This is a genomic window from Flindersiella endophytica (genome assembly GCF_054779015.1).
Window position 1 is genome coordinate 387,889 of record NZ_BAAGYY010000023.1, and the last position, 113,614, is coordinate 501,502.

The 113,614-nt window shown below is 67.9% G+C and carries 104 protein-coding genes and 2 pseudogenes (1 of these 106 cut by a window edge); 57 read left to right on the top strand and 49 right to left on the bottom strand.

Annotated elements, in window-relative coordinates; all coding sequences use genetic code 11:
- Positions 1–952 carry the 3' portion of a glycoside hydrolase family 27 protein gene (locus ACYVF6_RS26135; RefSeq protein ID WP_460525174.1) on the top strand. 344 nt of this gene lie to the left of the window's left edge, so only the last 952 of its 1,296 coding nucleotides appear in the window; the start codon falls outside the window, past its left edge; it ends in the stop codon at positions 950–952.
- Here ACYVF6_RS26135 and ACYVF6_RS26140 read toward each other — a convergent pair.
- Positions 911–1,534, bottom strand: a complete 624-nt coding sequence (locus tag ACYVF6_RS26140; RefSeq protein ID WP_460525175.1) for a class I SAM-dependent methyltransferase — start codon at positions 1,532–1,534, stop codon at positions 911–913. The genes ACYVF6_RS26135 and ACYVF6_RS26140 overlap by 42 nt on opposite strands.
- 263 nt (positions 1,535–1,797) lie before the next feature.
- On the opposite strand from ACYVF6_RS26140, the gene ACYVF6_RS26145 reads away from it, so the two are divergent.
- The 6 genes from ACYVF6_RS26145 (at position 1,798) to ACYVF6_RS26170 (ending at position 11,108) form a co-directional block, all read left to right on the top strand.
- Positions 1,798–2,805: a LacI family DNA-binding transcriptional regulator gene (locus ACYVF6_RS26145; RefSeq protein WP_460525177.1), complete on the top strand. Its 1,008-nt coding sequence runs from the start codon at positions 1,798–1,800 to the stop codon at positions 2,803–2,805.
- 110 nt (positions 2,806–2,915) lie between these two features.
- Positions 2,916–4,907, top strand: a complete 1,992-nt coding sequence (locus ACYVF6_RS26150; protein ID WP_460525178.1) for a glycoside hydrolase family 31 protein — start codon at positions 2,916–2,918, stop codon at positions 4,905–4,907.
- A 2-nt stretch (positions 4,908–4,909) separates the two neighbouring features.
- Complete coding sequence (locus ACYVF6_RS26155; RefSeq protein ID WP_460525553.1) at positions 4,910–7,522, top strand: glycoside hydrolase family 3 C-terminal domain-containing protein; 2,613 nt, start codon at positions 4,910–4,912, stop codon at positions 7,520–7,522.
- 30 nt (positions 7,523–7,552) lie between these two features.
- Positions 7,553–9,217, top strand: a complete 1,665-nt coding sequence (locus ACYVF6_RS26160) for a type 2 periplasmic-binding domain-containing protein (RefSeq protein WP_460525179.1) — start codon at positions 7,553–7,555, stop codon at positions 9,215–9,217.
- Entirely contained in the window at positions 9,217–10,212 is a 996-nt protein-coding gene (locus tag ACYVF6_RS26165; protein WP_460525180.1) for an ABC transporter permease, read from the top strand. Before ACYVF6_RS26160 ends, ACYVF6_RS26165 begins: the two co-directional genes overlap by 1 nt.
- A complete protein-coding gene (locus ACYVF6_RS26170) occupies positions 10,209–11,108 on the top strand; it encodes a carbohydrate ABC transporter permease (protein WP_460525181.1) in 900 nt (299 codons plus the stop codon). Before ACYVF6_RS26165 ends, ACYVF6_RS26170 begins: the two co-directional genes overlap by 4 nt.
- A 184-nt stretch (positions 11,109–11,292) precedes the next feature.
- Here the strand turns inward: ACYVF6_RS26170 and ACYVF6_RS26175 are convergent, their stop codons facing one another.
- Positions 11,293–12,282: an aldo/keto reductase gene (locus ACYVF6_RS26175; protein WP_460525182.1), complete on the bottom strand. Its 990-nt coding sequence runs from the start codon at positions 12,280–12,282 to the stop codon at positions 11,293–11,295.
- Between the two features lie 104 nt (positions 12,283–12,386).
- Between ACYVF6_RS26175 and ACYVF6_RS26180 the strand changes: the two genes are divergently transcribed.
- The gene (locus tag ACYVF6_RS26180) at positions 12,387–13,625 is read left to right on the top strand and encodes an MFS transporter (RefSeq protein WP_460525183.1); all 1,239 of its coding nucleotides are present in this window, start codon (positions 12,387–12,389) and stop codon (positions 13,623–13,625) included.
- Here the strand turns inward: ACYVF6_RS26180 and ACYVF6_RS26185 are convergent.
- Entirely contained in the window at positions 13,609–14,193 is a 585-nt protein-coding gene (locus tag ACYVF6_RS26185) for a TetR/AcrR family transcriptional regulator (protein ID WP_460525184.1), read from the bottom strand. The two genes, ACYVF6_RS26180 and ACYVF6_RS26185, sit on opposite strands and share 17 nt — an antisense overlap.
- A 122-nt stretch (positions 14,194–14,315) precedes the next feature.
- On the opposite strand from ACYVF6_RS26185, the gene ACYVF6_RS26190 reads away from it, so the two are divergent.
- Positions 14,316–14,873: a hypothetical protein gene (locus ACYVF6_RS26190; protein WP_460525185.1), complete on the top strand. Its 558-nt coding sequence runs from the start codon at positions 14,316–14,318 to the stop codon at positions 14,871–14,873.
- An 18-nt stretch (positions 14,874–14,891) separates the two neighbouring features.
- On the opposite strand, the gene ACYVF6_RS26195 is transcribed toward ACYVF6_RS26190, so the two are convergent.
- Positions 14,892–16,061 carry a M20 metallopeptidase family protein gene (locus ACYVF6_RS26195; protein WP_460525186.1) on the bottom strand — a complete coding sequence of 390 codons (1,170 nt, stop codon included), beginning with the start codon at positions 16,059–16,061 and terminating at the stop codon, positions 14,892–14,894.
- Between the two features lie 291 nt (positions 16,062–16,352).
- Between ACYVF6_RS26195 and ACYVF6_RS26200 the strand changes: the two genes are divergently transcribed.
- Positions 16,353–16,886 carry a DEAD/DEAH box helicase family protein gene (locus ACYVF6_RS26200; protein WP_460525187.1) on the top strand — a complete coding sequence of 178 codons (534 nt, stop codon included), beginning with the start codon at positions 16,353–16,355 and terminating at the stop codon, positions 16,884–16,886.
- A 57-nt stretch (positions 16,887–16,943) separates the two neighbouring features.
- Here the strand turns inward: ACYVF6_RS26200 and ACYVF6_RS26205 are convergent, their stop codons facing one another.
- From ACYVF6_RS26205 to ACYVF6_RS26215, 3 genes are all read right to left on the bottom strand, one after another.
- Positions 16,944–17,726, bottom strand: coding sequence for an AAA family ATPase (locus ACYVF6_RS26205; protein ID WP_460525188.1), 783 nt, complete (start codon positions 17,724–17,726; stop codon positions 16,944–16,946).
- Entirely contained in the window at positions 17,648–18,643 is a 996-nt protein-coding gene (locus ACYVF6_RS26210; protein ID WP_460525189.1) for an ATP-dependent DNA ligase, read from the bottom strand. Before ACYVF6_RS26210 ends, ACYVF6_RS26205 begins: the two co-directional genes overlap by 79 nt.
- A gap of 151 nt (positions 18,644–18,794) precedes the next feature.
- Positions 18,795–19,679: a LysR family transcriptional regulator gene (locus ACYVF6_RS26215; RefSeq protein WP_460525190.1), complete on the bottom strand. Its 885-nt coding sequence runs from the start codon at positions 19,677–19,679 to the stop codon at positions 18,795–18,797.
- A 67-nt stretch (positions 19,680–19,746) separates the two neighbouring features.
- On the opposite strand from ACYVF6_RS26215, the gene ACYVF6_RS26220 reads away from it, so the two are divergent.
- Positions 19,747–20,433: an O-methyltransferase gene (locus tag ACYVF6_RS26220; protein WP_460525191.1), complete on the top strand. Its 687-nt coding sequence runs from the start codon at positions 19,747–19,749 to the stop codon at positions 20,431–20,433.
- A 22-nt stretch (positions 20,434–20,455) separates the two neighbouring features.
- On the opposite strand, the gene ACYVF6_RS26225 is transcribed toward ACYVF6_RS26220, so the two are convergent.
- A complete protein-coding gene (locus ACYVF6_RS26225; protein WP_460525192.1) occupies positions 20,456–21,025 on the bottom strand; it encodes a dihydrofolate reductase family protein in 570 nt (189 codons plus the stop codon).
- Between the two features lie 237 nt (positions 21,026–21,262).
- Between ACYVF6_RS26225 and ACYVF6_RS26230 the strand changes: the two genes are divergently transcribed.
- A complete protein-coding gene (locus ACYVF6_RS26230) occupies positions 21,263–21,697 on the top strand; it encodes a DUF6319 family protein (RefSeq protein WP_460525193.1) in 435 nt (144 codons plus the stop codon).
- Between the two features lie 604 nt (positions 21,698–22,301).
- Positions 22,302–23,234: a hypothetical protein gene (locus ACYVF6_RS26235; RefSeq protein ID WP_460525194.1), complete on the top strand. Its 933-nt coding sequence runs from the start codon at positions 22,302–22,304 to the stop codon at positions 23,232–23,234.
- A gap of 53 nt (positions 23,235–23,287) precedes the next feature.
- Here the strand turns inward: ACYVF6_RS26235 and ACYVF6_RS26240 are convergent, their stop codons facing one another.
- From ACYVF6_RS26240 to ACYVF6_RS26250, 3 genes are all read right to left on the bottom strand, one after another.
- The gene (locus ACYVF6_RS26240) at positions 23,288–24,616 is read right to left on the bottom strand and encodes a hypothetical protein (protein WP_460525196.1); all 1,329 of its coding nucleotides are present in this window, start codon (positions 24,614–24,616) and stop codon (positions 23,288–23,290) included.
- A 39-nt stretch (positions 24,617–24,655) separates the two neighbouring features.
- Positions 24,656–25,558 carry an LLM class F420-dependent oxidoreductase gene (locus tag ACYVF6_RS26245; RefSeq protein ID WP_460525197.1) on the bottom strand — a complete coding sequence of 301 codons (903 nt, stop codon included), beginning with the start codon at positions 25,556–25,558 and terminating at the stop codon, positions 24,656–24,658.
- A gap of 71 nt (positions 25,559–25,629) precedes the next feature.
- On the bottom strand, positions 25,630–28,305 hold the full coding sequence (locus tag ACYVF6_RS26250) for an exo-rhamnogalacturonan lyase family protein (RefSeq protein WP_460525198.1): 2,676 nt from the start codon (positions 28,303–28,305) through the stop codon (positions 25,630–25,632).
- 506 nt (positions 28,306–28,811) lie between these two features.
- Here ACYVF6_RS26250 and ACYVF6_RS26255 point away from each other — a divergent pair.
- The 3 genes and pseudogenes from ACYVF6_RS26255 to ACYVF6_RS26265 form a co-directional block, all read left to right on the top strand.
- Positions 28,812–29,327 (top strand): annotated as a pseudogene (locus ACYVF6_RS26255) (carboxylesterase family protein); the annotation flags it as partial.
- Positions 29,328–29,428: 101 nt separating this feature from the next.
- On the top strand, positions 29,429–30,013 hold the full coding sequence (locus ACYVF6_RS26260) for a carboxylesterase family protein (protein WP_460525199.1): 585 nt from the start codon (positions 29,429–29,431) through the stop codon (positions 30,011–30,013).
- Complete coding sequence (locus ACYVF6_RS26265) at positions 30,010–30,414, top strand: hypothetical protein (RefSeq protein ID WP_460525200.1); 405 nt, start codon at positions 30,010–30,012, stop codon at positions 30,412–30,414. The genes ACYVF6_RS26260 and ACYVF6_RS26265 overlap by 4 nt, the downstream gene beginning before the upstream one ends.
- A gap of 44 nt (positions 30,415–30,458) precedes the next feature.
- Here the strand turns inward: ACYVF6_RS26265 and ACYVF6_RS26270 are convergent, their stop codons facing one another.
- The 6 genes from ACYVF6_RS26270 to ACYVF6_RS26295 form a co-directional block, all read right to left on the bottom strand.
- Positions 30,459–31,577: a CU044_5270 family protein gene (locus tag ACYVF6_RS26270; protein WP_460525201.1), complete on the bottom strand. Its 1,119-nt coding sequence runs from the start codon at positions 31,575–31,577 to the stop codon at positions 30,459–30,461.
- The gene (locus tag ACYVF6_RS26275; RefSeq protein ID WP_460525202.1) at positions 31,553–32,122 is read right to left on the bottom strand and encodes an RNA polymerase sigma factor; all 570 of its coding nucleotides are present in this window, start codon (positions 32,120–32,122) and stop codon (positions 31,553–31,555) included. The genes ACYVF6_RS26270 and ACYVF6_RS26275 overlap by 25 nt, the downstream gene beginning before the upstream one ends.
- Positions 32,123–32,240: 118 nt before the next feature.
- Positions 32,241–33,434, bottom strand: coding sequence for an ABC transporter permease (locus ACYVF6_RS26280; protein WP_460525203.1), 1,194 nt, complete (start codon positions 33,432–33,434; stop codon positions 32,241–32,243).
- 91 nt (positions 33,435–33,525) lie between these two features.
- The gene (locus ACYVF6_RS26285; protein WP_460525554.1) at positions 33,526–34,182 is read right to left on the bottom strand and encodes an ABC transporter ATP-binding protein; all 657 of its coding nucleotides are present in this window, start codon (positions 34,180–34,182) and stop codon (positions 33,526–33,528) included.
- 5 nt (positions 34,183–34,187) lie between these two features.
- On the bottom strand, positions 34,188–35,279 hold the full coding sequence (locus tag ACYVF6_RS26290; RefSeq protein WP_460525205.1) for an efflux RND transporter periplasmic adaptor subunit: 1,092 nt from the start codon (positions 35,277–35,279) through the stop codon (positions 34,188–34,190).
- Positions 35,276–35,830, bottom strand: coding sequence for a hypothetical protein (locus ACYVF6_RS26295; RefSeq protein WP_460525206.1), 555 nt, complete (start codon positions 35,828–35,830; stop codon positions 35,276–35,278). Before ACYVF6_RS26295 ends, ACYVF6_RS26290 begins: the two co-directional genes overlap by 4 nt.
- A gap of 152 nt (positions 35,831–35,982) precedes the next feature.
- Between ACYVF6_RS26295 and ACYVF6_RS26300 the strand changes: the two genes are divergently transcribed.
- The gene (locus ACYVF6_RS26300) at positions 35,983–36,225 is read left to right on the top strand and encodes a holin (RefSeq protein WP_460525207.1); all 243 of its coding nucleotides are present in this window, start codon (positions 35,983–35,985) and stop codon (positions 36,223–36,225) included.
- A 41-nt stretch (positions 36,226–36,266) separates the two neighbouring features.
- Here ACYVF6_RS26300 and ACYVF6_RS26305 read toward each other — a convergent pair whose 3' ends face one another.
- From ACYVF6_RS26305 to ACYVF6_RS26320, 4 genes are all read right to left on the bottom strand, one after another.
- Complete coding sequence (locus ACYVF6_RS26305) at positions 36,267–36,770, bottom strand: DUF1707 SHOCT-like domain-containing protein (protein ID WP_460525208.1); 504 nt, start codon at positions 36,768–36,770, stop codon at positions 36,267–36,269.
- A 202-nt stretch (positions 36,771–36,972) separates the two neighbouring features.
- A complete protein-coding gene (locus tag ACYVF6_RS26310) occupies positions 36,973–37,809 on the bottom strand; it encodes a carbohydrate ABC transporter permease (RefSeq protein ID WP_460525209.1) in 837 nt (278 codons plus the stop codon).
- A 72-nt stretch (positions 37,810–37,881) separates the two neighbouring features.
- Positions 37,882–38,814, bottom strand: a complete 933-nt coding sequence (locus tag ACYVF6_RS26315; protein WP_460525210.1) for a carbohydrate ABC transporter permease — start codon at positions 38,812–38,814, stop codon at positions 37,882–37,884.
- A 25-nt stretch (positions 38,815–38,839) separates the two neighbouring features.
- The gene (locus ACYVF6_RS26320) at positions 38,840–39,997 is read right to left on the bottom strand and encodes a type 2 periplasmic-binding domain-containing protein (RefSeq protein WP_460525211.1); all 1,158 of its coding nucleotides are present in this window, start codon (positions 39,995–39,997) and stop codon (positions 38,840–38,842) included.
- A gap of 401 nt (positions 39,998–40,398) precedes the next feature.
- Here ACYVF6_RS26320 and arfA point away from each other — a divergent pair, with 401 nt between their 5' ends.
- The 5 genes from arfA (at position 40,399) to araA (ending at position 47,074) form a co-directional block, all read left to right on the top strand.
- Positions 40,399–41,913, top strand: coding sequence for an alpha-N-arabinofuranosidase (gene arfA, locus ACYVF6_RS26325; protein ID WP_460525212.1), 1,515 nt, complete (start codon positions 40,399–40,401; stop codon positions 41,911–41,913).
- 235 nt (positions 41,914–42,148) lie between these two features.
- Positions 42,149–43,225: an arabinan endo-1,5-alpha-L-arabinosidase gene (locus ACYVF6_RS26330; RefSeq protein ID WP_460525213.1), complete on the top strand. Its 1,077-nt coding sequence runs from the start codon at positions 42,149–42,151 to the stop codon at positions 43,223–43,225.
- Positions 43,222–44,898 (top strand): ribulokinase, encoded by a 1,677-nt coding sequence (araB, locus tag ACYVF6_RS26335; RefSeq protein WP_460525214.1) that lies wholly within the window; start codon positions 43,222–43,224, stop codon positions 44,896–44,898. The genes ACYVF6_RS26330 and araB overlap by 4 nt, the downstream gene beginning before the upstream one ends.
- Positions 44,895–45,566 (top strand): L-ribulose-5-phosphate 4-epimerase, encoded by a 672-nt coding sequence (locus ACYVF6_RS26340; protein ID WP_460525215.1) that lies wholly within the window; start codon positions 44,895–44,897, stop codon positions 45,564–45,566. Before araB ends, ACYVF6_RS26340 begins: the two co-directional genes overlap by 4 nt.
- The gene (gene araA, locus ACYVF6_RS26345) at positions 45,566–47,074 is read left to right on the top strand and encodes an L-arabinose isomerase (protein WP_460525216.1); all 1,509 of its coding nucleotides are present in this window, start codon (positions 45,566–45,568) and stop codon (positions 47,072–47,074) included. The genes ACYVF6_RS26340 and araA overlap by 1 nt, the downstream gene beginning before the upstream one ends.
- Before the next feature lies 1 nt (position 47,075).
- Here the strand turns inward: araA and ACYVF6_RS26350 are convergent, their stop codons facing one another.
- Complete coding sequence (locus ACYVF6_RS26350; protein ID WP_460525217.1) at positions 47,076–47,360, bottom strand: hypothetical protein; 285 nt, start codon at positions 47,358–47,360, stop codon at positions 47,076–47,078.
- Between the two features lie 162 nt (positions 47,361–47,522).
- On the opposite strand from ACYVF6_RS26350, the gene ACYVF6_RS26355 reads away from it, so the two are divergent.
- Entirely contained in the window at positions 47,523–48,308 is a 786-nt protein-coding gene (locus ACYVF6_RS26355; RefSeq protein WP_460525218.1) for a helix-turn-helix domain-containing protein, read from the top strand.
- A complete protein-coding gene (locus ACYVF6_RS26360; RefSeq protein WP_460525219.1) occupies positions 48,296–48,493 on the top strand; it encodes a DUF397 domain-containing protein in 198 nt (65 codons plus the stop codon). The genes ACYVF6_RS26355 and ACYVF6_RS26360 overlap by 13 nt, the downstream gene beginning before the upstream one ends.
- A gap of 10 nt (positions 48,494–48,503) precedes the next feature.
- On the opposite strand, the gene ACYVF6_RS26365 is transcribed toward ACYVF6_RS26360, so the two are convergent.
- Complete coding sequence (locus tag ACYVF6_RS26365; protein WP_460525220.1) at positions 48,504–49,568, bottom strand: LacI family DNA-binding transcriptional regulator; 1,065 nt, start codon at positions 49,566–49,568, stop codon at positions 48,504–48,506.
- Positions 49,569–49,774: 206 nt separating this feature from the next.
- Between ACYVF6_RS26365 and ACYVF6_RS26370 the strand changes: the two genes are divergently transcribed.
- On the top strand, positions 49,775–53,875 hold the full coding sequence (locus ACYVF6_RS26370) for an Ig-like domain-containing protein (protein ID WP_460525221.1): 4,101 nt from the start codon (positions 49,775–49,777) through the stop codon (positions 53,873–53,875).
- Positions 53,876–53,909: 34 nt separating this feature from the next.
- Here ACYVF6_RS26370 and ACYVF6_RS26375 read toward each other — a convergent pair whose 3' ends face one another.
- The 3 genes from ACYVF6_RS26375 to ACYVF6_RS26385 are packed head-to-tail and all read right to left on the bottom strand — an operon-like array spanning position 53,910 to position 56,424.
- Positions 53,910–55,031, bottom strand: coding sequence for a hypothetical protein (locus ACYVF6_RS26375; RefSeq protein ID WP_460525222.1), 1,122 nt, complete (start codon positions 55,029–55,031; stop codon positions 53,910–53,912).
- Complete coding sequence (locus ACYVF6_RS26380; RefSeq protein ID WP_460525223.1) at positions 55,028–55,894, bottom strand: hypothetical protein; 867 nt, start codon at positions 55,892–55,894, stop codon at positions 55,028–55,030. Before ACYVF6_RS26380 ends, ACYVF6_RS26375 begins: the two co-directional genes overlap by 4 nt.
- A 26-nt stretch (positions 55,895–55,920) precedes the next feature.
- Positions 55,921–56,424, bottom strand: coding sequence for a SigE family RNA polymerase sigma factor (locus tag ACYVF6_RS26385; protein ID WP_460525224.1), 504 nt, complete (start codon positions 56,422–56,424; stop codon positions 55,921–55,923).
- 311 nt (positions 56,425–56,735) lie between these two features.
- Here ACYVF6_RS26385 and ACYVF6_RS26390 point away from each other — a divergent pair, with 311 nt between their 5' ends.
- The 7 genes from ACYVF6_RS26390 to ACYVF6_RS26420 all read left to right on the top strand — a co-directional run bounded on the left by ACYVF6_RS26390 (position 56,736) and on the right by ACYVF6_RS26420 (position 65,545).
- On the top strand, positions 56,736–58,682 hold the full coding sequence (locus ACYVF6_RS26390) for a glycoside hydrolase family 127 protein (protein ID WP_460525225.1): 1,947 nt from the start codon (positions 56,736–56,738) through the stop codon (positions 58,680–58,682).
- 8 nt (positions 58,683–58,690) lie between these two features.
- Complete coding sequence (locus ACYVF6_RS26395) at positions 58,691–60,091, top strand: type 2 periplasmic-binding domain-containing protein (protein ID WP_460525226.1); 1,401 nt, start codon at positions 58,691–58,693, stop codon at positions 60,089–60,091.
- Positions 60,092–60,094: 3 nt separating this feature from the next.
- Positions 60,095–61,486: a type 2 periplasmic-binding domain-containing protein gene (locus ACYVF6_RS26400; protein ID WP_460525227.1), complete on the top strand. Its 1,392-nt coding sequence runs from the start codon at positions 60,095–60,097 to the stop codon at positions 61,484–61,486.
- Positions 61,486–62,382: a carbohydrate ABC transporter permease gene (locus tag ACYVF6_RS26405; RefSeq protein ID WP_460525228.1), complete on the top strand. Its 897-nt coding sequence runs from the start codon at positions 61,486–61,488 to the stop codon at positions 62,380–62,382. Before ACYVF6_RS26400 ends, ACYVF6_RS26405 begins: the two co-directional genes overlap by 1 nt.
- Positions 62,379–63,281, top strand: a complete 903-nt coding sequence (locus ACYVF6_RS26410) for a carbohydrate ABC transporter permease (protein WP_460525230.1) — start codon at positions 62,379–62,381, stop codon at positions 63,279–63,281. Before ACYVF6_RS26405 ends, ACYVF6_RS26410 begins: the two co-directional genes overlap by 4 nt.
- 14 nt (positions 63,282–63,295) lie before the next feature.
- Entirely contained in the window at positions 63,296–64,828 is a 1,533-nt protein-coding gene (locus ACYVF6_RS26415; protein ID WP_460525232.1) for an Ig domain-containing protein, read from the top strand.
- Positions 64,829–64,963: 135 nt separating this feature from the next.
- Complete coding sequence (locus ACYVF6_RS26420; protein ID WP_460525233.1) at positions 64,964–65,545, top strand: hypothetical protein; 582 nt, start codon at positions 64,964–64,966, stop codon at positions 65,543–65,545.
- Positions 65,546–65,569: 24 nt separating this feature from the next.
- Here the strand turns inward: ACYVF6_RS26420 and ACYVF6_RS26425 are convergent, their stop codons facing one another.
- Both ACYVF6_RS26425 and ACYVF6_RS26430 read right to left on the bottom strand, forming a co-directional pair.
- On the bottom strand, positions 65,570–66,034 hold the full coding sequence (locus ACYVF6_RS26425) for a maleylpyruvate isomerase mycothiol-dependent enzyme family protein (RefSeq protein WP_460525234.1): 465 nt from the start codon (positions 66,032–66,034) through the stop codon (positions 65,570–65,572).
- 78 nt (positions 66,035–66,112) lie between these two features.
- Positions 66,113–67,048, bottom strand: coding sequence for a U32 family peptidase (locus ACYVF6_RS26430; RefSeq protein ID WP_460525235.1), 936 nt, complete (start codon positions 67,046–67,048; stop codon positions 66,113–66,115).
- 117 nt (positions 67,049–67,165) lie between these two features.
- Between ACYVF6_RS26430 and ACYVF6_RS26435 the strand changes: the two genes are divergently transcribed.
- Positions 67,166–67,939 carry an IclR family transcriptional regulator gene (locus ACYVF6_RS26435; protein ID WP_460525236.1) on the top strand — a complete coding sequence of 258 codons (774 nt, stop codon included), beginning with the start codon at positions 67,166–67,168 and terminating at the stop codon, positions 67,937–67,939.
- Here ACYVF6_RS26435 and ACYVF6_RS26440 read toward each other — a convergent pair.
- From ACYVF6_RS26440 to ACYVF6_RS26450, 3 genes are read right to left on the bottom strand one after another with little or no spacing between them, the layout of a single operon-like run.
- Entirely contained in the window at positions 67,936–68,496 is a 561-nt protein-coding gene (locus ACYVF6_RS26440) for a TetR/AcrR family transcriptional regulator (protein ID WP_460525237.1), read from the bottom strand. The genes ACYVF6_RS26435 and ACYVF6_RS26440 overlap by 4 nt on opposite strands.
- A gap of 10 nt (positions 68,497–68,506) precedes the next feature.
- Positions 68,507–68,974, bottom strand: a complete 468-nt coding sequence (locus ACYVF6_RS26445; protein WP_460525238.1) for a hypothetical protein — start codon at positions 68,972–68,974, stop codon at positions 68,507–68,509.
- A 49-nt stretch (positions 68,975–69,023) separates the two neighbouring features.
- A complete protein-coding gene (locus ACYVF6_RS26450; protein ID WP_460525239.1) occupies positions 69,024–69,587 on the bottom strand; it encodes a DinB family protein in 564 nt (187 codons plus the stop codon).
- A 99-nt stretch (positions 69,588–69,686) separates the two neighbouring features.
- Between ACYVF6_RS26450 and ACYVF6_RS26455 the strand changes: the two genes are divergently transcribed.
- From ACYVF6_RS26455 to ACYVF6_RS26465, 3 genes are read left to right on the top strand one after another with little or no spacing between them, the layout of a single operon-like run.
- On the top strand, positions 69,687–70,310 hold the full coding sequence (locus ACYVF6_RS26455) for a TetR/AcrR family transcriptional regulator (protein WP_460525240.1): 624 nt from the start codon (positions 69,687–69,689) through the stop codon (positions 70,308–70,310).
- Positions 70,307–71,140, top strand: a complete 834-nt coding sequence (locus tag ACYVF6_RS26460) for an alpha/beta fold hydrolase (RefSeq protein WP_460525241.1) — start codon at positions 70,307–70,309, stop codon at positions 71,138–71,140. The genes ACYVF6_RS26455 and ACYVF6_RS26460 overlap by 4 nt, the downstream gene beginning before the upstream one ends.
- Before the next feature lie 12 nt (positions 71,141–71,152).
- Complete coding sequence (locus tag ACYVF6_RS26465; protein WP_460525242.1) at positions 71,153–71,572, top strand: bleomycin resistance protein; 420 nt, start codon at positions 71,153–71,155, stop codon at positions 71,570–71,572.
- A 173-nt stretch (positions 71,573–71,745) separates the two neighbouring features.
- Here ACYVF6_RS26465 and ACYVF6_RS26470 read toward each other — a convergent pair whose 3' ends face one another.
- The 3 genes from ACYVF6_RS26470 to ACYVF6_RS26480 are packed head-to-tail and all read right to left on the bottom strand — an operon-like array spanning position 71,746 to position 74,801.
- A complete protein-coding gene (locus ACYVF6_RS26470) occupies positions 71,746–72,594 on the bottom strand; it encodes a carbohydrate ABC transporter permease (RefSeq protein ID WP_460525243.1) in 849 nt (282 codons plus the stop codon).
- Between the two features lie 9 nt (positions 72,595–72,603).
- The gene (locus ACYVF6_RS26475) at positions 72,604–73,557 is read right to left on the bottom strand and encodes a carbohydrate ABC transporter permease (protein ID WP_460525245.1); all 954 of its coding nucleotides are present in this window, start codon (positions 73,555–73,557) and stop codon (positions 72,604–72,606) included.
- A 5-nt stretch (positions 73,558–73,562) separates the two neighbouring features.
- Positions 73,563–74,801 carry an ABC transporter substrate-binding protein gene (locus tag ACYVF6_RS26480; protein ID WP_460525246.1) on the bottom strand — a complete coding sequence of 413 codons (1,239 nt, stop codon included), beginning with the start codon at positions 74,799–74,801 and terminating at the stop codon, positions 73,563–73,565.
- A 160-nt stretch (positions 74,802–74,961) separates the two neighbouring features.
- Between ACYVF6_RS26480 and ACYVF6_RS26485 the strand changes: the two genes are divergently transcribed.
- The 3 genes from ACYVF6_RS26485 to ACYVF6_RS26495 all read left to right on the top strand — a co-directional run bounded on the left by ACYVF6_RS26485 (position 74,962) and on the right by ACYVF6_RS26495 (position 79,151).
- Complete coding sequence (locus ACYVF6_RS26485; RefSeq protein WP_460525247.1) at positions 74,962–77,748, top strand: glycoside hydrolase family 2 protein; 2,787 nt, start codon at positions 74,962–74,964, stop codon at positions 77,746–77,748.
- 229 nt (positions 77,749–77,977) lie between these two features.
- Positions 77,978–78,385: a hypothetical protein gene (locus ACYVF6_RS26490; protein ID WP_460525248.1), complete on the top strand. Its 408-nt coding sequence runs from the start codon at positions 77,978–77,980 to the stop codon at positions 78,383–78,385.
- A gap of 235 nt (positions 78,386–78,620) precedes the next feature.
- On the top strand, positions 78,621–79,151 hold the full coding sequence (locus ACYVF6_RS26495) for a hypothetical protein (RefSeq protein ID WP_460525249.1): 531 nt from the start codon (positions 78,621–78,623) through the stop codon (positions 79,149–79,151).
- A 29-nt stretch (positions 79,152–79,180) separates the two neighbouring features.
- Here the strand turns inward: ACYVF6_RS26495 and ACYVF6_RS26500 are convergent, their stop codons facing one another.
- The 3 genes and pseudogenes from ACYVF6_RS26500 to ACYVF6_RS26510 form a co-directional block, all read right to left on the bottom strand.
- The gene (locus ACYVF6_RS26500) at positions 79,181–80,263 is read right to left on the bottom strand and encodes a class I SAM-dependent methyltransferase (RefSeq protein WP_460525555.1); all 1,083 of its coding nucleotides are present in this window, start codon (positions 80,261–80,263) and stop codon (positions 79,181–79,183) included.
- Positions 80,260–80,670 carry a hypothetical protein gene (locus ACYVF6_RS26505; RefSeq protein ID WP_460525560.1) on the bottom strand — a complete coding sequence of 137 codons (411 nt, stop codon included), beginning with the start codon at positions 80,668–80,670 and terminating at the stop codon, positions 80,260–80,262. Before ACYVF6_RS26505 ends, ACYVF6_RS26500 begins: the two co-directional genes overlap by 4 nt.
- Before the next feature lie 139 nt (positions 80,671–80,809).
- Positions 80,810–81,722, bottom strand: a pseudogene (locus ACYVF6_RS26510) (serine hydrolase domain-containing protein); the annotation flags it as partial.
- A gap of 45 nt (positions 81,723–81,767) precedes the next feature.
- Between ACYVF6_RS26510 and ACYVF6_RS26515 the strand changes: the two are divergent.
- A complete protein-coding gene (locus ACYVF6_RS26515) occupies positions 81,768–82,649 on the top strand; it encodes a S1 family peptidase (protein ID WP_460525250.1) in 882 nt (293 codons plus the stop codon).
- A 72-nt stretch (positions 82,650–82,721) separates the two neighbouring features.
- Here the strand turns inward: ACYVF6_RS26515 and ACYVF6_RS26520 are convergent, their stop codons facing one another.
- Positions 82,722–83,141 carry a pyridoxamine 5'-phosphate oxidase family protein gene (locus ACYVF6_RS26520; protein WP_460525251.1) on the bottom strand — a complete coding sequence of 140 codons (420 nt, stop codon included), beginning with the start codon at positions 83,139–83,141 and terminating at the stop codon, positions 82,722–82,724.
- A 91-nt stretch (positions 83,142–83,232) separates the two neighbouring features.
- On the opposite strand from ACYVF6_RS26520, the gene ACYVF6_RS26525 reads away from it, so the two are divergent.
- Complete coding sequence (locus tag ACYVF6_RS26525) at positions 83,233–84,186, top strand: helix-turn-helix transcriptional regulator (protein WP_460525252.1); 954 nt, start codon at positions 83,233–83,235, stop codon at positions 84,184–84,186.
- A 137-nt stretch (positions 84,187–84,323) separates the two neighbouring features.
- Here the strand turns inward: ACYVF6_RS26525 and ACYVF6_RS26530 are convergent, their stop codons facing one another.
- The 3 genes from ACYVF6_RS26530 to ychF form a co-directional block, all read right to left on the bottom strand.
- A complete protein-coding gene (locus ACYVF6_RS26530; protein ID WP_460525253.1) occupies positions 84,324–84,686 on the bottom strand; it encodes a HEPN domain-containing protein in 363 nt (120 codons plus the stop codon).
- Positions 84,680–85,810: an ApeA N-terminal domain 1-containing protein gene (locus ACYVF6_RS26535; protein WP_460525255.1), complete on the bottom strand. Its 1,131-nt coding sequence runs from the start codon at positions 85,808–85,810 to the stop codon at positions 84,680–84,682. The genes ACYVF6_RS26530 and ACYVF6_RS26535 overlap by 7 nt, the downstream gene beginning before the upstream one ends.
- Positions 85,811–85,922: 112 nt before the next feature.
- Entirely contained in the window at positions 85,923–86,996 is a 1,074-nt protein-coding gene (gene ychF / locus ACYVF6_RS26540) for a redox-regulated ATPase YchF (RefSeq protein ID WP_460525256.1), read from the bottom strand.
- 77 nt (positions 86,997–87,073) lie between these two features.
- Between ychF and ACYVF6_RS26545 the strand changes: the two genes are divergently transcribed.
- On the top strand, positions 87,074–88,162 hold the full coding sequence (locus ACYVF6_RS26545; RefSeq protein ID WP_460525257.1) for a DNA recombination protein RmuC: 1,089 nt from the start codon (positions 87,074–87,076) through the stop codon (positions 88,160–88,162).
- 1,318 nt (positions 88,163–89,480) lie between these two features.
- On the top strand, positions 89,481–91,982 hold the full coding sequence (locus ACYVF6_RS26550) for a DUF6542 domain-containing protein (RefSeq protein WP_460525258.1): 2,502 nt from the start codon (positions 89,481–89,483) through the stop codon (positions 91,980–91,982).
- Positions 91,983–92,355: 373 nt separating this feature from the next.
- On the opposite strand, the gene ACYVF6_RS26555 is transcribed toward ACYVF6_RS26550, so the two are convergent.
- Positions 92,356–93,351 carry a 4-hydroxy-3-methylbut-2-enyl diphosphate reductase gene (locus ACYVF6_RS26555; protein WP_460525259.1) on the bottom strand — a complete coding sequence of 332 codons (996 nt, stop codon included), beginning with the start codon at positions 93,349–93,351 and terminating at the stop codon, positions 92,356–92,358.
- 50 nt (positions 93,352–93,401) lie between these two features.
- Between ACYVF6_RS26555 and ACYVF6_RS26560 the strand changes: the two genes are divergently transcribed.
- From ACYVF6_RS26560 to ACYVF6_RS26580, 5 genes are all read left to right on the top strand, one after another.
- The gene (locus ACYVF6_RS26560; RefSeq protein ID WP_460525260.1) at positions 93,402–93,986 is read left to right on the top strand and encodes a GrpB family protein; all 585 of its coding nucleotides are present in this window, start codon (positions 93,402–93,404) and stop codon (positions 93,984–93,986) included.
- Positions 93,970–94,572, top strand: a complete 603-nt coding sequence (locus ACYVF6_RS26565) for a class I SAM-dependent methyltransferase (RefSeq protein ID WP_460525261.1) — start codon at positions 93,970–93,972, stop codon at positions 94,570–94,572. Before ACYVF6_RS26560 ends, ACYVF6_RS26565 begins: the two co-directional genes overlap by 17 nt.
- A 99-nt stretch (positions 94,573–94,671) precedes the next feature.
- Positions 94,672–95,076, top strand: coding sequence for a GNAT family N-acetyltransferase (locus ACYVF6_RS26570; protein WP_460525262.1), 405 nt, complete (start codon positions 94,672–94,674; stop codon positions 95,074–95,076).
- Between the two features lie 41 nt (positions 95,077–95,117).
- The gene (locus ACYVF6_RS26575) at positions 95,118–95,681 is read left to right on the top strand and encodes a winged helix-turn-helix domain-containing protein (protein ID WP_460525264.1); all 564 of its coding nucleotides are present in this window, start codon (positions 95,118–95,120) and stop codon (positions 95,679–95,681) included.
- Positions 95,674–97,476 carry an ABC transporter ATP-binding protein gene (locus ACYVF6_RS26580; RefSeq protein WP_460525265.1) on the top strand — a complete coding sequence of 601 codons (1,803 nt, stop codon included), beginning with the start codon at positions 95,674–95,676 and terminating at the stop codon, positions 97,474–97,476. Before ACYVF6_RS26575 ends, ACYVF6_RS26580 begins: the two co-directional genes overlap by 8 nt.
- On the opposite strand, the gene ACYVF6_RS26585 is transcribed toward ACYVF6_RS26580, so the two are convergent.
- Entirely contained in the window at positions 97,449–98,006 is a 558-nt protein-coding gene (locus tag ACYVF6_RS26585) for a DinB family protein (RefSeq protein WP_460525266.1), read from the bottom strand. The two genes, ACYVF6_RS26580 and ACYVF6_RS26585, sit on opposite strands and share 28 nt — an antisense overlap.
- A 49-nt stretch (positions 98,007–98,055) precedes the next feature.
- Here ACYVF6_RS26585 and ACYVF6_RS26590 point away from each other — a divergent pair, with 49 nt between their 5' ends.
- Entirely contained in the window at positions 98,056–98,847 is a 792-nt protein-coding gene (locus tag ACYVF6_RS26590; RefSeq protein WP_460525267.1) for a class I SAM-dependent methyltransferase, read from the top strand.
- A gap of 86 nt (positions 98,848–98,933) precedes the next feature.
- On the opposite strand, the gene ACYVF6_RS26595 is transcribed toward ACYVF6_RS26590, so the two are convergent.
- Positions 98,934–99,536, bottom strand: coding sequence for a TetR/AcrR family transcriptional regulator (locus ACYVF6_RS26595; RefSeq protein ID WP_460525268.1), 603 nt, complete (start codon positions 99,534–99,536; stop codon positions 98,934–98,936).
- Positions 99,537–99,578: 42 nt separating this feature from the next.
- On the opposite strand from ACYVF6_RS26595, the gene ACYVF6_RS26600 reads away from it, so the two are divergent.
- Positions 99,579–100,514, top strand: a complete 936-nt coding sequence (locus ACYVF6_RS26600) for a beta-ketoacyl-ACP synthase III (protein ID WP_460525269.1) — start codon at positions 99,579–99,581, stop codon at positions 100,512–100,514.
- Here the strand turns inward: ACYVF6_RS26600 and ACYVF6_RS26605 are convergent.
- Positions 100,498–101,385, bottom strand: a complete 888-nt coding sequence (locus ACYVF6_RS26605; protein WP_460525270.1) for an NAD(P)-dependent oxidoreductase — start codon at positions 101,383–101,385, stop codon at positions 100,498–100,500. The genes ACYVF6_RS26600 and ACYVF6_RS26605 overlap by 17 nt on opposite strands.
- On the opposite strand from ACYVF6_RS26605, the gene ACYVF6_RS26610 reads away from it, so the two are divergent.
- Complete coding sequence (locus ACYVF6_RS26610; protein ID WP_460525271.1) at positions 101,384–101,845, top strand: MerR family transcriptional regulator; 462 nt, start codon at positions 101,384–101,386, stop codon at positions 101,843–101,845. The two genes, ACYVF6_RS26605 and ACYVF6_RS26610, sit on opposite strands and share 2 nt — an antisense overlap.
- Here the strand turns inward: ACYVF6_RS26610 and ACYVF6_RS26615 are convergent.
- Both ACYVF6_RS26615 and ACYVF6_RS26620 read right to left on the bottom strand, forming a co-directional pair.
- The gene (locus ACYVF6_RS26615; protein ID WP_460525272.1) at positions 101,842–103,044 is read right to left on the bottom strand and encodes a winged helix DNA-binding domain-containing protein; all 1,203 of its coding nucleotides are present in this window, start codon (positions 103,042–103,044) and stop codon (positions 101,842–101,844) included. The two genes, ACYVF6_RS26610 and ACYVF6_RS26615, sit on opposite strands and share 4 nt — an antisense overlap.
- Positions 103,045–103,054: 10 nt before the next feature.
- Positions 103,055–104,905 (bottom strand): beta-N-acetylhexosaminidase, encoded by a 1,851-nt coding sequence (locus ACYVF6_RS26620; RefSeq protein ID WP_460525273.1) that lies wholly within the window; start codon positions 104,903–104,905, stop codon positions 103,055–103,057.
- A 92-nt stretch (positions 104,906–104,997) separates the two neighbouring features.
- On the opposite strand from ACYVF6_RS26620, the gene ACYVF6_RS26625 reads away from it, so the two are divergent.
- Positions 104,998–106,830, top strand: coding sequence for a LamG-like jellyroll fold domain-containing protein (locus ACYVF6_RS26625; RefSeq protein WP_460525274.1), 1,833 nt, complete (start codon positions 104,998–105,000; stop codon positions 106,828–106,830).
- A 267-nt stretch (positions 106,831–107,097) separates the two neighbouring features.
- Here ACYVF6_RS26625 and asnB read toward each other — a convergent pair whose 3' ends face one another.
- Together asnB and ACYVF6_RS26635 are read right to left on the bottom strand one after the other, a co-directional pair.
- Positions 107,098–108,759, bottom strand: a complete 1,662-nt coding sequence (gene asnB, locus ACYVF6_RS26630) for an asparagine synthase (glutamine-hydrolyzing) (protein ID WP_460525276.1) — start codon at positions 108,757–108,759, stop codon at positions 107,098–107,100.
- On the bottom strand, positions 108,659–109,387 hold the full coding sequence (locus ACYVF6_RS26635; RefSeq protein WP_460525277.1) for an ArsR/SmtB family transcription factor: 729 nt from the start codon (positions 109,385–109,387) through the stop codon (positions 108,659–108,661). Before ACYVF6_RS26635 ends, asnB begins: the two co-directional genes overlap by 101 nt.
- 286 nt (positions 109,388–109,673) lie before the next feature.
- Between ACYVF6_RS26635 and ACYVF6_RS26640 the strand changes: the two genes are divergently transcribed.
- From ACYVF6_RS26640 to glpX, 5 genes are all read left to right on the top strand, one after another.
- A complete protein-coding gene (locus ACYVF6_RS26640) occupies positions 109,674–110,552 on the top strand; it encodes a hypothetical protein (RefSeq protein WP_460525279.1) in 879 nt (292 codons plus the stop codon).
- A 14-nt stretch (positions 110,553–110,566) separates the two neighbouring features.
- Positions 110,567–110,995 carry a peptidase inhibitor family I36 protein gene (locus tag ACYVF6_RS26645; RefSeq protein WP_460525280.1) on the top strand — a complete coding sequence of 143 codons (429 nt, stop codon included), beginning with the start codon at positions 110,567–110,569 and terminating at the stop codon, positions 110,993–110,995.
- 81 nt (positions 110,996–111,076) lie between these two features.
- Entirely contained in the window at positions 111,077–112,285 is a 1,209-nt protein-coding gene (xseA, locus tag ACYVF6_RS26650; protein WP_460525281.1) for an exodeoxyribonuclease VII large subunit, read from the top strand.
- Complete coding sequence (locus tag ACYVF6_RS26655) at positions 112,282–112,527, top strand: exodeoxyribonuclease VII small subunit (protein WP_460525282.1); 246 nt, start codon at positions 112,282–112,284, stop codon at positions 112,525–112,527. The genes xseA and ACYVF6_RS26655 overlap by 4 nt, the downstream gene beginning before the upstream one ends.
- 10 nt (positions 112,528–112,537) lie before the next feature.
- Positions 112,538–113,572: a fructose-bisphosphatase class II family protein gene (gene glpX / locus ACYVF6_RS26660; RefSeq protein ID WP_460525283.1), complete on the top strand. Its 1,035-nt coding sequence runs from the start codon at positions 112,538–112,540 to the stop codon at positions 113,570–113,572.
- Positions 113,573–113,614: the final 42 nt, after the last annotated feature.

Sequence of the window (113,614 nt, forward strand, 5' to 3'; positions counted from 1 at the left end):
GCAGGCGGTCGACGCGAAGCTGCCGATCCTCGGCACCGAGTGGACCGCCGACCAGGTGGCTGACCAGGTGAACGACTGCACGTGGTGCACCGACAACTACGGCCTCGACCACTCGCACCCTGGCGCGCAGGCCTACTACGACAGCCTGCTCGCGCAGTTCGCCCGCTGGGAGCTCGACTTCGTCAAGGCCGACGACATGATCGGCCCGTTCCACCAGGCCGAGGTGGAGGCGTTCAGCCGTGCCGTCGGCAGGTGCGGACGCCCGATCGTGCTCAGCCTGTCGCCGGGCGTCGACGTCACCCCAACGCTGGCCGAGCCGCTGGCCGCCGCCGCGCAGATGTGGCGGATCTCCAACGACCTGTGGGACGACTGGAAGCAGCTGCGCGCGCAGTTCGACCGGCTGGCGGCCTGGGCGCCGTACGCCCGCCCCGGCGCCTGGCCGGACGCCGACATGCTGCCGATCGGCCACGTCGGCATCCGGGCCGAGGTCGGCAAGGACCGCACGAGCAACCTCAGCCTGGACGAGCAGCGCACCATGCTGACGCTGTGGTGCATCGCCCGCTCGCCTCTCATGATGGGCGGCGACCTGCCGACCACCGCACCCGAGACGATCGCGCTGCTCACCAACCCGGACGTACTGGCCGTACTGAACAACAGCAGCGGCGCCCGCCGGATCCTCGACGACGACGAGACGATCGTCTGGACCGCCCAGGGCGAGTCCGGGCAGACCTACGTCGCACTCTTCAATCTGGCCGACAGTGAACGAGCGATCCGCCTGCCGTGGCAGCGGCTCGAGCTGGCCGAGCCCGAGCAGGTAAGGGATCTCTGGGCCCGCGCCGACCGCGAGACCATCGCCGAGCTGGCCGCCGAGCTGGCCGCCGAGCTGGCCGTCGACCTGCCCGCACACGGCTCAGCCCTGTTCTCCGTCCGCCAGAACCCGGCGCGCGTGTAGCGACAACCAGTCGCGGTACGAGCTGGCGCGACTCACCTGCTCCACGACGAACCCCACGCCGGCCAGTTGCCGGGTCAGCTCCGGCTCGCGGTGGTTGGTGAACCACCGCCGCTCCGACGACCCGTAGTTCGACGCGACCTCGAAACCCTCACCGTCCCCCTCAGCGACCGACAGGTACAGCCGTCCCCCGGGACGGACGACTCGGCCGAACTCCCCGAGCACCGCCGGCACCTCGGACCGTGGGATGTGCAGCAACGCCGCCTGGCACCACAGCGCGTCCACGCAGGCCGTACGCAGTGGCAGCCATCGCATGTCGCCCCGGAGCACGCCGCCCAGACCTCCCGCAGCCAGCTGCCCCAGCGAGCGGTCGATCCCGAACGCCCGGAAGCCGAGCGACCGCAGCAACCCGACCTCCCGCCCGGGCCCGCACCCCACGTCGACGACGACGGCTCCCGGCGCCAGGCCGCTGGTCAGCACTGCCGCGTCCGCCGCCAGCTGCGGGTGGACGGTGGAGTTGACCTGTGCGTACGTAGCGGCGATCACGTCATAGGTCCGCTGGGTCTCCGCGATGGGTTCAGGCATGTTCGCGAGGTTAGCCCGTGTCCGGAAACGGTCATCCGAACTGACAGCGGACGGCTCTACGCTGGTCACACGGCGCAAGCCTCGGGAGCGCTCCCACGCGGACGGACAACAGATCTCCGGAATGGGTTGCGCGCCCCCACGTCGGGGTTTACTCTCCCGAAACAACATCGAACCGCTTCGACACCCACGCGAGCGGCAGACATCGAACGCGACACCACAAGACAGCGGAAGCAGCAATCCAGACATCGAGCCCGGAGGCGGACGTGGCCAAGATCAAGGATGTTGCACGGCATGCGAATGTGTCGGTGAGCACCGTTTCATATGTGCTGTCCGGCAAACGACCGATCTCTCAGGAGACTCGCGAACGGGTGTACGAGAGCATCCGGATTCTCGGTTACCAGCCGCACGCCGGCGCGAGAGCCCTGGCCAGCAAGCGAACCAATGTCGTCGCGCTGATGATGCCCTTGCACAGCGGCGTTTACGTTCCCGTGGTGATGCAGTTCGTCACCGCGGTCGTCACCCGCGCTCGCGAGGTCGACCACGACGTGCTCGTCCTCACCAAGGACGAGGGCGAGGACGGCCTGCACCGCGTGCAGGAACGCAGCCTCGCCGACGCGATGATCGTGATGGACGTCGAGATGCACGACGTCCGGCTGCCGTTCCTTCGTACGCTGCACACGCCCGCCGTACTGATCGGCTTCCCGGAGGAGGCCAGCGGCCTCACCTGCGTCGACCTCGACTTCGCCGCCGCCGGCGCCGCGTGCGTCGACCACCTCGCCGACCTGGGGCACACCTGCGTCGGCCTGGTTGGCAGCCCGTACGTCGTTTACCAGCGAGAAACCGGTTTCGCGACCCGAGTGGCCTCCGGCATCCGGATGGCCGCCCGCAGGCGTGGGATCAGCACCTCGACGCATCCGTGCGACCCCACACCTGACGGCGTTCGGCAAGCGGTTGCCGACCTGCTCGGCCAGCACCCCGGCATGACCGGCCTGATCGTGCACAACGAGGCCGTCATCGAGACGCTGCTCGCCGCGCTGCGCGAACGCGGCCGCCGCGTGCCCGAGGACATCTCGGTCGTCGCGATCGGCCCGAAGGACCTCGCCAGAAGGTTCGACCTGACGGCCGTCGAGCTTCCCGCACAGGAGATCGGCCGGCGCGCGGTCGACCTCGCGATGGCCCAGCTCGAGGAGGCGTCCGTACCCGCGGCGACCCTGCTCGCACCCCGGCTGACGGTAAGAGGCAGCACCATCTCGCGCAACGGCAGAGGCTGAGCGAGGCAACCATGTCCACACCCTCGACAACCCCTTGTCCTGCTCGTCGAAACGTTTCGACAACGTTCGACACGGCCCACTGAGCTGACGCTGACCGAATGGAGACCCGGGTGAGTGACTTCGAAGAGCTCGATGGCGGACTGACCTGGTCCGGACACGGCGAAGCCGTCCGCGTCGAGGCCTGGGGACCCGACAGCATCCGCGTCCGGGCGGCCAGGCCGAGGGTGTTCGACGGCATCCCGGGCGCACTGCTCGACCGGCCGGCCGAGCGCGGCGAGGTGAAGATCTCCGAGGAGCAGGCCAGCGTCACCAACGGCCTGATCCGCGCCGAGCTCTCGACGGCAGGCGAGCTGCGCTTCGTCCGCACCGACACCGACGAGGAGCTCCTCGCCGAGGAGAAGGCGCACTTCTGGTGGCCCGGCACCCGCCTCTATCTCGCGAACGGCAACGGCTACCACCGCATCGAGCAGCGCTTCAAGGCGTACCAAGGCGAGAAGCTCTACGGCCTCGGCCAGCACCAGCACGGCCTGCTGGACCAGAAGGGCGCGGTTGTCGAGCTGCTGCAGCGCAACTCCGAGGTCACCATCCCGTTCCTGTTCTCCAACCGGGGTTACGGCCTGCTCTGGAACAGCCCCGCGATCGGCCGCACCGAGCTCGCCGTCAACGGCACGCGCTGGGTCGCCGACAGTGCCCGGCAGCTCGACTACTGGATCACCACCGGCGAGCGCCCGGCCGACGTGATGGCGCACTATGCCGGAGTAACCGGTTTCTCACCGATGCTCCCGGATTGGGGAACCGGGTTCTGGCAGAGCAAGCTGCGCTACCGCACCCAAGACGAGCTGCTGGCGGTCGCCCGCGAGTACAAGGAACGCGGCCTCCCCCTCGACGTCATCGTCTGCGACTTCTTCCACTGGACGCACCTCGGCGAGTGGCGCTTCGACCCGGCCGAGTGGCCCGATCCCCAGGCCATGGTCGACGAGCTGACAGAGATGGGCGTCAAGCTCATGGTCAGCGTCTGGCCGTCGGTGAGCCCGCTCAGCGAGAACTACGACGAGATGCTGGCCCGTGGCTTCTTCGTCGCCACCGAGCAGGGCCCGCCCGTCCACGCCGACTGGGCCGACAAGGGCGTCGACGCGCAGGTCCAGGTCTCGTTCTACGACTCGACGAACCCGGCCGCCCGCCGCTTCGTCTGGGACGAAGTACGCCGGCACTACCACGATCTCGGCATCAAGATCTGGTGGCTGGACGCCTGCGAGCCCGAGCTCAAGCCCGGCCACTCCCAGAACCTGCTCTACCATGCGGGTCCCGGCCTCGAGGTCGGCAACCTCTATCCCCGCGAGAACGCCCGCGCCTTCTACGAGGGCATGCGCGACGCCGGCGAGACCGACGTCGTGACGCTCAACCGATCGGCGTGGGCCGGCAGCCAGCGCTACGGCGCGGCCCTGTGGTCGGGCGACATCCCGGCGACGTTCGAGTCGCTGCGCGACCAGGTACGCGCCGGCCTCAACGTCGCGCTGTCCGGAATCCCCTGGTGGACAACGGATATCGGCGGCTTCCACGGCGGCGACCCGGACTCGGAGTACTTCCGCGAGCTGATCGTGCGCTGGTTCCAGTACGGCGTGTTCTGCCCGCTGTTCCGCCTGCACGGCGACCGCGAGCCACAGATGCCCCTCACGCCGAAACGCACCGGCGGGCCCAACGAGGTCTGGTCGTACGGCGAGCCGGCGTACGACATCCTGCGCGAGCAGCTCTTCCTGCGCGAGCGCTTGCGTCCGTACGTCCGCGAGCAGATGAAGGCAGCCCACGAAACCGGTCTCCCACCGATGCGGCCGGTGTTCTTCGACTTCCCGGACGATCCGACGGCCTGGGAAGCCGATGACGAGTTCCTGTTCGGCCCGGACCTGCTGGTCGCACCCGTACTGGAGTTCGGTGCGCGCGGCCGCCGGGTCTACCTGCCGGAGGGCGCGGCCTGGACCGATGGCTGGACCAACGAGGTCCGTCAGGGCGGAGCCACGGTCGAGGTCGACGCACCGATCGAACGCATACCGGTCTTCCTGCGTGACGGCGCCGAGCTCCCGTTGCGCGACGGAGGCCGGCTGTGACCATGCCGAATCCTGATGAGCAACGGGTGGAGGAGATCCTCGGGCAGCTGACACTCGAGGAGAAGATCGGCCTGCTGCACCAGCACCAGCCGGCGATCGAACGGCGGGGCCTGCCGGAGTTCCACACCGGCCAGGAAGGGCTGCACGGCCTCGCCTGGTCGGGCGAGGCGACGGTGTTCCCGCAGGCGATCGGGCTCGGCAGCACGTGGAACCCGGAGCTCGTACGCGCGATCGGCGTCGCGGTCGGCCGCGAGATCCGGGCCTGCCATCACAGCGACCGGCCGCAGGTCGGCCTGAACGTCTGGGCACCCGTCGTCGACCTGCTCCGCGATCCGCGGGCGGGCCGCAACGAGGAGGGCTACTCCGAGGATCCCTACCTCACCGGCGTGCTGTCGACTGCTTACTGCGAAGGCCTCTCGCACGAGAACGCGACAGCGCCCACGCTGAAGCACTTCCTCGCCTACAACAACGAGCACGAACGGGTGACGACCTCCTCGGACGTGCGGCCGCGGCTGCTGCATGAGTACTACCTCCGCGCGTTCGAGCCGGCGATCCGGTCGGGCGCCGCCAAGGCCGTGATGCTGTCCTACAACCTGGTCAACGGCCGGCCGAACCACGTCAGCCCATACATCACAGAGGTCCTACGCACCTGGTCGCCCGACCTCGTCGTGGTCAGTGACGCGTTCGCGCCCACCAACCTCGCCGAGGAGCAGGGCTACTTCGAGACGCACGAGGAGTCACACGCCGCCGCTCTCCACGCCGGTCTGGACTCCTTCACCGACCGCGGCGACGACCCGGCGTTCACGACGACGACCCTGCGGAACGCGCTCCACAAGGGCTTGCTCGACGAGAGCACGATCGATGCCGCGGTACGCCGGCTGCTGCGGATGCGCCTGCACCTGGATACGATTGTTCAACAAGAGAACAAGAGAGCAAGTCAACAACTCTACAAGAGTCATGATCACCAGGCGCTTGCGAGAGAAGCCGTCCGGCAGTCGATCGTTCTGCTCAACAACGACGCCGTGCTCCCACTCGACGCCACCCACCTGGGCTCAGTCGCCGTCCTCGGTCCGCTGGCCGACGACTGCCTCACCGACTGGTACAGCGGCACGCTCCCCTACGCCGTCACTCCGCTCGACGCCCTGCGTAGCCGGCTGGGCGACGACCACGTGAGCCACCACGCCGGCGTCGACCAGGTACGGTTCCGGATCGGCGAGCAGTCCTTCGAGCTCGACGCCTACGACTGGGGCGACGGCGTGCTGGCGTTCCGGGCGAAGGACGGCAGGGTCCTCACCCGCAAGGAGTCCGGCGACCTGGTCGCCGACCAGGACCAGCCGAACGGCTGGGTCGTCCACGAGACGTTCCGGCTGCACGGCACCGACTGGCTCGAGCATCTCGCGACCGAGACGCCTTACCCGATTAACGATTTCGAGCTCGTGGAAGACGGCGTGACAGCTGCGGCCGAGGTCGCGCGCCAGGCCGACGTCGCGATCGTCGTGGTCGGCAACCATCCGATGGTCGGCGCTCGCGAGACCGCCGACCGTTCGCACCTCGACCTCCCCACCAGGCAGTTCGAGCTCGTGAAGGCCGTGCTGGCGCACAACCCGCGCACCGTGCTCGTCGTCGAGAGCAGCTATCCCTACGCGCTGGACTGGGCGGACGTTCCGGCCAGCCTGTGGCTGTCGCACGGTGGCCAGGAGATCGGCAACGGGCTCGCCGACGTCCTGCTCGGCGACGTCTCGCCCAGCGGCCGGCTCACCCAGACCTGGCTGGGCTCCAGCGCCGAACTGGAAGCGATCGGCGGCATCGGCGAGTACGACATCATCGAGACCGGCCGAACGTACCTTTACCAGTACTCGCAGCCGCTGTACGCGTTCGGACACGGCCTGAGCTACACGCGGTTCTCCTACGCCGGCCTGCGCTGGGCCGGCGGTGCGGCGACCGTCACGGTCACCAACGCCGGCGATCGAGCCGCGGCCGAGGTCGTGCAGTTCTACGTCCGCCGCGCCTCGCCGTCGAACGTTCGCTATCCCGCCAAACGTCTCGCCGGCTCCCGCCGGATCGAGCTGCTGCCGGGCGAGACCGCAGAGGTGAGCGTCGACCTCGAAAGCGACGCGCTCGCGCACTGGGACGTCCGGCAGCACCGCTTCGTCGTCGAGACAGGGACCTACGAACTGCTCGCCGGCGGCTCCTCCGCCAACCTGCCGGTCGCCGTGACCGCCCAGATCGACGGCGAACCGCTCCCCCCACGCGACGCGACCCAGCCGATCGCGGCCGTCGACTTCGACGCCCAGGCCGGTGTTCGCTTCGTACCCCGGACGCCGCTGGTCGGTGATGCCCTGACCGTCCCGGCCAGCGGCTGGATTTGCTTCCACGACGTGGATTTCGCCACGGCTGCAACCACGTTCGTCGTGTCCGGACGCTTCTGCGATCACAGCCGCATGGAGCTCCGGCTCGGCGATCTGACCGGTGAGCCCCTGGCCACCATCGAGGGCTCCGCCCCTGACAGCTCGACCACCATCCGTACCTCCATCCCGGCCACCACCGGGCAGCACGACCTGTATCTGAGCCTCGCTGGCGGGGCGCGGATCTCCCAGTTCTGGTTCGAAGTCTGACTTTGAAACAAGAAGAGGTGCACAGCCACCATGAGCCACCAGCCCAGCGACGTCAGCCGTCGCACGCTTCTCGGCGCTCTCGCCGCCGGCGCGGGAACCCTCGTGAGCGCGCCGATCCTGTCCGGCTGCGGATCGGACTCCGGCAAGACCGCGGCCAAGCCCAACCCCAAGGGCGCGATCCGCGAACAGGAGAAGCTGACGACCGTCCCGAAGTTCGTCAACGCGGAGTACGTCAAGCCCGAGCTCGCGTCCACCGGTGATGTCGCGCCCGGCTATCTCGCGTATCCCCGCGAGCTCGTCGCGACCGTCACCGGCAAGCCAGGTAAGGGCAGCACGTTCAAGGCGATGACGCCCGCCTGGTGGCCGATCCCACCCGGCCTGGACAAGAACGACTACTACAAAGCGGTGAACGCCGAGATCGGCAGCACGTTCCAGTTCACCATCATCAACGGCAACGACTACGGCACGAAGATCGCCGCGACGCTGGCGTCGAAGCGGGTGCCGGACATCATGCAGGTGCCGGTCTGGAACCGCCCGCAGGACTTCTCCTCCGCGATCGTCCCCGCGCTGTTCGAGGACCTGACCGGCTACCTCGGCAAGGACATCTCGAAGAAATGGCCGAACCTCGCCAACCTGCCGACCAAGTCGTGGCAGGCCTGTGTGTTCGGCGGACGGCTGTTCGGGCTGCCGTTCCCCGGCGGCGGCATCTCCGACGGCCTGTTCTATCGCTCCGACATCTTCAAGCAGCTCGGCGTCGAGCCGCCCAAGACGGCCGACGACTGGTTCGCGCTGTGCAAGGAGGTCAACGACCCCAAGGGCAAGCGATGGGCGTGCGGCACGGTGTTCGCGGAGATCCGCCGGATGTACGGCATCCCCGCCAACTGGATGCGCCGTGACGGCAAGCTGGTGAACGTCATCGAGACCGAGGAATACGTCGACGCGCTGGAGTTCAACCGCAAGCTGTTCGCCGCGGGCTACGTCCACCCGACGGTCGTCGGCGGCGGCTGGGACGTCAAACCGCTGTTCGAGAGCGGCCAGATGCTGATGTACATGGACGGTGTGGGCGCCTGGCACGAAGCGCTCGAACGGCAGCGGCCGAGCAACCCCGGCTTCGTGATGGAGCTGTTCCCGCCGTTCTCCGCCGACGGAACGACCAAGCCGGTCTACACCCGCGGCGGTGCGGCGCGCATGCAGTCGTACATCAAGAAGGGTACGCCGAAGGACCAGGTCGAGGAGCTGCTCGGCGCGATGAACTACATCGCCGCGCCGTTCGGCACCAAGGAGTACGATCTGATCACCTACGGCCCCGAGGGCAAGACGCACACGCGCGACGCCAACGGCGTTCCCGCGCTGAACGACAAGGGCAAGCAGCAGGTGACGTTCACCTACGGCTTCCTGATCGGGCGGCCGTCGTTCATCTCCGAACCGCCGTACCCCGACTACGTCAAGGACTTCTACGCCTGGCAGCAGGCGACGGCACCGTACCTCATCGACGACCTGCTGGACGGGCTGAACGTCGAGGAGCCGCCGAAGTTCCAGACGCTGCAGCAGCCGCTGACCGACAAGGAGGCCGACATCTCGCGCGGCCGCGCGAAGGTCGGTGACTGGACGGCCGCGGTCGCCAACTGGCGCAAGCGCGGCGGCGACGAGCTGCGCGACTTCTACGACGAGAACCTCAAGAAGATCGGGCGTTGATGCTCGACGAAGCCACCCGGACCGAGCCGGCGGAGCAGGGACGGCCGCCGGCTCGGCCGCGCAAACGTTCGGCTGCTCTTCCCCGGGTTCCGCTGCGGGCGCGGCTGCGGCGGGACTGGGCGCTGCTGGTGATGGTCGCGCCGACGCTCGCGCTGCTGGGTCTCTTTCACTACTTTCCCCTGCTGGGGAACGTGATCGCGTTCCAGGACTACTCGCCGTACATCGGCATCGTGAACAGCCCGTTCAACGGACTCGAGAACTTCCAGCGGCTGATCGACAACCCCGACTTCTGGAACGCGACGCGCAACACGCTGGCAATCACGGGATTCCAGCTGGTGTTCTACTTTCCGCTGCCGATCCTGCTCGCGCTGTTGCTGAACTCCGTGCTGAGCTCGCGCGTGCGGGGCTTCATCCAGGCGATCGTCTACCTGCCGCACTTCTTCTCCTGGGTGCTGGTCGTCACGCTGTTCCAGCAGATGCTCGGTGGTGCGGGGCTGCTGAACACGTTCCTGCGTTCGCGTGGCTGGGAGCCGTTCGACATCATGACGAACCCGGACACGTTCATCGGGCTGTTGACGGTGCAGGCGGTCTGGAAGGACGCGGGCTGGGGCACGATCATCTTCCTGGCGGCGCTCTCGACCGTGGATCCGAACCTGTACGAAGCCTCCGCCGTCGACGGCGCCGGGCGGTGGCGCCGGCTGTGGCATGTGACCTTGCCGGCGTTGCGTCCGGTGATCGTGCTGTTGCTCATCCTGCGGTTGGGCGACGCGCTGACTGTCGGCTTCGAGCAGATCCTGTTGCAGCGGGACGCGGTGGGGACCGGGTCGGCCGAGGTGCTCGACACCTACGTCTACTTCACCGGCGTCGTCGCGGGCGACTGGGGTTATGGAGCCGCGGCCGGACTGATCAAGGGCTTGGTCGGGCTGGTGCTCGTCCTCGCCGCGAACCGGCTCGCGCATGCCGTTGGGGAACAAGGAGTGTATTCGAGGCGATGACTACTCGCGCAGTGTGGGAGGAACGGCCGACGGCTGCCGGGCAGACCGGCAAGTCCTTCGTGCTAGGCGCCGTCGTGCTGGCCGTGCTGGTGCCGCTGTGGGTCGTGTTGCTGACCAGCTTGTCGACCGAGAAGACCATCACCTCCGCAGGGGGCTTGGTGTTGGTGCCGGGCGAGATCTCGTTCCGGGCGTACGAGGAGATCCTGTCCGGCGGCGTGGTGACGCGGGCATTGCTGGTGAGCCTCGGGATCACGTTCGTGGGAACGTCGTTGAGCGTTTCGCTGACCGCGCTGGCGGCCTACGGCCTGTCGCGGCCGGGGTCGGTGGGGCACCGGCCGATCCTGCTGATCGTGCTGCTGACGTTCCTGTTCGCGCCCGGGCTGATCCCGACGTACCTCACCGTGCAGTCGCTGGGTTTGCTCAACACGTATTGGGCTCTGATCCTGCCTGGGGCGGTGTGGGCGTTCAACCTGGTCGTGTTGCGGTCGTTCTTCATGGGGATTCCGCGGGAGCTCCTGGAGAGCGCACGCATCGACGGCGCGGGAGACTTCCGCATCCTGCTGACGATCGTGCTGCCACTGTCGAAGGCGGCGGTGGCGGTGATCGCGTTGTTCTACGGGGTCGGCTACTGGAACGCGTGGTTCAACGCCCTGCTCTACCTCGACGACAACACGATGTATCCGCTGTCGTTGTTCATGCGCAACTACGTCCTGCAGGGCGAGCCGATTCCAGGCGTCGAGGCGAGCGAGACCAGCAGCCTGGGCGAAGGGCCGGTGCCGAGCCTGGCCATCAAGATGGCCGTGGTGGCGATCGCGACGATTCCGGTGATGTTCGTGTATCCGTTCGTCCAGCGGCACTTCACCAAGGGCGTCATCATCGGCGCGATCAAGGGCTGAAGCCTGCCTGTGAGCTGACCAAGGAGCCGGCGTCGGGTCCACGCAGAGCTCGAGCAGCGGCAGCTCTCCTTGTCAGGCCAGATCCGTCGCACGCTGGAGTTTCTGGCGAGTTCCGGTGCGCGGCATATCGGTCACGGTCGCATCGGTGTCCGAGAACGGACACCGATGCGGAGGCGTTCGTTTCCTAGAGGCCGACCATCGCCATGCCGGCGGGGTTGTAGCGGTCCCCCTGGACGCCGACCCGGGCGGCGAGCGCGTCGAGGTCGGCGATCTCGTCGGCGGAGAGTGCGAGCTGGGTCGCGCCGGCGTTCTCGTCGATCCGACCGCGGCGGCGGGTCCCGGGAATCGGTGCGATCCACGGGTGCTGGGCCAGCAACCAGGCCAGCGCGATCTGGCCCGGCGTGCACTGCTTGGCCTCGGCGAGGGCGCGGACGTGGTTCAGCAACGCCTCGTTGGCGCGGAGGTTCTCGGCCTCGAACCGCGGGACCCTGGTACGGATGTCGCCGGCCGAGAACTCCGTGGTCGTACCCACGGTGCCGGTGAGGAAGCCCTTGCCGAGCGGGCTGAACGGCACGAACCCGATGCCGAGCTCCGCGCAGGCCGGCAGCACCTCCGGCTCGGGGTCGCGCGTCCACAGGGAGTACTCACTCTGGACCGCGGTGACCGGGTGGACGGCGTGGGCGCGGCGAATGGTGGCCGCGCCGGCCTCGGAGAGCCCGAAGTGGCGTACCTTGCCGGCCTCCACGAGCTCGCCGACCGTTCCGGCGACGTCCTCGATGGGCACGTCGGGGTCGACCCGGTGCTGGTAGAAGAGGTCGATCACGTCGATCCCGAGCCGGCGCAGCGACTCGTCGGCGACCCGCCGGATCTGCTCGGGCCTGGAGTTGGTGCCGCGCATCTGCCCGTCCTGGATGTCCCAGCCGAACTTGGTCGCGATCACGACCCGGTCGCGCACCGGGCCGAGCGCCTCGCCGACGAGCTCCTCGTTGACGTACGGCCCGTACACCTCGGCGGTGTCGAAGAAGGTGACGCCCGCCTCCTCGACGGCGTACCGGATCACCCCGATCATCTCGTCCCGATCGCCTGGGTTGGGGCCGTAGCTCTGGGACATGCCCATGCAGCCGAGGCCGATCGCGGAGACCTCCAGCTGCTGACCGAGCGTTCGTGTATGCATACGTGAGACGTTAGAGCCGGAACGGCTGCTGAGGGAGTGTCTGCCGAGCCAGGTACTCCCAGTACTCCCCAGAATGCCTGGGCGGCCTCTGGGAGCCTGGTCTCGTGAGTGGAGCAGAGGGACGTACCGACGCGGAGGTCGCACCCACGAGCGCGGACCCCGGTCGGCCGCGCGGTTTCGCACGCTGGATCGCGGCGAACCTCGGTACGGCGGTGCCGGCGTCGATGGCGCCCATCGCGTTCGGGCTGGCGACCCTGTCGTCGCAAGGCGACCTCAACGGGGGCGCGCTGATGATGACCGCGATGACCGCCACGCAGGTGGTCGGGGCGGTGCCGATCACAGCAGCGGGACGACGGTGGTCCGCGGCCGGCTACGCCCGGGCGCTCGCCGGCTTCCGGACGCTCGCGCTCGCCGGCCTCGGTGTCGCCATCGCCGCCCGCGCGCCGCTTGCCGTCCTGGTGGTCGCCGCGGGTCTCGCCGGGCTGGTCAACGGGGCGATCTTCGGGCTGCTGCGAGCGATCCTGAACGACATGGTGGCCGCGAACCAGCTGCCACGCGCGCTTGGCATCGCGGCGACCGCCAACGAGCTCATCTTCGTGATCGGGCCGATTCTCGCCTCGACGATCGGGGGCGCGTCGGTCCTCACGGCGGTCGGCATCATGGCGATCGCCAGTGCGCTGCCGCTGGTCACGCTTCCTCGCGTCGCGCATCGCATGGCGTCGGCGGCTGGGTCGGCATCTGGATCGGCGCCTGGGCCGGCGTTGGCCCGCGTACGACAGGGGGCGATGCGGCTGGGCACCATGGTGTGGTTGCTCGCCGCGGGCAGCGCTTCTGCCTGCGTGGCCTCGGTCGAGGTCGGCGCCGTGGCACTGGCGGTGCGCCACGAGCTCGCGCCCAGTGCGGCGTTCTTCTTCACGGTTCCGCTGTGTGTCGGCTCCGTGCTCGGAGGGGTCTGGACCAGCGTGCGCAACCGCCGCCTGCGGCAGCCGGCCGTCGTCGCGATGATGCTGCTGACCGTCGCCGGACTGGGCGCGGTCGCGTGGGACGGGTGGATCGGCTCCGCGATCGCCGGGGCCGTCCTGATCGGCTTGTTCCTCGCTCCGCTCGGGATGTCGTTCTCGCTGTTCCTCGACGACGTCCTCCCGCCGGATCGACGCGCCGAAGGCTTCGCCCTGCTGCGTACGTCGAAGGCCGTCGGCCTGATCGCCGCGTCGTCGGTGATCGCGTTCGGATCGCTGGCGGCGGCCTTTCTCGTCTCGGCGGCCCTCGCCTTCGGGTCGGCCATCGTCGTCGCCGCGCATGCACGCGGCAGCTTCAGGCGAGCGGTCAGTGCAGGACGGTGAGCAGGCCCTCGACGCCACGGTGGAACGCCGCTCCGACGCTGTCAACGCCGTCGAGGTGTGCACCGGACATCGCACCGTCGCGCATCATGACGAAGTGCCGTGCGGCGTGCTCCGGCTTGCCGCGCCGCGGTGAGGTCCCGAAGACCTGCGCGAAGAGCTCGGTGAGCGTGGCGACGTACCACGCTCGATGGTCGAGAATCACCTGGCGTACGGGGTCGTCGGGGTCGGGGTACTCCGCGGCGGCCTTGAGGAAGGCGCACCCGCGAAACTCCGGCCGGGCCAGGTCGTCGGCGACGGCGGTGCCGATCGCCCGCAGTGCGTCGGCGGCGGAGGGCGCTGCATCGACGGCGGCCTGGGTACCGGCGCGGATGCCGGTGTCGACACCGCGCAGGTAGGCGACCACGAGGTCTTCCTTCGAAGGGAAGTGCCGGTAGAAGGTCGCGCGGGTGGCCGGGGCCTCGGCGAGGATCCGCTCGACCCCGACCGCGCGGATGCCTTCGCGGTAGAACAGCTCGCTGGCCGTGGACAGCAACCGTTCCCGCGCCTCCGACCGGGTCTGCGTGGACATGGCTTTCACCGTAGCAGAAAGAACGATCGGTCTTGCAATCGGCGAGTGGATGTGCGAGGATCCGAACCATGGGAGAGAGAACGGTCTTTCTCCCTCGCGGTTTTCTTTGGAGAGGAACTGCCATGACCACGGCTACTACGCCAGTCACCGCAACCATCGCGGCGGCGCTTCGCCGGCTCTACTTCGTTCGTTTCGGGTTCGCGCTGATCTGGGCTGTCGTGCTCTTCCTGACCGCGTCGAGCATCGGGCCGGTGAGCGCGGCCCTGCTCGTGATCTACCCGCTGTTCGACGTGGGCGCGGCCGTCGTCGACGCCCGTTCCTCCCGGGCGAGCCAGTCTGCCCCGGGCCTCTACGCCAACATCGCGATCAGTGCGGTCACCACGGTCGGACTCGCGTTCGCCGTGACGTCCGGCATTCCGGCGGTGCTGCGGGTGTGGGGTGCGTGGGCCGTCGTGGCCGGGCTCGTCCAGCTCGTCGTGGCTCTGCGGCGGCGCGCGTTCGGCGGCCAGTGGGCGATGATCGTCAGCGGCAGCATCTCGACGCTCGCCGGGATCTCGTTCTTCCTGCAGGCCTCGAGCCCTCGCGCCGCGCTGACCAACCTGGCGGGCTACGCGCTGCTCGGCGGCATCTTCTTCCTGGTTTCGGCGCTGCGCCTCGGCCGTTCGCCCCGCCAGGGCTGACCTTTGTCCGGCTGTGCCTCAGGGACGCGCGCGGCTCGCGAGCCAGCCTGCCATCGCGCGGACGCCGACGCCGATCGCGCGCTCGTCCGGGGTGAACGTGCCGAAGTGCGGGTAGCTGGTCTCGATGCCGGCGCCAGGTGCTCGTACGCCGAGGAACGAGTAGGTGCCCGGCAGCCGGTCGAAGAACAGCGCGAAGTCCTCACCGCTGAACGGAATCGCGGCGTGCAGCGTGCCCACCCGGTCGCTGCCGAACGTGTGCTGCAGATGACGCTTGACGGCGTTCGCCTCGTGCGGCGGGCACTTCATCGCGGGGGACGGTTCGCCCGCGAAGGCCACCGTCGTTCCGGCGATCGAGCCCGCGAGGCGGCGGATGGTTTCGCGCAGCTCGACGTACCGTTCCTCCGGCCAGCAGCGGTATGCCACTTTTACGTGCGCTCGTTCGGCGGTGCTGGAGTCCGAAACGCCCGCCTGCATGAAGACGAACTCCCGCAACGGCCCGTCCGGCGTCTGGGCGTCCACCAGGAACTGCTCGAGCGTGGCGGGCGTGGTGGGCGGCGCTGTCGTGCCGAGCGCGTCGACCTCGGTGGCGATTTCCTGCGCGCGCGAAACCGCGCCGGCGCCGATGACCGTGATGACGCCGTAGTCCTGGCCGGGCATGCCGTAGCCGGGCATGACCACGAACTCCCCGACCGGGAACGGGCCGCAGTGCAGGGCATGGATCTCGCTTGGACTCGCGTCGCCGAACACGTCGTCGGCCAGCATCGCGGCGGCGCCGGTGAGGGCCTCCTCGGCGGGCTGGAAGACGAACACGATCGTGCCGGCGAGCTGGTGGCGGAGGCCGGCCAGCACCTCGGCAACGCCCACACCGATGGTGGTGTGCAGGTCGTGGCCGCAGAGGTGGGCGTTCTCGGTGCCGCCGCCGAACTGGTCCTCCGGCCGCACCGCGTCCATGTCCGCCCGGTAGGCGACCGTGCGGCCACCGCGACTGCCCTCCAAGATGCCGACGACACCGTGCCCGCCAACCCCCGTCCGCACCTCCAGCCCGGCGGCGCGGAGTGCTTGCGCGACCAGGCCTGCGGTCCGCCGCTCCCCACCGGCGATCTCGGGGTGCCGGTGAATGTCCCGTCGCAGCTCGATCAGGCTGCTTTCCCGCTTGTTTGTCGCGGCATCGATCGCATCCTGATTCACCGGATCTCCTTCGTGGGCGGTGACGGCTCGTCGTACGGAATCCTGCGCTGCGTGCGGGCATGAAGCATCAGGGATAGCACGGAGACGCGCCCTGGGTCACCCATCGGGCTAGACGATCTGTTCCAAGGGGTCGCCGGTCAAGCGCGCGGCGCATGGCGCCGTTCGTGGGGGTGGGCACAGCCGGAGGAGAAGCCAGGAGGGGCCTCCGGCGATCGACGACAACGCAGCCAGCGTGGATGCCAGGCGTCGCGCGTCAGGCGACCCCTGGAATAGATCGTCTAGGCTCGCGATGTGCTTGTCTGGCTGAACGGGACCTTCGGTGCGGGAAAGACGACGACGGCCAACGAACTGGTCAAACTCGTCCCGGCCTCGAGAATCTTCGACGCCGAACAGGTCGGTTACATGCTGAGCCACGTCCGGGATCTGCCGCGGCTGGGGGACTTCCAGCACTGGCCGCCGTGGCGTCACCTGGTCGTGGAGACCGCTTCACAACTCCTCAACTACGTCGGCGGAGTTCTGGTGGTCACTCAGTCCGTACTCGTCGAGCAGTACTGGACTGAGATCCGTTCCGGCCTGGACAAGGCCGGCATTGAGCTCCACCACGTCGTACTCCACGCCGACCACGACACTCTCGCCGAGCGCATCATCGGCGACGAGGAAACGAACTCCGCCTTCCCCACCGCCCGCCAGTGGCGGCTCGACCACCTTGCCGCCTACCAGCGTGCGCGATCCTGGCTCGACCAAGCCGGCGACGTCATCGACACCACGCACGTGAGCTCGGCGGAGGTCGCTCGGCTGATCGTCGCCAAACATCGCCTTGCCTGAACCCGAGGCGGCGACAGGGCCCGCACCTTCGGACCCGGTCTGGCCGGAGGCCCACCGCTATTCGATGTCGAGGGGATGCATGAGCCCTCGGCCATGGTCGATTGCGTCGTGGATCGCTCGCGCGGTCGCTTCTGGCGTGAGCCGGCTGTTGTCCACAACGTGCGTCCAGTCACCGAGCGCCTGGCGGACCTCGACAAGCATGTCGACCGCCTCCGCCGCCCGCTGCCCGTCGACGGCCTCGCGGGCGGCTTTGGAGCGTTGCGCTATTCGTTGACGGAGGATTTCCTCTCCTGGATCCAGCGTGATGTGGTGGACGCCGGCGTTCTCGAGGTGAAACGGTCGTACGAGCTCCCGCGCAGCCTGTTGTTTCCAGTGCCCGTTCGATGCGATCGCCACCCAGCTGAAACCAGAACGCAGGAAGCCCATAGCGGTCTGCTGCAGCAACCGTCCCGACACCTCGTAGTAGCGCTCGATTCGATCCGGCGGACACCTCCAGTGCGGATCGATCATCATGTAGAACTGGTCGGACTCGAGCACCGCAACCTCCCCGACGACGTCGATCAGCGTCCCTCGCATCGACCTCAGAGTCTCCGACTTGCCGACCCCGATCGCCCCGCTGATTACGACAACTCTCTTCATCGTCCTCCAACTGAACGGTGTCCCAACCGCGGTTACACGGTGAGCACGGGACAGGTGCCGGTTCAGCGTAGACCGACGGCCCACGCATCTCCTGGCGCCGAGGCCGCCTTTCGGTGGCCCGGCTATTCGATGTCGAGGTCGAGGGGGACTTCGGCGGGGTCGACGTCGCGGAGGCGGAAGACGCGTTGTTTGTGGCGCCATTTGCCGGCGCCGGTGGCCGGGTCGGCGCGGATTTCGACGACGAGGGTGGGTTCGACACGGGTGTACGGAGCAGGCTCGCGGTCGGTCATCCAGTGCTGCGGTAACTCTTCCGGCCACGGGTGGTCGGTGCCGGCGGGTTGCAGCAACGGTGCCAGTTGGGTGGCCAGGTGGTTGTCGATCGCGCTGCTGCGGCCGGCGATGTCGAGGTCGCCGGTGGTGGAGTTGTAGCGGCCGAGCAGCAGCTCCAGCGGCCGGTCGGCGTCGCCGGTGTAGCCGCCGACGATGGCTTCGGTGGTGACGAACCGTTTGACCTTCAGCCAGGCGCCACGCTGCCCCGCTTGATAAGTGCTGGCTGCGGGTTTGGCGACGATCCCCTCGACGCCGACGGCGGCCAGGTCGCGGTTCCAGGCCAGCGCGGTGTCGTAGCTGGCCGTCTGCATGCCCAGCTGCAGCGGACTGGCGGACGGGATGCCGCGGAACAAGCCCTCCAGCACGAGCCGCCGGTCGGATAACGGACGGCTGCGTTGGTCGGTGCCGGCGGTCTCGAGGACGTCGAAGCAGATGAAGTGCGCCGGCTCGGAGGCGGCCAGCTGCCTGGCGCGGCCGCGGTTACGGAAACGGCGCTGCAGGCATTCGAAGTCGAGCCGGTTGTTGTTCCAGCGCACGATCTCCCCGTCGAGCACCGTGCTGCGGGGCAGTTCGGCGAACAGCGCGCCGACGATCTCGGGGAACACCTGATCCAGCGGCTTGTCGTTGCGGCTGTACAGCTCGATCTGCCCGCCCTCACCACAGATCGCGACGGCGCGGTAGCCGTCCCATTTGGGTTCGTAGCGAAACCCCTCCGAGCCGGCCGTGGGAGCGGGGATCTGGTCGACGCTCTTGGCCAGCATGGGTTTCACCGGCAGGTGAACATGCACACTCTCCCTTTACCCTGCAAGACCCGGCAAAGCAACCGATCACGATATGTCGCAAAGGAGGAGTTGACGATTCCGAACGTCCCACGTCGTACCCAAAGGTGGTCCACGCCAACTCCGGCCGGACGGCGAACCGGCGCCGCCGCGCGCCACTTCAGGCGCGAAGGAGTTCGGACACGCACCCGCGCAGCCATCGGTGGGCTCCGTCGTTCTCGTGCCGGCGGTGCCAGGCCTGGGAAACCGTGACGGTGGGCAGCTCGACGGGAGACTCCAGCAGCTCCACGCCCGGCACCCACGACACGGACCGTCCCGGGAGGAGCCCGACCAGGTCGGTTCGCGCGACGACCAGCATCGCCTCGGTGTAGTCCGGTACGACTGCGACGACCCGGCGGTGCAGCCCGTACCCCCTCAGCGCCGCATCCAGTGGTCCTGCCGCCAAACCGCGCCGCGATGCGCTGACGTGGAGAGCTTCCGCGATCCGCTCCGGCGTGAGCCGGCTCTGGGTGAGTGGATGGCCGGATCGTACGGCGAGCATCATCCGCAACTCCGCCAGCGGCTCGACCCGCACGTCCGGCGACATGTCGTCGAACACCCCGACCTGGAGGTCGACGTCGCCGTCGCGTAGGCGGGAGACGTCAGCCGCGCTCTCCCCGAGAAACCGCACGGTGACGCCGGGCGCCTCGGCTTGCATTCGGGCGAGCAGTTCCGGGCCGAGCGCCGCCGCCAGGTCGGCCGCGAGGATCGAGAACGTCCGGCTCAGCCGCGGCAGGTCCGGTACGCCCGGTGGGGTGAAGATGCGCCGCGCCTGTTCGAGCAGCTCCCGGGTCTGCGCCTGGATCTCCAGCGCTCGCGGTGTCGGCGTCATCGTACGGCCGGTACGAACCAGGATCGGATCACCGGTCGCCTTCCGGATCCGGCCCAGCGTCCGGCTCATCGCCGGACCCGAAAGGTGCAGCCGCCGGGCAGCGCCACCGACGCTGCGTTCCTCCAGCAGCGCGTCGAGCGCCGTCAACAGGTTCAGGTCCATCCTGGAGTGCATCCAACACATCCTTCAGGTGTAAAAGATGCATTTGAAGTTAACCTATCCGCGCCGTAGCGTCGATCGCATGCTCAACGAACCCGCCGTCACCGCCATCCTCGACGACCTGCACCAGGCAGCTCGGCGAGACTGGCAGCAGATCCACAAAGTGCTGCCCCGCTTCGTGTTCAGCAAGCTCACCGGACGCAGCCTCATGCGCTCCCTTACGCCGGCGATGCTGCGCGACATGTACATCCCGGTCTCCCGCCAGGACGGCCGGCTGCTGTACGGACTGGCCAGGGGAATGGGCGCGCGACACGTCGTCGAGTTCGGCACCTCGTTCGGCATCTCGACGATCTACCTCGCAGCCGCGGTACGCGACAACGGCGGCGGCCGCGTCGAAACCACCGAGATCGAACCCGCCAAATGCCGCGAAGCCGCCGCCAACCTGCGACGAGCAGGACTCGACGACCTCACCGAAGTCCTGGAGGGCGACGCGCTGCAAACGCTGAAAACCGTCGACGAGCCGATCGACCTGCTGTTCCTGGACGGCTGGAAGGACCTCTACCTCGCCGTCCTCGAACTCCTGAAGCCGCGGCTACGGCCCGGTGCACTGATCATCGCCGACAACGTCAACCTCGCCGACACCAAGCCCTACCTCACGCGGGTACGGACCGATCCGGACTTCTTCTCCACGCTCCTGCCCGGCCAGCGGATGGAATGCTCCTGGTACCTGAAGGACAGGCCAAAGAGTTCGATCTCGGAAGAGGGCTAGCGCGACTCTGAACCTCGCCTTGTCAGCGGATGCGGTAGGAGAGGTGGGTGACACCGTTGCCCTCGGACACGGTGGGGCCATCAAGTCGGATGGGCAGCGCCTTGGAGCTGTCAAACAGGCGCACGCCCGTTCCAAGCAGTACTGGCGCGACGTGGAGGCGCAACTGGTCGACCAGGCCGGAGGCAAGGTACTGCCAGCCGGTTTCGCCGCCCATCAGAACCACGTCGCGGCCCCCCGCGGCGGCCGTGGCCTGCTCCAGTGCCACAGCGATCCCTTCAGTAACGAACCTGAAGCTGCCGCGAGCCTGCGGCAAGGGAGGGCGGGCGCGATGGGTGAGCACATAACACGACACCGGGAAAGGCACATCACCCCAAGGGCCGATCCCCGTATCGAAGGTCCGCCTGCCCATGATGACCGCACCAGTTGTGGCATGTACCTCGTCGACGACTGCCACGCCGTGGCCTGGATCGCCGCCAGCCATCCACTCGTGCAGGAGCTCGCCGTTCTCACCCAACGGATGTCGCGGGTTGATGTTCGGGCCGGCGACGAACCCGTCAACCGACACACTCACATCCCAGACCAGGTGTCCCATCCTCAGATCTCCCTTCTCATACCTAGGTAGACCAGGCGAGGGGCGGAACCTCATCGGCGGGACGGTGTCTGTCATGACTGGTCCAGGTGGGCCTGGCGTGGGGACCACGCCGGAAAGTTCGACTCGCCGGAGCGTGCCTTAGTCGAACTGGTGTTCTATCTGCTGGTAGAGTGTGGGCTCGTTCAGCAAGTCCCCCAGCAAGGCTGACACCACGACCTTCTTGAAGGAGCAGCAGGTATGGCGGATGACAGCGCCGCGCAGCCGGAAGCACTGACGGAGCAGCCAGAGCCTACGCCGGCAGTCGATGCCGAGCCTACGACCGACACCCCGGGCGACGACCCTTCCGACGACAAGCCCAAGCGCGGCCGGCCGCGTAAGGCCGCGGCGGGCAAGGCGCAGGGCATCGAGTTGGTGCTCACGGTGTCCGGCAGCGGTGAAGCGACGGAGTGGACGGCCGAGGTCTCCCACGGCAGCAAGCGCGTGGTGAAGGGCCTGCAGATCCCGGCAACCGCGGTGGCGGCAGCAGCCAAGGACCTCCACCCCGACATCGCCGACGCGATCGAGACCGTCCTCAGCGCCGCCCGCGACCGCCAGCGTTCCCGCGTCGAAGCCCTCCAAGCCGAACTCGAAGCCGCCCAACGCGCCCTCGCCGAACTCGGCGACAACGAATAGGGCGGTCCACAAACCTCCGTCCGCCTTCACCTACCGGCGATTGGCAGCGCCCCAGGTGAAGGCGGACGGCTACGGTACGCGCCACGCCACAGGTGTCCGTCCAGCTCGCCTGAGCGGGCACCTCTCGTTATCGGCTATTGCGCCCAGCGTTCTCACTCCCTTACGCTGAGCAGCGGGTGTGAGAGTCACACCGGGCCGTGACATGCGGCGACCTGGCGAAACGAAAGGCCGTGGGGGATGGGCCGTGGTGGTTCGTACAACGTCCAGGCGCTCAAACGGGTCGGCGAGCACAACATTCCTCAGCTCGCCGAGGATGTCAGGGCAGTCCAGCACGAGATTGCCAACGTTACGCGGGGGTCGGCAGAAGCATTCGACTCGCCTGGACTTGGCGACTGTCTCTCAATGTTTGGCGCGACTGGCGCTCAGTGGGAACAAACGTGCCAGGCCTTCGCTCAGATCCTGTCAACGTCGTCGGAACGGATCGATCGAGCTGCCACGGCGATCGCCATGATCGCTGACAGCTATGCCGCAAACGAGAGCACAGGGGCGGGCTTCCTCAGCACGTTTGTCGAGAGACTCGAGAAACCTTGATCCCGGGGGAACGATGCACGGGGATACAGAGTTCAACTACCAGCTGAGCGACTACATCAAGCAGATCGTTGCCCGAGCCTCGGAGCCTGTTCCAGGGAAGTACTACGAGGTTTATCCCGGGGTCTGGGGTGAACCCATCGCAGTAGATCGGAACCTGCTGTTCAACCCGCTCACGCCACCGTGGGCTGTGCAACCATACGACTCATTTACGCTTCAACCGCCGGCCGATCAGTGGTACGCGCTGTTCCTCCCGTTCAGCAAAGGAAGTCTCGATGCGGCGACGGAGGCCCAGGACGCGATCCGGCGTTCGATCCGTAACCAGCTGAGCGACCTCGCAGACGGCAGCAACCTCGGACCGATCGGCGTCATCCGAGACGTTCTCGAAGACTGGGACGGCGAGCCCGATAGCGCTGCCTTCAAGTTCAAGTCGGTATACCTGCCCGATCTCTACGAGGTCTTCAAGAACCAGATCGAGATCGCGGAGGCCCTGGGTTTCGTCATCTCCGCTCACGCCGCGATCATCGACGCGGCTCGCGAGGGCGTCCTCAACATCTGCAAAATGACCCTCGCCCGGTTCGATCAAGCCAAAGCTGAGCAACGGGCTGCGGCGAAGCAGGCTCTCGCGGATCTGGGCGAGCAGATCGCGGGGGTGGCCGCCGACGCTATCGACGGTCCCAAGTCGATCGTCTCGTCGGCCCTAAAAGGGCTCGGACAGTCTTTGGCCAAGGAAATCGCTGGCCCTTCGGGCGAGACCCCCTGGGATATCTGCGAGACGATGGGAACCGCCGTCGTCCAGCTTCGGGAGTCGGTACTGGACGAGGAGAAGTTGATTCAGCGTTCCTTGCGGGACCTAACCAACGACTACTTCTTGATCGGGGACAGAACGGCCGGCGTCCCGATGCTGCCGCAGGACGTTCGCCTGCCATCTGATTCTGGCCGGGCATAGGCTGACGGGCAGCCGGCTGAGACGACTACGAGGCCGCAAGCCGAAGCATGGCTTCACATCCGGTCCCATTGGGCGCGCATGACAGCCGATGCCTGGGTGAGTAGGTCCGCCTGTCCAGCACCGTTCTCAACCATGACTTGTGCGAGCAGCAAGCCGTGTGTAGCAACGACGACTGCGCGCTGCGGCTCGTCGGCAACGGCGTTCTTCATGACCAGGCCACGTGCGCCCGGGACGCCGGCAACTGGTGCTCTGTCGACGTCTGGATACTCGTCGTTGGAGGCATACGCGCTGATCATCGCGTTGGCGTAGGCTGCCGCATCCCGTTCGTTCCGAAAGGCGTACAGGCGCACAGCGGCGACTGTCGTCCCCTTCTTCAAACCCCTGGAAACGCCGTAAGCGAACCCGGCCTCCCGAAGCGAAAGCTCGATCTCGTTCTTGGACTCGTTACTCAGGTTCGCGGAGACCAACGCAGCGGCCTCGATGCCAAGCAGTCCGTTGGCGCCGGTCGCAGCCTTGTATCCCGGCAGGTCGGCTGCTGACAGGACACTGCGGCTGAGATCCAGCGCTTCCCCCGCTCCCAGCGGCCCGTGCAGACCGGCGCCGGTCGCGATCCGCCAGCGCAGGTCTGAGTAGACCAGGCCTACGGTCTCGGCGAACAGACCGCTGTTGCCGTCGGCCTCGTACGAACTCCTCAGCTCGCCGGAGACCCTCGAGCCGTCGATGGCACGGACGCCGGCAAGGTCGATTCGGATTGATCGCGGACCTGCACGGCCCTTTGCCGCGGCTGAGCAGAAGTCCACCAGCTTCCGGGCCGTCTCTCCGGACGCAGACCAGAAGTCTTCGTCCACCAGGCCAGGCAGTTTGCCGCAGGCGCCTTTCTCGTAACCTTGAACGTAGTCGTCGACCACCTGAAGCGGCGTCAACCCGACCTGCACCAGACCACCGGTTTCGACTTGCCACTCGCCATCTGTTCTGACGAGGTCGGCACGCTCCACCCGAAGCGCCGTCCCCCTGTAGGCAAGCTCGAATCCGACGGTGGCTCGTTCGTCGCTCTCCGAGATGACGTGAACGTTCTCCACGGTCGACTCGAAACCACTGGTCGAGGCCGCGCACTGCTTCAGGAACTCGTCTCGCGACGCCCTCTCAGAGGGGCCCGTCGCAACCAGCGCCAGAACGTCGTCACAGCGCCCTTCGCTTTGGGCCTTGAAGAACTCCTCAATGGCCTCTTCCACGCCGTGGGATGACGACATCCGGCCGAAGCCCCATGATGCGACCTGCCAAACGGCGGCCACCAGCACGACAACGCCACTCAGGGCAAGGACACCCAGCCACTTGGATCTCCCACGAGCCCGTTCCGGCTTGGAAGCGCCTCGTAACGACATGTGACAAACCCTAACCGTACCCCGGTCTGGGTTCGTCCATCAGGCCGTGGGATCGACTGGCGCGCCCACCGGGAACGGCCGGCCCAGCGGTTCGACCGCTCGGACCAGTTCGGCGAGGAATTCGTACACGCCCGGCTCGAACGGGTCCGGGGGCACCAGGATCGCCAGGTCGATGCCGAGCTCCGAAAGGCCCGCCAGCCGGTCGGTTACGCGGGCGAGGTCCCGGTCGTCGTGGAGGAAGCCGGCGGTGGTTTTGGTGATGTCGGCGTACGGGCGGCCGACCTCCGCGCAGTGCTCCTCGAGCACCGCGAGCTTGTGCGCCACGTCAACGTAGTCGAAGATGTTGCACGCGTCCGCGTACTCCGCGACCATCCGCAAAGTCTTCCGCTCCCCACCCCCCGCGAGCATGATCGGCGGCCGGCGGATCGGCGCCGGCACGTTCAACGGCCGCTCGAGCTGGAAGTGCTTGCCCGCATACGGAGCCGAGGAGCCCGCGAACATCTGCCGGACGATCTGCAGCGACTCCTCCAACCGTTCATAGCGGACGCCCAACGGCGGGAACGGAATCCCCAAACCCCGGCACTCGTCCGCGTTCCACCCGGCCCCCACGCCAAGCCACGAACGCCCACCGGACAAGACGTCGAGCGTCGTTGCGAGCTTGCCCAGGTGCCCCGGATAGCGGAAGTGCGCCGCGGTCACCATCGTGCCCAGCTCGATCGTTCGGGTACGAGCGGCCGCCCACGCCAGCACCGCCCAGCCCTCCAGCACCGGCTCGTCGTCGGCCTGTCCCGCGATCGGCGGCACCTGGAAGAAGTGATCCATCGTCCAGAAACTGTGGAGACCGGCCTGCTCGCAGCCCTCGATGATGCTCAGCAGCTTCGGCCCCATCGCCGCCGGACCGCCCGGCCACGTCATGTCCATGACGTTCACTCCGATTTTCATGGCACATACGCTAGGGCAGAATCCGCCGGGTACCCGCCGAACCGGGACCGATATCGGACGACAAGCAAGACCTACGGCAAGTGCTCACCCACCAATGCGAGCGTCTGGATCGCCGCCAGCGCGTATTGCGCCGTCGCGTTCGTCGAGACGAAGGCCGCCTCGTCGACGGGGTTGAGCACGTTCGGTCCATCGATCCGCACTGACTGCCACGACAAGGTACGCGGATAGCCCGCGTCGCCGCGGTAGAACTCCGCCCACGCCCGCTGTGCCAGCGAAGCGTCCGACAGCCGAGCAGCCGCATAGGCCGTCAGCCGGCAGTGCGCCTGGCGCAGGTTGAGGTTGCCCAGCGACTGCCCGAGCTCGGCGGTCTGTTCCGCCGCCGTGGCGTTGTAGAGACGGCAGTACTGCAACCACGCCTGCTCGAACGCCGGATCGTCCACCAGCGAGATCAGCTCGCTGCAGATCTCCACCTTCCCGAACACCGACGACAGGTGCGACACCCCGACCGTCGGCGTCGGAACGTGGTACGAACCGTCGTCCAGGTCGTACAGAACGCCATCGGTGAAGTGTCCGTAACGCATCGCGCCGATCGTCCGCATCCCGTTCAGCAGCTTGGTTTTCGCGATCGGCGAGCCACCGCGTTCCCACTCGGTCAGCCACGCCGACGCGAGCGAGCCCCAGTCGGTGCCCAGCCCGATCGACAGCGCGTGCGGGTCCGGTTCGTACGGCTCGGTGCGGATCTTGCGGATCGGATCCAGTGTCAGGAACGTCGCGTCGGAGTCGACCTGCTCGTGCAGCAGCTCGCCCGTCCGCTCGTCGGCCGTCAGGAAGTAGTAGAAACGCCGGTACGCGGCCGTCGAGATCCGCACCTGCTTTGCCGAGTCGCCGAAGTGCAGAACGTTGTGCCGCGTCCCGAGTCCCTTGAACCGTCCCAGGTGATAGACGTCGACCTCGCCGGTGTGCCGGGTCATCGCCTCCGCGAGCCGCCAAACGTCCGCGCGGCCCGAACGCAGATAGCTGTACCAGAGCCACAGGTCCGGCGACAGCTCGGAGTTGTCCCAGCCGAAACCCCCAATGTCGTAACGCCATTGGTGCCGATCGCCATCGTAGGTGTGCATGACGTCGCCGTAGTTCCAGAAGCCGTACCACCGGTGCTGCTCGATCTGCTTCTGGTAGTAGTCGATCAGGAAGTCCAGCCGGTCCTCGATCTCGACCTTCGCCGGCGTCGAACGATCGACCGGCGCCCAGTCGCCGAACACGCCTGCCGCGTGCAGCCGCGCGGGCGGAACGGCAAGCCGGCTTGGGAAATCGACCTCACCGGCCATCGCAGCCAGCCGCGAAGCGGCCGGCGTCGAAGCCAGCGCCCAGAACGTCAGCTCGCTCGTACGCGCGATGCCGACCGGCGTGCCGAAGCCGGGCTCGTAGTCCTCGTAGGTGATCTCGAGCCCTTCCAGCTGCTCGGCGTAGGTGTCCTGCCCCATGCCGTCGTGGTAGAAGCGCAGGTCCATCGGCCGCGCCTCAGGCGACCACATCCACGCCGTCGCCGACGCCTCGTCGGTGTCAGCGCGACGGATGTCGAGCGATGCCGGATGCGACTGCCAGAAGTCACGCAGCCCGAACGCCAGGCCGCCGCTGACCCCGCCGACGTACGCCAGTCCGGACGCACGCCGCCCGCCTCCGACGTCGACCCAGCACTGGTTTTCCTTTGTACGCTTGCGAATCTGGAAGCCGTCGGCACTCAGCTGGCTGAGCGTGTAGTCGCCCCAGTTCGGGATCAGGTGCAGCCGGCTGCTCACCCTGGCGTCCCAGGTCTCGACGGCGGGCGTCCGCTGCCCGGCGACCTGCGCGGCGCGCACGGCCGCGCCCGGGTCACGGCGCAGGCCGGTCAGGCCCTTGACCGCCTCCGACAGCAGGCCGTCGCCCTCGCCGGCGAGCCGGACGTGCCGGTTGTACAGCTCGTCACTCATCGGCACCGCGAACCGCACGCCCAGCCCGGCGATGAAGCGCCGCTCGGGATCGCCGTCGAAGATGAACGTGTGGAGCATGCGCACGTTCTCCGCGCCGGCGTAGAAATAGAGCCGCACGATGAACGGCAGCCACGAACCGCCGTTGCGGTCGCGGTGCTTGCCTTCCACGCGTACGACGGCGCGCACCGGGCCTCGCTGCTCGACCTTCGCGTGTTCGACGAAGCCGGTGTAGCGGCGTCTGCGAGCGCTGCCTTCCTCGGCGTCCGAAACGTTGTCCTGCGTCAGGCAGACCAGCTGCCCCTCCCGAGCGATGACCTGGTCGCCGCGGCTCAACGACTGCACCAGATCCGTACCATGCTTGGCGATCCGGCACTGCACGACGCCGGTGTCGACGATGATGTGGCCGGCCGACTCGCGTACGGTCACGGCTTGCTCGGGCGCCGCGGGCTCGCCCGGCTCGACCACGAAGGCCTCTCCGCCGCTGAGCCCGGGCCCGGCGGCGTGCGCGCTCCACTTGAGCGATCCGTCCGGCCAGTAGCCGATCGGCCAGCTCTGCAGGGGAATCGCCGTGCCGGAAGTCGTACGAAGACTGAACGCCTGGTCGGGCCGCAACACGCCCTTCGGCCACGGCACGCCCCATGTCGTGCCGGCGAGCTCAGTGGGCGCGGAGTCGCCGAGCCAGCCGAGCGCCGTGTCCGGTACCGCCTCCGCCTCCGCCTGTTGGCCGGTCTGGGCCTGCGCTTCCGCTCGGCCGGTCGACAGGTGCGCGGCGGCGCCCATGGCGATGCTCCCAACAACGAATCCACGACGAGAAAAAGCCGACATCATCGACTCCTCGAAACCAGACGGATAAGGCGTTCACGCGCCATCCACCGGATTCGACGACGTTTCGACGACGTTCGACGAGCCCAGTGGGTAAGCGCTTACTCGTTCCTCAACCTAGGTCGGTCCGAGCGGTCTGACAACGCCACCGATGGCCGGTTGCGGACCTCACGCCCAAGCGATCGGCCCAGCCGGCTGGTATCCGTCGTTCGCGGGCAGCTGAGTGGGAAACGCGACGAAAGTTGGATGATTGCTGACCAATCTGCCGATGCCATCCCTGGCGGCCACCGCGAGGGTTGGCTCATGTGGTTCAGACCAAATTTTCCGCGGGTCGCCGCGGTCGTTGCCGCCGGCCTGACCGTTCTGCTGGGCGGCACGTCCTGCGCGGTCCGCAGAGCGCGCAGCGTCAGCCGAACCAGGCGCATGCGTCGAGCCGGCCGCCTCGGACCGCCCCTGCGACAACGGTGACGACAGCGCAGGGTCGCCTGCGGGGCGCTGTCGGCCGTGGCGTCACCACCTTCCAAGGCGTCCCGTATGCCGCCCCGCCGGTCGGCACGCGGCGCTGGCATGCTCCAGTAGCGCCCGCGGCCTGGAAGGGCACCAGGCAGGCGACCCGGCCTGGCCCGGCCTGCGCACAGCCGGAGGTCAGGGACTCCTCGGAGGACTGCCTCTACCTGAACGTCACGACGCCATCGACCATCGGCAAACGACCGGTCGTGGTGTGGCTGCATGGCGGAGCGTTCAGCTCCGGATACGGCGCCCAGTACGACGCGAGCCGGATTGCCAAGCAGGGCGACGTCACCGTCGTCACCGTGAACTCCCGGCTGGGCGCGCTCGGCTTCTTCGCCCACCCGGACCTGCCGAACTCCGGCGGCTACGGGCTGCAGGATCAGCAGGCCGCGCTGCGCTGGGTACGCGCGAACGCCGCGGCCTTCGGCGGCGACAGCGAGAACATCACGCTGATGGGCGAGTCGTCCGGAGGCGCCAGCGTCTGCGCCCAGCTCACCTCGCCTGGCGCCGCCGGCCTGTTCCAGCGTGCGTCATCGAGAGTGGCTCCTGCCCGCAGAACTGGCCGAAAGGCATGCTCGCGCCCGGCGACCCCGCGTCGGCCTACTGGGCGCCGGTCCGGCAACTGGCCGCGAAGGGACGTACCGCGCTGGGCTGTCGCACGCTCGGCTGCCTGCGTTCCAAGCCGGTCAAGGAAGTGCTCTCGCTCAACGGCGCCTTCCACCAACCCGCGTACGGCACGAGCGTCCTGCCCAAGTCCCCCACAAGGGCACTGGCCGGGTGGGTCTGCCCCACCCTGGCGGCTGATCGCCTGCTGGCCAAACGGGTGCCCGTCTACAGCTTCGAGTTCGCGGACGAGCATCCTCCGGCGCCAGACCTGCGGCCTGACTTCCCGCTGGGCGCCTATCACAGCTCGGAGCTGCCCTACCTGTTCGGCATGGGCGATGTCCGGTTACACGCCGGGCAGGCAAGGCTTTCCACCCGGATGATCGCGGCCTGGACGACGTTCGCCCGGACTGGCGCACCAGGCGGCACCTGGCAGCCGTTCCCGAGGACTCTCCAGCTGACCCCGGCCGGCGACAGGGTTGTGAACGCCGCGACCGATCATCGTTGCGCGTTCTGGACACAGATCGACCAAACCCCACGGAGGATTCCATGAACGCACCCGACGCCATCCTCGCCGAAGCCGACTACATCGGTGCCACGGCCGACGAGCTCGGCGGCAAGGGCACGGCGGACAAGGCCGCGGCCGGCATCAGCCAGAAGGTGCTCTTCCAGCGCCGAGGGCGGACTGTCCTGCACGCCGACAGGCTCGTCCTCACCAACTGGTTCGGCACCGGCGACCTCACGCTGACCCGCTCGGACGTCACCGTTGCCGAGGCCCGTTTCACCAAGCTGTACGGCCGTTTCGTCGGCGGACTACTGAACGCCGGCAAGCCGCTCATCCTCACCACGGCGCCGGTCGGCGTGATCTACCTGCTCGTCAACCGCCGCGAGTTCATGGAGACCACCGACGACCGGGCCTGGGAGGAACGGCTGAACGGCTGGCGCCGAACCTGACGCGCCGTCGAACCCCAGGGTGCGGGCCCGCGGCGACGTCGGGCTCAGTTCAGCTCGCGGGACGGCTGGGACGGCTTCTGGTTCGTCCAGCCCACCGACAGGTACGTCTCTGTCACGCGTTTGACCGGTTTACCGTCGGCTGACGACAACGCGTTCAGCCGCCGCGACAGCAGCTTCCCGCTCGCTGGATCCACGACCAGCTGCAACGTCGAGTCGACGCCAGAACGCTTGTCCCGCAACGCGATCGCCGTCCCGGTACGTCCCTGCGAGTCACGCACGACACCCTGGCTCACCACGTCCGGCAGCCCTGCCAGCAACCGGAACGCCGCCGCCCGTACCTGCGGCGAAACGGGCAGATCCACCAGCAACGCGCTCGCCGACGAGAACAACCACTGGTCCGGCTCGCCCGCCTCGGCCGGGCGATGCTCAAGCAGGAACGCCCGCAAATCCTCCACGTCCGCCGGAATCGCCTCTACCGCGGCGTAGTCGATGTTCAACCGCTCCCCCAGAGCGAACTTCGGCTCTGCCCGGTCCAGCCGGCACGGCCCGGGCTTCCTCGCGAGCGTCGGCCCGTCGTCGCCGGTCTTCCACACCTCCGGGCTGCCGTCGCGCTTCCACGCCGCGATGTCGGAGGACGAACGTGGCCGCGCGCCCTCGTCGCACGAGCCGGACCACGCATGGCCGGAACCGCGCTCTGTCCAGGTTTCCTCGATCAGCCAGCTCTCCACGGAGTACGTTCCCACGGAGTACGTCCCCACCGAGTGCGGCACCGAGATCAGCGACCGCACGTGCCAGAACGCGCCGACCGGCTCGGGCCGCAGCGCATCCACCTGCCGCGCCGCGCCCAGCAGGACGTTCTTCGCGTCGTCATCGGCAGATGCAGCCGACGGCGAGGTCGCCGGGTCGATCGCCTGTGAGTCACCGCCGGGCCGGGAGAGCATTCCGTTCAGATAGAGAGGACCGAGCAGCAACGCGAGTACGGCCACCGCCGCGACGCCCACCGTCGCGAGCCGGATCGTCCGCCGGCGGGACGGCCGTTTCTGCGACGAGCCGGCAACATGCAGCAACCGAGCGCGCGCCCGCGCCTGGCTTCCCCGCGAAGGCGGCGGCTGCTCGGGCAGCAGCTCGCGCAGACGCTCTAGCTCTCGATCTCGCTCGCCCACGATCCGCCTCCTTCCCGCAGCTTCCGCCTCGCCCGCGCCAGCCGCGAGCACACCGTGCCGTACGCGATGCCCAGCGCGGCGGCGACTTCGTCGTACGTCAAACCGGCCAGCGCCACCAGCAGCAACACGTCGCGGTCCCCAGCGGACAGCCGCGCGAGCGCACCCGCGAGCTCGCGCTGCGCGGCCTCCGCACTCACCCGCGCCAGCACCCGATCCTCGTGCCCGGCCTCCAGCGACTCCACCGGAAGCCGCCGTAACGCCTTGTACGCACGGGTTTCCCGCCGGTGATGCCGCCGGATCAGGTTGGTCGCGATGCCGTACAACCAGGCCCGCGGCTCACCTCGGGCGACGTCGAAGCGCGCGCGTTGCCGGAACGCCGCCAGGAACGTCTCCGACGCCACGTCGTCGGCCAGATCACCGCCCAGCCGTCGCGCGACGTAGCCGTGGATCTCCACGTAGTAATGGTCGAAGACCACAGCGAACCGTTCCGGCTCCCGCCGCGACGCGAGCAGCGCCTCGGTCACCTCGCTCGCGTTCGAGGTCACCGCGCCTCCTGCCGAAATCCCACAGGCGACGCCGAGCCATGCGGTCAACGCCCACTCCTCCCGTAGAGCAGCCTTCCACCCTCTCTTGCCCGGACGCGCCCGGACCCTTCTCGTGTTTTTACGGCGTGGCCAGCGCCTCGGTCGGTGACATCCGGGCGGCGCGTACGGCTGGATACAGCCCGGCGACCGCGCCGATGCACAACGTCGCGGCCAGCCCGCCGACCGTCGCCCAGGCCGGCACGACCGTCGGCCATCCCTGCGTCGAGGCGTACGCCAGCGTCGCCGCGACACCGAGGAGCACACCGCCACCGCCACCGAGGGCCGACAGGACGAGCGACTCCGCCAGGAACTGACCGCGGATCTGGCCCTTGGTCGCACCGAGCGAGCGTCGTAGGCCGATCTCGGCCCGCCGTTCGAGTACGGAGATCGCCATCGTGTTGGCGACGCCGACGCCGCCGACCAGCAGGGCCACCGAGCCGAGGCCGAGCAGCAGGCGATCGAGGGCGGCGTTGGCCGCGCGTCTGGCGGCCAGCGCGTCCGAGGGCCGGGAAACCCTTACCTGGCTGGGGTTCTCGGGATTCGCCGTCGCCGGCAGGACCGCCTGGACGGCCTCGACCTGGCTCTCGACCGAACGGGAGTAGACCTTCGTGGGGTGACCGTCGAAGGCGAGATAACGGGTGGCCGTACCCCAGCCGACCAGTGCGGCCGAGTCGAGCTCACGGGCGAGTGGAACAGGTTGCAGGATCCCGACGACGCCGAACCACTCGCCGCCAAGCCAGACGCGGCCGCCGGCCCGCCTGATGTCCAGTCGCTGCGCGGCGGTCGATCCGAGAACCACCGCGGGATAGTTCGCGGTCGCCTGGTTGAACCACCCGCCTGCGGCGAAGTCCGCGCCGACGGCTTGCGGCAGCTCGTTTCCGGCGGCGAGCACCGCGAGTCCGCCCGTACGTCCGGGTGGCAGGAGGTCGTTGCGGTAGACGCTCGCGTCGACGGTGCCGGTCGCGGCCGCGTGTTCCACCGGCTCGATCCGGCCGATCATCGCCTCCGCCTCGAGTGGCAGCTTGGCGTCGTCGCCTGCGAGCGTCTCGCCAGGGGATACGGTCAGCAGGTTGGTGCCGAGCCGTGCGAGTGTACGGTCGAGCTCGGCCTGGCTGGACGCCGAGATCCCAACCACGGCAAGCATCGCGGCGATTCCGATCGCGATGCCGAGCGCTGACAGGAACACGCGCAACGGCCGGCTGCTCACGCCGGCCACGCCGAGCCGGAGCAGCTCGACCGGCCGCAGCCGGGCGGGCTTGAGTCGCCGCGTCATCCGCGCACCACCTGGCCATCCAGCATGCCGATCCGAGCCGAACCGGAGCACCCCGGCCGGCGCAGCCGGCGGCCAGGCCTCAACCACCCGCTCATCCGCTCACCACCCGCCCGTCCTGCATGCTGATCTGCCGCGGCAGGCCCGCGGCGATGTCGCGATCGTGGGTGATGACGACGACCGTCGTGCCGCTCGCGTGCAGCTCGCGCAGTAACGTCAGCACGCCCGCGCCCGACTCGGAGTCGAGGTTGCCTGTCGGCTCGTCGGCCAGTAGCAGGGACGGTTCGCCCGCCACCGCTCGTGCGATCGCCACTCGTTGACGTTCGCCGCCGGACAGTTCGTTGGGCAGGTGATCGAGCCGGTGCGACAGGCCCACCCTTTCCAGCGCGACGTGGGCCCGGTTTCGCCTGGCCCGCCTGGGCATTCCGGTGTACAAGAGCCCGTCGGCCACGTTGTCGAGTGCCGGCACGCCGACCGCGAGGTGGAACTGCTGGAAAACGAAGCCGATCGCCGCCGCCCGCAACGCCGACAACGCCCGGTCGGACAGCCGAGCCAGCGCGTACCCGTCGATCGAGACCGCGCCCGTCGACGGCCGGTCCAGCGTGCCGATCAGGTGGAGCAGCGTCGACTTGCCCGACCCTGACGGCCCGACGATGCCTACCAGCTCGCCGTACCCAATCGTCAGCGTCACGTCCCGCAGCGCGTGCACGCCACCCGGGTATGTCTTCGACACGTCGGTGAGCTCGACCAGGGCCGTCACTTGGGCATCCCAACCGTGAGCCCGGCCCTGATGCCGGCGCCGCTGACCTCGACGAGGCCGTCGGCGAACAAGCCGGTCCTGACGCCCTCCAACCTCACCGTGCCCCCGGAGACGACCTCCAATCCGTAGCCGCCTTCGCTCAGCGCCAGCAACGCCGCCACCGGAACGGCCAGCACGTTCCTGCGTTCGCTGACGACGTACGTGACGTCGACAGGCGCCGTGTCGAGCTTCGCCAGCGCGCGCTGGTTCGCGATGTCGATCGTGACCGGCACCGTGGCCGGCCCGTCGGCCGTCGGCGCGGCGGGCGCTTCCCCTGGCTGGCCGCTCGCCTCGGCGCCGACGCTCGCAACCGTACCGGTGAGCCGCTTGCCGTCGGCCAGGGTCACGTCGACCCTCGCGCCCTTGACCGCCCACGCGAGCTCGACCGTACGCGCGTCGACTGTGACGACCTTGGTGGTGTCGGTGTACGACAGCACCTCGCCGGTCGCCGAGGCACCGACCCGCACCTTCTGCTCGGCGACGCGCAACGGCCCTTGTGCGTAAACGATCCGGCCGGTCTCGACCTTGCCGGTCTCCGGCAGCCCGAGGTCCGTCTGCCAGCGCTTGACCGCGCGTTCGGTGTACCCGCTGTACTCCTCGTCGACCGTGAATCCCTGGTAGCCAAGCGCGCGAAGGTTTCGTTCGAACTGAAGGACGTCGTTGCCCTTGATGTCCTTGCGCAGCTCGCGGAACGCGGGAATCCTGCCGTACAGCAGCAGGATCGGCTGCTCGTCGGCCTTGAGCAGCGCACCACCTCGGCGTACGGTCGCGCCGACCGCGGGAAGCCACGTGACCGTGCCGGCAGCCTTCGACGAAAGCGGCTGGGCGGTGCCGTGGTCGAGCTGTCCGGGCATTGAGCTGGTCTTGGTCAACGTACGCTGGACGATCTTCGCCGTGGCCGCCGGTTTGTCCGGCAGCCGCCCGGCGCTCTCATCACGCGGAGAGGTCCCCGGCCCGACGAACCCGAACGCCGCAACGCCGGCCACGGCGACCACCAGCAGCGTTCCGACGACGGCCGGAACAGCACCCAGCCTGCCGCGACGGCTCATCCCTGCCCCACGCCGGGCGTGAACATCGGGTCGATGATGCCGTAGCACTTGTCGAACGCCCGTTGCCACTCCGCGTTCGTCGCGCCGTAAGGCGGTTGCGGGTCGTTCGGACCGGGGTCCTTCTGCTCCGGGTCAGGGTCGGGGAACGCGTCGATGCCGTTGTCGCGCATGCATTCGGCGTAGTCACGCTGCGCGGCCAGCTGCTTCGGCGTCAACGGCTCCGGCTCGGGCTCCTCGGCGGGCGGCAGGTCCTTCGTACACTTCTCGACGGCGGCCTGGAACCTCGGATCGGTCTTCTTGGTGTGCGAGACCTTTCCGTCGTCGCCGACCATGTCGGGGAGTTCCTCGCTGAGGCAGGCGTCGAGCAGGCGGCTCCATTCCTCCGGGCTCACGAGCTTCTTCGTCGGCGTGGGGGACGGCGTGGGATCGGCGCTCGCCGTCTCCCGTACGCTCGCGACGCGTGGCTCCGGCTCGTCACTGCCGCACGCGGTCAGGGTCAGGCAGCCGGTGAGCAGGCAGGCGAAGCCGAGCATGAGAAGGCGTTTCGGCACGGGCGAGGCTCCTTTGTCGGTGGGTCTCTACCCATCACTTCGCCGACGCGGGACGAACCCTTCTCATCAGTTTCGGAAAATCGCGCACAGGTGGCGCGCGGATCCCGCACCCTGGGTGAAGAGAGCTTTGCACTGGGAACAGGAGTGCGGACATGTGGACCGTAGCCTTCTGGAAGGCCGCCGGCGAGCGAGCCATCAAGACGTTCGCGCAGGTACTCGTCGCACTGGTCGGTACCAACCTCACCGGCCTGGTCGAGGTCAACTGGGTGGGGGCACTGACCTCCGCGGCGCTGGCCGCGGGCATCTCCATCCTGACCTCACTGGCCGGCGGACCCACCGGCCCGAGCTGGGGCCAGGAGAAACTGAAGACGACGGAAGCCGCCGCCGGCAAGTAGGCCGGTGCTGGTCGCCCGGAGCCTGGCGTCGCTGGAGTACGTCAGCCCGCCACCGGGCCGTCGTCACCGGTCGTGCCGCCGCCGGAACGCCGTCGCTCCTCGGCCGCCCGCCGGCGCCGGGCCGCCCACGCCGACATCCGGCCGCCGAGCAGGCCGATGATGCCGGTCGCGAAGGCGTAGGCGAAGACGCTGTACCCGTAGTACGGCATGGCCGCGGTCGTCAGCACCGCCATCGCCCCGATGCCACCCACCGCTACGGCAGTGGGCCCCGCCCGTCGCGTGGCGCGGCCGAGCTTCTCGCGCAACTCACCGACGGCGGGCCGCAGCGCCGACTCCTGCCGCTCGACTTCGTGACGTAACGGCAGGTCGGCGAGCAACCGGCCGAGCTCGGCGGTCGTCTGCGCGGTCAGCGCCGCACCCAGCCGATCCTCGAACTCCTCCTGCGTCAGCCGCCCGTGAGCGTGGTGCTCGGACAGGATCTCGGCGGTCTTGTGCCGCTCCTCGTCACCCACGCGAGTGCCGGGCCTTCTGGTGCCCTGCGCCATCTCGGACCTCCCACCCCACGGCCGACGGATAGGCACACCATCCTAGGTGCACGACACCGGCAACCGGAGTACTTGAGACCGGTGCCGCGCCTCCCGTCGCCGCCGCCAACCGGCTGACTATGCAGCGACTATGCGCGCGAACGCCGGCGGCCACCTGCCGGAGGCGCCGGCGTTCGCTCGAGCCGCGCGATGCGCGCGGACCTCAGTACTTCAGGCCGGTCCCCGCGATCCCCTCCACGATCCGGCGCTGGAAGAGCAGGAACACCACCAGCAACGGCAGCGCGCCCAGGATCGCCGATGCCATGATCTGCGCGTACTGCAAGCCATACGCGCTCGACACCGTCGCCAACCCCACCGGCAGCGTCACCAGTGGCGTGCTCTGCAGCACCAGCAGTGGCCACAGGAAGTTGTTCCATGACCAGACGAACGTGAAGATCGCCACCGCCGACACCGCGGGCCGCGACAGCGGCATGAAGATCCGCGAGTAGATATGGAAGCGCCCGGCGCCGTCCATCAGCGCCGCCTCCTCCAGATCCCGCGGTATGCCGTCGAAGAACTGCTTGAAGACGAACACGGCCACCGGCACCGGGATCTGCGGCAGGATCACCGCCCAGTACGTGTCGATCATCCCCACGGCCGCGAACTCGCGGAACAGCGGGACGATCAGCGCCTGCCCCGGAATCATGATCCCGGCCAGGATGAACCAGAACACGACCGAAGAGCCGACGAACCGGATCCGCGACAGCGCGAACCCCGCCATGCTCGCCGCCACGATGGACAACCCCGCCACCAGCACCGAGATGATGAAGCTGTTGGCGTACCACTGCAGGATGTTCCCCGCACCCAGCACCTTGGTGTACGCCTCGAGCGTCGGCGCGTCGATCAGTGGAGTCACCGGCACCTTGATGGTCTCGGCTTCAGGCTTCAGCGACGTGTCGACCGCCCACAGCAGCGGGAACAACCACAGGATCGAGAACGCGATCAGCGCACCCACGCACACGCCGTTGAACAGCCGTCCGCGCATCGAGGGTGCCGCCACGTCGACCCTGTGGGAAGCCTTTCGGCGGCCGGCAGAGGTCTCAGGAGATGCAACGACAGAGGTCATCGAAGCTCACGCCCCCTTCTCTTGGCGGCGAACGATCGCGAACCAGATCAGTGACACCGCGAGGATGACGGCGAACAGCACCATCGAAACCGCAGAGGCGTAGCCGACCCGATAGTCGGTGAAACCGACGTCGTAGATGTACTGAATGGCAGGCCGCGTCGCGAAGTCGGGCCCACCCGTGGTCATGAGGTAGATCTGGTCGAAGATCTTCAGCGATGCGATGATCTGCAGCACCGTGACCAGAGTCGTCGTACGTGCCAGCAGCGGAACGGTGATCCGCGTCATCTGCTGCCACGGTGTCGCGCCGTCGATGGACGCGGCTTCGTACAGGTCACGCGGGATTTCCTGCAATCCGGCGAGATACAGCACGAAGTTGAAGCCGATCGTCCACCACACGGTGGTGATCGCGACCGAGAGCATCGCCCAGTTCGGATCGCCCAGCCAGACGGGAGGCGTGATGCCCAGCGCCTTCGTCCAGTCGGTCAGCAGACCCAGATCCGGCGTGTAGAGCCAGTTCCAGATCAGTGCGACCACCGCCGACGGCAGTACGTACGGTGCGAAGAACGCCAGCCGGAAGAACCAGCGCCCCCGCACCATCCGATCCGCCAGCAACGCGAACACCAGCGACAGGATCACCAGCGGCGGCGTCGTGAGGATCGTGAACCAGATCGTGTGCCACAGCGCCGACCAGAACTCCGGTGTACGGAACGCTTCGGCGTAGTTGCCCAGTCCGGCGAAGGTCGACAGCCCGCCCTTGACGAGCGAGGTGTTGAAGAAGCTCATCACGAAGCCGTACAGGCTGGGCCCGACCAGGAACAGCAAGTAGAGAACGAGGAACGGCGCCAGGAACCCAAGCCCTGCAAGACCCGGCCGACGCCGGCGACCGGACGGCCCGGAAGATTGCGACACGTCCTTCGACGCGAGAGTGGTTGTACCCACGGGAAACTCCTATCGAGCCCGCTGCTCAGATTGGCGATGGCGTCAGCGCAAGCTTGCTGATGCCTTGCTGGATCCGCTTCACCGCTGCTTCCGGTTTCGTCCGGCCGGTCAGCACTTCCCCGATCGTCGCGCCGGCGATGTTCTCGAAGTTCGAGCCGGAGCCGGAGTACCACGCCGGCGGATCATAGACAGCGGTCTCGGCCACCGAGGCGTAGTTCGACTGTGGCTTCAGCTCGCGATACTCCTGCGTCTCCTGCACGGGCAGCCAGGTCGGCACGTGCCCGCCCTCGGCCCAGGCCAGGCTCTGGTCGAGCATCGAACGGATGAAGGTGTACGTCATGTCGAGCCGCTGCTTGGACTTGTCGCGCCGCTTGGGTACGACGAACGTGTGCGAGTCGGCCTGCACGGCGTACTTCGTGCCGAAGATCTGGGGGATCTTCGTCATGCTGAACGGCATCTTGGCCGTCAGGAACGTCGAGACCTCCCACTCGCCCTCGAAGTAGAAGCCCGCCTTCTGGTTCTGGAACAGCGCCACCGCACCGCCGTAGTCGATGTCCGTCGGCATCAGCTTCTTGCCCGCGGTGAGGCTCTGCATGAACGTCAGCGCCTGCATCGCCTTGTCGGGCTCGAGGATGTCCTCGGGAGCCGTGCCCTGCATCAGCTTCCCCTCGAGCTGGCTGTAGAGCGTGTAGAACATCCGCCAGTCGGTCGCCGGGTCGCCGATCGTCGACATCGCGCCGCCCCAGGTCTTGGTGACCTCCTTGGCCTTGGTAAGCGCTTCGACGAACGCGTCGGCACCCTCGATCGGTTTCAGCTCACCGTCGGTCCCGAGCAGCCCGGCCTTTTCGCAGATGTCTGTGTTGTAGAACATCACGAACGGGTGCGTGTCCAACGGGATGGCGTAGAGCTGGCCGTCGATCGTCGCACCGTCGATCGCGCGCTTCACAAAACGGTCCGGCGTCATTTCGAAACGTTCGAGATCTGCCGGAGCGAACGGTTCCAACAGATCCGCACCCACCAGTGTCGGCACCCGGGTGAGGTGCGAGATCGCCACATCGGGCGGCTGGGCACCGAGCGTGGCGAGCGAAAGCTTTGTGTAGTAAGGGTTTCCCCAGGTGAGCGTGCTCGCCTGCAGGCTCACATCGGAGTTGGCTTTCTGGTAGACGGCTTCCATCGCTTTCATCCGGACGCCGTCACCACCACCCAGCAGGTTCCAGTACGTCAGGACTTGCTGAGAGGCAGGGCTCCCCGTAAAACCGGACCGTACGGACCCGCATCCGGAGAGGGCGCCGCCCAGCGATCCACCGACGGCCAGAACGCCTGCTGACCGAAATAGGTCACGTCTACTGAGGTTTGGTTTGGTCGACATTGATGACCTCCTCCTTTACCTGTGGAGGTGCAGCACTGTGTTTTCTCCGGCCTCGCGGTCTTCGGCCGCACGGGCCCACCCGCTCCTTCGGCCGACTGAGGGAATTTGGGGCGTTCGAGATATCGAACGTCGTACGTTATATGGGATGCCTCAGGCTACGATGACGCACCGTCGTCGTCAACAGTTTCTGCAAGCCAGGCCTACTGGAGGACCACGTGAAGCAGGCCAGTTTTGTCATCGACCCGGCTTTCCGGATCGGCGCGATCGACCCACGAATCCGCGGCTCGTTCGTCGAACATCTGGGCCGGTGCGTCTATGAGGGAATCTTCGAACCCGGGCACCCAACCGCCGACGACGACGGTTTTCGCACGGATGTTCTCGACCTGACCCGCGAACTCGGCATCAGTGCCGTCCGCTACCCCGGCGGCAACTTCGTCTCCGGCTACAACTGGGAAGACGGCATCGGCCCGAAGGACGAGCGTCCGGCGCGGCTCGACCTGGCCTGGAAGACGCTCGAGACCAACCAGGTCGGCGTCGACGAGTTCATGGCCTGGTGCCGCAAGGCCGGCGCCGAGCCGGTGATGGCCGTCAACCTCGGCACCCGCGGCGTGGCAGAGGCCGTCAACATCCTCGAATACTGCAACCACCCCGGCGGCAGCCTCTGGTCCGACCGCCGGATCGCCAACGGCGTCAAGGACCCCCACAACATCAAGCTGTGGTGCCTCGGCAACGAGCTCGACGGCCCCTGGCAGATCGGCAGCAAGACGGCGCGTGAGTACGGCATCCTCGCCTCGCAGACCGCGCGTGCGATGCGAATGGTCGATCCGGACGTCGAACTGGTCGCCTGCGGCAGCTCCAACCGGAAGATGGCGACGTTCAGCGCATGGGAGGCCGAGGTCCTCGAGCACTGCTACGACAGCGTCGACTACATCTCGCTGCACTCCTACTACCGTCCCCAGGGCGACGATCTCGCCAGCTTCCTCGCGTCCGGCGTCGACATGGACGCGATGATCGACGAGGTGGTCGCGACGTGCGACTTCGTCAAAGCCAAGTTGCGCAAGCAGAAGACCATCAACCTGTCCTACGACGAGTGGAACGTCTGGTACTCCGGCGGCGGCAACCGCCCCGAATTCGAACCGTGGACGGTCGCGCCGCACCTGTGCGAGGACGTCTACTCCCGGATCGACGCTGTGGTCGTCGGCTCGTTGCTCAACAGCCTGCTGCGGCACGCCGACCGCGTGACGCTGGCGTGCTTCGCCCAGCTGGTCAACGTGATCGCGCCGATGACGACCGAGGCCGGCGGCCCGGTCTGGAAGCAGTCGACGTTCCACCCGATGCGGCTCGCGTTCACCCACGGCCGCGGCCACGCGCTGCGCGTCGAGCCGAGCGGACCGCTGGTGGAGACCGAGGCGTACGGCGGCGTGGCCCAGCTCGACGCGACCGCGACTCTGGACGAGGAGACGGGTGAGATCGCGATCTTTGCGGGAAACCGGTCTCTGGAGGACGCCCTGCTGCTCGAGGTCGACCTGCGGGCGCTGCCGGCGGGGGCACGGGTCATCGAACACGTGTCGATCGAGGGCGCACTGCACGACGTCAACACCAAGAACGACCCGGATCGCGTGACCACGGTGACCAAACCGGCCCCGGCGATCGAGGACGGCAAGCTCCGCGCCGAGCTCGCCCCGGCCTCGTGGGGCGTGATCCGCCTCAGCACACATCAGAACACCTAGAACGCTGCTCGCGAATGACCACGTTAACCACGTAATTGGCGGGTTAACCACGCCCCGGCACGTGGCGAGGCACCTACTAGCGTGGCGAACCGCGAACCGCGTGGCGAAGCTCCAAATGACCACGTTAACCACGCCAGGAGGACCTTCGCCACGCTCCGGGGCGTGGTTAACCCGCTAAAAGCGTGGTTAACGTGGTCATTCGCAGAGGGCAGCCATCAGGGAGGGAGACCTGTCCATGCTTCGCATCCTTCGCCGCGGCTCGGTCGCGGCTCTCGCCGTCACTGCTCTGCTCCTGCCTTCGGCGGCGGCCGCCTCGTCCGCCTCGTCCGCCTCGGCCGCCTCGGCGGCAGCGGCGGCCAACGCGTCGTCGCCCAAGGTGCCTGACACGCTGACCGGCGACCTGCGGACGCACGACCCGGCGCTGACCCGCGAGGCCGGCCGCGGCGGCGACTGGTTCGTGTTCTCCACCGGCGACCCCGCCGTCGCCGGCGGCACCGTTCAGATCCGCCGCTCCACCGACCTCGGAAACTGGACGTACGCCGGCAACGTGTTCGACGAGATCCCCGCCTGGGTGCAGACCGCAGTCCCCGGCATCTCGAACATCTGGGCGCCGGACGTGAAGTACCACGACGGCACCTACTACCTCTATTACTCCGGCTCCACGTTCGGCTCGAACCGCTCCGTCATCGGCCTGGCCACCAACACCACCCTCGACCCCACCGACCCCGCCTACCGCTGGGTCGACCAGGGCGAGGTCTGGCACTCGACCCCCGACAACGACTACAACGCGATCGACCCCGGCATCGTCGAGGACGCGGCAGGCACGCCCTACCTGGCGTTCGGCTCCTTCTGGAGCGGCATCAGAATGGTCCGCCTCGAGTGGCCCAGCGGCAAAGCACCGGCCGGCCAGGGCGAGCCACTAAGACTCGCCGACCGCCACGTCCCCCCGAACGCGATCGAGGCGCCCTACATCATCCGCCACGACGGCTGGTACTACCTCTTCGTCTCGATCGACTTCTGCTGCCGCGGCGTCGACAGCACCTACAAGATCGCCGTCGGCCGGTCCAGAGCAGTCACCGGCCCCTACAAGGACCAGCTCGGCACCCCGCTCGCCCACGGCGGCGGCACGGTCATCCTGTCCGAGAACGGCACCATGTTCGGCCCGGGCGGCCAGTCGGTATACGACGGAGTCCTGGCACACCACTGGTACGACGGCACGGCGAACGGTGACTTCCGGCTCGGCCTGCGCCGCCTGCAGTGGACCAGGGACGGCTGGCCAAAACTGGTAACGGGAACGGGAGCAGCTAGATGAGCAGTACCGACACCTACGTGATCGGCGTCGACTTCGGCACGTTGTCGGGTCGCGCGGTCGTCGTCGCGGTCGCCGACGGGCGCGAGCTGGCCGACGTCGAGCACGTCTACCGCTACGGCAGCATCGAGGACCGGCTGCCTGGGCCAGAAGCCAATTCAGGCGCCAAGCTGCCGCCCGACTATGCCCTGCAGGCGCCCGACGACTGGCGCGACGTGCTGCGCAACGCCGTTCCGAAGGCCGTCGAGCTCGCCGGCATCACGCCCGACCAGGTGATCGGCATCGCGACCGACTTCACCGCGTGCACGTTCGTCCCCACCACGCAGGACGGCACGCCCCTGTGCGAGCTGCCCGAGCTCAGCGACCGCCCGCACGCCTGGCCGAAGCTCTGGAAGCACCATGCCGCCCAGCCGCAGGCCGATCGCGTCACGAGCGTGGCCGCCGCGCGCGGTGAGACCTGGCTCCCTCGCTACGGCGGGAAGATCTCCAGCGAGTGGCAGTTCGCCAAGGCTCTGCAGGTGCTGGAGGAAGACCCCGAGGTCTACGCCCGCACCGATCGCTGGATCGAGGCCGCCGACTGGATCATCTGGGAGCTCTGCGGCGAGGAGACGAGGAACGTCTGCACGGCCGGCTACAAGGGCATCCACCAGGACGGCACCTACCCGAGCCGCGACTACCTCGCCGCACTCAATCCCGACTTCGCCGGCTTCGTCGACGAGAAGCTCGCCCATCCCCTGTCCCCGTTGGGCGGACGGGCAGGAGGGCTCACCGCCGAAGCCGCCCGCTGGACCGGCCTTTCCGAGGGCATCGCGGTCGCCGTCGGCAACGTTGACGCCCACGTCACGGCGGCATCGGCTCAGGCGGTCGAGCCCGGCCAGATGGTCGCGATCATGGGCACCAGCACGTGCCACGTCGTGAGCGGCGCCGAGCTGTCGGAGGTTCCGGGCATGTGCGGCGTCGTCGACGGCGGCATCATCCCCGGCCTGTGGGGGTACGAGGCCGGGCAGAGCGGCGTCGGCGACATCTTCGCGTGGTTCACCCGCACCAGCGTGCCCGGCACGTACGAACGCGAGGCCGGCGAGCGCGGCATCTCGATCCACGATCTGCTTACGGAGAAGGCGTCCAAGCAGCAGGTCGGCGAGCACGGCCTGGTCGCCCTCGACTGGCACAACGGCAACCGGTCCGTCCTGGTCGACCACGACCTGTCCGGCGTCATCCTCGGCCTGACCCTCGCGACGAAGCCGGAAGATCAATACCTCGCGCTGCTGGAGTCGACGGCCTTCGGCACGCGGATGATCATCGACACGTTCGCGACGTCGGGCGTGCCCGTCGACGAGATCATCGTGTCGGGCGGCCTGCTGAAGAACACGTTCCTCATGCAGCTGTACGCCGACGTGACCCGCCGGCCGCTGAGCGTGCTCACCTCCGAGCAGGGCCCGGCGCTCGGCTCCGCCATCCACGCGGCGGTCGCGGCCGGCGCCTATCCGGATGTCAGGGCGGCCTCCGCGGCGATGGGGAAGGTCGAACGGTCCGTGTACGTACCGAACGAGCAGAGGGCGGATGCATACGACGCGCTGTACGCGGAATACAAGGAGCTCCACGACTATCTCGGACGCGGCGGGTCGAACGTCCTGCACCGGCTGCGCCGCATCCGGAACGCGGCGGTGAGTGGATGAGCCATCAGCAACTCCGCGAAGAGGTCTGCAAGCTGCACGCCGAGCTGCTGCGCTGGGGACTCGTCACCTGGACGAGCGGCAACGTCAGCGCCCGCGTGCCCGGCGAGGACCTCCTCGTCATCAAGCCGAGCGGCGTGCTCTACGACGACCTGACGCCCGACAACATGGTCGTCGCCGACCTGCACGGCAAGGTCGTCGAGGGTGACCTGTCGCCGTCGAGCGACGTCGGCAGCCACGCCTACGTCTACCGCGAGCTGCCCGAGGTCGGCGGAGTCGTCCACACCCACAGCCCGTACGCCACCGCCTGGGCCGCGCGCGGCGAGCCGATTCCCTGTGTCATCACGGCGATGGCCGACGAGTTCGGCGGCGAGATCCCCATCGGACCGTTCGCGCTGATCGGTGACGAGGACATCGGCAGGGGCATCGTGTCCACGCTGTCCGGCCATCGCTCCAAGGCCGTACTCATGCGAAGCCACGGCCCGTTCACGATCGGCAAGGACGCCAAGGCCGCGGTGAAGGCGGCGGTGATGTGCGAGGACATCGCGCGCACCGTGCACTTCGCCCGGCAGCTCGGCGAGGTGCGGCCGCTAGCCCAGGAGCACGTCGACGCGTTGTACGCGCGCTACCAGAACGTCTACGGCCAACGCGACCCGAAGGAGAGTTCCTGATGCCCGCAACCGAGCCCGCCCCCGAGATCTGGTTCGTGACCGGCAGCCAGAGCCTGTACGGAGACGAGACGCTGCGCCAGGTCGCCGAGCAGTCGGCGCGCGTCGTCCAGGGGCTCGACTCCGCCGAGGCCATCCCGGTGCCTGTCGTCGCCAAGCCCGTACTCACCACGCCCGACGGCATCCGGCGGCTCTGCCTGGAGGCGAACGCCGACGAGAGCTGCGTCGGTGTCATCACGTGGATGCACACGTTCTCCCCTGCCAAGATGTGGATCGCGGGCCTGTCGGCGCTGCAGAAGCCGATGCTGCACCTGCACACGCAGCACAACCTCGCGCTGCCGTGGGCCGACATCGACATGGACTTCATGAACCTCAACCAGTCGGCGCACGGCGACCGCGAGTTCGGCTACCTCGTGACCCGGCTCCGGCACCGGCGCAAGACCGTCGTCGGACACTGGGAGGACGCCGAGGTCCAACGTCGCATAGGGATCTGGGGCCGGGCGGCGCTCGGCTGGAACGAGGCGCAGCACCTGCGGATCGCGCGGTTCGGCGACAACATGCGCGAGGTCGCCGTCACCGAAGGCGACAAGGTGGAGGCCCAGATCCGGTTCGGCTTCTCGGTCAACGGCTACAGCGTGAGCGAGCTCGCCGAGCGCTGCGCCGGCATCGCCGACTCGGGGATCGACGCGCTGGTCGAGGAGTACGAGGAGACCTACGACGTCGTACCCGAGCTCCGCAAGCCCGGCGCCCGGCACGACTCACTGCGCGAGGCGGCGCGGATCGAGCTCGCCCTGCGTGATTTCCTGTCGGAGGTGGGTGCGAAGGCGTTCACCGACACGTTCGAGGACCTCGGCAAGCTGCGGCAGCTGCCCGGCATCGCCGTACAACGCTTGATGGGCGAGGGATACGGCTTCGGCGCCGAAGGCGACTGGAAGGCCGCCGCGCTGGTCCGGATCGTGAAGGCGATGACGACCGGGCTGCCGGGCGGCACGTCGTTCATGGAGGACTACACCTACAACCTCGGCGCCGAGGAACCCCAGATCCTCGGTGCGCACATGCTCGAGGTCTGCCCGTCGATCGCCGGCGCACGGCCGTCGTGCGAGATCCATCCGCTCGCGATCGGCGGCCGGGAGGATCCGGTACGCCTCGTCTTCACCGCCCCGCCGGGCGATGCGGTCGTTGTGGGCTTGATGGATCTCGGCACCCGGCTGCGGTTGGTGGCCAACGAGGTCGATGTCGTCGAGCCGGAGGCGGACCTGCCCAGGCTGCCGGTGGCGCGAGCCGTCTGGAAGCCGCGGCCGGACTTCGCGACCGCGGCCGAGGCGTGGCTGACGGCGGGCGGACCGCACCACACCTGCTTCACCCAGGCAGTGGGGATGGAGGCGCTCGACGACTTCGCGGAGATCGCCGGCATCGAACTGGTGACGATCGACGGCTCCACCGATGGCCGCTCGTTCCGCAACGAGCTGCGGTGGAACCAGGCGTACTACCACCTTTCCGGCGGGGTCTAGCTCACTGGTCGTTGAAGTAGCGGGGAACCCACCTGGCGATCTGCCACTCGTCGACCTCGGGTTCCCCGCGCAACGTGACGATCGCGTCCTGTACGTCGGACAGATCCGCGTGTGCACGTTGGGCGATCTCGACGGGATCCATGCCGTTCTGATGCGCGCGGTACATCGCCAGCCGCCAGTCGCACCTCACCGAGGCGATCGTGTCGCCGAGCTCGAAAAGCAGCCTGCCGTACCGCTCGGCCGGGTCATCGGGCAGCTCGTCGATCCGGGAGCTGTAGATCAACACGTTCGGGTTTCCTTCCCTGCATTTTGGTACGTCATGGGCTAATCTGACAGCGGAACGGAACCGAAGGAAGACGTTCCGTGGTCAGGATCTGTTGACGTCGCGGCTGAGCCCTCGATGACGTGCACTGACATCCCCCGACAATTCGGAAGGTACGCCGACAAGATGTCGAAGAGCAGTAAGTCGTCGTCGCTGGCAACGGCCTGGGGCCGGCAGCTGAAGATGCACCGCGAAGTAGCAGGGTTGACGCAGGAAGCCCTTGCCACAAAGGTCAAGTACGCCCGCAGCACCATCGCAAGCCTCGAAACCGGAGCCTTCATCGCGAGCGAGGAAGTAACGATCGCCCTCGACAACGCCGTTGCCGCCAACGGCCGCCTGGTCATGCTCCGCGAGGACATGATCAGCATCGAGATCGTGCCCGAGTGGTATCGCGACTGGCTGCAGATCCAGCAGCAGGCGACTCTCCTCCGCGGAAACGCGGTCGTCCTTCTCCCTGCACTGTTCCAGACACCGGCATATGCCCGGGCGGTCCTGGAAGGAAATGAGGACCGAGTGACTGCACGGCTCGACCAGCAGCGCATCCTGGACAAGGACGATCCGCCAACGCTGCGCTACGTTCTCGACCAGCATGTGTTGGAACGCCCCATCGGCGGACCGGCAGTGATGGCGGAACAGACCGCCCACTTGGAAGGCCTCGTGACCAGCGGTCGAGCGCATATCTTCATCTGTCCGTCCGGAGCAGTCGCCAGCGTCATCGCTCCATTCGAGCTGGCAACAGTTGATGACGACTCGCTAGGCTTCTTGGAGGCGGAGACGCATGGATTCGTCCTCAACAAGCGGCAAGATGTGCTCAACCTGGAAGCCGTATACGAAAAGCTCCTCGTGGAGGCTCTCCCAACGAGCGCATCGCTTGAGGCGATACGAAGGGCAAAAGGGCGATGGGAAAGCTGAAGTGGCTTAGGTCGAGCTACAGCGGCGGCAACGGTGGCCAGAACTGCGTAGAGGTTGCTGAGCTGAATGCTGGGCGGGCGGTGCGTGACTCGAAAGACCCAGCCGGGGCGATGCACGTGTTCGATCGGGCGGCTTGGTCGGCTTTCGTTGCTGGGGTGAAGCGCGGCGAGTTCGACCTGCGCTGACCGAGATCGGTCAGGCGCGGGCCGGGCCGGTCGACTCACGCAGCACGAGGCTGCACGGCAACGTCTGCACGCCGCTCGTCGCCGGCTGGCCGCCGATCGCGTCCAGCAGGTGCTGCGCGGCCACCCGGCCCAGCTCGTAGAGGTTCAGGTCGACCGTCGTGAGCGGCGGCCGGCAGCCCTTGGCCATCGGCTCCCAGTTGTCGAAGCCGATGATCGCCACATCGTCGGGCACGCGACGGCCACGTTCACGTAGCGTCTCGGCCACCCCACGCGCGATCTGGTCGCTCCCACAGAAGATCGCGTCGACATCGGGCTCGGCACGCAGCAGGATGTCGGCGCCCTGCCGTCCCCATTCCTCGCTCCACGAGCCGTACAGCACCTCGCCGCCCGCGACCTCGAGCCCGGACTCGTTCAGTACGTTCACCAGTCCGTTGGCCCGCATCAACGAGGCCTGGAACCGCTGCGGCCCGGTCACGTGCCCGATCCGCCGGCGGCCGGTCGCCAGCAGGTGCCGCGTGGCCACCTCGCCGCCGCCGAGGTCGTCGGGAATCACAGAGAAGTCGTCGGGATCGGTGGACTGCGTCATCGCGTAGACGACAGGCACCGGCAGGTTGGCGCCGATGCTCGGCCGCGGCTCGATCCGCCGCCCGGTGACGATGAGGCCGTCGACCCGGCGGGCCAGCAGCCGCTGGACGTAGTGCTGCTCGCGGATCGGGTCGTCCCGCGTGTCGCTCATCATGACCGCGATCTGCCCGGCGCCGAGCGCGTCCTCCGCGCCGAGCATCACGGGGATGCTGAACCGGCCGAAGCTGTCGCTCGTGACGAGTCCGACCGTGAACGTACGCCCGGCCAGCAGGCCGCGCGCCAGCGTGTTGGGCCGGAAGCCGAGCTGCTCGGCCGCCGCCGCGACCCGCGCCCTGGTCTCCGGCCGGAGCTTGCCGCGTCCGTTCAACGCCTTGGACGCGGTGCCGATCGACACACCGGCCGCAGCCGCCACGTCGCGGATCGTCGTGACCCGAGGCACAACCTGCTCAGGCGACCGCTTCGAGGACGTATCCGACAAACCTTTTCCCATCGTTCCTAGTATCCAGGCCGGCGCCAAGTCATCAGCCCAGCCTAGACGCACCTGTCCAGCTTCGACGGCATTATCTGCTAGATCCGGTACGCGCGGAACTCCCGGACACGGGTCTCTTGACGGCACCTTTACCGACTCCTACCGTGTCGGAGGAAACGCTATTCCTTACTTTCCTTCTGCTGGCTTCACAGCCCTGGAGGTGGCCGGTGCCGGCCCGAATCTCGCGGCGCGCGACGCTCCTGGCGGCTGCCTCGACCGCCGCCGGCCTGTCGCTCGCGGCCAAGCCTCCGCCGGCGTCGGCAGCTCGCGGAGCGACCTCACCCACTGGCACTCCTGTCGGAGCCCTGACAGGTGGCCAGGCCGATATCGGCTACCCCGCCTTCACCGGCGCCGAGAAACCGGTTCCTCCCGAGCCGGCCGGGCTCACCGCCGACAACACGATGCGGGCGATCTACGACGCCGACCGTTCGCGCGGCGAGGGAACCGACTTCTGGCTGGACCGGCTCCTGACCAGGCGCGGCGAGGACCCGTCCGGCGACTGGTTGCTGACCCGCGGCCGCGCGGTGTTCATGAAGGTGCACGACCCGGACGTGATCGGCTTCGGCGGCCAGGTGGCGTACTGGGAGAGCATCGACAACCACGACGGCTACGCGATCCGCTTCGCGTCCGGCGGCACGGAACTGCGGACCACCGAAGTGGTCGCCGACCGCACGCAGGCGCCGAGTCACTGGCGCGGCCACTACACCGCGACCGGCCTCGACATCCGGGTGACGAAGTACGTCACGCACAACAACGTCGCCGTCACCCAGGTCACGCTGACCAACACCTCGACCGCGACGCAGGGCATCACCGTCACCGCCGGCTCTCCGTACACCACGACGGCGGAGGGCACCGAGCTCACCGGCGTCGTCTACGCGCGGAACAACCTCACGCTGCTGTTTCCCCGGCTGTCCGGCGACGCGTTCGCAGTGGACGACTCCTCCGATGGCGCAGCCCTGAAGCGCACGATCTCCTTGCGGGCGGGCAGGTCGACGACGTTCAAGGTCCAGCTCGGCTTCCTGACCGAGGAGATCTCGGAGTCGCGCTTCGAATACCAGCGCTGCCGGACCGACTCGCCGAGCGAGGCGTTCCGCCGGCACGTCCGGGCGTACAACAAGTGGTGGGCCGACAACCTGCCCTACGTCGACGTGCCCGACGACAACATCAAGAAGCAGATCTACTACCGCTGGTGGCTGCTGCGCTTCAACTTCCTGGACGCCGACATCCCGGGCAACGACTACCAGTTCCCGACCTCGATGGAAGGCGTGCTGGGCTACAACAACGCGATCGTGCTGACGATCGGGATGTTCGTCGACGACCTGAAGTACTTCAGGGATCCCGCGTTGTCGTACGGTCCGTGGGTGTCGGCCGGCGAGGTCGCGAGGAACGCCCGTTACATGGACAACCCAGGCGATCCGGAGAACTGGAGCAACAGCTACACGCAGTATCTCTCCGAGTCGGCGTGGCAGGCGTACCTCGTGCACGGCGGGCCGCTGCCGATCGTCGAAAACCTTGCCAGGTATGCCGAACAGGACACCTACGGCCAGCTCGACTTCTACGACCGCGACGGCAACGGGCTGATCGAGTACGACTGGGGCGCGCTCACCGGCAACGACGCCGATGCGGTGTCGTTCGACTGGCGGCCGGGACGGCTGGACCGCGCGGAGTCGGCGTACGTCTACAGCAACGCGCTCGCGGCGGCGTCGGCGTACGACCTGCTGGGCGACGCCGAGAAGGCCGCGGCGATGCGCGCGATCGCCGAACGCGTGCGCACCGGTGTGCTCACCTACCTCTGGAACAGCGAGCAGAAGCTCCTCCAGCACCGGCACGTCGCCACCAACGCGCTGGTGCCGTGGAAGGAGATCAACAACTACTATCCGTTCGCCGTCGGGCTGATGCCGAACGAGGCCGAGTACAAGCAGGCGTTGCGGTTGTGGGCGGATCCGGCGGAGTACCCAATCTTCCCGTTCTTCACGGCGAACCAGCGCGACAAGGCCGAAGCCGCCGAGCAGGGGCACCCCGGCAGCAACAACTTCTCGGTCATCAACTCGACCGTGGCGTTCCGGTTCCTGAGCTCGGTGCTGCGGAACTACCCGTCGGAGTACGTCACAGTCGAGATGTACAAGCAGCTGCTGTACTGGAACGCCTGGGCGCACTTCGTCGACGGCGACAACAACTGGCCCGACCAGAACGAGTTCTGGGCCGACTGGAACGCCGAGACGCGGCACATCGACTACCGTTCGTGGATCCATCACACCATCCTCGGCGCGACCAACTGGACCGTGATCGAGGACGTGATCGGGCTGCGGCCGCGCGCGGACGGGCGCGTCGAGCTCTGGCCGCTCGACATCGGCTGGGACCACTTCGCGGTCGGCAACGTGCGCTACCACGGGTCCGACCTGACGATCGTGTGGCAGCGGCCCGGGCCAAAGAGTGGCACCGCGGAGCGTTACTACAAAGGCTTTCCGGAGGGCTACTCGCTCTACGTCGACGGTCGCCGGGTCTTCACGACCGACCGGCTGAAGCACGTCGTGGTGGACGCCGGTGTGAAACCGGTTCAGCGCGTACGGCTCGGCGACGCGCGGCTGGCAGACCTGTTCCAGAAGGCCGGCCGCGACCTCCGGCGCCCCGCGGACGCCGGCAACCTCGCCGCCGGCGCGACGCCTTCCGCCTCGTTCACCGCTTCGGGCAGCGACGTGGCGGGGGCGATCGACGGTTTCACCATCAACGTGCCGTACTGGGGCAGCAGGGGCTCCGGCAACGCGACCGACTGGTACGCGCTCGACTTCGGTGCCGTGCGGACCGTCGATGACGTCAAGCTCTACTTCTACAACGACCGGGCGGCAGGCGGTTACGCCGAGCCGGCGCTGTATCGCGTGCAGTACGACGTGGGCGGTGAGTGGCGCGACGTTCCACGCCAGACGCGGACGCCGGTGTATCCGCGCTCGAACTTCAACCACGTCGCGTTCCCCTCGATCCGCACCCAGCGGCTCCGGGTGCTGTGCACCCATCGCTCGGGCCTTTCCACCGGGCTCAAGGAGATCCAGGTGTTCCGCACCCGGAGCCGGACCTCGCCGCCGGGCAACGCGGCGCCATACGTCGTCGCGCTGCCGGATCCGGCGTTCCGGCGGCCCGGCCAGGTGCGGCTGCAGGGCGTCGTGAAGGACGACGCGCTGCCGACCGGCTCGCTCTCCTCGACGTGGAGCCTGGTGAGCGGTCCCGGCACGGCGTTCTTCGACAGCCCGTCGGAGCCGGCGACGATCGTGAAGTTCAGCGAGGGCGGGCACTACGTTCTGCGCCTGACGGCGAGCGACGGCGCGCTGGCGTCGTCGGCCGACGTCGCTGTCGAGGTCGCCGTTCTGCCTTCCATCGTGAACGTGGCGCCGTTCGGGACGGCTTCTGCTTCCTACACCTCGCCGTGGGAGTCCGTCGCGGCGATCAACGACGACATCGACCCGCCGCGTTCGAACGACACCGTCAACTCCCGCTGGGGAACCTGGCCGCAGCAGGGCACGCAGTGGGTGCAGCTGGAGTGGGCGGACGCTGTCAAGGTCGACTCGGCCGACGTCTACTTCTTCGACGACGGCGGCGGCGTGCTCGTGCCGGCGTCATGGAAACTGCGATACTGGGACGGCTCGGCCTTCGCCGACGTACCAGGCATCAGCGACTTTCCGGTCGCGAAAGACCAGTACAACAAGGTCGAGTTCTCCGCCGTGACGACCACGCGCCTGCGAGTGGAGCTGGTGTCCGGTGGTGCTTCGGTCGGCCTGCTCGAAGTCAAGACCTACGCCGTGCCCCCCGCGTCGATCCGGCCGGTTCACCAGCCCACGTTGGTGAACCAGGTGCCTCAGCTACCCGAACACGTCACCCAGGTCTACGCCGACGGCAGCGTGCTGCCGGCGGCGGCCACCTGGCAGGCCATCACCGCCGAGCAGGTCGCGAGTGGAGGCACGAAGTTCGGCGTCCTCGGCCTGGTCGAGGGTGCCGGCCTGACCGCGCGGGCGACCGTCTACGTGCGTACGACCGACGCGGTTTCGATCACGTTCCTCGAGCCGGAGGACGTCCCCACCAAAGTGGGAGTAGCGCCGGCCCTGCCCGGCGCAGTGCTGGCGACGTTCAACGACGGCTCGCGGGACAACGTGAACACGCACGTCACCTGGGATCCCGTCGACCCGTCGCAATATGTCGCACCGGGCACGTTCACCGTGCACGGAACGGTCGCCGGCACCAGCCTGCAAGCTTCCGCGACCGTCACGGTGTTGCCCTGACATCGCCGCAGCCGGCTGCGGCGGCGATGCCCTCTCAGGAGCCTTGCGCGGCTGAGCTTTTCGCGGCTACCGTTCCGACAGCGATGTAGGGATGGTGCAGTTCGCCCGGATGCCCGGTCGCGCCGACCACCCAGAGTTCGTGCCCAACGGTGACGCTTGCGGTCAGGACCCCTGCCCCAGCCGGGTCGTCCGCCCGTACGAAGGCCTGGCCTTCGCCCATGAGCGTGTACGGCTCCCAGGCGATCGGATGGTTGCCGACCGCAAGGGGCACGCCGTCGACCATCGAAACGGAGTTGAGCTCCGCGGTGTCCGCGGGTGACTGGAACTCCGACCACGCCTGGCCGTCGTAGTGGAGGACGAGCGGACGGCGCCCCAGTTTCGGATCCTCCCGCTCGCCGACCGCCCACACGTCGTGCGGGCCGGCTGCTGAGACGGTCATCACCATCGGCAACGCGCCGGGTTCGTCCTGCCTGGGAATCTCGGCCGCCTCCCACTGCCGACCGTCAAAGTGCCACAAGCCGCCGCCCGCCAACCAGACGTCGTTGCCGGTCACCGCTTCGATCTTGTAGGGATACGCCATTCCGGAGACTTCGAACGGTTGCCATCTGCCGTTGGCATAGCGATAGACCACATTTCGAGCCTCTGTGGAATCAGCGACCCAGCCGGCCACCCAGACGTCCTGCCCGCCCACGGCGACCGCGGTGAACTCGCCATAACTACCTGGCGGCAACGACGGATTCCGCACGACCTGCCAGCGCCTTCCGTTCCAGTGCTGCAGCAAGGGCCTTGGAGTCACCTGGCCGGCCTCGCCGACCGCCCAGACGTCGTCGGTGCCCGCCACCGAGACATCGAGCAAACGTCCATCGTCGAAGGGCTGAGCGGTCTTCACCCATTCGCCACTCTCGCGATACAACGCCAGCGGATGCCAGTCGCCTTCGCCGTGCTCTCCCGGTGTCTCGTAAAGCCCGACCGTCCAGGTAGCTCCGGCCCGCGAGTCGATGTCGTACAGGATCCCGTCGGGTACACCGCTGTCGACTTCCGACCACTGAAGCATCGACGGGCCCGCACTGGCCGGCCCCGCGGTGACCGAGCCGAGCATGAGCGCTCCCAGCGCGACGATTCCAGTCCAGCGGCTGATCGTTCGAACGACGTTCACTTCTCCTCCTGTGCCGTGAAGAGCTGTGCTGCCCGCTTCACTTCGTCCGCACTCAGCTCGGTCTGCCAGGTCCGGCTGGTGACGATCGACTGGAGCTGGTCGAGGGACAGGGGCGGCGTCGGACGCGACACCGGCGCATCCGACGCCCGTGTCTTGGCGTTGACCTCCGAGACCACGATCCGCAGGCCGTCCGGACGGATCAGCCATGCCCTCCAGAGCATCGGCCCCCGGCGTTCGTCCGACCCGGCATCGGGGGCGTGGGTATAGGTCTGGTGTCGTACGAGCACCGAGTCGTCGGCCAGCGTCCTGGCCTCGCAGGTGTCGCCAGGTGCTGCCACGGCATCGCAGTCGGCCGGCATGTCAGGAACGTTCTCGCCCCAGTCCAGACGGACCCAGATCGCCGCGGTCCCGTCCGCGTCCGTGTAGCTGAGCTGCGCCTCCGTACCTGCGCGTGAACCGAAGTCGCGCCTGGCCACCGCGCCCTTGTCGGTAAAGGCCGAGGCACCCCGATAGTCGCCGGTACGCGCACCCACCGGGAGCTCGTCGAGCAACAGCCGCAACGTCGCTTGCGGCGTGATCTGCACGAGCTCTTGCCTGCCGGCCGGTTGCTCGCCCGGGAGACCCGCGACCGCGACGCCGCGATCGTCGGTTGCCGGGCCGTCCGGCCCGACCGACAGGTAGATGCCACCACCCGCCAGCACGGCAAGCGTCGCTCCACAGGCTCCGAGTGCCCGAAGCACCCGGCGCCGCCTGACCACCCGTTCGCCCTGCGCCACCGTGTCCGCGACCAGCGCGGTGAGGTCGGGCTGCAGCGTTCGCACGCTGGCTCGCAGGCGTTCGGGCAACTCCTGCTCGAAATCCATCAGTCGTCCACCTCCTGGCTGCCGGCCTAACTGCCGGCGTACTCGTGAATCTCGTTGCCGAGAAGAGAACGGAGCCGCTGCAGCGCTCGCCTGCAACGCGTCTTCACAACGCTGGACCGAAGCCCGAGCGTCGCGGCCGTCTCCTCGACACTGCGGTCCTCCCAGTAGCGCAGCACGACGATCGCGCGGTCACTCGGCGACAAGGACGTCAGCGCGTCCAGCAGCACCAGCCGTAGAGCCGGGTCGGCGCCTGCCTCGGCGGCTTGCTCCGGCAGCTGGCTGGTCGGCTTCTCGTGGCTGCTGCGCAACCGCTTCTGGGATACGAACGTCCGGAACAACGTGGTGTGCGCGTAGGCCACCGGATTCTCCGCACTCTGGACCCGCTTCCACGACGCGTACAACTTGACCAGCGTCGTCTGCAGCAGGTCCTCGGCCTGGTGGTAGTCGCCCGTGAGCAGGTATGCCGAGCGGAACAGCTGCGTACCCCGGCCTGCCACGAACCCCACGAAGTCCTGCGGATCAGTAGTCACACGCGGTCGACTCCCCTCGTACTCGCCGTCAGGCGTCCCTTCTCACTGGTAGAGACGCCATGGCGCACCCTTGAGGAAACACGCCGGACAACTGGCAGCCGATGCGATGGGTCCGCTGGTGTATCCGGTCTGGATCACCAGCCAGCACGGCTGGGTCCGGGTCCGCCGGGATATCTCGACGCAAAGGTTTTCCTTCGTCATATGTTCGTGACAGTCCTAAACGGGACATGCGCCTTGACCACGCCTGACCAGCGGTTCTACGGTGGCGAGGAAATCCTATTCCTCCAGTTTCCACGTGCGCTAGGAGTCAGATGGGCACGCCCGAGACTTCCCATTCCGAGCCAACCGAACAGACCCGCGGACCGGCGGTACCCACAGCCGGCTCCAAGGCCGTCCAACGACCGCTCGGCCTCGATGATGTCCGGATCACGGGCGGGCCGCTCGGCCGGTGGCAGCGGGTCAACCGCGAGTCCAGCATTCCGCTCGGCCTCGAGCAGATGGAGAAGGCCGGCAGCCTGCCGAACCTGCGGATGGCGGCCGGCGAGGCGGATGGTGAGTTCCAGGGATACCGCTTCCAGGACTCCGACCTCTACAAGCAGCTCGAGGCCGTCGCCTGGGAGCAGGGGCGCGAGCCGTCGGACGAGCTGGCGCAGTTCGTCACCGACGCCGCCAAGGTGCTCACCAAGGCCCAGCAGCCAGACGGCTACCTCAACTCGCACTACCAGATGGTCAAGCCGGACAAGAGGTACGAAGAGCTGGAGTACTCCCACGAGATGTACTGCGCCGGCCACCTCTTCCAGGCGGCCGTCGCCAACGCGCGCATTGGCGGCGACGAGGGTCTCACGACCGTCGCGAAGAGGTTCGCCGACCACCTCGTCGACGTGTTCCTCAAGGGCGGCAACCCCGGCATCGACGGTCACCCCGAGGTCGAGACCGCGCTCGTCGAGCTCTATCGCGTCACCGGCGAACGCACCTACCTCGAGCTCGCCGAGAAGCTGGTCAACAACCGGGGCAAGGGCACGATCACCAGCAGCGGCATGGGCAAGCACTACCTGCAGGACCACCTGCCGGTACGCGAAGCCGACACCGCGGTCGGACACGCCGTCCGCCAGCTCTACCTGGACGCCGGCGTCGTCGACGTCTACCTCGAGACCGGCGACGAGTCACTACTGAACAGCTCCATCGAGCGCTGGGAAGACACCGTCGCCACCAAGACCTACGTCACAGGCGGCCAGGGCTCCAGACACGCCCGCGAGTCGTTCGGCGACCGCTACGAGCTCCCGCCGGACCGCGCGTACAACGAGACGTGCGCGGCCATCGCCAGCATCCACTGGAGCTGGCGCCTGCTCCTCGCCACCGGCGAGAGCAAGTACGCCGACCTGATCGAACGCACGCTCTACAACGGTTTCGCCGGCTCCACCTCCGCCGACGGCACCCGCTTCTTCTACGTCAACCCCCTGCAGCGCCGGCACGACCACGTCGAGGGCGACGACCCCGGCCGCCGCCGCGAGTGGTTCGCCTGCGCCTGCTGCCCGCCGAACATCATGCGGCTGGTCGCCTCGCTCGGCCACTACGTCGCGACGACAGCCGGCGACACGCTCTCGATCCAGCAGTACGTGCCCGGCCAGGTCAGCGCGCGGATCGCCGGCAGCCCGGTGACGCTGAACGTCGAGACCGACTACCCGTGGGCGGGCACGGTCGCCGTCACCGTCACCGACTCGCCCGGCGAGTGGACGCTCGCCCTGCGCAAGCCCGAGTGGAGCGTCAACACCACAGTCGCAGTGAACGGCGAGCAGCTCGACGCCACGCCGGACGAACACGGCTACCTCCGCGTCACCCGCGACTGGCAGCCCGGCGACACCGTCACGCTCGAGCTCGACCTGACGCCACGGAAGGTCTATCCCCACCAGCGCATCGATGCGGTACGCAACAGCGTCGCGATCGAGCGCGGCCCGCTGGTCTACTGCTTCGAGCAAGCCGATCAGCCGGCAGGCATTGACGTCGAGGATCTCGTCCTCAGCCAGAACGCCGCCCTCAGCGTCCGCGAGCAAACGGATCTGTCGGAGGTCGGCCCTACGATCCTGATCGAAACCGAAGCCATCCAACTAGCGCAGCCGAAAGCCACCGGGCTGCCCTACTCCACCACACCACCATCCGAACTCGCCACCACGACATCGACGACGGCGGTCGCGATCCCCTATTTCCAGTGGGACAACCGGGACGGCCGCGCGATGCGGGTGTGGCTCCCGCTCGCCTAGGAGTCCCCATGGCCGGACCACTGCTCGGCTCCCAGTTCAACCGACGTGACCTGCTGCGGCTCGGCGGCCTCGCTGCCGCCGGCGCCGCGGCGTCCGGCCTGTCCGCCTGCGCAGACACAGGTCCGGGCTCCGCCAGCCAGGGTGCCGGCGGCTCCAAGCAACTGCAGTTCATGTACTGGGGCTCGGCCTTCGAGCAGAAGGCCGTCAACAAGATGCTCCAGCAGTTCGAGCAACACAACAAGGGCCTCACGGTCCGGCCGGTCTACACGCCGAACGAATACGAAACCAAGCTCAACACGCTCGTCGCCAGCAAGAAGACACCGGACGTCGCCTACCTCGGCGGCGGACAGGTCTATCGCCTTGCCGAGCAGGGCAAGCTGATCAACCTCTATCCGTACCTCAAGAAATATCCCGACCTCGCCAGCCGGCTGCCCTACACCTACTACTGGTACGGCAAGGACAAGCTCGCCGGCACGCAGACCGCCAACGAGGTCATGCTGCTGTGGTACAACAAGAAGGTCCTGCAGGATGCCGGTATCGAGGCACCTCCGGCCGAGGCGAGCAAGGCCTGGTCGTGGGACCAGATCGTCGAGAACGCCGACAAGCTCACGTTCGACCAGAACGGCAAACGCCCGAGCGAGGCCGGCTTCGACTTCAAGCAGGTCAGGCAGTTCGGCCTGGCGGCCAACTGGAACGAGTACGGCTGGTACCCCCTGATCCGCAGCAACGGCGGCGACTTCGTGGACGAGACCGGCACGAACTACACCCTCGACAGTCCCGAGTGTGTCGAGGTGTTCCAGAACCTCCAGGACCTGATCTACAAACACCGCGTCTGCCCGACGCCGGCCCAGATCGGCAACAACGCGCCCACCACGACCGTCCAGCTGCAGACCAAACGCATCGCGATGGCGATCGACGGGCAGTGGGTGCTGCTCGACATGGCTGAGAGCGACGTCGACTACGGCATCGGCGTACTGCCGAAATACCAGGATCCGCTCACGATCGGCTTCGCGGCCGCGACGATCGCGTTCAAGGGCAACGGGCACGACGAGGAGACCGTGGAGCTCTACGCGTTCCACAACGACCCGCGCTATGTCGACCTCTACGACAGCGGCCTGTGGATGCCCCTGTCGAAGAAGTACTACACCGACCAGGCCGCGATCGACTCGTGGACGAAGAACGACTCACATCCGCCGGAGTTCCGTACGGCGGTTGTCGACTACACGCTCAACCACTCCGTTCCGGAGATTGGGCAGACCATGAAGAACATGGATGCGATCAGCGAAGTGCTGACTCCCGCCATCCAGCAGATCCAGACCGGAAAGGCCAAAGCCAAGGACGTGCTGACCGCCTTGAAATCGAAGGTGCAGCCGCTCCTGCAAGGCCGGTACCCAAGCCAGGAGCTCTGACGAATGAACAGCTGGACCCGACGCGACCTGCTCCGCTTCGGCGGCCTGGCGGCAGCCGGTGCTGCCGCCGGCGGGCTCTCCGCCGCCTGTGCCGACACAGGGCCCGGCTCCTCCGGAGGAAGCAGCGGAGACAAGACCGAGCTCGAGTTCATGTTCTGGGGATCGACCTTCGAGCAGAAGGCCGTCAACAAGATGCTCCAGCAGTTCGGGCAGAAGCACAAAGGCGTCACGGCCAAGCCGGTCTTCACACCGAACGACTACGACACCAAGCTCAACACGCTGATCGCCAGCAAGAAGGCACCCGACGTCGCCTACATCGGCTCGGCCATGGCCTACCGCCTCGCCGAGCAGGGGAAGCTGGTCAACCTCTATCCGTACTTCAAGAAGTACCCACGGCTGGCCAACCAGCTGCCCGGCACCTACATGTGGTACGGCAAGGACAAGCTGCTCGGCACGCAGACCGCCAACGAGGTCATGCTGCTGTGGTACAGCAAGAAGGCGATCCAGGATGCCGGCGTCGAGACGCCGCCGGCCGACGTCGCCAACGCGTGGTCATGGGACGACCTGGTGTCCAACGCCTACAAGCTCACGCTCGACCGCAACGGCAAGCACCCTGACGAGAGCGGCTTCGATCCCAAGCAGGTCAAGCAGTTCGGCATCTCGTGCAGCATCGAGTATCCGCCGGCGTGGTACGGCTTCCTGAAGTCGCGCGGGGTCGACTTCGTGGACGAGTCGGGCGAGAAGTGCCTGCTCGACACGCCCGAGGCGATCGAGGTGCTGCAGAACCTCCAGGACCTGATCTACAAGCACCACGTCGCTCCGACGCCCGCGCAGGCCGGCGGCGCCGACGCTCCCGCGACCAACGTTCAGCTGCAGACCCGGCGGATCGCGATGGTCGTCGACGGGCAGTGGATCCTGCTCGACATGTCGCAGAGCAACCTCGACTACGGCATCGGCGTGCTGCCGAAGTACCAGGAGCCGTTCACGACCTCGATCGGCGGCGCCACCGCTGTGTTCGCCGACACCAACGACCTCGACAAGGCGATCGAGCTGTTCGTCTTCCACAACGACCCCGACTCGGTCGACCTGTTCAAGGACGGGCTGTGGATGCCGCTGGACAAGAAGTCCTACTCCGACCCGGCGGCGATCGACAAGTGGGTCAAGAACGACGTGCACCCGCCCGAGTTCAAGACGGCGGTCGTCGACTACACCCTCAACCACTCGGTGACGGCGTTCGGTCAGCTGCTGAAGAACCAGGACAACATCAACGAGGTGCTCACGCCCGCTCTGCAGGAGATCCAGACCGGCAAGCGCCCGGCGAAGGCCGTGCTCACCGAGGTCGTGCCGAAGGTCAACGAGCGGCTCCAGGGCTGGTACCCCAGGCAGGAGGTCTGATGCAGCTGTCCGGGCAGGGCCGGCTCGAACGTCGCTGGGGAATCATCCTGGCGATGCCGGCCATCCTAGGATTCGTCATCTTCACGATCGGGCCGATGCTCGCCTCGGTGTTCTTCAGCCTGACCGACTGGACGATCGGCAGCAGCCCGTCGTTCATCGGCGTCGACAACTACCGCACGCTGGCACACGACGAGCTGTTCTGGAAGTCGTTGAGCGTGACGACCTACTACACCCTCGCGACGGTGCCGATCGGGTTGATCGTCGGCTTCGCGATCGCGATGCTGCTCAACCAGCAGGTGCGCGGCCTCGCGATCTGGCGCACGATCTACTACGTCCCCACGCTGGTGCCCGCCATCGCGAACGCGCTGCTGTGGATCTGGATCTTCAACCCCGACTTCGGCCTGCTCAACTCCCTGCTGCGGCAGGCGGGCGCGCCGACGTCGCAGTGGATCTACTCCGAGACGATGGCGGTGCCCTCGCTGGTGCTGATGAGCACGTGGGGCTTCGGCAACGCGATGGTCATCTTCCTGGCCGGCCTGCAGGGCGTGCCGCGGCACCTGTACGAAGCGGTCTCGATCGACGGCGGTGGCGTCTGGCAGCGATTCCGGCACGTGACGCTGCCGATGATGACGCCGACGATCTTCTACAACCTCGTCACCGGCGTGATCGGCACGTTCCAGGTCTTCAACCAGGCTTACGTCATGACCGACGGCGGGCCGAACAACGCGACGTTGTTCTACATCTTCTATCTGTACCGGACCGCCTTCACCGAGAGCCAGATGGGCTACGCGAGCGCGCTGGCTTGGGTGTTGTTCATGGTCATCATGGTGGTGACGTTCTTGCTGTTCCGTAACGCACGACGCTGGGTCTACTACGAAATGGCTGGTGCGCGATGACGGCGGTGGATACGGTCTCGTCGGCCGCCGGCTCGTCGACCGCGGCGGACGCTCCGCCGAAGAAGCCGTTCGCGGTGGGGCGTGTCGTGCTCTACGTCGTGCTGGTGCTCGGCGCGATCCCGACGATGCTGCCGTTCGTCTGGCTGGTTCGCAGCGCGTTGATGAACGACAACCAGATCTTCATCGCGCCACCGGAGTGGATTCCACGTCCGTTCGAGTGGGCCAACTTCACCGGTGCGCTGACGTCTCAGCCGTTCTTCGGCTACTTCCTGAACACGATGATCATCGAGATCGCCGTCGTGACGGGCACCATTCTCACCTGCTCGGTGGCGGCGTTCTCGTTCTCGCGGCTGCGGTGGCGCGGGCGGAACGTCGTGTTCGCCATCCTGCTGAGCAGCGTGATGCTTCCGTACGCCGTCACGCTGATCCCGACGTTCGTGATGTGGCGCTCGCTGGGCGCGCTCGACACGTTCTTCCCGTTGACGGTGCCGGCGTGGTTCGCGGGCGCGGGCGGCGGCGTGTTCAACGTCTTCCTGTTGCGGCAGTTCTTCCTGACGATCCCGTTCGAGCTGGACGAGGCCGCCTACATCGACGGCGCGTCGCCGTGGAAGGTGTTCTGGACGATCGTGATGCCGCTGTCGAAGCCGGCGCTGGTCGTCGTCACCATCTTCACGTTCATCGGTGCGTGGAACGACTTCCTCGGGCCGCTGCTCTACCTCAACGATCAGGCCAACTACACACTGGCGTTGGGCCTGGCCTCGTTCCAGAGCACCTACACCGCCCAGTGGGGCTATCTGATGGCGGCGTCGACGGCCGTGATCGCGCCGATCATCGCCCTGTTCTTCTTCCTGCAAAGGTACTTCATCGAAGGGGTAACGCTTACTGGCATCAAGAACTGAGGGGTGGGATCTGGATGAAACGTCGAGGCTTGCTGGCCGCGGCGGCCGCGGGGCTGGCGTCGTCCCAGCTGCCGGCACTGCCGGCTGATGCTCGTGCTCGTGGTGGTGCGAAGGAGACAACTGTGGCGGCCGGCCAGATCAGCGACGCGCTGGTCTACGACATCTTCTTCCGTCAGGTCAACGCGTATGGCGTGCAGCTCGTCGACTGGGAAGGGTATCTCGCCAATCCCTACATTGAGCTGACCGTACGGCCGCCGGGGCCGGACGTCGCATTCCCGTTGACGATCGACCTGTTCGCCGAGGGCACGTCCCGGTTGATGATGGACCTGCCGAGCACGCTGTCCGCCCGTGGAGCTCGAAAACAACTGGTCCTCACGGGCCCGGCGGATCGCGAGATCTTCCGGCTGGCGATCCATCCGCGCCGTGGACCTGGGCCGGACGAGCTGTACCGCCTGCACCTGAAGACGACGGACGCGACCGGTGCGTCGTCCTCGCTGGTGATGCCGATTCGCGTGCAGGTCGACCAGAAGACGCCGCTCGAGCCGCCGATCCCGATCTCGTTCGACTACCGCTACGACACCATCACGGGCTACTTCTCCGATCCCGCGTTTCGTACGGCTGCCGAGGCGGCGGTGAAGGACTGGTTCTACTTCTTCGACCTGACGCCGTTCGACACCGTGCCCGCCGGTGCCGAGGTCGGCCACCTGCCCGGCAACGACTGGCAGGACGAGATCCAGGTGTCGAACGACCAGGCGTACAACGGGATGTGGGTGTTCTTCCGCGGCATCCAGACGCCTTACTCGACTGGCTACCCGACGAACAACGGGTCGTTCCACACCGTCGGCGGCTCGCCGACGCCGTACCACCGTTCGACCGCGATGATCTTCGAGTACAACGAAGACACGATGGAGCTGTTCACCTCCCTGGCCGACGAGGACTGGTATCTCACCGACCTGGGCCGCTACATCGACGTCCACGGCCTGGTCATGCACGAGTACGGCCACGCGGTTGCCTACCACAGCTGGTGGTCGGGGATGGCCTCGTACGTGGCGGCGCGAGGCGAGGGCTACTCCAAGGTGATCGAGTATCAGGGCTATCCCGTGCCGCTGGACGGCAGCTACCACATCCCGGGCGACTATCCGTACTGGGACAGGCTGAGCGGCCAGAACGGCGGCTGGATCCACCTGTTCCCGACGCGGCGGTGGATGCTGACCAAGCTCACACTGCTGATCGCGGAGGCGGCGGGGTGGAAGCTCAACCGCAACCTCACCCCGTTCCTGGCGCCGTCGATCGTGAGCGCGTCCCTGCGCGGCGGCCGGCTGGGGCGGGCGTACGACATGCGCCTGCAGGCCAAGGGCGGCGTCCCGTTCTACGACTGGCAGGTCGTCGACGGTGCGTTGCCGGCCGGTCTCGCGCTGGACCGCTTCACCGGCCGCATCTCGGGAACGCCATCGGCGACGGGCCGTTCGACGTTCACTGTGCAGTTGCGCGACTACGACAAGCTCAGTACACCTGTGGAGAAGGAGTTCACGCTCGCCGTGACCTGACGTCCCGATTTTCGCGACGGGTTGCGATTCAGCACCCGTTCGTAGGGGCTGCCGTGACCTAGGCTGTCTATGGTGACGGGGAGCTATCGACCACCACCGCCGCCACCCATCCAGTGGCGGCCCGGTGATCCGATCGTGATCCGTCTTCGGCATGCCGGCTTCCTGCGGTTCCTCTACCCCATGATGTTCGGCATGCTGGGCGCGGTCTTGCTCGCGAGAGGAATCGCCGGTTTGCCGGTGGAAGGCATGACCGTCAGCCATATCGCCGAGGCCGTGGTCGGGGCACCTACGCTGGCTCTGGCCGCCTTCCTCTGGTTCAGGCCGCGGCCGCCGGCACCCAACCTCGTGGTGGTGGAGCCGCCCGGCCTCCGCTGGTACGACCGCGGCTCATCCTGGGCAATCGCCTGGACCGAGCTCGCGGCCGTCTCGATCGCCACCTCCAAGACACTGGGCGGCTACAGCACGTTCCCCCAGTCGCCCTACACAGTCTGGGTACGGATCGACCTCTATCCCGGCGATCCCGGCTTCCAGGAACGGCATCCTGACCTCACGCCGTTCTGGGAGGCGGCCGGAGGCCAACAGTGCTACCGCATCCCACTCGGCCAAGCCGAATCCGAACTCCGCGCCCTCGACAACGGCCTACGCATGTACGCTCCCACCCACTACCGCGGCACCACCGACGAAGGCTGGTCCCCCAACCCCTTCCGCGACCAGTAACCAAACTCTGGTAGGGATTCGAACCTACGGCCGGAGCGAAAGCAGTTGTTGCGTGTGCAGCGGCAGGTGGATCTGGCCGACACCTTCGACGAGGAAACGCAGCGGGCGCGGCTCGTCGACGACCAGCTCGTCGTTGGACAGAATGAAGATGGGCAGCCGCACGTCGAGGTCCTCGTCGTCGATCTGCCCGGCGATCGCGATGAACAGGTCGGCCTGGCGGCGGATCAGGTCGATCAGGCCGGGCATGCCACCGGCCCGCGCGATGACGCGACGCAGGTTCCACTCGTCCAGGCTGGCCCGGTTGTCGTACGCCGTCCGCTCCCCGGCGACGATGGCCAGCGCGTTGCTCAGAATCGCGCTGTGCCCGACGACGAGGTGGGCGAGCAGATGCTCGGCATCCCACTCACCCGCCGGTGGCGGGCCGAACCCGCCGTTCTCCGCCTCCGCCAGGAACGTGTCGTACGCCACGCGCAGCTCGTCGGTGTTCACGTTTCGCCCGTCTCTCTTTCGCGCACGTGTTCAGGACGGGGTCCGCCCCCGGCTGGTTACGGCGCGGAGAGCTGGTAGTCAGCGGACGGGGAGGGCGAGGCCGGCGGCGCGAGGCTTGGACGTCGCCTCGGTGACGCCGTTACGGTGCAGCAGCTCAATGCCCAGCCGCGCCCGCCGTACGCGTTCGCGCGTCAATGCCACCGTCGTCGACTCCAGGTGGGTGCCGGCTGGATAGACGTCCGGTGCGTTGCGCAAGCCGAACTTGATGTAGACCGGCGCCGCCACGTCGATCAGTTCGGGCAGCTCGTGGTGGCGGACGTACCCACCCACGTTGTCCGGCGCCTCGACGTACACGTCCACAGGGATGTCGATGGCCATCCGGATCGCGGCGATCTCGGCGAGGCTCAGGTCCGTTGTGAGGTTGAGCGTGTCGGCGCCGAGGTCCTCCAGCACGCGCGCCGTCGCGGCGTTGGACACGGGCAGCATCACCGACACCTTGGCCTGCATGTCGGACGGCAGATGTCCAGCGGCCCGGAGCTTTCCGAACGCCGCCAGCACACCGAGGTCGGAGATCAGCACGCTGCGGACCCCATGCGCCGCAGCCCGCAGTACGTCGTCGAGCACCGCGCCGACCTGGTCCTGTCCGTGTGCCGTCGCCGCCATCACCGAGCCGGCCGCTGACCGGGCGGTCGCCGACAGGCCCCAGCTCGCGCACGGGCGTGCGAACAGGCTGATCTCCACGCCCGCGTCGTCGGCGAGCGACACCATCTCGTCCAGCTCGGCGTCGGTCAGCAGGAAAACCCCGCTGCCCTGGGAGATCCGGCGCACAGGGACATCAAGCGAGTCAGCCGCCTCCAGCGCGGCCGACAGGCAGCGCGGCCCTTCGGTGCTCGGGATCTCCACGCGGTAGCGCACGCCGTCCGGAAAACGCTTGTCCGAGGTCGGCAGCTCGCGGGGATCACTACCCGGCAGCTGAATGGACTCCAACAGGTGTTTGGATGCGGTGCTCGCCACGCGGTCTCCGGCTATGCTCGGCACAACAAGGTGTTCGGTATATCGGACGCTATTCGTATACTCGAACATCATCCTCTCTGTCCGATCGGCGTACGTCAAGGAAAGAAGGCAGCGACCATGGGTCGTTCGGTGCCCGCTCTGACCCGGGCGTTCGACATCCTCGAGTTGTTCGCGGGCGTCGAGGAGCTCTCCGTCCCCGAGATCGTCGACCGGCTCGGGCTCCCGCGTACGTCAGTGCACGAGCTGGTCGGCACGATGGTCGAACGTGCCTATCTGGCGCCGGTGCCAGGGCAGACACACCGATATCGGCTGGGTATGGCCGTGCACCACCTCGGCGCGCTCTACGCCGAACGCCTCGACCTGGCCCGCGAAGGCCAGGCCGTCGCCGCTGATGTCGTCGCCCAGTGTGGCGAAACCGTGCACGTCGCTGTGCTCGACGGCGCGGAGGTCGTGTACGTCGCCAAGGTCGACAGTACCCACCCGATCCGCATGGTGTCCGCAGTCGGCCGTCGCCTGCCCGCCCACTGCACCGCGGTCGGCCTGATGCTGCTCGCCAGCCTCGACGACACGAAGCTGGACGTTCTCCTCCCTTACGAACAACGACTTCCCGCCATGACCCGGCGCAGCATCACCTCGCCGCGGACGTTACGCAAGCGGCTGGCGGAGGTGCGCGAACGCGGTTTGGCCTTCGAATACTGCGAGTCCAACGAGGCGGTGGCCTGCGTCGCCGCCGGCGTCCACGACCGTACGGGCACCACGGTCGCGGCGATGAGCGTCTCCGTACCGACGCTGAGGTGGAACGATCAACGTGGGCAGGAGCTGGGCCGGATGATCACCAAAGCCACCGACCGCCTGTCGGCACGGCTCGGCCACCAGGCGCTCCAGCTCTAGCGCGGCAGGTAGCCGTCGGCGGCGAGACCGAGCACGTAACGACGAGTACGTTCCGGCGTCCACCCCCACTCGGCGTGGTGCGCCCGCAGGTGAACGTACGGAAGGACGACCGCGCTGCACAGCATCGCGGCATACGGCCAGGGATCGCCGACGCCGACGATGCTGCCGTCGCGGCGGCCGTCGTTCAACAGCGTGACCAGAGGCTCCAGCATGTTGACCGGCTCGCCGTCCTTGTGGAGCTCGGCCTCGTGCAGGAACTGGTCGGAGTGCGAGAGCAGGGCGAGGTGCCGATCGGACAGCTCGCACAGAGCTTCCAGGCAGGCGCGCAGCCGGGCCGCCGCGTCACCGGGCATCGTGAGTGCGGGCCACAGCAGGTCGCGGCAGTCGTCGGCCAGCCGGCGGCGCAGCTCCCGTTCCACCGCCGCGCGGGTGAACCCGTGCCGCCACACCGTGGCCCGGGACACGCCCGCCGCGGCGGCGATCCGGTCGAGGTTCACCGCGGCCCAGCCGTCTTCGGCGAGCAGGGCCTCGGCGACCTCGAGCAGCTTTCGATCCATGACCCGCAGGCTAGGGGGCCAGCACCTTACGCAGGGCGGCCGCGGTCTCCTCGGCTGCTTCGGGCGTACAGGCATAGGTGTCGGCGTTGGCGAGGTACTCGGTGCCGGCGGTCGGCTGGCTCGTCCACCAGGGCAGCAGCCACAGGTGCATGTGCGGGTAGGCCCGCATGGACGCCCAGCTGTAGACCCGATCCGCGCCGGTGACCTCGTGGATCGCGGCCGTCAGGCGCTGCGTAGCCGGGCCGAACGTGGCGGCCTCGGCGGCGTTCATCTCACCGGCGTCCAGGAAGTGCCGCCGGGACTCCAGGATCACCAGACCGCGCGGTCCGTAACGGCCGGTCCGCGGCGTGCAGCCGGCCTTCCAGTGTTCGTCCTCGTAGATCCAGCCGCCCACGGGCTGGTTCTCCTCGCCACGGTTGTCTCCACAGAACCAGCAGAGGCGCTCGGCAGCCAGGTGCTCGTCGTACTCGGTATGCATGCGCGTAGCGGACCATGAGACTTCGAGTTTCAGCAAGCGTCCGCCGGCGTCAGGCGGCCGGTGCCTCGAAGTCGTCGAACTCGGCGAGCCGGAGCGGCCAGTACGGGTCCCTTCCCACCAGTCCGAGCAGGCGGACCTGCAATGGTGCGTGCTCCGGCACCTCGACCGCGGGCCCGTACTTGTCGGGCAGGTCCTCGAACGCGAGCGCCGCGCTCGTGTTGACCCACAGCCGCACCGTCTCCTGCGGCTCGATCGTCGCGTCCTGGCCGGTCGAGCGCGCCAGGTCCCAGCCGTGCAGGACCAGGTCGTCGCCCAGGACCTCATCGATCGAGTCCGCCAGCCCGGCGTCAGCGTGCTCCAGCAGCAGCTCGACATCGATCCGCGCCGACCGGAACGCGATCAGCGGGTCGTACGACACCGACGGCGCGGCCCGCAGCGCCCGCCCAGCGGCGGCCAGCACGTCACCGTGCTTGGACACAACGTGGTCGACCAGGTCGAGCGCGGCCCACCGCCGGCACGGCGTCGGGTTCCACCACTGGTCCGGCCGCACGGCGGCGATCTTGCGTTCGAAGGCATCCGCCTGCCTGCGATAACGAGCTGCGATGGCGTTCATGCCCGTACTGACCGCCGCCGTGCGCGAAACTCATCGCGCCCGCCTGCCCGGGTATAGAATGAATGAGGCGTTCATTCATTCTATACAGAAGCAGGAGCCATGCCCCGTAGCCAGGCGACCAACCAGCGCATCCGCGAGGGCCGGCGCGCCGACGTCCTCCGCGCCGCCCGCTCGGCACTCGCCCGCAAGGGCCTGGCCACGACCATGGCCGACGTCGCTGAGGCTGCGGGGATCAGCCAGGGGCTGGCCTATCGCTACTTCGCGAGCAAGGACGAGCTGTTCCACACGCTCCTTTCGGAAGCACTGCTGTCCGAGCAGGACGCACTGTCCCAACGCCTGTCCGGATCACCGGGCCAACGCGTGGCCCAGCTCGTCTCGGCGCTCGTCGAGGGCCGCCGCCGCAACCCTGAGCTCCACCAGCTGCTCGGCCACCTCCTCGCGGCCGAACGACCGCCGAACGACCTGATCGAGCTCGTGGAGAGCCGCAAGCACCGTTTCCAGCGGCGCCTGCGGCGGTTGATCGTGGAAGCCCAGGCCGCGGGCGAGCTGGCCATGGACGACCCGGATCAGCTGGTCAGCGCGCTGTCCGCCTGCCTCGACGGGCTCGCCAGGATCCCTGCCGAGCAGTTCCCGGACGCCCGGATCGTGCTGCGCCTGCTGGCCGCGCCCGCTGCGTCCTCGCCCTCCTCGCCCTCCTCGCCGACGAACGGAGAGACACGATGACGACGACGCGCCTCAGTGTGCCCGGCGCAGACCTCTACTACGAGGTCCGCGGTTCCGGGCCCGCTCTGCTGCTGATCCCCGGCAGCAACGGCGACGCCGGCTTCTTCGACGGGCTCGCCACCGCGCTCGCCGACCGCTACACCGTCGTCACGTACGACCGGCGCGGGTTCTCGAGAAGCCCTCTCACGGAGCCGTTCGGCAGCGCCTGGAGCGAGATCCACGCCGACGACGCTCGGCGGTTACTCGCCACCGTCACCGACGGGCCGGCCCTGGTCTTCGGGAGCAGCGCGGGAGCGATCATCGGCTTGGACCTGCTGACCCGGCAGCCTGATCTGCTCCGGGGGCTCGTCGCACACGAGCCGCCGCTGGCCGAGATCCTGCCCGACGCCGCGGCCTGGCGGACGTTCTTCGCAGAGGTCTACGACACCTATCGCCGCGGCGCTGCGGGCGAGGCCATGCAGCGGTTCATGGCTGGCATCGGCACCGCCAACGCGGGCAGGCCGGCTCACCTCGACCCCGAGCTGGGCCGCCGCGCCGCGGGCAACGTCGACTTCTTCTTCCAGCACGAGCTACGCGAGGCGACGGGGCACCAGCCCGACCTCGCAGCGCTCGACGCCCTGCGGAACCAGGTGGTCCTGGCCGGCGGTGCCGGTTCGCGCGACCACTTCCCCTATCGGCCGAACGTCGTTCTCGCCGCTCGCTGGGGCAGGGCCGTACTCGACTTTCCCGGCGACCACATCGGCTACTGGTCCCAGCCCGACGCGTTTGCGACCACGCTTGCCGGCGCGTTCGAGAGCCTCACGCCCTCCGAAACTCGTCGCCCAGGCTGAGACGATGAACGAGTGACTCCGCCCCAGGAACCCACCCTCGTCCCCGAGCTCCTCGTCACGAACACGAAGGCGAGCCTCGAGTTCTGGTGCGGCCTCTGCGGCTTCGAGATCGCCTACCAGCGCGAGAACGAGGGCTTCGCGTACCTCACCCGCGGCAGCGCCCACGTGATGCTCGAACAGGCCGGCGTCGGCCGCAACTGGATCACCGCCGGGCTCGACCGTCCGTACGGCCGCGGGATCAACTTCCAGATCGCGGTGGACGACCTCGACCCGATCCTGAGCTCCCTCCGGGCAGCCGGTCACCCCCTGTTCATGGAGCCGGAGACGAAGCACTACACCGTCGGCGACCGGAAGGTCGAGGTCCGCCAGTTCCTCGTCACCGACCCCGACGGCTACCTCCTCCGCTTCCAGACCTCCGTCCCGCGGCCATAGGCTGCCGCGGATGACATCGACAGACGACCAGGGACGTCCGGAGCCGCCCTCGCGGTCGCTGAGGCCGAGACCCATGCGGGGAAACGAGCGCCACGCCGAATGGAACGACGACCTGTGGGCCGCCGACCCTCACCGGCGAGTAGGCCTCGCCAGGCGAGGCCGGCCACAAACCGTCAACCCCGGATCGCGCCTGCGGTGAGGCCGGACATGAACTGCTTCGCGCCCAGCACGAACGCGATGAAGATCGGCAGCACGCTGATCGTGCTGCCCAGCATCACCGCGGCAGTGTCGGAGTGATACAGCGTGTTGAGGTCGGCCAGCGCCAGCGGATACGTGAACTTCTCCCGCGTGTTCAGCACGATCAGCGGGATCTGGAAGCTCGTCCACGTCCCCATGAACGTGAAGATGCCGAGCGCCCCAAGCCCCGGCCGGATCAGCGGCAGCACGATGCTCGCCCACGTCCGCCAGTCGGACGCGCCGTCCATCCGCGCCGCGTCGTACAGGTCGACCGGCACGGTCTGAACGATGAACTGCCGCATCCAGAACACCGCGAACCCGTTCACCGCGCCCGGGATGATCAACGGCCAGTACGTGTCGATCCAGCCCAGCCGTGCGATCAGGATGTACCAAGGGATCAGTCCGACCACGCCCGGAATGAAGATGGTCGCCAGCACCACCCGCCACATCCACCGCGACCCTGGCGCCTGCCGGAACCGCGCGAACGCGAAGCCCACGAGCGAGCACAACACGAGCACCAGCACCGTGTGCGAGACCGCGATCAGCAGCGAGTTGACCATCGACCGCAGGATCGGGACGACCGACGTCAGCTGCTCCCAGTTGGCCTGCAAGGCGTCGCCGGGCAGCAGCGGCGGCGGGAACTTGTAGATCTCCTCGTTGCTGTGCGTCCCGAGCACGACCATCCAGTAGAACGGGAACACGAACGCGAGCACGAGCAGCCAGATCAGCCCTGTGACGACCCAGCGCGCGACCCTGTCGCCGGAAGTCTGTGCGATGTCACTCATGAATGCCCCTTATTCCGCACGTGCCCGCAGCAGCCGGCTGTTGAGAATGGTGAACAGAGCGATCAACGCGAAGATCACCCACGACAACGCCGACGCCGCGCCGAGCCGGAACTCCGTGAACGCCGTGCGATACAGCAGCGTGCCGAGCACCTCGGCCGCCTGGTCGGTGCCCCCGGTGCCGCCCGTCAGCACGTACGGCTCGTCGAAGAGCTGGAACGAGCCGACCGTCGACGATGTGGCGCTGAAGAAGATGACCGGAAGCATCATCGGGAACGTCACGTGCAGGAACACCCGCAGCCGCGAGGCGCCGTCGACCTTCGCCGCGTCGTACAGCTCGCGCGGGATCGTCTGCAGGCCCGCGACGAAGAGGATCATGTGGAAGCCGAGGAACCGCCACGCGATCATCAGGATGATGATCGGCTTGATCCAGCCCGTCGAGGCGAGCCATTCGTACGCCACTGTGTCACCCGTGACGAACGTCAGGAACGAGTTGACGAGTCCGGCCTGGGTCGAGAACAGCACGCCCATGATGATCGCGATCACGGCCGGCGCCGCCAGCAGCGGCAGCAGGAAGATCATGCGCAGCAGGTTGCGCGCGCGGATGACGTACTCGTTGATGAGATACGCGAGCACGAACGCGGCGCCCACCGTCAGCACCGTCGAGCCGATCCAGATGAAGACGGTGTTCCACACCGTCTTGCCGAACACCGGATCGCTCAGGATCTGCGCGTAGTTGTCGAGCCCGACCCACGAGGGTGTGTTGAGCCCGTCCCAGTTGGTGAAGCCGAGCCACAACGCCGCCGCGATCGGGAACAGCCCGAAGACCGCGAACACGACGAAGAACGGCGAAACCATGAGGTAGAAGTTGCGGTGTTCCTTGATGCGCTTGCCGAGCGGCGCGGCCTGGGCGACCTTGCCGCCGCCCTTGCCCGCCTGAGTTTCCGTTGCCGTCACAGTTGCCACCAGGCTCACCCCAGCTTCGATTCGACCGTGGCCTTGGCCCGCCGCAACGCGTCCTTCGGCGACCGGAAGCCGTTTTGCACATCGGTGACGGCAGTGGTCAGAGCCGTGATGGCGATGCCGTCGTTGGGGTTGGTGATCGGCGTCTTCATGGTCGCCGACACCTCACGGAAGATGTCGTTCGGGTTCTGCCCGTCGTAGAACGGATCCGGCTTGTTCATCCACGTGTCCTCCAGCACCGGCGTCCAGGCGGGATAGAGGTCGCGCTGGTACATCAGGCTGAGGCTGTCCGGGTCCTGCGTCACCCAGCGGCAGAACTCATACGCCGCCAGCTGGTTCTTGCTGCTCTGCAGCACGCCGATGAAGTCACCGCCGGAGTTGAACGCGCTGACACCATCGGTCTCGGGCGCGAACGTCACGCCCCACTTGCCCTGCGTCGACGTGGCGTACGTGCCCTTGAGCCAGCCGCCGAACCAGTTGCCGGAGAAGAACGTCGCGATCGTTCCGGCGTTGATGGCGGCGCCGCGTTCCTGGTCGGTCATCTCCGGCGCCAGCACGCCTTCCTTCCGCAACCGCGGCACGTACTCCAGCGCCGCGACCATCTCGTCGGAGTCGAACGTGCTGTTGCCCTGCTCGTCGAAGTACGAGATGCCGTACTGCGCGCGGATCGCGCCGACCACGCTCTCGGGCTTGTCGACCAGCCAGCGTTTCCCCTTCTGCACAAGCTTCTTGCCGGTCGTTATGAAGTCGTCCCAGTTCTTCATCGCCTCGTGCACTTCGCCCGGGTCGGTGGGCAGGCCCGCGTCGGCGAACACGTCGCGGCGGTAGAACATCCCGCCCGGTCCGGTGTTCTTCGGCAGCTGGAACACCCGGCCGGTCTCGGTGTCGGAGACGTAGCTCCAGGAGAACGTGGCGTAGCGGTCGGAGTACTGCCCTGCCTTGAACGGCGGCTTCGACAGGTCGACGAAGCCCGGCTTGGACTTGAAGTTCGAGACCGAACTGATCTCGATCATCGCGACGTCGGGTCCGGTTCCGGACACCAGCGCGCCGAGGATCTTGCTGTTGTACGTACCGCTGAAGCCCTGCACCTTGACCTTGATGTCAGGGAACTTCTTCTGGAACGACGGGATCGTCTCCAGGAAGGTCTTGTCGTTGTCGGGCCAGGTCCACACGGTGATCTCACCGGTGCCGTCACCCAGCTCACCCTTGCCCTGTGCGCATCCGGAGAGCGCTCCCAGTCCCGCCATCCCGGCGGCCGCACCTGTGGCAGCCCCCAGGAAACGCCTGCGAGACAACCGCGGCCCGGTCATCGACGTCACCTCCATCCGATCGGCCAGAGCAGGATAATGTGTTATTTATTCATGCTCAAGACCTGACAGTGAAACGTGTCTGAAACAGGGTGACCAGGTGGCTGCCGGACTGCTTCCCTCCAAGCTTCGCGAGACCCTCGACCTCGACGGCCAGTGGACGTTCGAGCTCGACCCCCACGACGCCGGTGCCCGCGAGCGCTGGTACGACCGTGCCCTCCCGCGGCCGATCAACGTGCCTGGTTCCTGGGAGGAACAGGGATTCGGCGAACGCGCGCCGGAGTTCATCGGCGGCTGGACCAAGCGCTGCGCCTACGACGGCAAGGCGTGGTACTCCCGCGTCGCCGAGGTGCCCGCGACCTGGGCGGGCAAGCGGATCTGGCTGCAGCTCGACCGCGTGGGCTGGCAGTCCTCGGTCTGGGTCAACGGTGTCCGGATCGGGTCGGAGGACTCGTTGTCGGCGCCCCACCGCTACGACGTGACGCCCGCGATCCGGCCGGGCGAGAGCAACCGGATCGCGGTCTGCGTCGACAACGCGCCGGAGGGCGTCCTCAACTACGAGGGCCACATCCACTCGCGGCACACCGCGACCCGGTGGGGCGGCATCACCGGATCGGCCCGGCTGGTCGCGACACCAGAGACCTGGATCGAGCAGGCCGAGGTCTCCCCCGATGCCGGAACCGGCCAGGTCCGTCTCGCAGTCCGGTTGGCCGGCGAGGTCCTGCCGGGCCTGGTGACCGTACGCGTGCAGGCCGGCTCCACGGTCGTCGCCGAGGCGACGTCGGCCGCGAACGGTCAGCAGGAGCTGACGTTCGACCTCGCGCTCGGCACCGACGCGCGCCGCTGGTCCGACCGCGACCCGTTCCTGCACGACGTGGTGGCCGAGTTGCACGCCGACACCGGCGAGCTCGTCGACTCCGTGCACGACCGCTTCGGCCTGCGGACGTTCGCCGCGCGCGGGCGGTCGCTGACGTTGAACGGCGAACCGATGTTCCTGCGTGGATACGTCGACTGCTGCATCTTCCCCTTGACGGGCTATCCGCCGTCGGACAGAGCGGTCTACGAGCGGCAGTTCTCGATCGCGAAGGAATTCGGCTTCAACCACGTCCGGCTGCACTCGTGGACTCCGCCGCGCGAGTTCTTCGACGCCGCCGACGAGGCCGGAATGCTCGTACAGACAGAGCTTCCGAACTGGTCGAACGCCAACAGCGAGCTCTACCTCGCCGGCGCCGGCGACTTCCTGCGGGCCGAGCTCGACCGCGTACTCGCGGATCTGCAGCGGCACCCGTCGCTCGTCATCGTCGCAATGGGCAACGAGCTGTTGCAGGCTCCTCCGGGCGGATCCGGGCATCGCTACAGCCCTTACCTGAACGAGCTCGTGCGGCACGGCCGCGAGACCGATCCGACCCGGCTGTACGTCGATCAGAGCGGCTTTGGATACGTACCCGAGGAGTCCGAGCGGGAGACGGATGCCTTTGTGCTGCACACGTTCCGGGGCTCGACGCCGGACACGACGGCGACCTGGCAGGACAAGATCGCGGGCGGCAAGACGCCGGTGATCGCGCACGAGCACACGCAGATGGACATGTACGCGCGGTTCTCCGAGATCGACAAGTTCACCGGTGTACTGGAGCCGTCGTGGTTGCTGCAGGCGAAGGAAGGCCTGGAGAGCAAGGGCCTGCTGGAGGACGCCGACCGGTTCGTGGAGGCATCGGGTGCGTTGCAGGCGCGTTGCCTGAAGGAGCTGTTCGAGCGGCTGCGGCGTACGCCTGGGCTGTCGGGCGTACAGATGCTCAACTTCACCGACTTTCCCGGGCAGGGCACGGCGCTGAACGGCGTGCTCGACGTGTTCTGGGACGAGAAGGGCAACGTCTCGGCGGAGGAGTTCCGGCGGTTCAACGCCTCGACGGTCCTGCTGTGTTCGGCGCAGCGGCGGACGTTCGCGGCCGGCGCGTATCTCGAGGCGGAGCTGGCGGTGTCGACGTACGTTCCGGTTTCCGGTGCTGTCGACTGGCGGCTGACCGACGCTGCCGGCGCCGAGTTGGCGTCCGGTTCCGCGGACGTTTCGCACGTGTCCGTTGGGCATCCGTGGCCGGTGGCGGCGCTGTCCGTGCGGCTTTCACAGCCGGGCAAGGTCACGTTGCATGTCGAACTGGACGGCGTAGCGCACAACTCCTGGGACTTCTGGGTGTTCGACGACCAGCGCTGGCAGGACGTCCCGCGGCCGGTTCGCGTCCGGCCGAGCGTGCAGTGGCTGTCGGACTACTACTCCGGGATGGTGGCCGACGAGTACAGCTTCCTGCGCGGCTCGACCGAGACCGATCCGTCGCAGCAGGTGCTGATCAGCGACCGGCTGCACGTGCGCTACGTCGACGCTGTGTTGAACGGCGCGACGCTGCTCTGGCTCGCGGAGGACGAGGCACTGGCCGACAGCGTTCAGTCGAGCTTCGAGCCGCTGTTCTGGTCGTTCCTGTGGTTCCCGGAGCAGCCGAACCAGACGATGGGCCTGGTCGTCGACGACCACCCGCTGCTGTCGAGGTTCCCGCACGACGGGACGTCGGACTGGCAGTGGTACCACCTCGTCGACGGCGCGACCGCCGTCGGGCTGGACGCACTGCCGGCACTGCGGCCGATCGTCGGCGGCGTCGACAACTGGAACCGCGGCAAGCGGCTGTCGTACCTGCTGGAGGCGCGCGTCGGGCGCGGACGTGTGCTGATGACGACGTTGAAGGTGCTGGAGCACTTCCACAGCCAGCCGGAGGCCGCGCATTTGCTCGACGCGATGCTGCGTTATGTCCACTCTGAGGCATTCGAGCCGAAAACCGATATTTCGCTCGCGCAGCTGTGGTCGATTGTCGACAAACCCGTCGGTTACTCGCGACCGTAGGTTTTTTCTGGATATTGACAGGCCAGCCGGAAGATTCTGGATTCGGGCCGGTATTACACGCAAAAATCTCTTCGTCAGACCTGTTGACTTCCCGGAAACCAAGGTTCATTCTGGTAGGCCTAGCTCGTGGCGAGGATCACATCCCGCGAGCTGGGCGGAACTGACCCGGTACCCGGCTCCCGATGACGCAAGCCGCGGTCGACACCGCTCAACGGGAAGGTACAGGATCATGAGGGAGCTCTATACGTACGAAATCTCGACCATCGAACGCGACGGCCTGTGGCGGCTGTCCCACATCGAAGACGAGACATTCACCCGCGACCCGAAATCCATCGCCAGGGCACTGCTCGAGCGCTGGATCATCGGAAACCACGACAAGTTGACCGGCGGCGAGCGCATTCTCGTCTATGGCAACCTCGCACATCCCGAAAAGATCGTCGCCAAAGTGCGCGTCCAGGTATACCGAGGCGGCCTCGACGGCCGCGACCGGCGACCAGTGGCGGTTGCTTACCTCGGACACGCCGAGAGCGATTTTCCCAGTAACCGGCAGGCAGGCCGACTGCGACGTCGCCTGCGACTGCCAAGGCAGCGACACACGTCCGCGGAGGATCTTCAGCTCGCCGGATCCGCTGCCTGAACGAAACCGGTGAGGGCTCACCCTCGTTCGGGCCCTGATACTCACCGAGCGCCGCAGCGTTGCGGCGCTCTTGCATGTCCGGACCTTTTTCTTTGCATTCCCTTTGCGCTGAGCCGCCTGGGCTGTGCCGCCGTGCCGTGGCGGTCTGTGGCGGTCTGTGGCGGGCCGTGCGGCATGGGGGCGGTTGGCTCTAGGCTTGAATCCTTGCCTTTTGAACAGGAGGGGAGCCCCAGCCGTGAGAGAGCGCTACACGTACGAGATCTCCACCAGCGCGTCAGGCGACCGCTGGACGCAGGATGTGCTGGCTGACGACACCTTCAGCCGCGATCCGCGCTCGGTCGCGCGTGCGCTGCTCGAGAGCTGGGTGATCGACAATCCCGGACGCGTGACCGGCGGCGAACGGATCCTCGTCCGCTTCGCCGAAGACCCGGGCGAGGCCGCCGAACGCATCGCGGCCAAGGTCCGGGTCCGCGTCTTCCGCGGCGGCCTCCGCGACCACCCACCCCACCCCGTGGCGATCGGCTACCTCGGCCACCGCGACCGCGACTACGCCGAAGAGGAGCCGAGTCCACTCGACCAGCTGAAGTCGAAGGGACGGGAGCTGGCTCGGCACGAGCGGGTGCAGAAGGCGCAGCGAGTCGCCCGCAGGGCCGCCAAGGACCCTCGGGTAGGCGTCGCTGGCGCCGGCGCACTGGTCGCCCTGATCGCCGGCTGGCTGGCCACCCGCCACTTCCGCGGCCGCAACAAAGGCGGCGGTGCGGTCTGACGGGTTACCATTACGCAATTCCCCACCCCTCAGCGAATTGCTTGGTCCTGGTGTCGTGTCCTGAAGATCAGGAGCCGTGAACTGTCACCGACCGGTGAGCCGTGCCAGTCGCCGCGTACGTCGATATCGGCGAAACCCGCGAGCTCGAGCTCGTGCCGGAACACGTCCGCTTCCCGGAAGAACAGCGTGCTGGTGTAGACCCGTTCCTCACCGTCGGCGAAGACGTTGTGCGCGTCGAACACCACCCGGCCGCGCTCGCGCTCGTCGACCTCGGTGACCTCGAGCCACTCCTTCAGGTGCCCGAATGGTGTGTCGCGCTCGCCGTACGTCGCTTCGCGATTCCACCGTTCCCACTCACGATAGGCGGGATTACGCGTCTCGAAGCTGAGCGTGCCGCCCCCGCGAAGTGTGGCGGCGAGCCGGCTGAACGCGGGCCGCAACTGCTCCAGCTCGAGGTGCATGATCGCGTTGCTCGTGCAGATGGCGAGGTCCGCCTCCAGCCCCGGCGCAATCGCGCGGGCGTCGCCGTCGATCCAGGTCACCTGCTCGGCGCCCGGCTGCCGGCGCGCGTACTGGAGCATCGCCCAGCTCGGGTCGACGCCGTACACCGCACGCCCCGCCTGGACCAGTGACCTCGTGAGCAACCCCGTCCCGCACCCGAGGTCGACGATCGTCCTGGCGCCGAGCTCGTCGGCCAGCGCGCGGTAGTAGGCGTGGTCCTCGCCGCCCGGATTGTCGACGTCGTACAACTCGACGAGCTGAGTGTCGCGGTACGAGTCGCCCGCGGACGACTCCTTGCGCAGGTAGACCCAGTGCTCTCCGGCGCCGAGCTTTCTGGGCCGGTCGGCCGGCAGGTGCTCGGCGACGTACTCCACCTGCAACGCCGGCCAGAAGTCGGCGATGCACTCGGTCTCCGCGAACGAGACCTCTTCGAGCGTCCACTCGTCCGGCCTGCCGGCGTAGAGGAACCGGACCCGCAGCTCGCCTCCGTCGAGCAGGTACGCGACGCCGCGCAGGTCGGGCGTCACCCGGTCCAGCATCGACCCGGCGATCGAGCTCATCACGTCGCCCGGCCGCGGCCACCCGCTGTCGTCGCCTGCGGCGCTGCTCATCGTTCCCGCTCCCGGTCGCTCCTCAGCGGAACGTTCGCGTACGTGATCGGCGTGCGCGACAGGTCCAGCGCCTCGCCCATCGAGCAGAAGTAGAGCTGGTCGTCGTGCCGGGTCAGCGCCAGTCGTAGCCCCAGGTCGACGAGTTCGATCGCCGCGCGGTCGCCGTCCCGGAGCAGCCGCAGCTGCCCGACCTTCGTACCCGCGATGGTCGTGACGTAGTCGCGGTTCCAGACGCCGTCGGGCAGGAGGTCGGCGGAGAACTCCGCGACCTGGTTGCGATAGAACGTGAAGCCGTCGTTGCGGACCAGATAGTCGCCGTCGACCCGGAACCGGGCCCGCGGGTCGCTGCCGGCGGGCGTACTGCCGCCTCTCCCCCACGAAGCTTCCGCCGAAGTCCGGCGTCGCACCCTCGCCGGCGGCAGCCTGCTCGGAGGCCACACCCAGCAGGTCGTGGAAGAACCGTTGCGGCACCTGGCTCGACGGCTGGAACGCGTCGCCGTTGGTCAGGATCACCATGCCGATCCCATCCGACGGCGACCAGACGACGTTGCACGAGAAGCCGAACCCGCCACCGCCGTGGCCGCGGATCACCCGTCCGTCCCATCGCAGGTACGCGGTGCCGAGCCCGTATCCCAGGTCCTGCTCGGGCTCTGGAAACGGTACGGAGTACATCGTGGCCAGGTGTTCCGGTGCGAGCAGGCCCTCGCCGCCGGCCAGGTGGAACCGGACGAACCGGCAGGCGTCCTCGACGCTCGCGTACAGCCCGCCGGCCGCCACCATCGGGATCCATACCGGGACCCGTTTCACCTGGCTGTCATGGCCGATCGCGCGATCCCGTTCCGCCGAGATCGCGCGCTGGTCGAACGTCGTCCGGTCGAGCCCGAGCGGCTCGAGGAGCCGCCGGCGAGCGAAGGCGTGGAACGGCACGCCCGTGACGAGCTGCACGGCGTACGCGGCCAGATCGACGCCCAGGTTGGAGTACTCGTAGTGATGCCCGACCGGGAACCGCAGCCAGGTGGCGCAGCGTTATCTCGCGTTCCGGGTGGGACTCCCAGACGCTGTTGACGGTGAAGCCGGGTACGTACGTGGGGATCGGCACGTCGAGGTCGATCAGACCGTCCTGCACCGCCAGCATCACGGTGGTCGCGGTGTAGAGCTTGGAGACCGACTGCAGGCTGAACATCGTGCGTGCCGTCACCGGGCGGCCGCGGCCGGCTGTGCCGAACGTCTGCGACCACCGGAGGCCTGACGCGTCGGTGACGCCGATCGCCGCTCCCGGAACGCCGTGTTCGGTCAGGAGCTCGGGAACGGCGGCCGCCAGCCGCCGCGTCACGTCGTCCAGGTCGGCCACGCGGATCAATGTAGGTGAGAACCAGCGCCGGCCGCATGCCGGTTTTGGACCACGGTTGGTGTTGACGTCGATCCGTTCCGCTGTCACTCTGCGAGGCAGAAACCCCATCCGGGCCTCCTGCGTCTCGGTCCGGGCCTTTTCCGGGAGGGAATCATGAAGTCCATTCGGCGTGCCGTCTTCCCGGCCGTCCTCGCCGGTGCGATGTCGCTTCTCTTCGGTGGCCTCGTATCCCCCGTAGCCGCTTCTCCTGGGGCCACTCCGACCGCGAGCGGGCTGGAACGGCTCTCATCCGTACGCGACTCTCTCGACACGGGCACCCCCGGCACATCCTGGGGCGTCGACCCGGTGAACAACCGCGTGATCGTGCAGGCGGACAGCACGGTGAGCGCCACTGAGTTCACCCGCCTGCGCTCAGCCGTTCGCGACTCGGGCGGAACGGCCAAGCTGGTGCGCGTGGCCGGCACGTTCCGTTCGCTGATCTCCGGTGGCGACGCGATCTATGGCGGCGGCTACCGCTGCTCGCTCGGCTTCAACGTCCGCAGCGGGTCGACGTACTACTTCCTTACCGCAGGTCACTGCGGCAACGTCGCGAGCACGTGGTACGCCAACTCCTCGCAGTCGACGGTGCTCGGCAGCACGCAGAACTCCAGCTTCCCCAGCAACGACTACGCCCTCGTGCGCTACACCAACTCGTCGATCACGGTGTCCGGCACCGTCGGAAGCCAGGACATCGCCAGCGCGGCCAACGCTTTCGTCGGCGAGTCCGTGACGCGGCGGGGAAGCACCACCGGTGTCCATTCGGGCACGGTTCAGGCGCTCAACGTCACCGTCCACTACTCCGACGGCGGCACCGTACGCCAGATGATCCAGACCAACGTCTGCGCCGAACCCGGCGACAGCGGTGGCTCGCTGTACGACGGCACCAAGGCCATCGGCCTGACCTCCGGCGGCAGCGGCAACTGCCGTACCGGCGGAACGACGTTCTTCCAGCCGGTCACCGAAGCACTGAGCAGGTACGGCGTCTCGGTCTTCTGAGCTTCTCGATCGGCACGCGTACGTGGAGCCCGCCATGCGTTTGTGGTGGGCTCCACGTGCACGTGCCGACCGTCAGCCGATCACTCCCGTCATGATCCGCCGGGGCGTGATCTCGAACAACGAGTCTTCGGGCGGGTTCGCGAGGTAGTCCGCGCGGAACTCTTCGGGCAGGTACTTCTCGACCAACGTCTCCAGCACCTCGGAGGGGAGCGGGCCGAGGCTGGCCACACCCTGCACGCTGACGTACTTCGCCTGCGTGCTGTCGACCGTCTGGACGCAAAAGGACAACTCGCCGCTTCCCTGCCGGTGGAGCCGTACCTTCTTCGTGGAGGTGTTGGTCGCTACCTGGAACCGGTTCTCGGAACGTAGGTGGTTGAACCACACCGGCGTCACGTGCGGCGGCCAGCCCGGCTCGTCCACGGCCAGCACAGCCACGAGGGGCTGCCGCAGGAACTCGGCGATCTCGTTGTCATCCATCTCGCGGAACTCCACGCGTACCTCCAGTCTCCGTTTGCGTGCGACCTCAACGCTATGGTGAGTTGTGGCCAGATTCTGACCACAACTCCGGAGAAGATTCGGCAGCGTGACGACCGATCCGAGCAGCCGCATGCTGGAGCTGCTCAGCCTGCTGCAGACAGGGCGAGACTGGGCGGGCGCGGACCTCGCGTCCCGGCTCGGCTGCTCACCCCGCACCCTCCGGCGCGACCTCGAGCGGCTGCGCGAGCTCGGCTACCCGGTCGAGTCCACCCGAGGCCCGCGCGGCAGCTACCGCCTCGTCGCCGGACGGGCGATGCCGCCGCTGCTCCTCACCGACGACGAAGCCGTCGCCACGGTCGTCGGCCTGCGGTTCGCGGCTTTGGCCCAGGTCGACGGCGCCTCGGAGGCCGCGGCGAGTGCGTTGCGCAAGCTCGAGCAGGTGCTGCCGGCGCGTCTGCGCAGCCGGATGCAGGCGGTCTCGGCGTCGACCGAGGCGGTGTCACGCTCGGTACGGTCGGTCGACCTCGCCTTGTTCCAGAGCTTGGCAACGGCGATCCAGGGCTGCCAGGACGTGGGTTTCGCGTACCAGAACCGATCGGGCGCAACCTCCGACCGCCGCGTCGAGCCATACCGCCTGGTCTTGCTCGGCCGCCGCTGGTACCTACTCGCCTGGGACCGCGACCGCGCCGACTGGCGTACGTTCCGGCTCGACCGGATCAGCTTGCTGACCGTGCCAGGGACGACCTTCCACCCCCGCCCCTTACCCGACGACAGCGCGGTGAGCTTCGTCCGAGCTGCGACGGGCTTGCCGACCGAGCAGCAGGCCGTGGTGCGCTTCGAGGCGCCTTACGACGTGGTGGCCGACCGCCTGCTGGCCCAAGCCGGCGCGCTGGAACCGCTCGACGAGACATCGTGCCGCTTCATCAGCGCGATCGACACCTGGGACTGGCTCGCCATCACGATCGCCCTCGTCGGCGTGCCGTACGTCATCGAAGGACCGCCGGAGTTCATCGACTTCTCCCGCGGATTGGCCACCCGCATCACCGACGCCACCCGCTGATCTGAAGCACACACCTCGGGTGATGTGGCATCACTCGCCACCTGCTGTCGAGGACCAACGTCACGAAAGAGACGAGAGAGCAGGGCCGGCGAGTAGTCAACGACCTCGGGTCGCCCGCCGGACACGACCCGGCCTCTTCATGAGCTATGTCCATCTCCTGGCGCCGAAGTCAGGTTGTCCCTGGCCCGCTTCGCCGTTTGGCGGAATTCTGGGTGGTCGTTAACCAGTTCCCGCTGCCTCTCACCGGGCAGACCCAGTGCTTGTAGAAGGTTCATGACCACCACTGCTGTAGTGACCTTCACTACGGCGAACAACACGTCTACGGACTGACGCGGGGTCTGGCCGGTATGGGCAAGACCGTTACGTGCGTGGGTGGCGGCTTTGGCCCACTGTTCCACGTCAGGAACCAGCTTCTCCATCGCTTCCGCATCCGGCAGCGCCGCGAGAGCGCGTAGGCGCTCGCGAAGGGTCGGATCATTGCGGATCACACCCTTCACCATGAACGATGCTTCTCGGGTGTGTTTCCCAGCAGCACCGCCCTCAACGCTTCGAAGTCCGCCCTCGGCATGCGGGTCTCGTCTATATCGAGCGCACGATGCATGACCTCAGCCGCACCGACCGCCGTCAACAAGTTCCCCTCGATGTAGCGCGCCGGGGCATAACGGAGTCCAAGCACCATGTTGGAGGCTGCGAGGAGTCTCTCGCGAACCCGCCACCAACGCGGCACGATTTCCTCGAATGGAATGTGGTGACAGGTGAAAAGCCCGGCATGATGATCGACAGCCTTGGCGTCGGCGTCGCCTCCGACGATGCCCTGGAAGTAGACGGCAACTTCGCGATCTCGCGTTGGGTAGCCCTCCGGCTGGTCCTGTTCTTCCGGAGGCATGCGAAGCCGCAGCCACAAGATCGCGGAAGCTCGATGCGTCGCCAGAGAAACGAGGTCCTGTACAACCTTGGCGAGGTCTCTGGCTGCGCTCAGCGACACCGCGCTCTCGGGCTGCAATTGGACGAACACGGTGTCCTTCATCCGACCGATGGTCTGGCCGCGCCCCTCCTCGAAATGCGGCAGCGTGTGTTCGTGACAAAGAGTGATGGTCATGCCATCCACCACGGCTGACGGCTCGTTCACGGGCTCGACGGAGATTGTGCCCCGGCCGTCTATGCGCTGATTCTCCCGGCCGATTGTTCCGGAGAAGACCGACGAGCCAGACCACCGGTTCATGTTCTCCACGGACACGAGGCTCGAGGTAAAGACCTCATCCTCGGCGCCTTCGAGATGCACGCCTACGAGAGCTGTCAGCGCAGAAATGGTCTGCTTGTGAGGGCCGCCGGATCCGAAACCGTAGGAGATGCTGCTGATGGGGAAGCAGGCGAAGAGCGTGATCTCCTTGTTTTCTGCGATACCCCAGATCACCGACCAGGTTCTCGTGCCGTCCGTTACCGCAACGCCACCACCATCCAGCTGACGAAGCACGCGATCTTCGAACCCGCCGATCAACGACAGCCACAAGCCTTCGTCAGGGTCATACCGGAGAACGCCGGGGACGGCTCGATCGGGCTCATCCGGAAGCCACCAGTGTCCCGTCCACTCTCCCGCAACATCGAGTCGTGGTGTACCTACCATCAGCGCTCACCGCAACGGCGAGGCATGTCGCTGAATCCCTCACGGGTATCAGGGCACGCAGAGTCTGCTCGCACCAGAGTGACCGTCATCCCTGTTACTTCCCACTAGAGGGTCAGACGTTGAACTTGAACTCCACGACGTCGCCGTCGGCCATGATGTAGTCCTTGCCCTCCAGCCGGACCTTGCCGCGGCTGCGCGCCTCGTTCATCGAGCCGGCGTCCACCAGGTCGTCGTACGACACGATCTCGGCCTTGATGAAGCCGCGCTGGAAATCGGTGTGAATCGCGCCCGCGGCTTCGGGGGCCGTCGCGCCCTTGCGGATCGTCCAGGCGCGCGACTCCTTCGGACCCGCGGTGAGGAACGTCTGCAGGCCCAGCGTGTCGAACCCCACCCGCGCCAGCATGTCGAGCCCGGACTCCTCCTGGCCCGTCGACTGCAGCAGCTCCAGCGCCTCGTCCGCCGGCAGCTCGACCAGCTCCGACTCGATCTTCGCGTCCAGGAAGATGGCCTGCGCCGGAGCGACCAGCGCCGCGAGCTCGGCCTTCAGCGCGTCGTCGACCAGCTCGTCCTCGTCGCAGTTGAAGACGTAGAGGAACGGCTTGCCCGTCAGCAGGCTCAGCTCGCGCAACGGCTCCAGGTCGGTGCCGGCCGCGAACAGTGTCACGCCGGACTCGAGGGTCGCCTGCGCTTCCCGTACCGCGGCAACCATCGGCGCGCGGTCCTTCTTGACCCGCGCTTCCTTCTCCAGCCGGGGCAGCGCCTTCTCGACCGTCTGCAGGTCGGCCAGGATGAGCTCGGTCGTGATGGTCTCGATGTCGTCGCGCGGCGAGACCTTGCCATCGACGTGTACGACGTTCGGGTCGGCGAACGCGCGTGTGACCTGGCAGATCGCGTCGGCCTCGCGGATGTGGGCGAGGAACTGGTTGCCGAGTCCTTCACCCTGACTGGCCCCGCGTACGAGACCGGCGATGTCGACGAACTGCACCGTCGCGGGCACCGTCTTCGCCGAGCTGAAGATCTGACCGAGCACCTCGAGCCGCGGATCGGGTACGCCGACCACGCCGACGTTCGGCTCGAGCGTCGCGAACGGATAGTTCGCGGCGAGCACGTTGTTCTGCGTCAGCGCGTTGAAGAGAGTCGACTTGCCGGCGTTGGGGAGCCCGACGATCCCGATCTGCAGTGCCACAGCGGGCAAGCCTACTTGGGAGCCGCCTCCAGCCTGAAATCGAAGCACTGTCGGTGCCCTCTGACATGGTTTCCGTCATGAACGCCACCACGTTCTTCGTCTTCGTCCTCGGTCTGGCCATCGGGGGCGCGCTCGGCGTGCTGTGGATGCGCTCGCGCGCGATCGACCGCCAGGTGCTCACCGACCAGCTCGACGCTCGGTTCCGCTCCGCCGAGGCCGTCGTGGCGCCCGTACGCGAGAGCCTCGACCGTTTCGACGGGCGCCTGCGCGAGCTGGAAAACTCCCGGATCGCGCTGGAGTCGACGCTGCGCCAGCAGGTGGAGAGCGTGCGCAGCACAGGCGAGGCGTTACGCCAGCAGACCGGCTCGCTGGCGGCGGCGTTGCGCAAACCGCAGGTCCGCGGCCGCTGGGGCGAGCTGCACCTCGCGCGCGCAGTGGAGCTGGCGGGGCTGGTCGACCACTGCGACGTGAGCTTCCAGCACACCGCTGTGACCTCGGCGTTCGACGAAGACGGCGTGCAACGCCCGGACCTCGTCGTCCACCTGGCAGGCGGCAAACACGTCGTGGTCGACGCCAAGGTGCCGTTCGAGGCCTTCCTCGACGCCGCCGAAGCAATCGACGACTCCACCCGCGACGAGTTGCTGGCGATCCACGCGCGCCACGTCCGCCAGCACGTCGACGTCCTGGCCGGCAAGGCCTACTGGCGCCTGCTGCCGACCACGCCCGAGTTCGTCGTCCTCTTCATGCCGGGCGAGTCGTTCCTGTCCCACGCCCTGGAAGCCGACCCGACGCTGCTCGACTACGCCGCCGGCCGCAGGGTGATCCTCGCCACACCGACAACGCTGATCGCGCTGCTCCGCACTGTGGCGTACGCCTGGACCGAACAGGCGCTCACCAGCAACGCCCGCGAGGTCTTCGAGCTGGGGCGGGAGCTCTACCAGCGCCTGGGCCGCCTGGGCCGCCACCTCGACAAACTCGGCCGCTCCCTGACCTCAGCGGTGGGCGCCTACAACGAAGCGGTCGGCTCGTTGGAATCCCGCGTACTGGTATCGGCGCGCCGCCTCCACGACCTCCACCTCACCGACGAAGCCCTGCCGGGCCCCGCCCCAGTCGACCAGTCCCCCCGCCCCCTGTCCGCCCCCGAACTAGTCCTCGACGACCCATAAGCCGCGCCCGGCGGGTGCCGGCGCGCTGCCACTAGACCGGGCCCGCCGCCGAGCAATGGCGCATGAGTGCGCCGCGCGTCGCGCTTGCGCCCGAGTCGGCCATCATCCGCTCCGCGTGTGCGGGTGCACGTGCAGGTGCACCTTGCCACCTACCAGCCGCAGCCACGGCCACCGCCTCCACCACCATCATCGGAGTCGGAAACGGCGCGCTCTGCTGAGCAAGTGTGTGCCGGAAGACACACGACCTCGCGTCCATTCACCGCCGGCGCCATCGAAGCCCGCGCCCGGCCAACGCTGCCACCGCCCATTGCCGGGATCGGTAATCGCTCGCTCCGCCGAGCAGCGTGTGCGGATGCATCACGCCTCCCACCTGCTGCCGACCGCTGCCACAGTTCATCGCGTGTGTCCGCTCATCGCGTGTGTCCGCAGACCGCCGCCCTTGGCCCACCACCGCCATCGTCCGGTTCCGCGGATCTCTCACTCGCGATTTCTCGACGCCCGTGCGACCCCTGCCCGGTGCACCAGCAGCGCATCATCCGGTTGGCCGCCAGCTCCGTGGATGCGCCGCCATCAGCTCACGCGACCGCGCACTATGACCGCATCGCATCCACTGCCACGCCTGCTGCTGGCCGCATGGCCAGCACGACGGCGAGCGCGGTTGGCTTGTTCAACTGCTTGAACGCCTCCCGTACGACCTGCACGTTCGGCATCAAATGGTGCGCCAGTCGATCGCATCGCCAACGAGGTTGCTGTCAACCGCGCAACGGCCCGTGACCTGCGCGTTGTCCGCACCAAAGAGCAAAAGCTCGGTAAATCCGTGCGCCCAAACGCACAGCGCTCCACCCAGTAGGGCCCAACGCCGTACCAACGGCGTGTGAACGTTCGGCCTGCGACAAGCACCCCAGCGCATCGGCCGGTGTCGGACACGCGACACGCCCGTTGCGGCCTGCGACGATGCGATACGACACCATCGCAGGCCGCTCCATCACGTACCTCTCGAGCTGCGAAACCCGCCTCGAAGAAGCCGATTCGCGCCCTCCAACTGCTCCGCAAACACCGCAACAGCCGGGTGACACGGGGTGATCCGGCCGAAGAGATTGAGACCGTCTCGTGACGTGAAGGGGCATTGGGCTCTACGGTGGGTTCCGTGCAGGAGTCCGGATGGGAAAGTGTCCCAACACCGCCGTGGCCTCCGCACGCCGACGCGCCGGATTCTGACGCACCTGCTTCGGGTGAGTCCGAAGACCAGAATTCGGAGCAGGCACCGGGAAGACGTCGTGCTTCGTCGTCCCGGTCTGGACACCGCGGCGAGTACTCGGTGGAAGCCGACAGCGACGAGCTTCCGATCGAACCTGGGCGGCGCGCCCGGGGACGTCGTGCTGCCTACTCGCAGTCTCAGCAGCCCGAGCAGCAAGGCGGTCCAGACTGGGCGCAGCGATACCAACAGCCGTCCGGTCCGCCAGAGCCCCCGCGTCCAGAATCGCGTGACTTCGACGCACCTGAGTTCGGGCAACCCGGGTTCGGGCAAGGCCCTGACCAGCCGCGCTTCGAGCCGCCGTCGTTCGAGCCGCAGCGTCTCGACCTGCCACAGTTCGAGCAGCCCCGCTACGAGCCACCGCCGTTCGACGGACCGTCGTACGAAGCGGAAGACGACAGCTCCGCCACGCAGATCTTCGAACCATCAGACAGCGGCCTGAACCCTGGCGCTCCACCACCGCCCACCCAAGCCGACGACCCTCTTCGCGGCGGCCGTCGCCGCGCGATGTACGACGAGGGACCGGGCGACGTCTTCGCCGCGCCGCAACCGCCGGGCGCCGCCGGAATGCCGCAGCCGCCGCAAGGTCCCCAGGTCTCGCCACCGCCGGCGCCGCCGGGCGCGTTCTACGACCAGGACCGCGAAGAGCGCTACTCCGAGCCGCCGGCGCCACCGCCGTGGGCCGCGCAGCAGTTCGAGCAGCCACAGCAGTACGACGAGCGGCCTCCGCAGCGCTACGAACAGCAGGGCTTCGAGCAGCCTCAGTACGGCCAGCGCTTCGAACAACCCCCGTTCGAGCAACCACCGTTCGAGCAGCCGCAGCAGTTCGACCAGCCGCCGTTCGAGCAACGCCAGTTCGAGCAGCCGCAGTTCGACGAGCCACCCGCCGGGCCACCGCGGTTCGAGCAGCCACAGCAGTTCGACCAGCCGCCGTTCGACCAGCCGCCGTTCGAGCAACCGCGTTACGACCAGCCTCCGTTCGAACAGCAACAGTTCGACCAGCGGCCGTTCGAGCGGCAGGGTCTCGAGCAACAGGGCTACGACCAGCCCGGCTACGAGCCCGCGCCGTTCGAGACGCCGAGGTTCGACCCTCCGCAGGCCGAGCAGCGACGCTTCGAGCAACTGCCGTACGAATCGGGATACGACCAGCAGTACGAGCAGCAGCCGTACGAACCCGCGCCCTTCGAACGGCAGCAGGGCTACGACCAGCCTGGCTACGAGCAGGCCAGGTTCGAGCAGCAACAGCCGCAGCCGCAGTACGACGCCCCGCCCTACGACCAGGGCGGATACGACGCGCCGCCGTTCGAGCAGGCCGGTTACCCGCCGCAGGGTCAGTTCGGGCACGCGCTCTCCGAAGCGCCGCCCGAGCAGCCGCCGTACCCCGAGCCTCCGTACGACGCCGGTCGCCGCGGGCAGCCGCCGCCCGTACAGCCTGATCCTTCCGAGAGCCGCTGGCAGGAGCCGAACGCGCACCTGCCCGACCTACTCGGCGACGTACCCGACCCGCTCAGCGAGACCGCGCATCCGGCCGACCTGCCAGGTGGCGGGCCTGCCGACGACGATCCGTTCGCCGTCGCCGAGCCCGACGCCGCTCGGCGCGATCGGCAGCGCGGACACCGGCCCCTGTTCGCCGACGACGACCTGGACGACGAGCCCGGTGGACCTCCAGGCCCAGGCGGCGGTGCCGCGATGTGGCCCGGCGGCCCGCCGATGGGCGCCGGTCCGGGTGGTCCGCCTGGTGCGCCGGGTGGTCCTCCGGGCGCCGCGATGCTGCCGCCCGTACAACTCGGACAGGAGCCCGACGCACCGCCCCGCCGACCGCCGCGGCCGGGTACCGACCCGCGTGGCCAGGCCGCGCCGGCGCCGCAGGGCTTGCGTAGGGGCATGCCGGGCTGGTTCTCGGCCGTGGTCGGATTCTGCGGCAGCGTCGGGATCGCGGCTGTCGACCTGCGGCTGAACAGCACGCTGGGTGTGCTGTACGGCTTGCTGTTCATCGTGATCGCCTGTGGCGTGGCGGCGACCGTACGCAGATCGGACGTGTTCACGGCCGCGGTGGCGCCGCCGCTGCAGGCGTTGGGCACGCTGATCCTGGTGGCGCTGCTGGTGCCGCAGGGCTTGGCACAAGGTCAGACGTCTCCGGTCACGGCACTCGTAGCGGGCCTGGCGGGCCAGTGGTGGTCGATGATCGCGGCAACCGCGATCGCGGGCGGCACGATCGCGCTGCGGGTGGCACTCACCGACCCGCCGGACGACGGCGAGGAAGACTACGAACAGGAGCCGTCGCCGAAACGCCGGCCCGGCCCTCCGCGCAACCGCCCGTCAGGTGGCGGCCCCGGCGGCGGAGGCGGTCCGGGCGCCGGCGGGCCAGGTGGCCCCGGCGGACCGGGCAACGGTCCGGGCGGCCCAGGAGGCGGACGCCCAGGCCAACCCCGCCACCCCGGCCCGGGTCGCGCCCCCGACCCGCGGGACCCCCGTGACCCCCGCCCCGAAGGCGGCCGACGCCCCGGCCCGCCCCCTCCCCGCCGCGACGGCCCACCGACCCCTCGCCCGGCCAAGCGCAGGTAGCCCGAGGCCTCACGGACGCTCCGGGCGAGCGAACGAAGCGCGCCCACCGCGCGGCCAGATGATCAGAGCAGCGCTCCAACGCCGGCGCCGGGCAGCCGAGCCCGGAAGCCTGGATGTTGCGGAACCACCAGCCAGCCGGCACTGACCGGCCTTGGCCTGGGCAGTCGGCGCGGGCCGGAGGTGGCTCGGCAGCGCCGGCCGTCGACGAAGCGCAATCGGCGCACGCGCGAGAGGGTGGCTCAGTCGGTGCCGACTGGTCGGAAGCGACTATTCAGCGGGCAGCGGCGGCGCACATACACGCGCCAGCCGCGCATCAGGCAGACCCGGCAAACTGCGGCGTCAGAACCAGCTGGCGCACCGCATGCCGCGCTCCTCAGGACTCCGGGGTGGCCGGTGCCGACGCCGCTCGAAGGTCTTTGCGCAGCTCCGGCGGCAGCGCGAACGTAAGGCTCTCCTCCGTCAGCATGATCTCCTCCGCCGCCGGAAAGTCGTGCTCCCGCAGCAGCGACAGCACCCCCTCCACCAGCGCGTCAGGCACGGAAGCCCCGCTCGTCACACCCACCACCGTGGCGGCAGAGAGCCACGCCGGGTCGACCTCGGAGGCGTTGTCGACGCGGTACGCCGCAGTCGCGCCGGCCTCCAGCGCCACCTCCACCAGGCGCACGGAGTTGGAGGAGTTCGCCGATCCCACCACGATCACGAGGTCGGCGCCGCCTTCGCGGACGATCTGTTTCACCGCCAGCTGCCGGTTCTGCGTGGCATAGCAGATGTCGTCGCTCGGTGGGTCGACCAGCAACGGCAGCCGCTCGCGCAGGCGGTCCACCGTCTGCATCGTCTCGTCCACCGAGAGCGTGGTCTGCGACAACCACACCACCTTCGACGGATCGCGGATCGACAGCTTGTCGACGTCCTCCGGCCGCTCGATCAGCTGGATGTGCTCCGGCGCCTCCCCCGACGTCCCCTCGACCTCTTCGTGTCCCGCGTGCCCCACCAGCACGATGTCGTAGTCGTCCTTCGCGAAGCGCTTCGCCTCGTGGTGGACCTTCGTCACCAACGGGCACGTCGCGTCGATCGTCTTGAGCGAACGTGACGACGCCTCAGCGTGTACGGCAGGCGACACACCGTGCGCCGAGAAGACCACCGTCGCCCCGGACGGCACCTCGGACAGTTCCTCTACGAACACGGCCCCACGCGCCTCCAGCGTGTCGACCACGTGCTTGTTGTGCACGATCTGCTTACGCACATACACCGGCGGACCGTACAGCTTCAGGGCCTTCTCGACCGTGATCACCGCCCGGTCAACACCGGCGCAGTAGCCTCTGGGCGCGGCAAGCAGTACACGGCGCTGCGTCGACAACATGGCTCCCATCGTAGGCGGGCACCCCAAGTCCTACCCCGTCCCCGCTACGCTTACCGGCCATGCCGTTCCCGGATGAGCTGGTCCATGGCGTCATGGTCGTTCCCTATCGAGTGACCTGGCCCCGCGACTTCGACCGGCTCGCCGAGCAGCTCGACAAGGCGCTCGGCCGACTGGCCCTGGCCATCGATCACGTCGGCTCCACCTCGGTCCCGGGCCTCCCCGCGAAGGACTGCATTGACGTTCAGGTAAGAGTCGCCAAGCTGGACGAGCAACGCATCGTCAAGGCGTTCGACAAGATCGGTTTCCGGCTCCGCCCCGAGTCGTGGAACCGGATCGAGATCTCGGGCGGCGAGGAGTGCGAGAAGCTCGTCTTCGCCCCGCCGGTCAACGCGCGCCCCTGCAACGTGCACGTACGAATCAAGAACGGCCCGAACGTACGCCACAACCTGCTCTTCCGCGACTACCTCCGCGCCGACGAGCGTTCCCGCAAAGCCTGGGGCGACTTCAAGTCGCGCCTTGCCCAGAGCGTGACCGACATCTTCGCCTACGGACAGATCAAGGCACCCGCCATGGAAATCCTCATGAGTGCCGCCGAGACGTGGGCCACTCACACCGGATGGTCCGTCGATGCCGTTCAACCATAACCACCACTACCACCGCCTTCTCCTACGCAAAGTCCCCCAGCACGCCCGCACGGCGCTCGACGTCGGCTGCGGACACGGCCTGTTCGCCCGCCGGCTGGAGCAACGCGGACTGGACGTCGACGCGATCGACCCCTCGGACGAGGTCATCGAGGTCGCAAAACAACAGTCGAACGGCTCGAAGGTACGATTCCGGACCGCCGACGCCACCACCTGTGAGCTCGGCCAGTACGACTACGTCTCGTGCCTGGCGAGCCTCCACCACACGCCGTTCGACACCGTTACGCGCCTGCGCGACGCGCTCAATCCAGGCGGGACGCTGGCAGTGCTCGGCTTGTACGACGACCTGCCGTCCGACCGCTGGATCGACGTCGCCGCGATTCCGGCGAACGTGATCGCCAAGCTCGCGGTCTACACGACCGATCGCGTACGCGGACTGCCACCGGAGCCGCCCTACCCGCCCGTAGCCGTACCCGACCTGACCTGGGAACAGCTGAAGAAGGAGTCCAGCAAGCTCCTTCCCGGCCGCAAGCTGCGCCGCCTGGTCTTCTGGCGATATCTGATGGTCTATCGCAAACCGATCGGCTAGCCTCCGAACAGACACGAGGAGGTGAGGCTTGATGGTTACGCACCGATCCGCACATCACTGTGCCCTGCGCAAACCTCAACCTCACAAGGAGAAACTCCCGTGTCCGACTTCCCGGGCATCCGCCTTGACCTCAACCCACCGCTGAACGACGACGAGCTCAACGCGCTCTACGCCGCCAGCTGGCCCGGCCACTCGAGCGCGAGCTTCGGCCACATCAGCCGGCACGCCCAGATCTGGCTCACCGCCCGCCGCGACGAACGGCTGGTCGGCTTCGTGTATGTCGTCGGCGACGGCGGCGTCCACGCGTTCCTGCTCGAGCCCACCGTCCACCCCGGCGAGCGGCGCCAAGGGCTGGGCAAGCACCTCGTTCAACAGGCCGCTGACCAGGCAAAAGCCCAGGGAGCCGAGTGGTTGCACGTCGACTACGAGGACCACCTGGAGCCGTTCTACCGCGCCTGCGGCTTCCGCCCGACCCCAGGCGGACTGCTGCGCCTGACCAAGTAGAACACTTGACAACACATGTTTCGAAAGATTAGTTTCGAAACATGTCTGATGACGACGTCAAGCCGCTCGAGGATCCGAAGGCGATGCGTGCCCTCGCGCATCCGATCCGCCTTCGGATCCGCGAGCTCATCGGTGAAGAGGGCCCGATGACGGCCACCGAGGTCGCCGAACGGATCGGTGAGAGCCCGGCGAACTGCTCGTTTCACCTTCGTACGTTGGCGAAATACGGCTTCGTCGAGGAGGCCGAGAAGGGCAAGGGCCGCAACCGCCCGTGGAAGATCAAGTCCAACGCGATGCGGATCGAGCCGGAGAACCTCACCGGCAACGCGCGCCGGGCGGCGCTCGAGATATCGGCCGCACTGCGCCGGCTGATGTTCGATCGAATCGAACGTTGGGCCCGCGAGCAGCTGACCCTTCCGAAGCGCTGGCGCAAGGTCGGCTTCGCGATGGAGTTCAGCACGTACATGACGCCGGAGGAGCTGAAGCAGGTCGGCGAGGAGATCGGCAAGGTACTGGAGCCGTACAAGCGCAAGCGTCCCGAGGGCACAGACCCTGTGACGCTTGCGATCTGGGGCTTCCCGACGATCGGACCCGGAGATGACTGAGACCCGTACGGCGGCGATCACCAAGGCGGGCCGTGGCGCGGTCGCTGCCGTCAAGCTCGTCGCGAAGGCCAGCCGAGGTGCGTTCGTCGGGACAATCGTCTTGTTCGCGGTCTCCGGAATCGGCCTCGTCGTCGAGCTCCTGATCGCCCGCATGCTGCTGACCGAACTCCTGACCCACGGCGGCACCGTCACCACCGCGCTCTGGCAGTTACTCCTCGCCGTCGTGCTCGTCGCAGCGCTGGTGACGTTCTCCGGCGCCGCCGCTACAGGCATACACCGCCTGCTCGCCGAACGCGTTGTCTGGTTCACCAGTCAGGGCATGCTCGAAGCCGCGATCCGCTCGAGCCTGCGCGACTTCGACACCCCGGAGTTCCACGACCAGATCCGGCGGGTCCAGCGCAACAGCGGCAGCGCGATCCCCATCGCGATGGCCGTCCCTCAGCTCATTTCGGCAGTCGTCAGCGCCGTCGGGCTGGCCGTTGTCCTGGCGGTCATCAACCCGTGGCTCGTGCTCATCACCGTGGCGTCCTGCGTACCGATCTGGCTTACAGGGCAGACGAACAGCCGCGAGATGTACTCGTTCAGCTTCGGCGACACGCCCAACGACCGTTCACGATTCCAGCTCGAGCGGATGCTGACCGACCGCAAGTCGGCACCGGAGGTACGCGCGTTCGGGCTCGGTCGATACCTGCTCTCCCGGTGGGTCGACCTCTATGCCGAACGGCTGGCCGGGATCGCCTCGATCGTGCGAACCTACTTACGCCGAACGGCCCTCGGCAGCCTGGTCGGTGCGGTCGTCCTGTGCGGGGCGGTGACGGCACTGCTGTGGTTCGTACGTCAGGGCGGAATCAGTCTCGGCTCCGCGATCGCCGCCTGCGTGGCGATTCTCATGCTGGCCAACCGATGCCAACAAGCCGCGGTCAGTCTGGCGAGCGCCACCGAGCATTCCCTTTACCTGGAGGACTTCCAGAGGTTGCGGCACTGGCGGACCGACAGCACGGCCCAGCCGCGTGATGTCGAGCCGTTCGGGAAGCTCGCCGTGGACAACGTCTCGTTCGCCTATCCCGAGTCGACCAAGGCCGCGCTGGAGAACGTCAGCTTCGAGATCGGTCGCGGCGACGTGATCGCGATCGTCGGGCACAACGGCTCCGGCAAGACCACCCTCGCCAAACTGCTCGCGGGTCTGTACGCGCCAATGGAGGGCGAGGTCCGCTGGGACGGGAAATCGCTGTCCACGTTGACGGACGGCGGCGGCATCCGGCAGATCGGCGTTGTTTTCCAGGAGTTCGGACGTTATTGGTTCTCGGCCGCCGACAACGTGGCGATCGGCGACGTGACCCGGGTCGACGACCGGGTGGCGATCGCCGGCGCGGCTGCGGCAGCCGGTGCCGCGGACTTCCTCGACAAGCTGCCCAACGGTTTCGACACCGAACTGGGCGCCGAACTCGAAGGCGGCGTCGACCTCTCGGGCGGCCAGTGGCAGCGGATCGCGATCGCCAGGGTGCTGTTCCGCGACGCCTCGTTCATCGTGCTGGACGAGCCGACCGCGGCGCTCGACGCCGAGGCCGAGGCGCAGCTGTTCGAGACGATTCGCGAGCTGCGCCACGGCCGTACGGTCGTTCTGATCTCACATCGCTTCTCCACCGTACGATCCGCCGACCGGATCCTGGTGCTCGACGAGGGCCGGCTGATCGAGGAGGGCAGCCACAGCGAGCTGATGGCACTCGACGGTAAGTACGCGCATCTCTACCGTTTGCAGTCCAGCGCCTACGTCGACGAGATCCCCGCGCGGTAGAGGTCTCGCAGCAGGCAGATCTCGCCGCCGTGGTGCATCGTCTCGCGGTTGATGTGAACGATCAGCCCGGCCATCGGATCGTTGGCGTACGGCCCGCCGCGCTCGCCGAGCGGCTTCGCCAAGCTCTCCTCGTCGAGCGCGGCGATCGCGTCGTGCCAGTTCGTGTAGTGATTCTCCAACCAGGCAAGGGCTTCGGCGGCGGTGGCGGGCGCGCCTGCCGTACGCAGGTCGGCGAACATGTCCGGGCTGTCGCCGAAGAACGCGTTGTATCGTCCGGCGAAGCAGCCGATCGCGACGTGGTGCATCCGCCACGCGATCGTCGTCACCGGCGCGGGATCGGGCGGCGGCGACTCCCAGTCGGGCAGGTAGGTGCCGTCCGGCCCGCCGGGGCGGATCGTCCAGCTGTTCTTGGCGGGCTCCCAGAGGTATTCCGCGTCGGTGAGCCCTTGCAGGCGCGGCCAGAGGTGGAAGTCCCAGTAGAACTCGAGCTGCCCGATCAGCAGGCCCTTGATGTCGATCGTCATGTCCATCTGGATGAAACTAGTGACCAATGACGTCAGCGCTTGACATATTTGGACGATGAACTTCGCGCCGGACCTGTACGCGGGTACCGCTGATTTCTATGCCCGCTATCGCGTGCCTTATCCCGACTCGCTGCTCGACGACCTGCGCTCGCGCGCCGGCCTGGACAGTTCTGGACGCTTGCTCGACCTGGCCTGCGGGCCTGGGAAGGTCGCGCTGCCGCTCGCACCGTACGTAGCCGACGTCGTGGCCGTCGACCAGGAACCGGACATGATCGAGGTCGGCCGGCAGCTGGCCGAGAGCCTGGGGATCGGGAACGTGAGCTGGCGAGTTGGCCGTGCGGAGGATCTGGAGTTCGCCGCCGGGTCGCTGAAGCTCGTGACGATCGGCAACGCCTTCCACCGGCTGGACCAACAGATCGTCGCCGGGCTGGTCAAAGAGTGGCTGGAGCCGGGTGGATGCCTGGCGCTGCTGTGGTCGAGCGGGTTCGGGTGGGGAACGGAACCGTGGAAACGGCTCGTCAACGAGGTGGTCTACAAGTGGACGGCGCCGCCGAGCTCTCGAGGAGCGGCCGTGACGTCGCCCGACACCCTGAACCCCGCGACCCATGAGGAGGTCCTGCGCGCGGCCGGCTTCGCCGAGGTCGACACGCAGGAGTTCCTGGTGCGGAAGGTCTGGACGGTCGACGAGATCGCCGGCCATACGTACTCCACGTCGTTCGGCTCCAAGACCGCCTTCGGCGATCGGCTGGCAGCGTTCGAGACGGAACTACGCGAAACGCTTCTGGCCTATGACGGCGGCGGTGAGTACGCCGAAGAGATGAGCTTCGCGCTCATGCTGGCCCGGTGAGCCGGATGCAGGCGCTCGGCCGCGGCTGAAGTGGGCGAAGCGCCACGCCCGGACAGCTGTGTCCGCCAGCAAGCCAGAAACCGGTTTCAGCCGGGCGACAAGACGCGGCGGAAGGCGTGGCGGGCTCGCGCGAGCGCCGACTTGTCGCCGTGGAGCTGGAGGCGTTGGTTGACCGCCAGCGCTACTCCCATCAGGTCGAAGGCCACCTGGGCCGGGTCGCGGTCGGCGGGGAGGTCGCCTGCGTCGACGGCGGCGCGGGCTTCGGTTTCCAGGAAGCGCGTCCAGGTGGACAGGTGGTCGGCGATGGCGGTGCGGACGCGGCCCGGCCTGCCGTCGAACTCGGAGGCGGCGGCGGTGAAGAAGCAGCCGCCCGGAAAGACGTCGCGGTCCAGGTATGACAACCAGGCGTCGCAGATGGAACGCAGACGGGCCAGTCCCGGCGTCGCGCCCGCGGCGCGCCCAGGCACCTCGCGGCGGAAGATGCGGGCCGCTGCCTCCAGCACGTCCAGCTGCAAGGCCTCCTTGTTGCCGAAATGTCCCAGCACCCCCGCTTTACTCATGTCCAGCGCCGCCGCGAGCCGGCCGATCGTCAACCCCTCCAGCCCTTCCACAGAAGCGATCCGCACGCCGATGGCCAGGATGGCCTCGTGCGTGGCCGCCGCCTCGAGGATGGATCTGCGTGGACTCATAGCCAGCCAGTTTAGCGTACGACCGTTCGCTATAATCCGATCATGGACGGATCCCAGATCATCGGCCTCGGGCACTACCAGCCGGCCAAAGTGCTCACCAACGACGATCTCGCGAAGCTGGTCGACACCAACGACGAGTGGATCCGTTCCCGGGTCGGCATCAGGACGCGGCACATCGCCGAGGGCGAGACGGTCGACGAGATGGCGGCGTACGCAGCCGAGAAGGCCTTGGCACACAGTGGATTGACCAGCCACGACATCGACCTCATCACGGTCGCGACGTGTACGGCCGTCGACCGGTCGCCCAACATGGCGGGCCGGGTGGCGGCGCGGCTCGGGCTCGGCACGCCCGCGACGTACGACATCAACACCGCCTGCTCCGGTTTCTGCTACGCCCTCGCCACCGCCGACCACGCGATCCGCGCGGGTGCGGCGACCAACGCGCTCGTCGTCGCGTCGGAGAAGCTGAGCGCCTACACCGACTGGACCGACCGTTCGACCTGCGTCCTGGTCGGCGACGGCGCCGGAGCAGCGGTCGTCACCAAAGCCGAGACGCCGGCCATCGGCCCGGTCGTGTGGGGTTCGGTTCCCGAACTCAGCGATGCGGTACGCATCGAAGGCGAGCCGGCGTACTTCTCGCAAAGCGGGCAGGCCGTCTTCCGCTGGGCCACCACCGCGCTGGCCGACCTGATGCGCGAGACCTGCGCCCGCGCCGGCGTCACACCGCAGGAGCTCGGCGCGTTCGTCCCCCACCAGGCCAACCTCCGGATCATCGAGCCGCTCGCCAAGCAGCTCGGCGCCCAGAACGCCGTCGTCGCCCGCGACGTCGTGGACTCCGGCAACACCTCCGCCGCGAGCGTGCCCCTCGCCCTCTCCAAGCTCGTCGAACGCGGCGAGATCCCGAGCGGCGCGCCCGCTCTCCTGTTCGGCTTCGGCGGCGGCCTCGCCTACGCCGGACAGGTCATCCGCTGCCCGTAGAAGAAGAGCTCAGCAACATCGTCGTCAGCCGCGAGAGGTCCTCGTCGCCGTGCCCGGCATCGATCGCGCGGCGCATCAGCGAGTACGCCGCCTGCTGCACGCTGACATCCAAGCCCCGGCCGACGGCCGCGTGGATGACGTGCTCCAACCCCGCCGCGACCGTCGACAGCGTCGCGATGTCGGCGTCGTGGCGGTCCTCGTCGAGGCGTTCGGCGTGCTCGGCGATCGAACTGCCGAGCAGATCCGCCAGCCCGGCAGCGAACGGCGCGAGCTCAGCCCCGGAGATCCCCTCGGCACGAGCCAGCGCGAACGCGTGCGCCATGCCCGACACCGACGTCCAGAACAGGTCGAGCAACGCCACGTCGTACGCCGCCGCCCGGCCCGGGTCCGTGCCGAGGAACGACTGCGTTCCGCCCAACGCCGCCAGCACGCCCTTGTGCCGTTGATAGAGCGGCTCCGGCCCGCTGTAGATCAGCACCGCGCCCGGTGTTCCGATCGTCACCGTCGGCGTCATGATCGAGCCGTCCAGATAGTCGATGCCGTGCTCATCCGCCCACGCGGCCATCGAACGCGCGCTGGCCGGCGAGTCGGCCGTGAGGTTCACCAGCGTCCGCCCACCCAGCGCCGAAGCCGCGGGGTCGACGATCGCCTGTACGGCCTGGTAGTGCACCACGCAGGCGATTACCAGCTCAGCGCCCGACACCGCGTCCACAACGGAGTCAGCCTGCCGCGCTCCCGCGGAAACCAGCGCGGACGCCTTGCCCGCCGAGCGGTTCCACACCGTCGTCGGATGCCCAGCCGCCAGGAACGCCGAAGCGAGCGCTCGCCCCATGTTGCCGAGCCCGAGCACTGTCACAGGAATAGTTGTCATGCCGACGACGCTAAAGGTTCACGTCGACGTGAAGGTCAAGCGCAAATCCCAGGAGGCCCGAAACATGCGAATCGGCGAGCTCGCCAAGCTGACGGGCGTCAGCAAGCGGGCACTGCGCTACTACGAGGAGCAGAACCTGCTCACGCCGAATCGCCTGAACAGCGGCTACCGCGACTACCCGCCGAGCGCCGTCGAGACTGTCCGGCACGTACGCACCCTGCTCGCCGCCGGCCTGCCCAGCCACCTCATCGCCGAAGTGCTGCCCTGCATGGTCGACACCGGCAACGGCCTCGCGCCCGGCTGCCGCACGCTGCTTCCACCGCTGGAGAACGAACGCGACCGCCTCACGGCGATGATCGACAACCTGCAGACCGCGCGCACAGCGCTGACCGAGCTGATCGACCGTACGCCGGAAGACGACTCGGAATACAACGAATGGCTGGCCAGGCAGGTCGTCTAGGCCGGCCCGCCGAGCTCCTTCTCCAAAGGAGTACGAAACCGCGGGATCACCCGAACGCCACCGAACCACTCCGCCAGCCGCTCGACGTTGGCCTCGACAGCCTTGCGTACGTCGCGATTCACCTTCTCGATCAGCCGATACTGCACAGCCCCGCCCGCAGTCTGCGCCCAGCCGCCCACGATCCGCCCGTCCGCCCAGATGCTCGGCCCGATGTTTCCGTTGACGTCGAACAGCGCCGAACGACAAGCGGCCGAGAGGTAGAAGTCGCGCTCCTTCCAGCCCATCGGCGTCGGATCCAGGCCAGGCAGCATCGCCACCCAAGGCTCGACAGCCGCGACCGGCGCGGCATCCGAGGCCAGCACCAGCCCGGGCTGCCCGTCGAGGTCGACGTCGACCACGTCGAGCTTCGCCAGCGCCTTCTTGATGACGCCGAGGCCAAGGCCGGTCCACCACTTCAGGTCGACGAGTGTTCCCGGCCCGAACGCCCGCAGCCATCGCCCGACCAGCTCCACGGTCGCATCGTCGGCCGCCATGGCAGGCTGCTCAGGCAGAAACGTCTTCGCCCAGGCCCACCGGTGCTGGCTCGACAACCACGTCCCCACCGGCCGTCCCCGGATCAGGTGCCCTTCGGCCGCGAGAATGAACAGCGCCCGCGTCGAGATGCTCTGCTTGCCTTCGTAGGGCTTCCCGCGCGCGAACACGATCTGCGTGCGCAGCAACGGCTCATCGGCCCCGAGCTCCGCCGCCGTCGCCTCACCTCGCGTCTCGATCGCCTTCAGCACATGGCCTTCGACGACGGAGAACCACGCCTCGACGTCCGGTGCGATCTCGTCGTCGGCGAGAAAGCCCATCAACCGCTTGCGTTCCCGCGCCGCGATCGCGTCAGTGCACGCCGCCTGCACCATCGGCATCAGGTCGACCGGTTGGTAGAACATCGTGCGCCGCATGCCGAGCATGCGCACGACCGAACGATCCTCGTACAGCACCTTCGAGATCGCATCCGGCGTGAGATATCCGGTCCGCACGGCGGCAGCGACGTACGCCGACGCCGGGTCGGTGCCGTGCAAGCCGACCAGATCGCGCGCGACCGTCACCAGGTCAGGCGCGGCCGCAGGCGCGCTACCGGCAACCACCGCCAGATGGTGGCGCACTCCCAGCCGCGCCCGCCGCTCCGCTACGTCGATCCGTCGTACAGCCATGACAGACAGGTTACTGATAGCTCTCGCGCAGGTGTTCGAATCGCTGCACGCTGTCGTCGAGCCCGCCCGGCCGGTTGCGCTCCAGCCAGATCCGGCGGAATTCCTCGACGAACTCCACCAGGTCGCCCAGCAGCTCCTGCCTCGCGGCCTCCGGCTCCGGCTCGGCGTCCAGCAACAGCCGCCCACGCCGGCAGGCGTGCTTCATCATCCGGGCGGAGTTGAGGAACTCCGAACGCAACAGGTCGGCGTCGGCACGCTCCGACGCGGAAGACTCCAGCGGCTCGAGCGCCTGGTCGATCGCGGCCTCCGCCCGGTCGAACATCTCCGGAGTGACGCCCTCGAACCGCTTGCCGGTGTAGCCCTCCGGCACGCCCTGCAGGATCCAGAAGAACAGCGTGGAGTTGACCTGCCGCGTGTCGATCTCGAGGTAGGCGTTGCCGAGGTCGTAGGCCATCCGTCCGTACGAGCCGGTGCGGTCGCGGAACGCGTGCCACGAGATCGCCTCGGCCAGATCCAGCGAACGGTTGGCCGAAAGCGCCCAGGAGTAGGCCGCGCCGGCCGCGAACCCGAGGTAGCTGATCGGCAGCACCTGCCAGTGCCCGCGGTCACCCCAGTCGGTCATGAGGTAGCCGGAGGCGCCGTGCTCGAGCCCGGCCTCGGCGGCGTTCAGCAGGTTGCCGAGGGCGTTCTTGGTGCGGCCGCCGATCGTGCACCACGACGACGTGCCCGGGCAGACGTAGAACGGCACGCCGGCCGCGGCGTAGTTGGCGCCGAGCTGCGCGAACGGGTGCTCCGCCTCGTAACCCCAGCCGAGCGCCACGGCGTCCTTCGGCAGCTCGGGGATCAGCTCCGGGTGCTGCTCGATGATGTCGCCCCAGTACTGCATGGTGTAGCCGCGCTCGCTGACGTCGTTGTAGAGCGAGAGCAGGAAGTCGAGGTAGACCCGGCCGATGCCGCGCTCCTCGACCAGCGACTTGCTGCGCCCCTGCCCGAGGTCGAACGTCTCGTCGCAGCCGACGTTGAGCTGCTTGCTGGAGAAGTGCGGCAGCAGCTCGTCGAACAACCCGCTCACCAGCGAGAGGCTGCCGGGATCGACCGGCGAGATGCTGAACGGGCCGCTCATCGAGCCCCACGGCGTCTCGAAGTCGCCCTGCACCTCGGCGAGGTGGGCATAACGCGAGTGCGTCAGCCAGCGATGCATGTGCCCGAAGGCGTTCTGGTTGGGGACCAGCTCGATGAACCGCTCGCGGCAGTACGCATCCAGCTCGAGGATCTCCTCGCCGGTGAACGGCGACGCGTGCTCCCACACCTCGCGGTGGTCGCGGTAGGCGAACGTGTGCTCGGTGTAGAGCTGGACCTGGTTGACCTTCCAGCCGGCCAGCAGGTCGATCAGCGCGCGTACGGTCTCGACCGTCGGCACCTTGTCGCGGCTGATGTCGAGCATCACGCCGCGAGCCGCGTGGTCGGGCCAGTCGGCCGCGGTGAGGCAGGGCACTGTCGCGCCGTGCTGCTCGACCAGCTGCACCAGCGTGCTGACGCCGTAGAAGATCCCTTGCGGCGTCGCGGCCTCGACCAGCACGCCGGTGGGCGTGACGGTCAGCTCGTAGCCCTGCTCGTGGGGTACGCGCTCGGGCACGATCCGCAGCGAGACACCGAGCTCGCTCTCGGAAACGTCGGGCGCGGCCGAGATCTCCCAGCCGGTGCCGGCGTACGTGCGAAGCGCTGCCTGCAGGCGCTGCGCGGAGAACAGCAGTGCGCCGGCGTCGGGTCCGGACAGCGCGATGAGCCTGCCCGGCTCGACGGTGTAGCGCTCGTCGGTGGGTTCGAGCGAGCGCGGCAGGGGCAGCAAGTTGAGCGACATGGGCCCATCCTGCCGTAAAGCTTCGCTTTCGCCACCGGACCTGTTCGGCGAAACGTCACCCCGGCGCCCGCCAGAGCCTGCAGACTACGCCCGTGAACCTAGCCCGTCGCCGGCTGTTGCAGGCAGCCGCTGCCGCCCCGATCGCCGCCGTTGCCGCTCAGACGCCTGCCGCGCAGGCCGACACCGGCACCTCCGCGGCTTCCACGACCGAGCGATTCACCGTCGCGGTCCTGCCCGACACCCAGTACCTCCTCGACGAGGGCGGCTCGGACCACGAGCCGGTCCGCGAGACGCTGCGCTACCTCCTCGGCGAGCGCGAACGGTCGAACATCGTGTTCATGGCGCAGCTCGGTGACATCACCGAGCACGGCACCGCGACCGAGATGCGGGCCGCGGACGGGATCTTCAGAGCCATCGACGGCCGGTTGCCGTACAGCGTGCTGGCCGGCAACCACGACGTCCCTTCGAGCACGGACGACCAGCGCGGCGACACTCCGTACCTGCGGACGTTCGGGCCGGCGCGGTTCGCGCGGTCGCGTACGTATGGTGGCTCGTCACCGGACGGGTACAACAGCTTCCACCGCTTCCGGGCCGGTGGGCTCGAGTGGCTGCTGCTGGCGCTGGACTGGCGGGTTTCGGACGCCGGCCTGGCGTGGGCACAGCGCGTTCTCGACCAGAATCCCAAGCTGCCCACCATCCTCACCACGCACGATGTCGTCTGGGCCTCGGACGACGGGGAGGCGTCGCTGTCGGATCACGGGCGGCGGCTGTGGGACCGGCTGATTCGCGACAACGACCAGATCTTCCTGGCGCTCGGCGGGCACTACTGGCCGCCTGGGCGGGTGACGCTGACCAACGATGCGGGCAACCCGGTGCACCTGCACATCACGAACTACCAGGATCGGTACTACGGCGGCGCGGGAATGGTCCGGCTGTACGAGTTCGACCTCGTACGCAACACGATCGACGTGTCGACGTTCTCGCCGTGGTTGCGCAAGCAGGCTTCGCGATCGCCTTCGCAGCTGGAGGCCGAAACGGTCGATCTCACGTCCGGCGTCGACCGGTTCGCGGTCGAGGTGGACTTCCGTTCGCGATTCGGCGGCTTCGCTCCACCGGATCTGCCGGCGCCGCGGCCGCCGCAGGCCGTGATGCCGCGCGGGACGATCGCGTACTGGCGATTCGACCAGGCCGGCCTGGCTGTGCCCGGCGTTGACGGGACGCCGGTCGGGGACGGCACGGTGGCGCGGGACCTCAGCGGGAACGGCAACGACCTGCGCGTCGAGCGGCTGCACGCCAGCGGGCCGTCGGCGCTGCGGTGGTCGGCCGAACACCACGACGCGCAGCCGGCGCACGCCAGCCTCCGGTTCGACGGTGGGCAGTCGCCGGATCGCGGCGCGGTGCTGCGGACGGGGGCCGATGCGCCGCTCAACAGCGAGAAGTTCCAGTCCGGCTACACGATCGAGACGTTCATCAAGCTGCCTGCTCCGTTCGAGGGCGATCACGCGTGGATGGGGATCCTGAGCTGGGAGGGACGCGCGGGCGACGCCGGGAAGCACAGCGGCTGGTCCGACCTCGAGCCGACGTGCAGCCTCAACCTGTCGCCGGAGCGTTTCCTGCAGTTCGTCGTCTATCCGGTACCCGGCGACGCCGACCCGACGTCGTGGAGCCACGCCCTGCCGGTCGGACGATGGACGCACCTCGCCGTGGTGAACGACGGGCGCCACACGGTGCTCTACGTCGACGGGTCACGGATCGCGCGGAACGCGTCGGAGGAGTCGAACGGCATCACGACCCAGGGCAAGCCCTTCGCGATCGGCGGCACGCAGTTCGACAACGCGTACGGCCAGGGCTTCTACGGCTGGATCGGCGACACCCGGATCGTGGCTCGGGCGCTGCGCCCGAGCCAGTTCCTCCGCATCGTCTAGCCCGGCACCACCCGATGTGGACGCCACGACCGCCGGCTGCGAATGACCACGTTAACCACGCAATTGGCGGGTTAACCACGCCCCGGGACGTGGCGAAGCACCTACAGGCGTGGCGAAGCACCTACAGGCGTGGCGGAGCACCTGCTGGCGTGGCGGAGCGCGAATGACCACGTTAACCAGCTAAATACGTGGTTAACGTGGTCATTCGCACGCGCCCACAGGCCATGCTCGCAAGCCGAGCAGGTACGCCGGCGCGCGGCCGGAGCTCTAGGCGTGGGCGAACCTGGTCAGCGTGCGCTCCGGTCGCAGGCCGGCCAGGTGGCGGGTGTACATCCGGAAGTAGGCCAGCTCCTCGCGGTTACGCAGCGGCGGCTCCACCACGTCGCGCTCCCGCTCGAACTCCGCCGGCTCGATCCCGTCGCTCACCTGCTCGGCCAGCACGTCGGCCGCGCCGCTGCCGGTGCCGAACTGTTCCTTCTTACGATCGATGATCTTGTCGGGCAACCAGCCCCGGAACGCCTCACGCAGCAGGCGCTTCTCCACGCGATCGGCCCCGACCGTCTTCCACTGGATCGGCAGGCTGAGCGCGCACGCGATCACGTCGTGGTCGAGGAACGGAACCCGCGCCTCCAGGCTGTGCGCCATCGTCACGCGGTCGCAGCGCTGCAGGTTGAGCCCGTGCAGCTCACCCAGCCCACGGACGAGCTCCGCCTGCAAAGCAACGGGGTCGGTGAAGTCGGAGTGGTAGTAGGAGTAGCCGGCGAACAGCTCGTCGGCGCCTTCGCCCGTCAAGACGACTTTGACGTGCCGGGACGCCAGCTCGGCCAGGAACCAGTTGGGCACCGCGCTGCGAATCAGCAGCGGATCGAACGACTCGACAGCGGCGACGACATCCTCCACAGCGCCGAGAGCGTCCCTGCCGTCGAACGTGGCCTCGTGGTGGTCGGTGCCGAGGAACTCGGCGACCTCGCGGGCCGCCTGCAGGTCGCTGCTCTCGGGCGTGCCGACGGCGAACGTCTGCAGCGTGCGGCCGTCCTCGGCCAGCGACTTGACCGCGGCCGCGGCGACGATGCTGGAGTCGAGCCCGCCGGAAAGGAACACACCGACAGGCACATCGGCCATCAGGTGCCGCTCGACCGAGTCGACGATCACGTCGCGCACCTCGGTGAGAGTCTCATCGGGCATCGGTACGTCGAGTTGGACAGGCGCCGGCGAAGCCTCGATCGGCTGCTCGGTAAGGCGTTCCAGCGTTGGTGCGTGGGTGGCGAACCGAACCAGGCCGTCCTCCGGAGTCCACCAGCAGCCGGGCGGGAACGCCTCGACCGCCCAGCGCACCTCGGGATCGAACGCCCTCAGTTCGGATGCGAAGTGGACGACGCCGTCGTGCCGGGCCCAGTAGAGCGGCTTGATGCCGAGCGGATCCCTTGCCGCGACGAACATCCCGGGCCCTGCGGCGCACAGCGCCCACATGCCGCGGAGTTCGGTGAGTGCTTCCGGCCCTTTGTCGACCAGCAGTCGCAACGCGACCTCGCTGTCGGAGCTGGTCCGGAACCGGTCGTGGCCGAGTTTGTCACGAAGCTCTTCGTGGTTGTAGATCTCGCCGTTGCAGACCAGCGAAACGCCGTCTGCCTCGAGCGGCTGCCGGCCGCCCCCGAGGTCCACGATCGACAGCCTGGTATGGCCAAGCCAGGCAAAGTTGGGTATTGATACGTCGCCGAGGTCGTCCGGCCCACGGTGCAGAAGCTGAGAAAGCATACGCACACCCGTGGCCGGATCGCTGTCACCATAAATCGCTGCTATTCCACACACGTGGTATGAGCATAACACACTAATGACCCACCAGCCGCCCGAGCAGTTGCTCGCCGAGCGAAGAAGCCTTGTGTACAACAGTTTTTCCGCACTGATTGCTGCTGACAAGCCCTGCTTCACGCAGCACCTTGGCGTGTTGGCTGGCGGATGCGACCGAAAGTTCGAGCACGGCGGCGAGCTCACTCGTCGTCCGATGGTCTTCCGCCAACCGCTCGAGCACCTGCGCACGAGTGGTTCCGAGCAACGTACGCAGGGCCTGCCGTCCGCACACCGGCTCGGCGTCGAACCAGCCGGCTTCCAGCTGCAGCGGATAGACCAGCACCGGCGTGCCGCCGGGCGGCTCGTGCAGACCGCAGTCGTCGTAGGCGAAGAACGACGGCTGCAACACGATTCCCTTGCCTCGCAGGAAGATGTCGCGCTCGTCCGGCTTGTCCGCGATCCGTAGAACCGGCGTATCCCAACGTAGTAACGGCGAAACCTCCGACAGCATGCGCGCCGCCCCACCGTGCGCCATTGAGTCGCCGAGCCGGCGGGTCTCCGTTCCGGCCAGCCGGCGGATTCGCGGCCAGTGTGGCGCGAGCAGCTGGTCGAAGTACCGCCGCGCCAGCCGGCGACCGGCGTGGCCCGCTCCGCCGGCGGCGGCTGCGGCTGCCAGCTCCGGACCCAGCCGGCGCCAGCTCGCGCCCAGCCGCACCCGCGCTCGGCGCCGCCACTGCCCGAAGACCGGCTCACCGGTCTGACCTGCCAAGATGCGCAGACTGCGGCTGATCTCGCAGCCTACGTCGGCGTCCCGCCCGAGTCGGACTCGCGCAAGATCGTCTGGCGTGAAGTGGATCCGCCACATGACTGTCCCCCGTTGGTCGTGCTCCCCGTTGGACACCAGCCTCGGACAGGGCGCTATCAAACCGCTATATCCGCGCTATAAAGGTCGGCCGCCGATGCGCGAAGGGCTGTCCGGGTTGCCGATCCGGCCTCGTTTCGGCGTACGTTGAAACGATCGCGGGCCGCGCGACGACCGGCCAGGCTCTTGTGGCATGAAGCGAACGGGGAAGCTCACAACGGCTCTCGCCGCGGCGGTCGTGCTCGCCGGCGGCGTCACCGGCTGCGGGGTGACGAACGCCGAGCCACCGCCTGGCAGGGCCCTGACCAGCAAGGAACGCGCGCTGCTCAGCGACGCCGAGCAGATCCTGGTGCAGCGCTGCATGAGCGAAGCGGGGTTCAGGGTCTACCTCACCGACCCGCCGCCGCAGCCCAGCGACCTGCCGTACGGCAACGAGAGTGTCGCGTTCGCTCGTAAGCACGGACTCGGCCTGGGCACCGTCGACCTGGACTCTTATCGCGCCAATCACCCCAACACGCTTTACCTCCAAAGGCTTTCGCCGAAGGCGCAGCAGGCGTACGGCGAGGCGCTACACGGCCGGCGGGGTACTCGCGAGCTGACCATCAAGCTGCCGACCGGGTACACCGTCCAGCAGAATCCGGGCGGCTGCACGGCCCAGGCGCAGGGACAGCTCTACGGCGGTTTCGAGCGCTGGTTCAACGTAAGCACGTACGTCGAGAACCTCTCGCCGTTGTATGCACGGAAGCTCGAGGCCGACCAGCGGTTCCGCAAGGCGCTGAACGGCTGGCAGCGCTGCATGCGCGAGCGTGGACACGACGCCGGAAGCCCGGACGAGCTGCGCGCACAGTTCACCGAACGCAAGCGGGCCAAGGCCGACGAGATCGAGGCGGCCGCCGCCGAAGCGGAGTGCGCGACCAAGACCCGCCTGGTGCGGATCGGCGAGGACCTGGAACAGACCTACCGTAGGCAGGTCTACCAGGAGCATCGCGACCTGATCGCCGACTACCAGGCGCTGTCCGTGTCCGCTTTGGAGCGGGCCCGGACGATCACCAACACGCGACAAAACCATTAGCGGAGGGAATCAGCATGCTGAAGAAGATCCTGTCGATCGCCGGGACGCTGGCGGTAGCGGGCGGCTTCGCCCTGGCGACCGGCCCGGGGATCGCCAGCGCGGACAAGGGCGACTGCCCGGTTGGTGCGTTCTGCGCCTGGTACAACACGCCGTACGAAGGCACGATGTACCACAAGTACGTCAACGGCACCTGGCCCGAGCCGGTCAAGAACGACGACGCGTCCTGGTTCAACAACGGCACGCCGCAGGCCGGCGCCGACCACGTACGTGTCTACGACGCGGCTCCCAGCCCGGACCGGATGACGTTGTGCATCCACCAGGGTGCGTCCGGGTACTGGGGCGGCGAGGCCGACGACGAGGCCGACATGAATGCCGCGGCGAACAAGGGCAACTACCACAAGTGGGGCGGTGAGTGCCGTTCGAGCGAGCCTCAGCTCGACTGATCGGTGACTCGTCGACCGGACCGGCTCGCGGGCTTCCCCGGGCCGGTCCGGCCTGTCGGTGGGTGGGCCTAGGGTTCTCGCATGGCGTTGGAGACATCGCCGGAACACCCGGCTCCCGTACGACAGATCGCCAACCTGCTCGGCCAGTGGGTTGGCCGGCTCGGCGTGGTCTGGCTCGAGGGCCAGGTCGCTCAGCTCACCCGCCGGCCCGGCACGACCGTGGTGTTCCTGACGCTGCGTGACACCGCTGCCGACATCTCCGTGCAGGTGACGTGCCCACGCCGGATCTACGACAGCGTCGACCCGCCGGTGATCGAGGGCGCGCGGGTCCTCGTCCACGCCAAGCCGACCTACTACATCCCGCGCGGCACGCTCTCGCTCGCGGCCGACGACATCCGGCCGGTGGGGCTCGGCGAGCTGCTCGCCCGGCTGGAGCGGTTGAAACGCCTGCTCGCGGCCGAAGGGCTGTTCGCCGCGGAGCTGAAGCGGCGGCTTCCGTTCCTGCCGCGGAAGGTCGGGTTGATCTGCGGGCGCGACTCCGCTGCCGAGCGCGACGTGGTGGAGAACGCCAGGCGGCGATGGGCGGCCGTGAAGTTCCGGATCGAGAACGTCGCCGTGCAGGGGCCGCAGTCGGCCGAGCAGGTGATCGAGGCGCTGCGGCGGCTCGAGACCGACTCCGAGGTCGACGTGATCGTGGTCTCGCGGGGCGGCGGGTCGGTCGAAGACCTGCTGCCGTTCTCCGACGAGGGCATGATCCGGGCGGTGGCTGCTTGTCGCACTCCCATCGTCTCCGCGATCGGGCACGAGCAGGACCAGCCGTTGCTCGACCTGGTGGCCGACGTACGCGCCTCGACCCCGACCGACGCGGCCCGGCGGATCGTTCCCGACGTGGGTGAGGAGGCGGCGCGGATCGTTCAGCTGCGGTCGCGGGCGTACGAGATCGTCGCGGGGCGGATCGAGCGTGAGCGCACCGGTCTGCACAACCTGCGGGCGCGGTCGGCGCTCGGCAATCCCTTGCGCGAGATCGACCGGCGTCTGGAGGACGTCCTGGGCTGGCGCGACCGCGGGCGGCGGTGCCTGCGGCAGCAGTTGGACCGGGCCGGTGATGATGTCAGGCACAACCTGGCGCGGGTGCGGTCGCTTTCTCCGCAGGCAACGCTCGATCGGGGGTATGCCGTGCTGCAGAAGGCCGACGGTGGCGTGGTCCGTTCTCCCGAGGAGGTCACGGTGGACGAGCAGCTCGACGCGCGCGTAGCCGGCGGGCGGTTCCCGGTTAGGGTCGAGTCGTGACAGAGACACCTTCCGCTTCCGCGACGTCGTTGTCGTACGAGCAGGCCCGCGACGAGCTGATCGAGGTCGTGCGCAAGCTCGAAAACGGCGGCACCACGCTGGAGGAGTCGCTGCGCCTGTGGGAACGCGGCGAGGAGCTCGCGGGGATCTGCCAGGCCTGGCTCGACGGTGCGCGCGCCCGGCTGGAGGCCGCCTCCGCGGCGCCCGGCGCGGGTGACGAGCACGAGGACCTCGAAGACTAGGGGTGTTGTGATGACCGAACCGACGGCGATTCCACGGGATCTACGGGTCGACGCCGACGCTCCCGACCGTAACCTCGCGCTCGAGCTGGTCCGCGTCACCGAAGCCGCCGCGATGGCCGGCGGCCGCTGGGTCGGTCGTGGCGACAAGAACGGCGCCGACGCGGCGGCCGTCAACGCGATGCGCACGCTGATCGCGTCGGTTCAGATGCGCGGCATCGTCGTGATCGGCGAGGGCGAGAAGGACAACGCGCCGATGCTCTACAACGGCGAGCTCGTGGGCTCCGGCGAAGGCGCCGAATGCGACGTCGCCGTCGACCCGATCGACGGCACCACGCTGACGGCGAAGGGCATGGCGTCGGCGATCTCGGTGCTGGCCGTGGCGCCGCGCGGCGCGATGTACGACCCGTCCGCGGTCTTCTACATGGAGAAGCTCGCGACCGGACCCGAGGCCGCCTCCGTGATCGACCTCACCGCGCCGATCAGCGAGAACATCCGCCGAGTGGCGAAGGCCAAGCACGGCGCACCCGAGGACGTCACGGTCGTGATCCTCGACCGCCCCCGCCACGAGTCGCTGATGGCCGAAGTGCGAGCGACCGGCGCCCGCATCAAGTTCATCTCCGACGGCGACGTAGCCGGCGCGATCATGGCTGCGCGCTCGGGGACTGGCATCGACCTGCTGGCCGGCATCGGTGGAACACCCGAGGGCATCATCGCCGCCTGCGCGATGAAGTGCCTGGGAGGCAGCATCCAGGGCCGCCTCTGGCCCCGCGACGACGCCGAACGAGCAAAGGCCGTGGACGCCGGCCACGACGTCGACCGCGTACTGACGACCGAAGACCTCGTCCAGGGCGACGACGTCTTCTTCGTCGCCACCGGCATCACCGACGGCGAGCTCCTCCAGGGCGTCCGCTACAGCGGTGGCCACTGCACCACCCACTCGCTGGTCATGCGCTCGCGCAGCGGCACCATCCGCTCCATCGAGTCCGAGCACAGCCTGGCAAAACTCCGCGCCTACGCCGCCATCGACTTCGACCGCGCCAGCTGACACCCGGCACCCGCGCATCGGCGGGCGGCCAGCCCACCGCGC

Bases quoted from the DNA above. Each gene is read 5' to 3' on its own strand.
- ACYVF6_RS26440 (WP_460525237.1), bottom strand. From the start codon at position 68,496: ATGGATCGAAAGCTGCTCGAGGTCGCCGAGGCCCTGCTCGCCGAAGAC.
- ACYVF6_RS26445 (WP_460525238.1), bottom strand. From the start codon at position 68,974: ATGCATACCGAGTACGACGAGCACCTGGCTGCCGAGCGCCTCTGCTGG.
- ACYVF6_RS26620 (WP_460525273.1), bottom strand. From the start codon at position 104,905: ATGTCGCTCAACTTGCTGCCCCTGCCGCGCTCGCTCGAACCCACCGAC.
- ACYVF6_RS26610 (WP_460525271.1), top strand. From the start codon at position 101,384: ATGCCGACGACGCTAAAGGTTCACGTCGACGTGAAGGTCAAGCGCAAA.
- ACYVF6_RS26565 (WP_460525261.1), top strand. From the start codon at position 93,970: ATGCCGTTCAACCATAACCACCACTACCACCGCCTTCTCCTACGCAAA.
- ACYVF6_RS26225 (WP_460525192.1), bottom strand. From the start codon at position 21,025: ATGGGACACCTGGTCTGGGATGTGAGTGTGTCGGTTGACGGGTTCGTC.
- ACYVF6_RS26300 (WP_460525207.1), top strand. From the start codon at position 35,983: ATGTGGACCGTAGCCTTCTGGAAGGCCGCCGGCGAGCGAGCCATCAAG.
- ACYVF6_RS26395 (WP_460525226.1), top strand. From the start codon at position 58,691: ATGGCCGGACCACTGCTCGGCTCCCAGTTCAACCGACGTGACCTGCTG.
- ACYVF6_RS26220 (WP_460525191.1), top strand. From the start codon at position 19,747: ATGCTCAACGAACCCGCCGTCACCGCCATCCTCGACGACCTGCACCAG.
- ACYVF6_RS26355 (WP_460525218.1), top strand. From the start codon at position 47,523: ATGTCGAAGAGCAGTAAGTCGTCGTCGCTGGCAACGGCCTGGGGCCGG.
- ACYVF6_RS26555 (WP_460525259.1), bottom strand. From the start codon at position 93,351: ATGGGAGCCATGTTGTCGACGCAGCGCCGTGTACTGCTTGCCGCGCCC.
- ACYVF6_RS26215 (WP_460525190.1), bottom strand. From the start codon at position 19,679: ATGCACTCCAGGATGGACCTGAACCTGTTGACGGCGCTCGACGCGCTG.
- ACYVF6_RS26560 (WP_460525260.1), top strand. From the start codon at position 93,402: ATGCCGTTCCCGGATGAGCTGGTCCATGGCGTCATGGTCGTTCCCTAT.
- ACYVF6_RS26175 (WP_460525182.1), bottom strand. From the start codon at position 12,282: ATGCATACACGAACGCTCGGTCAGCAGCTGGAGGTCTCCGCGATCGGC.
- ACYVF6_RS26160 (WP_460525179.1), top strand. From the start codon at position 7,553: ATGAGCCACCAGCCCAGCGACGTCAGCCGTCGCACGCTTCTCGGCGCT.
- ACYVF6_RS26380 (WP_460525223.1), bottom strand. From the start codon at position 55,894: ATGGATTTCGAGCAGGAGTTGCCCGAACGCCTGCGAGCCAGCGTGCGA.
- ACYVF6_RS26280 (WP_460525203.1), bottom strand. From the start codon at position 33,434: ATGACGCGGCGACTCAAGCCCGCCCGGCTGCGGCCGGTCGAGCTGCTC.
- ACYVF6_RS26545 (WP_460525257.1), top strand. From the start codon at position 87,074: ATGAACGCCACCACGTTCTTCGTCTTCGTCCTCGGTCTGGCCATCGGG.
- ACYVF6_RS26240 (WP_460525196.1), bottom strand. From the start codon at position 24,616: ATGTCGTTACGAGGCGCTTCCAAGCCGGAACGGGCTCGTGGGAGATCC.
- ACYVF6_RS26580 (WP_460525265.1), top strand. From the start codon at position 95,674: ATGACTGAGACCCGTACGGCGGCGATCACCAAGGCGGGCCGTGGCGCG.
- ACYVF6_RS26365 (WP_460525220.1), bottom strand. From the start codon at position 49,568: ATGGGAAAAGGTTTGTCGGATACGTCCTCGAAGCGGTCGCCTGAGCAG.
- ACYVF6_RS26230 (WP_460525193.1), top strand. From the start codon at position 21,263: ATGGCGGATGACAGCGCCGCGCAGCCGGAAGCACTGACGGAGCAGCCA.
- glpX (WP_460525283.1), top strand. From the start codon at position 112,538: ATGACCGAACCGACGGCGATTCCACGGGATCTACGGGTCGACGCCGAC.
- ACYVF6_RS26600 (WP_460525269.1), top strand. From the start codon at position 99,579: ATGGACGGATCCCAGATCATCGGCCTCGGGCACTACCAGCCGGCCAAA.
- araB (WP_460525214.1), top strand. From the start codon at position 43,222: ATGAGCAGTACCGACACCTACGTGATCGGCGTCGACTTCGGCACGTTG.
- ACYVF6_RS26185 (WP_460525184.1), bottom strand. From the start codon at position 14,193: ATGTCCACGCAGACCCGGTCGGAGGCGCGGGAACGGTTGCTGTCCACG.
- ACYVF6_RS26500 (WP_460525555.1), bottom strand. From the start codon at position 80,263: ATGAGCAGCGCCGCAGGCGACGACAGCGGGTGGCCGCGGCCGGGCGAC.
- ACYVF6_RS26585 (WP_460525266.1), bottom strand. From the start codon at position 98,006: ATGGACATGACGATCGACATCAAGGGCCTGCTGATCGGGCAGCTCGAG.
- ACYVF6_RS26155 (WP_460525553.1), top strand. From the start codon at position 4,910: ATGCCGAATCCTGATGAGCAACGGGTGGAGGAGATCCTCGGGCAGCTG.
- ACYVF6_RS26410 (WP_460525230.1), top strand. From the start codon at position 62,379: ATGACGGCGGTGGATACGGTCTCGTCGGCCGCCGGCTCGTCGACCGCG.
- ACYVF6_RS26640 (WP_460525279.1), top strand. From the start codon at position 109,674: ATGAAGCGAACGGGGAAGCTCACAACGGCTCTCGCCGCGGCGGTCGTG.
- ACYVF6_RS26305 (WP_460525208.1), bottom strand. From the start codon at position 36,770: ATGGCGCAGGGCACCAGAAGGCCCGGCACTCGCGTGGGTGACGAGGAG.
- ACYVF6_RS26460 (WP_460525241.1), top strand. From the start codon at position 70,307: ATGACGACGACGCGCCTCAGTGTGCCCGGCGCAGACCTCTACTACGAG.
- ACYVF6_RS26245 (WP_460525197.1), bottom strand. From the start codon at position 25,558: ATGAAAATCGGAGTGAACGTCATGGACATGACGTGGCCGGGCGGTCCG.
- xseA (WP_460525281.1), top strand. From the start codon at position 111,077: ATGGCGTTGGAGACATCGCCGGAACACCCGGCTCCCGTACGACAGATC.
- ACYVF6_RS26645 (WP_460525280.1), top strand. From the start codon at position 110,567: ATGCTGAAGAAGATCCTGTCGATCGCCGGGACGCTGGCGGTAGCGGGC.
- ACYVF6_RS26340 (WP_460525215.1), top strand. From the start codon at position 44,895: ATGAGCCATCAGCAACTCCGCGAAGAGGTCTGCAAGCTGCACGCCGAG.
- ACYVF6_RS26400 (WP_460525227.1), top strand. From the start codon at position 60,095: ATGAACAGCTGGACCCGACGCGACCTGCTCCGCTTCGGCGGCCTGGCG.
- ACYVF6_RS26205 (WP_460525188.1), bottom strand. From the start codon at position 17,726: ATGGCGCCACAAACAACGCGTCTTCCGCCTCCGCGACGTCGACCCCGC.
- ACYVF6_RS26535 (WP_460525255.1), bottom strand. From the start codon at position 85,810: ATGGTAGGTACACCACGACTCGATGTTGCGGGAGAGTGGACGGGACAC.
- ACYVF6_RS26435 (WP_460525236.1), top strand. From the start codon at position 67,166: ATGGGTCGTTCGGTGCCCGCTCTGACCCGGGCGTTCGACATCCTCGAG.
- ACYVF6_RS26390 (WP_460525225.1), top strand. From the start codon at position 56,736: ATGGGCACGCCCGAGACTTCCCATTCCGAGCCAACCGAACAGACCCGC.
- ACYVF6_RS26330 (WP_460525213.1), top strand. From the start codon at position 42,149: ATGCTTCGCATCCTTCGCCGCGGCTCGGTCGCGGCTCTCGCCGTCACT.
- ACYVF6_RS26450 (WP_460525239.1), bottom strand. From the start codon at position 69,587: ATGAACGCCATCGCAGCTCGTTATCGCAGGCAGGCGGATGCCTTCGAA.
- ACYVF6_RS26590 (WP_460525267.1), top strand. From the start codon at position 98,056: ATGAACTTCGCGCCGGACCTGTACGCGGGTACCGCTGATTTCTATGCC.
- ACYVF6_RS26415 (WP_460525232.1), top strand. From the start codon at position 63,296: ATGAAACGTCGAGGCTTGCTGGCCGCGGCGGCCGCGGGGCTGGCGTCG.
- ACYVF6_RS26190 (WP_460525185.1), top strand. From the start codon at position 14,316: ATGACCACGGCTACTACGCCAGTCACCGCAACCATCGCGGCGGCGCTT.
- araA (WP_460525216.1), top strand. From the start codon at position 45,566: ATGCCCGCAACCGAGCCCGCCCCCGAGATCTGGTTCGTGACCGGCAGC.
- ACYVF6_RS26165 (WP_460525180.1), top strand. From the start codon at position 9,217: ATGCTCGACGAAGCCACCCGGACCGAGCCGGCGGAGCAGGGACGGCCG.
- ACYVF6_RS26515 (WP_460525250.1), top strand. From the start codon at position 81,768: ATGAAGTCCATTCGGCGTGCCGTCTTCCCGGCCGTCCTCGCCGGTGCG.
- ACYVF6_RS26235 (WP_460525194.1), top strand. From the start codon at position 22,302: ATGCACGGGGATACAGAGTTCAACTACCAGCTGAGCGACTACATCAAG.
- ACYVF6_RS26615 (WP_460525272.1), bottom strand. From the start codon at position 103,044: ATGGCTGTACGACGGATCGACGTAGCGGAGCGGCGGGCGCGGCTGGGA.
- ACYVF6_RS26405 (WP_460525228.1), top strand. From the start codon at position 61,486: ATGCAGCTGTCCGGGCAGGGCCGGCTCGAACGTCGCTGGGGAATCATC.
- ACYVF6_RS26455 (WP_460525240.1), top strand. From the start codon at position 69,687: ATGCCCCGTAGCCAGGCGACCAACCAGCGCATCCGCGAGGGCCGGCGC.
- ACYVF6_RS26170 (WP_460525181.1), top strand. From the start codon at position 10,209: ATGACTACTCGCGCAGTGTGGGAGGAACGGCCGACGGCTGCCGGGCAG.
- ACYVF6_RS26605 (WP_460525270.1), bottom strand. From the start codon at position 101,385: ATGACAACTATTCCTGTGACAGTGCTCGGGCTCGGCAACATGGGGCGA.
- ACYVF6_RS26265 (WP_460525200.1), top strand. From the start codon at position 30,010: ATGAACGCACCCGACGCCATCCTCGCCGAAGCCGACTACATCGGTGCC.
- ACYVF6_RS26360 (WP_460525219.1), top strand. From the start codon at position 48,296: ATGGGAAAGCTGAAGTGGCTTAGGTCGAGCTACAGCGGCGGCAACGGT.
- ACYVF6_RS26480 (WP_460525246.1), bottom strand. From the start codon at position 74,801: ATGGCGGGACTGGGAGCGCTCTCCGGATGCGCACAGGGCAAGGGTGAG.
- ACYVF6_RS26490 (WP_460525248.1), top strand. From the start codon at position 77,978: ATGAGGGAGCTCTATACGTACGAAATCTCGACCATCGAACGCGACGGC.
- ACYVF6_RS26530 (WP_460525253.1), bottom strand. From the start codon at position 84,686: ATGGTGAAGGGTGTGATCCGCAATGATCCGACCCTTCGCGAGCGCCTA.
- ACYVF6_RS26290 (WP_460525205.1), bottom strand. From the start codon at position 35,279: ATGAGCCGTCGCGGCAGGCTGGGTGCTGTTCCGGCCGTCGTCGGAACG.
- ACYVF6_RS26250 (WP_460525198.1), bottom strand. From the start codon at position 28,305: ATGGGCGCCGCCGCGCACCTGTCGACCGGCCGAGCGGAAGCGCAGGCC.
- ACYVF6_RS26575 (WP_460525264.1), top strand. From the start codon at position 95,118: ATGTCTGATGACGACGTCAAGCCGCTCGAGGATCCGAAGGCGATGCGT.
- ACYVF6_RS26320 (WP_460525211.1), bottom strand. From the start codon at position 39,997: ATGAAAGCGATGGAAGCCGTCTACCAGAAAGCCAACTCCGATGTGAGC.
- ACYVF6_RS26595 (WP_460525268.1), bottom strand. From the start codon at position 99,536: ATGAGTCCACGCAGATCCATCCTCGAGGCGGCGGCCACGCACGAGGCC.
- ACYVF6_RS26470 (WP_460525243.1), bottom strand. From the start codon at position 72,594: ATGAGTGACATCGCACAGACTTCCGGCGACAGGGTCGCGCGCTGGGTC.
- ACYVF6_RS26260 (WP_460525199.1), top strand. From the start codon at position 29,429: ATGCTCGCGCCCGGCGACCCCGCGTCGGCCTACTGGGCGCCGGTCCGG.
- ACYVF6_RS26140 (WP_460525175.1), bottom strand. From the start codon at position 1,534: ATGCCTGAACCCATCGCGGAGACCCAGCGGACCTATGACGTGATCGCC.